108 protein-coding genes and 1 tRNA gene (2 of these 109 only partly in view) are annotated in these 114381 nt (G+C 67.3%); 73 read left to right on the top strand and 36 right to left on the bottom strand.

Annotation, left to right across the window (positions count from 1 at the left end):
* Positions 1-100 carry the 3' end of a DUF488 domain-containing protein gene (locus tag ACJH71_RS08260; protein ID WP_406757527.1) on the top strand. Its footprint begins 269 nt before the window's first position, so 100 of the gene's 369 nt are visible here — the last part of the coding sequence; its start codon lies beyond the left edge, outside the window; the stop codon is at positions 98-100.
* Here the strand turns inward: ACJH71_RS08260 and ACJH71_RS08255 are convergent, their stop codons facing one another.
* Positions 101-622 (bottom strand): hypothetical protein, encoded by a 522-nt coding sequence (locus ACJH71_RS08255; RefSeq protein ID WP_406757526.1) that lies wholly within the window; start codon positions 620-622, stop codon positions 101-103.
* Positions 623-671: 49 nt separating this feature from the next.
* On the opposite strand from ACJH71_RS08255, the gene ACJH71_RS08250 reads away from it, so the two are divergent.
* The 6 genes from ACJH71_RS08250 to ACJH71_RS08225 all read left to right on the top strand — a co-directional run bounded on the left by ACJH71_RS08250 (position 672) and on the right by ACJH71_RS08225 (position 6062).
* Positions 672-2024: an MFS transporter gene (locus ACJH71_RS08250; protein WP_406757525.1), complete on the top strand. Its 1353-nt coding sequence runs from the start codon at positions 672-674 to the stop codon at positions 2022-2024.
* On the top strand, positions 1906-3456 hold the full coding sequence (locus ACJH71_RS08245) for a PucR family transcriptional regulator (protein WP_406757524.1): 1551 nt from the start codon (positions 1906-1908) through the stop codon (positions 3454-3456). The genes ACJH71_RS08250 and ACJH71_RS08245 overlap by 119 nt, the downstream gene beginning before the upstream one ends.
* Before the next feature lie 59 nt (positions 3457-3515).
* Positions 3516-4772: an NAD(P)/FAD-dependent oxidoreductase gene (locus ACJH71_RS08240; protein ID WP_406757523.1), complete on the top strand. Its 1257-nt coding sequence runs from the start codon at positions 3516-3518 to the stop codon at positions 4770-4772.
* A 55-nt stretch (positions 4773-4827) separates the two neighbouring features.
* Entirely contained in the window at positions 4828-5277 is a 450-nt protein-coding gene (locus ACJH71_RS08235) for a GreA/GreB family elongation factor (protein WP_406757522.1), read from the top strand.
* A 72-nt stretch (positions 5278-5349) separates the two neighbouring features.
* Positions 5350-5422: transfer RNA gene (locus ACJH71_RS08230), tRNA-Ala, on the top strand.
* 349 nt (positions 5423-5771) lie between these two features.
* On the top strand, positions 5772-6062 hold the full coding sequence (locus ACJH71_RS08225) for a hypothetical protein (RefSeq protein WP_406757521.1): 291 nt from the start codon (positions 5772-5774) through the stop codon (positions 6060-6062).
* A 160-nt stretch (positions 6063-6222) separates the two neighbouring features.
* On the opposite strand, the gene ACJH71_RS08220 is transcribed toward ACJH71_RS08225, so the two are convergent.
* Genes ACJH71_RS08220 through ACJH71_RS08205 form a run of 4 tightly spaced genes read right to left on the bottom strand, consistent with a single transcriptional unit; the run spans position 6223 to position 10118 of the window.
* Complete coding sequence (locus ACJH71_RS08220) at positions 6223-7191, bottom strand: D-2-hydroxyacid dehydrogenase family protein (RefSeq protein ID WP_406757520.1); 969 nt, start codon at positions 7189-7191, stop codon at positions 6223-6225.
* Between the two features lie 2 nt (positions 7192-7193).
* On the bottom strand, positions 7194-8462 hold the full coding sequence (locus tag ACJH71_RS08215; protein ID WP_406757519.1) for an amidohydrolase family protein: 1269 nt from the start codon (positions 8460-8462) through the stop codon (positions 7194-7196).
* Between the two features lie 30 nt (positions 8463-8492).
* A complete protein-coding gene (locus tag ACJH71_RS08210) occupies positions 8493-9278 on the bottom strand; it encodes a class II aldolase/adducin family protein (RefSeq protein WP_406757518.1) in 786 nt (261 codons plus the stop codon).
* A gap of 51 nt (positions 9279-9329) precedes the next feature.
* A complete protein-coding gene (locus tag ACJH71_RS08205) occupies positions 9330-10118 on the bottom strand; it encodes a FadR/GntR family transcriptional regulator (protein ID WP_406757517.1) in 789 nt (262 codons plus the stop codon).
* A 103-nt stretch (positions 10119-10221) separates the two neighbouring features.
* Here ACJH71_RS08205 and ACJH71_RS08200 point away from each other — a divergent pair, with 103 nt between their 5' ends.
* Positions 10222-11067 carry an MBL fold metallo-hydrolase gene (locus tag ACJH71_RS08200; protein WP_406757516.1) on the top strand — a complete coding sequence of 282 codons (846 nt, stop codon included), beginning with the start codon at positions 10222-10224 and terminating at the stop codon, positions 11065-11067.
* Positions 11064-12320, top strand: coding sequence for a cytochrome P450 (locus ACJH71_RS08195; RefSeq protein ID WP_406757515.1), 1257 nt, complete (start codon positions 11064-11066; stop codon positions 12318-12320). The genes ACJH71_RS08200 and ACJH71_RS08195 overlap by 4 nt, the downstream gene beginning before the upstream one ends.
* A gap of 21 nt (positions 12321-12341) precedes the next feature.
* Here the strand turns inward: ACJH71_RS08195 and ACJH71_RS08190 are convergent, their stop codons facing one another.
* The 3 genes from ACJH71_RS08190 to ACJH71_RS08180 form a co-directional block, all read right to left on the bottom strand.
* Entirely contained in the window at positions 12342-13139 is a 798-nt protein-coding gene (locus tag ACJH71_RS08190; protein WP_406757514.1) for a L,D-transpeptidase, read from the bottom strand.
* Positions 13140-13269: 130 nt separating this feature from the next.
* Positions 13270-13464, bottom strand: a complete 195-nt coding sequence (locus ACJH71_RS08185) for a YbdD/YjiX family protein (RefSeq protein WP_406757513.1) — start codon at positions 13462-13464, stop codon at positions 13270-13272.
* Positions 13440-15707, bottom strand: a complete 2268-nt coding sequence (locus ACJH71_RS08180) for a carbon starvation CstA family protein (protein ID WP_406757512.1) — start codon at positions 15705-15707, stop codon at positions 13440-13442. The genes ACJH71_RS08185 and ACJH71_RS08180 overlap by 25 nt, the downstream gene beginning before the upstream one ends.
* A gap of 117 nt (positions 15708-15824) precedes the next feature.
* Here ACJH71_RS08180 and ACJH71_RS08175 point away from each other — a divergent pair, with 117 nt between their 5' ends.
* The 4 genes from ACJH71_RS08175 to ACJH71_RS08160 all read left to right on the top strand — a co-directional run bounded on the left by ACJH71_RS08175 (position 15825) and on the right by ACJH71_RS08160 (position 21291).
* Positions 15825-16592 carry an SDR family NAD(P)-dependent oxidoreductase gene (locus ACJH71_RS08175; protein WP_406757511.1) on the top strand — a complete coding sequence of 256 codons (768 nt, stop codon included), beginning with the start codon at positions 15825-15827 and terminating at the stop codon, positions 16590-16592.
* Positions 16593-16613: 21 nt separating this feature from the next.
* Positions 16614-18779, top strand: coding sequence for an acyl-CoA dehydrogenase (locus ACJH71_RS08170; protein WP_406757510.1), 2166 nt, complete (start codon positions 16614-16616; stop codon positions 18777-18779).
* Positions 18780-18896: 117 nt separating this feature from the next.
* Positions 18897-20633, top strand: coding sequence for a ubiquinone-dependent pyruvate dehydrogenase (gene poxB / locus ACJH71_RS08165; protein WP_406757509.1), 1737 nt, complete (start codon positions 18897-18899; stop codon positions 20631-20633).
* Between the two features lie 190 nt (positions 20634-20823).
* Entirely contained in the window at positions 20824-21291 is a 468-nt protein-coding gene (locus tag ACJH71_RS08160) for a homocitrate synthase (protein ID WP_406757508.1), read from the top strand.
* A 16-nt stretch (positions 21292-21307) separates the two neighbouring features.
* Here ACJH71_RS08160 and ACJH71_RS08155 read toward each other — a convergent pair whose 3' ends face one another.
* A complete protein-coding gene (locus tag ACJH71_RS08155; protein WP_406757507.1) occupies positions 21308-22783 on the bottom strand; it encodes a cytochrome P450 in 1476 nt (491 codons plus the stop codon).
* Positions 22784-22948: 165 nt separating this feature from the next.
* Between ACJH71_RS08155 and ACJH71_RS08150 the strand changes: the two genes are divergently transcribed.
* On the top strand, positions 22949-23551 hold the full coding sequence (locus ACJH71_RS08150; protein WP_406757632.1) for a TetR/AcrR family transcriptional regulator: 603 nt from the start codon (positions 22949-22951) through the stop codon (positions 23549-23551).
* A gap of 71 nt (positions 23552-23622) precedes the next feature.
* Positions 23623-24498 carry an SDR family oxidoreductase gene (locus ACJH71_RS08145; protein WP_406757506.1) on the top strand — a complete coding sequence of 292 codons (876 nt, stop codon included), beginning with the start codon at positions 23623-23625 and terminating at the stop codon, positions 24496-24498.
* A 13-nt stretch (positions 24499-24511) separates the two neighbouring features.
* Here ACJH71_RS08145 and ACJH71_RS08140 read toward each other — a convergent pair whose 3' ends face one another.
* Positions 24512-25690, bottom strand: a complete 1179-nt coding sequence (locus ACJH71_RS08140) for an AAA family ATPase (RefSeq protein ID WP_406757505.1) — start codon at positions 25688-25690, stop codon at positions 24512-24514.
* Between the two features lie 144 nt (positions 25691-25834).
* Between ACJH71_RS08140 and ACJH71_RS08135 the strand changes: the two genes are divergently transcribed.
* Entirely contained in the window at positions 25835-27247 is a 1413-nt protein-coding gene (locus ACJH71_RS08135) for an ATP-binding protein (RefSeq protein WP_406757631.1), read from the top strand.
* Here the strand turns inward: ACJH71_RS08135 and ACJH71_RS08130 are convergent.
* Positions 27217-27897, bottom strand: a complete 681-nt coding sequence (locus tag ACJH71_RS08130) for a response regulator transcription factor (RefSeq protein WP_406757504.1) — start codon at positions 27895-27897, stop codon at positions 27217-27219. The genes ACJH71_RS08135 and ACJH71_RS08130 overlap by 31 nt on opposite strands.
* An 81-nt stretch (positions 27898-27978) precedes the next feature.
* Between ACJH71_RS08130 and ACJH71_RS08125 the strand changes: the two genes are divergently transcribed.
* From ACJH71_RS08125 to ACJH71_RS08100, 6 genes are all read left to right on the top strand, one after another.
* Complete coding sequence (locus ACJH71_RS08125; protein ID WP_406757503.1) at positions 27979-28650, top strand: DedA family protein; 672 nt, start codon at positions 27979-27981, stop codon at positions 28648-28650.
* 400 nt (positions 28651-29050) lie between these two features.
* Positions 29051-29290, top strand: coding sequence for a redoxin NrdH (locus ACJH71_RS08120; RefSeq protein WP_406757502.1), 240 nt, complete (start codon positions 29051-29053; stop codon positions 29288-29290).
* A gap of 58 nt (positions 29291-29348) precedes the next feature.
* On the top strand, positions 29349-29807 hold the full coding sequence (gene nrdI / locus ACJH71_RS08115; RefSeq protein WP_406757501.1) for a class Ib ribonucleoside-diphosphate reductase assembly flavoprotein NrdI: 459 nt from the start codon (positions 29349-29351) through the stop codon (positions 29805-29807).
* The gene (gene nrdE, locus ACJH71_RS08110) at positions 29774-31945 is read left to right on the top strand and encodes a class 1b ribonucleoside-diphosphate reductase subunit alpha (protein ID WP_406757500.1); all 2172 of its coding nucleotides are present in this window, start codon (positions 29774-29776) and stop codon (positions 31943-31945) included. The genes nrdI and nrdE overlap by 34 nt, the downstream gene beginning before the upstream one ends.
* Before the next feature lie 149 nt (positions 31946-32094).
* A complete protein-coding gene (locus ACJH71_RS08105; protein WP_406757499.1) occupies positions 32095-32520 on the top strand; it encodes a hypothetical protein in 426 nt (141 codons plus the stop codon).
* A gap of 126 nt (positions 32521-32646) precedes the next feature.
* On the top strand, positions 32647-33030 hold the full coding sequence (locus ACJH71_RS08100) for a VOC family protein (RefSeq protein WP_406757498.1): 384 nt from the start codon (positions 32647-32649) through the stop codon (positions 33028-33030).
* Positions 33031-33054: 24 nt separating this feature from the next.
* On the opposite strand, the gene ACJH71_RS08095 is transcribed toward ACJH71_RS08100, so the two are convergent.
* A complete protein-coding gene (locus ACJH71_RS08095) occupies positions 33055-33441 on the bottom strand; it encodes a DUF5997 family protein (protein ID WP_406757497.1) in 387 nt (128 codons plus the stop codon).
* A 28-nt stretch (positions 33442-33469) separates the two neighbouring features.
* Here ACJH71_RS08095 and ACJH71_RS08090 point away from each other — a divergent pair, with 28 nt between their 5' ends.
* A complete protein-coding gene (locus ACJH71_RS08090; protein WP_406757496.1) occupies positions 33470-34183 on the top strand; it encodes a LysR family substrate-binding domain-containing protein in 714 nt (237 codons plus the stop codon).
* A 14-nt stretch (positions 34184-34197) separates the two neighbouring features.
* Here ACJH71_RS08090 and nrdF (ACJH71_RS08085) read toward each other — a convergent pair whose 3' ends face one another.
* From nrdF (ACJH71_RS08085) to ACJH71_RS08075, 3 genes are all read right to left on the bottom strand, one after another.
* Complete coding sequence (gene nrdF, locus ACJH71_RS08085) at positions 34198-35160, bottom strand: class 1b ribonucleoside-diphosphate reductase subunit beta (protein WP_406757630.1); 963 nt, start codon at positions 35158-35160, stop codon at positions 34198-34200.
* A 5-nt stretch (positions 35161-35165) separates the two neighbouring features.
* Positions 35166-35780 carry a superoxide dismutase gene (locus ACJH71_RS08080; RefSeq protein ID WP_406757629.1) on the bottom strand — a complete coding sequence of 205 codons (615 nt, stop codon included), beginning with the start codon at positions 35778-35780 and terminating at the stop codon, positions 35166-35168.
* A gap of 162 nt (positions 35781-35942) precedes the next feature.
* Complete coding sequence (locus ACJH71_RS08075; RefSeq protein WP_406757495.1) at positions 35943-37037, bottom strand: helix-turn-helix transcriptional regulator; 1095 nt, start codon at positions 37035-37037, stop codon at positions 35943-35945.
* Between the two features lie 141 nt (positions 37038-37178).
* Here ACJH71_RS08075 and ACJH71_RS08070 point away from each other — a divergent pair, with 141 nt between their 5' ends.
* Both ACJH71_RS08070 and ACJH71_RS08065 read left to right on the top strand, forming a co-directional pair.
* Positions 37179-38549, top strand: a complete 1371-nt coding sequence (locus ACJH71_RS08070; RefSeq protein WP_406757628.1) for a cytochrome P450 — start codon at positions 37179-37181, stop codon at positions 38547-38549.
* A gap of 38 nt (positions 38550-38587) precedes the next feature.
* Positions 38588-39382: an alpha/beta hydrolase gene (locus tag ACJH71_RS08065; RefSeq protein WP_406757494.1), complete on the top strand. Its 795-nt coding sequence runs from the start codon at positions 38588-38590 to the stop codon at positions 39380-39382.
* A gap of 97 nt (positions 39383-39479) precedes the next feature.
* Here the strand turns inward: ACJH71_RS08065 and ACJH71_RS08060 are convergent, their stop codons facing one another.
* The gene (locus ACJH71_RS08060) at positions 39480-40661 is read right to left on the bottom strand and encodes an NAD(P)/FAD-dependent oxidoreductase (RefSeq protein ID WP_406757493.1); all 1182 of its coding nucleotides are present in this window, start codon (positions 40659-40661) and stop codon (positions 39480-39482) included.
* 66 nt (positions 40662-40727) lie between these two features.
* Between ACJH71_RS08060 and ACJH71_RS08055 the strand changes: the two genes are divergently transcribed.
* Positions 40728-41465 (top strand): TetR/AcrR family transcriptional regulator, encoded by a 738-nt coding sequence (locus tag ACJH71_RS08055; protein ID WP_406757492.1) that lies wholly within the window; start codon positions 40728-40730, stop codon positions 41463-41465.
* A gap of 56 nt (positions 41466-41521) precedes the next feature.
* Positions 41522-43048 (top strand): PE-PPE domain-containing protein, encoded by a 1527-nt coding sequence (locus ACJH71_RS08050; RefSeq protein ID WP_406757491.1) that lies wholly within the window; start codon positions 41522-41524, stop codon positions 43046-43048.
* Positions 43049-43063: 15 nt separating this feature from the next.
* Here ACJH71_RS08050 and ACJH71_RS08045 read toward each other — a convergent pair whose 3' ends face one another.
* Positions 43064-44446, bottom strand: a complete 1383-nt coding sequence (locus ACJH71_RS08045) for a cellulase family glycosylhydrolase (protein ID WP_406757490.1) — start codon at positions 44444-44446, stop codon at positions 43064-43066.
* Between the two features lie 121 nt (positions 44447-44567).
* Positions 44568-45797 (bottom strand): PucR family transcriptional regulator, encoded by a 1230-nt coding sequence (locus tag ACJH71_RS08040; RefSeq protein ID WP_406757489.1) that lies wholly within the window; start codon positions 45795-45797, stop codon positions 44568-44570.
* A 109-nt stretch (positions 45798-45906) separates the two neighbouring features.
* On the opposite strand from ACJH71_RS08040, the gene ACJH71_RS08035 reads away from it, so the two are divergent.
* From ACJH71_RS08035 to ACJH71_RS08020, 4 genes are all read left to right on the top strand, one after another.
* Positions 45907-47907 carry a hypothetical protein gene (locus tag ACJH71_RS08035; protein ID WP_406757488.1) on the top strand — a complete coding sequence of 667 codons (2001 nt, stop codon included), beginning with the start codon at positions 45907-45909 and terminating at the stop codon, positions 47905-47907.
* A gap of 127 nt (positions 47908-48034) precedes the next feature.
* Complete coding sequence (locus ACJH71_RS08030) at positions 48035-49546, top strand: flavin-containing monooxygenase (RefSeq protein ID WP_406757487.1); 1512 nt, start codon at positions 48035-48037, stop codon at positions 49544-49546.
* Positions 49547-49644: 98 nt separating this feature from the next.
* Complete coding sequence (nrdF, locus tag ACJH71_RS08025) at positions 49645-50619, top strand: class 1b ribonucleoside-diphosphate reductase subunit beta (protein ID WP_109558875.1); 975 nt, start codon at positions 49645-49647, stop codon at positions 50617-50619.
* Positions 50620-50679: 60 nt separating this feature from the next.
* The gene (locus ACJH71_RS08020) at positions 50680-51897 is read left to right on the top strand and encodes an MFS transporter (protein ID WP_406757486.1); all 1218 of its coding nucleotides are present in this window, start codon (positions 50680-50682) and stop codon (positions 51895-51897) included.
* Positions 51898-51936: 39 nt separating this feature from the next.
* Here ACJH71_RS08020 and ACJH71_RS08015 read toward each other — a convergent pair whose 3' ends face one another.
* Entirely contained in the window at positions 51937-54036 is a 2100-nt protein-coding gene (locus ACJH71_RS08015) for a hypothetical protein (RefSeq protein ID WP_406757485.1), read from the bottom strand.
* A gap of 201 nt (positions 54037-54237) precedes the next feature.
* On the opposite strand from ACJH71_RS08015, the gene ACJH71_RS08010 reads away from it, so the two are divergent.
* Both ACJH71_RS08010 and ACJH71_RS08005 read left to right on the top strand, forming a co-directional pair.
* Complete coding sequence (locus ACJH71_RS08010) at positions 54238-55443, top strand: PucR family transcriptional regulator (RefSeq protein ID WP_406757627.1); 1206 nt, start codon at positions 54238-54240, stop codon at positions 55441-55443.
* A gap of 194 nt (positions 55444-55637) precedes the next feature.
* Positions 55638-56051 (top strand): DoxX family protein, encoded by a 414-nt coding sequence (locus ACJH71_RS08005; protein WP_406757484.1) that lies wholly within the window; start codon positions 55638-55640, stop codon positions 56049-56051.
* 5 nt (positions 56052-56056) lie between these two features.
* Here ACJH71_RS08005 and ACJH71_RS08000 read toward each other — a convergent pair whose 3' ends face one another.
* Positions 56057-56731: a FadR/GntR family transcriptional regulator gene (locus ACJH71_RS08000; RefSeq protein WP_406757483.1), complete on the bottom strand. Its 675-nt coding sequence runs from the start codon at positions 56729-56731 to the stop codon at positions 56057-56059.
* A 48-nt stretch (positions 56732-56779) separates the two neighbouring features.
* Here ACJH71_RS08000 and ACJH71_RS07995 point away from each other — a divergent pair, with 48 nt between their 5' ends.
* Positions 56780-58033 carry a CynX/NimT family MFS transporter gene (locus tag ACJH71_RS07995; RefSeq protein WP_406757482.1) on the top strand — a complete coding sequence of 418 codons (1254 nt, stop codon included), beginning with the start codon at positions 56780-56782 and terminating at the stop codon, positions 58031-58033.
* 95 nt (positions 58034-58128) lie between these two features.
* Here ACJH71_RS07995 and ACJH71_RS07990 read toward each other — a convergent pair whose 3' ends face one another.
* Together ACJH71_RS07990 and ACJH71_RS07985 are read right to left on the bottom strand one after the other, a co-directional pair.
* Positions 58129-59181 carry an NAD(P)-dependent alcohol dehydrogenase gene (locus tag ACJH71_RS07990; RefSeq protein ID WP_406757481.1) on the bottom strand — a complete coding sequence of 351 codons (1053 nt, stop codon included), beginning with the start codon at positions 59179-59181 and terminating at the stop codon, positions 58129-58131.
* A gap of 126 nt (positions 59182-59307) precedes the next feature.
* Complete coding sequence (locus ACJH71_RS07985) at positions 59308-60393, bottom strand: iron-siderophore ABC transporter substrate-binding protein (RefSeq protein WP_406757480.1); 1086 nt, start codon at positions 60391-60393, stop codon at positions 59308-59310.
* A gap of 138 nt (positions 60394-60531) precedes the next feature.
* On the opposite strand from ACJH71_RS07985, the gene ctaD reads away from it, so the two are divergent.
* Positions 60532-62256, top strand: a complete 1725-nt coding sequence (ctaD, locus tag ACJH71_RS07980; RefSeq protein ID WP_406757626.1) for a cytochrome c oxidase subunit I — start codon at positions 60532-60534, stop codon at positions 62254-62256.
* 52 nt (positions 62257-62308) lie between these two features.
* The gene (gene serB / locus ACJH71_RS07975; protein ID WP_406757479.1) at positions 62309-63541 is read left to right on the top strand and encodes a phosphoserine phosphatase SerB; all 1233 of its coding nucleotides are present in this window, start codon (positions 62309-62311) and stop codon (positions 63539-63541) included.
* Here serB and ACJH71_RS07970 read toward each other — a convergent pair.
* Positions 63538-64923 carry a PE-PPE domain-containing protein gene (locus ACJH71_RS07970; RefSeq protein WP_406757478.1) on the bottom strand — a complete coding sequence of 462 codons (1386 nt, stop codon included), beginning with the start codon at positions 64921-64923 and terminating at the stop codon, positions 63538-63540. The two genes, serB and ACJH71_RS07970, sit on opposite strands and share 4 nt — an antisense overlap.
* A 146-nt stretch (positions 64924-65069) precedes the next feature.
* Here ACJH71_RS07970 and ACJH71_RS07965 point away from each other — a divergent pair, with 146 nt between their 5' ends.
* The 9 genes from ACJH71_RS07965 (at position 65070) to ACJH71_RS07925 (ending at position 74090) form a co-directional block, all read left to right on the top strand.
* Positions 65070-65942, top strand: a complete 873-nt coding sequence (locus ACJH71_RS07965) for an ABC transporter ATP-binding protein (RefSeq protein WP_406757625.1) — start codon at positions 65070-65072, stop codon at positions 65940-65942.
* On the top strand, positions 65939-66757 hold the full coding sequence (locus tag ACJH71_RS07960; RefSeq protein ID WP_406757477.1) for an NUDIX hydrolase: 819 nt from the start codon (positions 65939-65941) through the stop codon (positions 66755-66757). The genes ACJH71_RS07965 and ACJH71_RS07960 overlap by 4 nt, the downstream gene beginning before the upstream one ends.
* Complete coding sequence (locus ACJH71_RS07955; protein WP_406757476.1) at positions 66754-67500, top strand: enoyl-CoA hydratase; 747 nt, start codon at positions 66754-66756, stop codon at positions 67498-67500. The genes ACJH71_RS07960 and ACJH71_RS07955 overlap by 4 nt, the downstream gene beginning before the upstream one ends.
* A gap of 109 nt (positions 67501-67609) precedes the next feature.
* Entirely contained in the window at positions 67610-68620 is a 1011-nt protein-coding gene (locus tag ACJH71_RS07950; protein ID WP_406757475.1) for a histidine phosphatase family protein, read from the top strand.
* A 141-nt stretch (positions 68621-68761) separates the two neighbouring features.
* Positions 68762-69874 carry a histidine phosphatase family protein gene (locus ACJH71_RS07945; protein WP_406757474.1) on the top strand — a complete coding sequence of 371 codons (1113 nt, stop codon included), beginning with the start codon at positions 68762-68764 and terminating at the stop codon, positions 69872-69874.
* Positions 69875-70033: 159 nt separating this feature from the next.
* The gene (locus ACJH71_RS07940; protein WP_406757473.1) at positions 70034-71095 is read left to right on the top strand and encodes a histidine phosphatase family protein; all 1062 of its coding nucleotides are present in this window, start codon (positions 70034-70036) and stop codon (positions 71093-71095) included.
* Positions 71096-71129: 34 nt separating this feature from the next.
* On the top strand, positions 71130-72104 hold the full coding sequence (locus tag ACJH71_RS07935; RefSeq protein ID WP_406757472.1) for a class I SAM-dependent methyltransferase: 975 nt from the start codon (positions 71130-71132) through the stop codon (positions 72102-72104).
* Complete coding sequence (locus ACJH71_RS07930; RefSeq protein ID WP_406757624.1) at positions 72101-73315, top strand: THUMP-like domain-containing protein; 1215 nt, start codon at positions 72101-72103, stop codon at positions 73313-73315. Before ACJH71_RS07935 ends, ACJH71_RS07930 begins: the two co-directional genes overlap by 4 nt.
* Before the next feature lie 76 nt (positions 73316-73391).
* Positions 73392-74090 (top strand): esterase, encoded by a 699-nt coding sequence (locus ACJH71_RS07925; protein ID WP_406757471.1) that lies wholly within the window; start codon positions 73392-73394, stop codon positions 74088-74090.
* Positions 74091-74117: 27 nt separating this feature from the next.
* Here the strand turns inward: ACJH71_RS07925 and ACJH71_RS07920 are convergent, their stop codons facing one another.
* Entirely contained in the window at positions 74118-75380 is a 1263-nt protein-coding gene (locus ACJH71_RS07920; protein WP_406757470.1) for a PQQ-binding-like beta-propeller repeat protein, read from the bottom strand.
* A gap of 126 nt (positions 75381-75506) precedes the next feature.
* On the opposite strand from ACJH71_RS07920, the gene ACJH71_RS07915 reads away from it, so the two are divergent.
* From ACJH71_RS07915 to ACJH71_RS07905, 3 genes are read left to right on the top strand one after another with little or no spacing between them, the layout of a single operon-like run.
* The gene (locus ACJH71_RS07915; protein ID WP_308483749.1) at positions 75507-76247 is read left to right on the top strand and encodes an acyltransferase; all 741 of its coding nucleotides are present in this window, start codon (positions 75507-75509) and stop codon (positions 76245-76247) included.
* 7 nt (positions 76248-76254) lie between these two features.
* Complete coding sequence (locus tag ACJH71_RS07910) at positions 76255-77394, top strand: FAD-dependent oxidoreductase (RefSeq protein ID WP_406757469.1); 1140 nt, start codon at positions 76255-76257, stop codon at positions 77392-77394.
* On the top strand, positions 77391-77780 hold the full coding sequence (locus ACJH71_RS07905; RefSeq protein ID WP_406757468.1) for a PPOX class F420-dependent oxidoreductase: 390 nt from the start codon (positions 77391-77393) through the stop codon (positions 77778-77780). The genes ACJH71_RS07910 and ACJH71_RS07905 overlap by 4 nt, the downstream gene beginning before the upstream one ends.
* A gap of 14 nt (positions 77781-77794) precedes the next feature.
* On the opposite strand, the gene ACJH71_RS07900 is transcribed toward ACJH71_RS07905, so the two are convergent.
* Together ACJH71_RS07900 and ACJH71_RS07895 are read right to left on the bottom strand one after the other, a co-directional pair.
* Positions 77795-78640: a class I SAM-dependent methyltransferase gene (locus tag ACJH71_RS07900; protein WP_406757467.1), complete on the bottom strand. Its 846-nt coding sequence runs from the start codon at positions 78638-78640 to the stop codon at positions 77795-77797.
* 36 nt (positions 78641-78676) lie between these two features.
* Positions 78677-79654 carry an LLM class flavin-dependent oxidoreductase gene (locus ACJH71_RS07895; RefSeq protein WP_406757466.1) on the bottom strand — a complete coding sequence of 326 codons (978 nt, stop codon included), beginning with the start codon at positions 79652-79654 and terminating at the stop codon, positions 78677-78679.
* 92 nt (positions 79655-79746) lie between these two features.
* On the opposite strand from ACJH71_RS07895, the gene ACJH71_RS07890 reads away from it, so the two are divergent.
* Together ACJH71_RS07890 and ACJH71_RS07885 are read left to right on the top strand one after the other, a co-directional pair.
* A complete protein-coding gene (locus tag ACJH71_RS07890) occupies positions 79747-81216 on the top strand; it encodes an aldehyde dehydrogenase (RefSeq protein ID WP_406757465.1) in 1470 nt (489 codons plus the stop codon).
* The gene (locus tag ACJH71_RS07885) at positions 81216-82163 is read left to right on the top strand and encodes an alpha/beta hydrolase (RefSeq protein WP_406757464.1); all 948 of its coding nucleotides are present in this window, start codon (positions 81216-81218) and stop codon (positions 82161-82163) included. Before ACJH71_RS07890 ends, ACJH71_RS07885 begins: the two co-directional genes overlap by 1 nt.
* Here the strand turns inward: ACJH71_RS07885 and ACJH71_RS07880 are convergent.
* Entirely contained in the window at positions 82126-82785 is a 660-nt protein-coding gene (locus ACJH71_RS07880) for a winged helix-turn-helix transcriptional regulator (protein ID WP_406757463.1), read from the bottom strand. The two genes, ACJH71_RS07885 and ACJH71_RS07880, sit on opposite strands and share 38 nt — an antisense overlap.
* A gap of 174 nt (positions 82786-82959) precedes the next feature.
* Between ACJH71_RS07880 and ACJH71_RS07875 the strand changes: the two genes are divergently transcribed.
* Together ACJH71_RS07875 and ACJH71_RS07870 are read left to right on the top strand one after the other, a co-directional pair.
* Entirely contained in the window at positions 82960-83718 is a 759-nt protein-coding gene (locus tag ACJH71_RS07875; protein WP_406757462.1) for an alpha/beta fold hydrolase, read from the top strand.
* Positions 83718-84041 (top strand): TfoX/Sxy family protein, encoded by a 324-nt coding sequence (locus ACJH71_RS07870; protein WP_406757461.1) that lies wholly within the window; start codon positions 83718-83720, stop codon positions 84039-84041. The genes ACJH71_RS07875 and ACJH71_RS07870 overlap by 1 nt, the downstream gene beginning before the upstream one ends.
* Positions 84042-84055: 14 nt before the next feature.
* Here ACJH71_RS07870 and ACJH71_RS07865 read toward each other — a convergent pair whose 3' ends face one another.
* Entirely contained in the window at positions 84056-84628 is a 573-nt protein-coding gene (locus tag ACJH71_RS07865; protein ID WP_406757460.1) for a TetR/AcrR family transcriptional regulator, read from the bottom strand.
* 91 nt (positions 84629-84719) lie between these two features.
* Here ACJH71_RS07865 and ACJH71_RS07860 point away from each other — a divergent pair, with 91 nt between their 5' ends.
* Together ACJH71_RS07860 and ACJH71_RS07855 are read left to right on the top strand one after the other, a co-directional pair.
* A complete protein-coding gene (locus tag ACJH71_RS07860; protein ID WP_406757459.1) occupies positions 84720-85328 on the top strand; it encodes a TetR/AcrR family transcriptional regulator in 609 nt (202 codons plus the stop codon).
* Positions 85329-85402: 74 nt separating this feature from the next.
* Positions 85403-87169, top strand: coding sequence for a flavin-containing monooxygenase (locus tag ACJH71_RS07855; RefSeq protein ID WP_406757458.1), 1767 nt, complete (start codon positions 85403-85405; stop codon positions 87167-87169).
* A 12-nt stretch (positions 87170-87181) separates the two neighbouring features.
* On the opposite strand, the gene ACJH71_RS07850 is transcribed toward ACJH71_RS07855, so the two are convergent.
* From ACJH71_RS07850 to ACJH71_RS07835, 4 genes are read right to left on the bottom strand one after another with little or no spacing between them, the layout of a single operon-like run.
* On the bottom strand, positions 87182-88315 hold the full coding sequence (locus ACJH71_RS07850; protein ID WP_406757457.1) for an NDMA-dependent alcohol dehydrogenase: 1134 nt from the start codon (positions 88313-88315) through the stop codon (positions 87182-87184).
* Between the two features lie 9 nt (positions 88316-88324).
* Positions 88325-89569 carry a glycosyltransferase family 4 protein gene (locus ACJH71_RS07845; RefSeq protein WP_406757456.1) on the bottom strand — a complete coding sequence of 415 codons (1245 nt, stop codon included), beginning with the start codon at positions 89567-89569 and terminating at the stop codon, positions 88325-88327.
* A 55-nt stretch (positions 89570-89624) separates the two neighbouring features.
* On the bottom strand, positions 89625-91160 hold the full coding sequence (locus ACJH71_RS07840; RefSeq protein ID WP_406757455.1) for a 1,4-alpha-glucan branching protein domain-containing protein: 1536 nt from the start codon (positions 91158-91160) through the stop codon (positions 89625-89627).
* Complete coding sequence (locus ACJH71_RS07835; protein ID WP_406757454.1) at positions 91157-91954, bottom strand: class I SAM-dependent methyltransferase; 798 nt, start codon at positions 91952-91954, stop codon at positions 91157-91159. Before ACJH71_RS07835 ends, ACJH71_RS07840 begins: the two co-directional genes overlap by 4 nt.
* A 196-nt stretch (positions 91955-92150) precedes the next feature.
* Between ACJH71_RS07835 and ACJH71_RS07830 the strand changes: the two genes are divergently transcribed.
* From ACJH71_RS07830 to mnmA, 9 genes are all read left to right on the top strand, one after another.
* The gene (locus tag ACJH71_RS07830) at positions 92151-92942 is read left to right on the top strand and encodes an electron transfer flavoprotein subunit beta/FixA family protein (protein WP_406757453.1); all 792 of its coding nucleotides are present in this window, start codon (positions 92151-92153) and stop codon (positions 92940-92942) included.
* Positions 92943-92980: 38 nt separating this feature from the next.
* On the top strand, positions 92981-93937 hold the full coding sequence (locus tag ACJH71_RS07825; protein WP_406757452.1) for an electron transfer flavoprotein subunit alpha/FixB family protein: 957 nt from the start codon (positions 92981-92983) through the stop codon (positions 93935-93937).
* A 10-nt stretch (positions 93938-93947) separates the two neighbouring features.
* Positions 93948-96752 (top strand): AAA family ATPase, encoded by a 2805-nt coding sequence (locus ACJH71_RS07820; protein WP_406757451.1) that lies wholly within the window; start codon positions 93948-93950, stop codon positions 96750-96752.
* A gap of 122 nt (positions 96753-96874) precedes the next feature.
* Positions 96875-97618, top strand: coding sequence for an SDR family oxidoreductase (locus ACJH71_RS07815; protein WP_406757450.1), 744 nt, complete (start codon positions 96875-96877; stop codon positions 97616-97618).
* Positions 97615-98343, top strand: coding sequence for an SDR family NAD(P)-dependent oxidoreductase (locus ACJH71_RS07810; RefSeq protein WP_406757449.1), 729 nt, complete (start codon positions 97615-97617; stop codon positions 98341-98343). Before ACJH71_RS07815 ends, ACJH71_RS07810 begins: the two co-directional genes overlap by 4 nt.
* Before the next feature lie 176 nt (positions 98344-98519).
* The gene (locus tag ACJH71_RS07805; RefSeq protein WP_406757448.1) at positions 98520-99386 is read left to right on the top strand and encodes a GNAT family N-acetyltransferase; all 867 of its coding nucleotides are present in this window, start codon (positions 98520-98522) and stop codon (positions 99384-99386) included.
* Between the two features lie 11 nt (positions 99387-99397).
* Positions 99398-100201, top strand: coding sequence for a lysophospholipid acyltransferase family protein (locus ACJH71_RS07800; protein ID WP_406757447.1), 804 nt, complete (start codon positions 99398-99400; stop codon positions 100199-100201).
* Between the two features lie 62 nt (positions 100202-100263).
* On the top strand, positions 100264-101448 hold the full coding sequence (locus ACJH71_RS07795; RefSeq protein ID WP_406757446.1) for a cysteine desulfurase family protein: 1185 nt from the start codon (positions 100264-100266) through the stop codon (positions 101446-101448).
* Entirely contained in the window at positions 101445-102521 is a 1077-nt protein-coding gene (gene mnmA, locus ACJH71_RS07790) for a tRNA 2-thiouridine(34) synthase MnmA (protein WP_406757445.1), read from the top strand. Before ACJH71_RS07795 ends, mnmA begins: the two co-directional genes overlap by 4 nt.
* 88 nt (positions 102522-102609) lie before the next feature.
* On the opposite strand, the gene ACJH71_RS07785 is transcribed toward mnmA, so the two are convergent.
* Positions 102610-103242 carry a sensor domain-containing protein gene (locus tag ACJH71_RS07785; protein WP_406757444.1) on the bottom strand — a complete coding sequence of 211 codons (633 nt, stop codon included), beginning with the start codon at positions 103240-103242 and terminating at the stop codon, positions 102610-102612.
* A gap of 52 nt (positions 103243-103294) precedes the next feature.
* On the opposite strand from ACJH71_RS07785, the gene ACJH71_RS07780 reads away from it, so the two are divergent.
* The 3 genes from ACJH71_RS07780 (at position 103295) to ACJH71_RS07770 (ending at position 105180) form a co-directional block, all read left to right on the top strand.
* On the top strand, positions 103295-104308 hold the full coding sequence (locus ACJH71_RS07780; protein ID WP_406757443.1) for a methionine synthase: 1014 nt from the start codon (positions 103295-103297) through the stop codon (positions 104306-104308).
* Between the two features lie 66 nt (positions 104309-104374).
* Entirely contained in the window at positions 104375-104860 is a 486-nt protein-coding gene (locus tag ACJH71_RS07775) for an SRPBCC family protein (RefSeq protein ID WP_406757442.1), read from the top strand.
* Positions 104857-105180 (top strand): ArsR/SmtB family transcription factor, encoded by a 324-nt coding sequence (locus tag ACJH71_RS07770; RefSeq protein WP_406757441.1) that lies wholly within the window; start codon positions 104857-104859, stop codon positions 105178-105180. The genes ACJH71_RS07775 and ACJH71_RS07770 overlap by 4 nt, the downstream gene beginning before the upstream one ends.
* Here the strand turns inward: ACJH71_RS07770 and ACJH71_RS07765 are convergent.
* Positions 105177-105572 (bottom strand): MmcQ/YjbR family DNA-binding protein, encoded by a 396-nt coding sequence (locus ACJH71_RS07765; protein ID WP_406757440.1) that lies wholly within the window; start codon positions 105570-105572, stop codon positions 105177-105179. The genes ACJH71_RS07770 and ACJH71_RS07765 overlap by 4 nt on opposite strands.
* Positions 105573-105602: 30 nt before the next feature.
* On the opposite strand from ACJH71_RS07765, the gene ligA reads away from it, so the two are divergent.
* Positions 105603-107699, top strand: coding sequence for an NAD-dependent DNA ligase LigA (ligA, locus tag ACJH71_RS07760; protein ID WP_406757439.1), 2097 nt, complete (start codon positions 105603-105605; stop codon positions 107697-107699).
* Here the strand turns inward: ligA and ACJH71_RS07755 are convergent.
* Positions 107696-108361 (bottom strand): amino acid-binding protein, encoded by a 666-nt coding sequence (locus tag ACJH71_RS07755; protein ID WP_406757438.1) that lies wholly within the window; start codon positions 108359-108361, stop codon positions 107696-107698. The two genes, ligA and ACJH71_RS07755, sit on opposite strands and share 4 nt — an antisense overlap.
* 113 nt (positions 108362-108474) lie before the next feature.
* Between ACJH71_RS07755 and gatC the strand changes: the two genes are divergently transcribed.
* From gatC to ACJH71_RS07735, 4 genes are all read left to right on the top strand, one after another.
* Positions 108475-108774, top strand: coding sequence for an Asp-tRNA(Asn)/Glu-tRNA(Gln) amidotransferase subunit GatC (gatC, locus tag ACJH71_RS07750; protein ID WP_406757437.1), 300 nt, complete (start codon positions 108475-108477; stop codon positions 108772-108774).
* Complete coding sequence (gene gatA, locus ACJH71_RS07745; protein WP_406757436.1) at positions 108771-110252, top strand: Asp-tRNA(Asn)/Glu-tRNA(Gln) amidotransferase subunit GatA; 1482 nt, start codon at positions 108771-108773, stop codon at positions 110250-110252. Before gatC ends, gatA begins: the two co-directional genes overlap by 4 nt.
* Positions 110253-110341: 89 nt before the next feature.
* Entirely contained in the window at positions 110342-111373 is a 1032-nt protein-coding gene (locus ACJH71_RS07740) for an ATP-dependent 6-phosphofructokinase (protein WP_406757435.1), read from the top strand.
* A 67-nt stretch (positions 111374-111440) separates the two neighbouring features.
* A complete protein-coding gene (locus ACJH71_RS07735; RefSeq protein ID WP_406757434.1) occupies positions 111441-111812 on the top strand; it encodes a hypothetical protein in 372 nt (123 codons plus the stop codon).
* Between the two features lie 32 nt (positions 111813-111844).
* On the opposite strand, the gene ACJH71_RS07730 is transcribed toward ACJH71_RS07735, so the two are convergent.
* Positions 111845-112231: a DUF2237 family protein gene (locus ACJH71_RS07730; RefSeq protein WP_406757433.1), complete on the bottom strand. Its 387-nt coding sequence runs from the start codon at positions 112229-112231 to the stop codon at positions 111845-111847.
* A 37-nt stretch (positions 112232-112268) separates the two neighbouring features.
* Here ACJH71_RS07730 and tenA point away from each other — a divergent pair, with 37 nt between their 5' ends.
* Both tenA and gatB read left to right on the top strand, forming a co-directional pair.
* Positions 112269-112937 carry a thiaminase II gene (gene tenA, locus ACJH71_RS07725; RefSeq protein ID WP_406757432.1) on the top strand — a complete coding sequence of 223 codons (669 nt, stop codon included), beginning with the start codon at positions 112269-112271 and terminating at the stop codon, positions 112935-112937.
* A 38-nt stretch (positions 112938-112975) separates the two neighbouring features.
* A protein-coding gene (gatB, locus tag ACJH71_RS07720; protein WP_406757431.1) for an Asp-tRNA(Asn)/Glu-tRNA(Gln) amidotransferase subunit GatB crosses the window boundary here: on the top strand, positions 112976-114381 show its 5' portion. 100 nt of this gene lie beyond the right edge of the window; the window shows 1406 of its 1506 coding nt (coding positions 1-1406); it begins with the start codon at positions 112976-112978; the stop codon falls past the right edge of the window.

Below are 114381 nucleotides of genomic sequence, written 5' to 3'. Positions count from 1 at the left end.
GCTGGCCCGCGGCAAGAAGACCGTCACCCTGGTGACGGCGAGCCGGGACGTGGACGGAAGTCACGCGGCGGTGTTGGCCAAGCTGCTGGCCCGGCAGTGACTAGCTGCGGCCCGCGGTGGTGATCGCCATCCCGATCGGAATGCTCACCACCAACGCCGCCAGAAAAAACCGGTAGGCGAACAGGGGCCAGCCCCAACGTGTGCTGCGCCGAACCCGGTAGAGCAACCAGACCAGCGCGGCGAACAGCAGCGCAGACCCCGCGTAGAACGCCGCGACATGGTCGGTGACCACGCCCAGCACGATGGCGGCGCCGGAGAGGTTGAACGCCGCGGCGCCCAGCGTTGCCTCGCGCGGCGACGGCGCCGTGGGCGGCAGCAGTGCTTGGCCGGCCCCGATCGCCAGTTGGCCGGCCCCGAGCACGAGGACCAGGTAGGCCACCGCCCAGACCCCGTGACGGGTGGGCGCCGGGGCCGCGATGGCGGCGGCTATCGCACCCCCGGCCACGATCGCGGTAGCGCCGGCTACGGCGAACGGTTTGAACGCGACCCACTGCTCGCACAGCTGCAGCAGCACCGGCCGCGGCGACGAGTGATCGGGGCCCGCATCGACAGCGTGGTTCATGGTCAAGCCTCCCGGTTCAGAGATTACCGAGGCTGTCTAAAGTTATCGGGTGACCTACGACTCCCCGGCCGCCAAACCGCGGCTCCAGCGGGAGATCTGGGTACTTCTCGTCGCGAACGTTTTGATCGCGCTCGGCTACGGGTTGGTGTCGCCGGTGCTGCCGGTCTATGCGCGCCATTTCGGGGTGAGCATCTCCGCGACGACGTTCCTCATCACCGCGTTCGCGCTGACCCGATTGCTCTTCGCGCCGGTGAGCGGACTGCTGGTTCAACGGCTGGGCGAGCGCTGGGTCTACGTGGCCGGCCTGTTGATCGTCTCGGTGTCCACCACGGCCTGCGCCTTCGTGCAGACCTACGGGCAGCTGCTGTTCTTCCGTGCCCTCGGCGGCATTGGGTCGACGATGTTCTTCATCGCCGCGGTGGGCCTGATGATCCGGATCAGCCCGGAGGATGCTCGCGGCCGCGTCGCCGGGCTGTTCGCCACCGCGTTCCTGCTGGGCACCGTGGGTGGACCGATATTGGGAAGCCTGACAGCAGGTTTCGGCCTCAGCGCGCCGTTCTTGTTCTACGGTTCGGTGCTGATCGTGACGGCCACCGGCGTCTTCGTCAGCTTGCGCCACTCGCATTTGGCCGAGGCGGCCGAGTCGACCGGGCCCACGGTGTCGGTGCGGACGGCGCTGGGGAATCGTGCCTACCGCTCGGCGCTGCTGTCGAACTTCGCCACCGGCTGGTCGGTCTTCGGTCTGCGGGTTGCGTTGGTGCCGTTGTTCGTCACCGAAGTCCTGGGCCGCGGGCCCTCCTTCGCCGGCTTGACGCTGGCGATGGTCGGGATCGGCAATGTCTGCGCGGTGCTGCCCAGCGGCCAGCTCTCGGACCGGATCGGCCGCAAGGGGCTGCTGATCGCCGGTCTGGCGGCATCGGGCGTCACGACGGTCTTGCTGGGCGCGAGCGCCTCGCTGGTGGTGTTTCTGGTGGTGGCGTACCTGACCGGGGTGGCCTCGGGGATCTACGGGTCGCCGCAGCAGGCCGTCATCTCCGACCTGGTCGGCAACCAGGCCCGGGCGGGCACCGCGGTGGCGACGTACCAAATGATGGCCGACTTCGGATCGATCGTAGGTTCGCTTGCGGTCGGCCAGATCGCCGAGCGGCTGTCCTTCGAGTGGGGTTTTGCGATCAGTGGTGGGGTGTTGCTGGTGGCAGCGCTCACGTGGGTGTGGGCGCCGGAGACCAGGGCGAGCAACCCGATCGGCGGGCTGGCCGATGAGACGTGGCTAGGCTCGGTTGATGGTGACACTGGACCGGCTGGTCAACGTGGTGGGCAGCTACGGGGTTCGGCTGAGGTTCTGCTCCATTCCGAGGACGACGCGGCTGAGCAGTGTCGTGATGCACGAGGTGACCGGTGAGCGCGTCGTCGTCGGCGACGTTCTGCTGGCGGTCGGCGCCCGCTCGGTAAAAGAGGCGGTGCGCTGGGCGGTGGCCGCCAAGGCCGTCGCCGTGCTGGTGCGCGACGTCGAGGACAAGACCTCCTTCGTGGGGGAGGGCGAGTCGCTGGCCGTGCTGGTGGTGGACGCGGCGGTGTCCTGGAGTGAGCTGGCCGCGGTGGTCTACGGGCTGGTGCTCGAAGGACGGGAGACCGAATCGGGCCGCGGGCCAACGGATCTGTTCGCGGTGGCCGACAGCCTGGCCGAAGCGGTGGCCGGTGCGGTCACCATCGAGGATCAGCTGGGCAGGGTGCTGGCCTACTCGCGCGGTCAGCGGTACGCCGACCCGGCGCGTTCGGCGACGATCCTGAACCGGCAGGAGTCCGAACCGCTTCGAGAGTTGTTCGAAAAGCGCGGCGTTATAGCGCATTTGGACCTCCACGACGAACCGTTGTACGTCGGTGCCGATCCCGAGCACGGCTTGACCGGCAGGATGGTGGTGGCGGTGCGTGCCGGCCGAGAGCTGCTGGGTGCGGTATGGGTGGCCTGCCCGGACCCATTGAGCGGTGAACGGCTGACCGCCCTTGCTGATGGTGCTCGTACGGTGGCATTGCACGTGCTGCGGTCACGGGCCAGTGCGGACTTGGAGCGTCAAGTCGAATCCGATTGGGTGACCCGGCTTTTGGATGAGCGAACCGAGCCGGCCGACGCGGTCGCCCTGGTCGCCAGGCTGGGACTGCCGCAAGCCCCGCTGCGGGTGATCGCCGTGCACACCCGGATCGCCACGCAACCGCATGCCGGGCTGCTGTTGGCTTTCGAGGCCGTCACCACCGGGTTCGGCTGGTCGCGTCCCGGCCGCAGCGCACTGGCTGCCAACACCGTCTACACCCTGCTGCCGGCTGAGGATGCCGCCGCCGCCCGGCAGTGGGTGAGCGGCCTGGCCGCCGTCTTGCCGCCGCACGCCAGCGTGCTGGCCGGGATCAGTGCGGTTGCCACGGTCGCCGAGCTGGCCGCCGCGCGCCGGGAGGCCGAAGAATGTCTCGCGCTGCACGAGGCCGGGCCACCCGGCGGCGTAGCGCCGGCTTACGACGAGTCCTGGGACAAGATCGTGCTGCGCCGCCTGCACACCGCGGCACGAGCCGGACGGGTGCCGACCCGTGGGCCGGTCGCAGAGCTGCGTCATCACGACGCGGCCCACAACACGCCGTATGTGGCCACGCTGCGGGCCTGGCTCGACGCCCAGGGTGATCTGGCACGGGCCGCCGAGCAGCTGGGCGTGCACGAGAACACGGTCCGCTACCGGCTGCGCAAGATGGCCGAGGTCACGCCACTGGGGCTGGAGGATCCGCGCACTCGATTCGCGGCGATGATCGAGCTCGCGGCGGGTGACATGTCGGAACTCGACAAACCCTGACGCTGCTGTTGTGCGATTCGGTTAAACCGGGCGTCTGAGCGCAGTCGCATCATGGAGAGATGGGTGCGGCCAACCGAATCGACGGCGCGCCACGATCGGTGATCGTGGTGGGCGCCGGCGTCGTCGGGTTGTCCACCGCCTGGTTTCTGCAGGAGCGCGGTGTCGAAGTCACCGTGGTCGACCGGGTCGGAGTCGCGGCCGGTTCCTCGTGGGGCAATGCCGGCTGGATCTCCCCGGCACTGGCGATTCCGCTCAACGAGCCGGCCAACCTCCGCTTCGGGCTGCGGTCCCTGCTGAGCCGGACCGCGCCGCTGCAGGTACCGCTCAACGCCGGCCCGGCATTGTGGACTTTCTTGGCCCGCTTCGCCGCGAACAGCCGTCCCGCAGCCTGGCGGCGCGCGGTGCGGGCCAACGCGCCCCTGAGCGCGGAATGCATTGAGGCTTATGACGTTCTGCTCGCCAACGGGGTAGACGCCCCGGTCACCGATGCTCCGATCACCGCGATTTTCCGGACCTCCGCCGACGCGGAGCGATTGCTCGACGAGCTGCGCCGGTTCTCCGAGGCCGGCCAGTCGGTGTTCGGTACCGAACTGACCGGCGCGGCGCTGGCTGAGCGGGTGCCGCTGGCATCCGCGGCGGTTGCCGCCGGGGTGCAGATCGACGGTCAGCGCTTCCTTGACCCAGGCCGGTTCGTGACCGCGCTGGGGCGCACGGTGGTACAGCGCGGTGCCGTTCTGCACATTCTCGATGTCGCCGACGTGTCGCCCCACGGTGACGGCGTGGCCGTGACCAGCAGCGACGGCGCGACTTTGACGGCGGATGCGGCGGTGATCGCCAGCGGTGCCTGGTTGTCGCGGCTGGCGGCGCGCTGGATCCGTGTGCCGGTGCGGGCCGGGCGCGGCTACTCCTTCTCCGTGCCGGTGGATGGGCCGGTCACGGGGCCGATCTACCTGCCCGATGCCCGGGTGGCCTGCACGCCGTTGAACGCCCGCCTTCGGGTCGCCGGCACCATGGAGTTCGGCGACCCCGACGCCCCGATCGTCCCGGCCCGCGTTGAAGCGATCGTCGCCGCCACCCGCCCCCTGCTCGACGGCGTGCGCTGGGAGGAGCGCACCGACGTGTGGGTGGGCCCACGCCCGGTCAGCCCCGACGGACGGCCCCTGGTGGGGGAGGTGTGCCCGCGCACCGTCTACGTCGCCGGTGGGCACGGCATGTGGGGCATGACGCATGGCCCCGTGACAGGCCGATTGTTGGCCGAGCAGATCACCACCGGCAAGCAATCCGCCGTGCTGCGTGACCTCGATCCCTTGCGCTGACCCGTCTGGGTCGGTGAGTTTCGAATCAAAATGCTGTTGTAAAGGAGAACTGTCGATGACTGATACGCACGGTGTCTGGATGACCCAGCAGGCCAAGGACCGGCTGCTGGCGGAGTTGGCGGAACTGTCTGCGCCGCAAGCTGCTTCGGGCAACGAAGACATAGATGAACAACAAGCTCGTCAGGCCCGGATCCACCAGATCCACGACCTGTTGGCGGTCGCGGTTGTCGGACAGGATCCGCCGGACGACGGGGTCGCCGAGCCCGGCATGGTGCTCACCGTGCGCTACAGCGACGGGGACACCGAGACCTTCCTGCTCGGGGTGCGCGACGACGACCAGGGCGGGTTGGAGGTCTACTCGCCGCAGTCGCCGCTGGGCATGGCGATCACCGGAGCACGGCCGGGGGAGGAGCGCACTTACCAGGTGCCCAGTGGGGCCAACGTGACGGTGACGCTGCTCGACGCGGTGCCCTACGGGCTGCATCAGACCCAGCATCCGGCCTGAACACAGGCCGACTGAGGAGCTGTTTTGAACCTTGGTGTGGCTGTGGTGTAGCTTCGATGAGCACGACAACGCGGGGCTATGGCGCAGCTGGTAGCGCACCACACTGGCAGTGTGGGGGTCAGGGGTTCGAGTCCCCTTAGCTCCACTCATTTCGATGGGTATTCCGTTCACTCTGCGCTGATCGCGCGGAATTGTGATCAGATCGTTTGGTAAACGCATTATCACGGCTGCCGAGTCGCATCGTTACCCTAACGAGTCAATTGGCCGGCCCGGTGACTTACAAGCCTGTGATACGGTTCCTTTGCAATCGAAAGATTGCGTGTCCGGGGGGCTGGATACTAATCATCGGAGTGTACGTGAAGAGCCTCGGGAGACTCGGTAAAGCGATATTCGCCGGTATCGGCATATCTGCGAGCGGGTTGTTTTTCAGCGGCCAGGCTGGTGCTGTTCCCGTCGCGCCCCTGCCCCTCGGGGGGCCGGTGTGCGCGGGTGGTGTGGTCGCTCAAACATCCGGTGACGGTGGGGCGCCTGCCGGCGTGGTCGGAGCGGCCGGCGCGGTGCCGTGCGCAGCAGATCTGACCACTCTTGCTGGGCCTGTCCCGATGGGGCTACCGGGTCCGGTGCCTCCTATTCCGATCGCCCCGATTCCGGTGGTGCCCGGACTGCCGCCGCCCGTGCCTCTGGTGGCGCCGGGGCCGGCCGGAGCCGCCGCCGCCAGTCCTATCGCGGGATTGATGACAGACGCCATCAGCGCCCCTATCGGCTTGGCCGGCGGTACTAAATAGCACGTGGCAGAAAAGGCCCGCGAACATTGCGTTCGCGGGCTTTTTCTATTGCGGCAATGTCTTCGAATATCACTGACGAGAATTTATTTGTTGAACCGTTATTCCGGCGCGACAGTTCTGTTACGAACAACTGTCATCGGAATTTGGGTGAACCGTGCGGTCAAGCTTTCACCAGGCGTCGCGGAGTGCCGGCACAGTAACTGGCGACGTCTTCGACGATATCGCGGTAAAACATGTTCATGCAGTTCTCGGTCACGTAGCCCAGGTGCGGGGTCAGCACGGTGTTGCCCAGCGTGGTGAGCGGGTGTCCGGCCGGCAGCGGCTCCTGGTCGTAGACGTCGAGCCCGGCGCCGCGGATCCGGCCGGTGCGCAGCGCGTCGATCAGCGCGGCCTCATCGATCAGCCCGCCGCGCGAGGTGTTGACCAGGATCGCGCTGGGTTTCATCGCGGTCAGCTCATCGCGACCGACGAGTCCCCGCGTCGCCGCGGAGAGCACCATGTGGATCGACACGACATCGGCGGTCTCGAACAGGCTGTGCCGGTCCCGCAGCTGTGCCCCAGCCTCGGCGGCGCGCTCGGCGGTCAGATGCGGGCTCCACGCCGTCACTCGCATTCCGTAGGCGTGTCCGACTGCGCCGACCAGTCGGCCGATCCGGCCCAGCCCCACCAGCCCGAGCGTCGCGCCGGCGAGATCGGCGCCGACGGTCTGTTGCCATCGGCCGGCGCGCAGTGCCGCGTCTTCGACGATCAGATGGCGTTGCAGGGCGTGGATCAACGCCCAGGTGAGTTCGACCGTCGGCGTGATGGTGCCGCCGGTCCCACACACGGTGATCCCGAGTCGGTGCGCGGCGGCCACGTCGATGGCGGCGTTGAACGGTCCGGTGGTGACCAGCAATTTCAGCGACGGCAGCCGGGACAGCAGGTCGGCGCCGATCGGCGTGCGTTCGCGCATCGCGACCACCACCTCGCAATCGGCCAGCCGGGCCACCAGTTCGTCACCGGGAGCGAGATGTTCGCGGATCGCGAGCAGATGTACCGGCCGCGGTATGGGCGTCCAGTCCACCGTCTCGGCGATGCCCTGGTAATCGTCGAGCACCGCGATACGCAGCGGCGCCGCGGTGGCGGCCATCTTCAGAACGCATCCGGGTCGTGCTGGACCGCCTCGGGAACCGGATGCTGATAGAGGCGAGAGGCATTCTCCCAGGTGAATTTTCGTATCACGTCGGAAGGCAGGTTACCGATCTCCTGGTGAATCACCTGCTGGGTGTTCGGCCATGTCGAATCGCAGTGCGGGTAGTCGGCCTCCAGCATGATGTGGTCGGTGCCGATGCGCTCGTGCTGACAGAACGACGACTGATCTTCGACCGCGCAGAACCAGAAGTTGCGTTGCAGAACCTCGGCAGGGGAGAGCGTCTCGCCGAGCGCCTTCCAGGTTCCGTACATATCGTGATAGCTCAGCATGTGATCGAGGCGGTCCAACAGACCTGCGACCCAGCCGATCCCGCCCTCGGACAGGCAGATCTTCAACTCCGGGAAGCGGCTGGGCAACCCCGAGTACAGCCAGTCGACCGCGGCGGAGATGGCATAGGCGAAGAACAACACGCCGGCGACGTCCGGCGGGGCATCATCGGTGGTCGACGGTGAGGTACCCGACGAACCGATGTGCAGATTGACCACGGTGCCCGTGTCGGCGCAGGCGGCGATCATCGGGTCCCAATGCCCGGAGTGGATGGTCGGCAGTCCCAGCATGGCCGGATTCTCACTGAAAGTGACGGCGCGGAATCCTCTTTCGGCGTTCTCGTAGATCATGGCTGCTCCGACTTCGGGATCCAGCAGCCAGGGCAGCTGACATCCGATGATGCGGTCGGGGTAGGAGCCGGCCCATACCTCGTGGTGCCAGTCGTTCCACGCTCGCACCGAGGCCAGCGCCAGCTCACGGTCGCCGGTCGTCAGCTGCAGGCGCTGGCCGGCGAAGCCGGGCAGGAAGGAGGGGAAGTTCAGCGAGGCGTAGACGCCGTTGATGTCCATGTCCTTGATGCGCGCATGGATATCCCAGGCGCCGCGGCGCATCTCGTCGAAGCGGGCCGGCTCAAAACCGTACTCCGACACCGGACGTCCCACCACGGCGTTGAACCCGACGTTGGGCAGCGATTGGCCGTCGTACATCCAGGTCTGGCCGCCGGTTTCGGTCTCGACGACCCGCGGCGCCCGGTCGGCCAGTTTGCGCGGCACTCGTCCGCAGAAGGTATCCGGGGGTTCGACTATGTGGTCGTCTACCGAGATCACCGTGTAGCGGCGTTGCGCGCGTGGCGGTTCCGGCAGGAAGGTCACGGTGCGCTCTGCCCCGGCCTTGGCGGTGGTGAAGCTCAGGTCTGAGCTGAGCTCGTCGATTGATTTCACCTGCGAACCTCAGTCTTCGGGCGTGGGGGATCAGTCGAGCACATGCCGGTCGGCCTTGATGGTCATGCGGGCCGCGCCGGCCCAGTACACGTCTGCGGCACGTTCGATCAGCGACGCCTGTATCCCGGCCATGTCGGATCGCTTCATCGGAGTGGGCTTCCGGCCGGTCAGCATGACGTGGTAAGCCAGCTTGCACACTCGCTCGATGGTCGCCGACCGATAAACCGCCTCGGCCAGCGTGCTCCCGGTGGCGATCACCCCGTGCGACGCCAGGATCGTCAGGTTCGCGTTGCCGATGCGGCCGGCCAGATCCCGGGCCCGCGAAGCGGTGTCCACCTCGCCGTCGTAGGTGTCGACGAAGCACAGGTCGTCGAGGAAGAGCGAGCCGGTCTGGTGGACGAGTTCGGGCAGCGTCTGCAGCGACGCCAGCAGGCTGACGTAGTAGGGATGGTTGTGGATCACCACGCGTGCGTCCGGGCGGGCGCGGTGCAGCTCGGTGTGGATATGAATGGCGGGGGTGACATCCCAGCGGCCCGCGACGACGCGGGCGTCTTCGTCGACGGTGCAGATGTCGGAGGCGGTGAGTTCGGCCCACCACAGTCCCCACGGATTGACCAGCATCTCGGTCTGGCCGAGGGGCTGCCAGGTGATGTGACCGGCCATGTTCTCGGCGAAACCGATTCCGGCGAGATGGCGAAACGCGATGGCCAGCGCCTGGGGGTTGCTCAGCTCGACGCCGATCGGCGGGACCACCGACGGCGACCAGACCGCTGAGCCGCCGGGACGGGCGCGCTGGACGTCGACGGACTCCGTCATGAACAAATCATATGGAAATAAGGGACGCCGTCAACGCTGTCGAGGAGTTCGTCAGTGCTGGGCGTCCGCAGCGTTGGAGAAGCCACGGGGCCGGACCATGGCGGGGTCGACGATTCCGGAGCGGCCGGGGTAGTGCTGGGCATGCAACAGGTGCGCCGCGGCAAGGTCTCGGGCCCGCTGGGCGTCGCCGACATCGATGGCATCGATCACCTGGCGATGGTCCTCCAAGACGGCGCGCCGCTCGGGAACGGGCACCGTCGAGTGGTCGGTGACCTGACTTGACCAGCTTTGCTCGTGAGCGGACCACAGGGCTTCGAGTGCGCCGGCCATGACGAGCATGGTGGCGTTGCCGCAGTGCGTGACGAGCGCTTCATGGTAGCGGCGACTGGCGGAGGTGGCCTTCTGCAAGTCGTCGACCGCGGCCACCGATTCCTCGTGCAACCGGCGCAGAATGGGCACCACTGTGCTCTTTCGGTCCGGCCGCTGCGCGCACAGTGCCGCGCAGGCCGGTTCGACCTGCAGCAGCGCGGTCCCGACGTCGGCGAGGCTCACCTGTTGTGAGCCCAGTACCAGGCCCATCGTGTAGGCGACGTTTGCTGGCGTGGGTCGATGTATCACCGCGCCGCCCCGCTTCCCGCGGCGCACGGTGAGCAGTCCCTCGGCCTCGAGGATGCGCATGGCCTCGCGCAATGACGGCTTGCTGATGGCGAACTCGACCAGGAGTTCGTCCTCTTTGGGGAGCACATGATCGTCGGTCAGCTCGCCGGCGAGAATGCGCCGACGGAGCTCGTCGGCGACCTGTTCAGCGAGCCGCCGAAAGCGGATGGTGGGTGCTGCCACGAGTCGAGTGTGCCAGATCAGGCCGTACGGATCCGGTTCGTCGAATCGCTCACTTCCAAATGATTCGTGGCATACGATCGCGCTGCGAGAAGGGGACCATGGCGTGCAGCATTGGACTGTCGGCGACGTTGACATCCACGCGGTCCTGCAGGCGGTCATCCCGATCCCGCCCGCCCGGCTTTTCGCGGGAGCACCCCAGCGTTGTGCGGACGACTCGCTGCCGGAGTACTCCGACGCGGCGGGAAACATCTTGATGGCGATCCAGTCCTATCTGATCGCGTCCGAGGCGTCGCGGGTGCTGGTCGACACCTGCTTCGCCGAGAGCTTCCTACGGACCCGTAACCTGCCGGATCGCTTCGAGGAGTCGTTGGCGGCCACCGGATTTGGGCCCGACGACATCACGGCGGTGGTGTGCACGCATCTGCACCGCGACCACGCCGGTCGCAACGCCGTGGAGCGCGCGGGGCAGTGGGTGCCGACGTTTCCCCACGCCGACTATCTGGTGACCGAGGCTGAGCACGCGCACTGGTGCGGGTTCACCGGTGAGGACCGGGTGGCGCCCGAATGCGTCGACCCGTTGGCCCAGCACGGCAGGCTCCGGTTGGTAGCGCCGGATCATCAGCTGACCGAGAGCATCCGGCTGGTCCCTACCGCCGGTCACACCCCTGGTCACGTGTCGGTGCGCATCGAGTCCGCCGGCGCCGTGGCCTACATCAGCGGCGACGTCGTGCACCATCCGCTCCAGATCGGCGACCCCGAGATCAGTGCCCTGCCCGACGCCGACCCGCGCGCTGCTCGCGCCAGCCGGCTGGACTTGCTGCGCCGGATCGCCGATGAGCGGGCACTGCTGCTCGGATCACATTTCGCCGCCCCGTCGGGCGGCTACATCAACAGCGCCGGTGCAGGCCTGGCGTGGCAACCGCTGGTAGAGCGAGAGGGAGCACGATGACCGACACACAGCACCTGCTGCCGGAGGGGTTCGACTTCACCGACCCCGCACTCATCGCCGAGCGGATCCCGCACGAGGAGTTCGCCCTCCTGCGCAAGACCGAACCGATCTGGTGGAACGCCCAGCCCTTCGGCGCCTCCGGCTACCCCGACGAGGGCTACTGGGTCGTCACCAAGCACGCCGACGTCCGGGCGGTGTCTCTGCAGGACGAGGTGTTCTCCTCACACGAGAACACCTCGCTGATCCGGACGAATACCACGAACAATCAAGAGCTCCACGACGCCAGTCGCGACAACATCATGCTCTTTCTCGACGGACCCAAGCACGCCAAGCTGCGCCGGATCGTGTCACGGGGATTCACGCCCCGAGTGGTTGCCGGTATGCGGGATTCGCTCGACCGCCAAGCCCGCGAGATCGTCACGGCCGCCGCTGAGCACAACACCGGCGACTTCGTCACCGAGGTGGCCTCGCAGCTGCCGTTGGCCACCATCTGCGAGCTGATCGGTGTCCCGGCGGATGAGCGCCAGCAGGTCTTCGACTGGAGCAATCGGCTGGTGGGCGGCGGCAACGGCGAGCCGGATGCCGGAGCCGACGGGCTCCAGGCCTCCGCCGAACTGCTGGGCTACGCCTATCAAATGGCCGAAGACCGCAAGGCGCACCCGCGCGATGACATCGCGACGGCCCTGGTGACCGCGACCATCGACGGCGAAGAGCTGACCGCACTGGAATTCGGTTACTACGTGATGATGCTGATGGTGGCCGGCAACGAGACCACTCGCAACGCCACCTCGCAGGGGATGCTGGCGTTCTTCGACCACCCCGACCAATGGCGGCTGTTCGTCGCCGAACGCCCCACCACTATGGCCGAGGAAGTGGTCCGCTGGGCGACGCCGGTCATCTCTTTCCAGCGCACGGCGTTACGCGATGTCGAGCTCGGCGGAGTGCAGATCCGCAAGGGCCAGCGGGTCGGCATGTTCTACGGCTCGGCCAACTACGACGACGAGGTGTTCGAGGACCCCTTCACGTTCAACATCCTGCGGAGCCCCAACCCCCACCTGGGTTTCGGGGCTCCCGGAGCGCACTACTGCATCGGTGCGAACCTCGCCCGCATGCAGATCAACCTGATCTTCGGTGCGCTGGCAGACATCATTCCCGACATCCACCAGCTGGATCGCCCATCGCGGTCCGTGCTGCCCTGGATCAACGGGATCGACGCTATGCCCGTGGAATTCGGCAGCGCGTCGGCGTCTTAGCCGGCGTCCCCGCGGCCCGCGTCACTCCTTGATGATCACCGGGTCGCCGATGTTGACCCGGTCGAAGTACCACTCGGCGTCGGTAGGACTCAGGCCGACGCAGCCGTGGCTGACGTTCTCCAGCCCCAGTGAGTGCAGCGCCCACGGTGCGGAGTGGACGTAGAGCCCGCGCCGGGTGATGCGTACTGCCTGCTCGACCTCGAAGCGGTAGCCCTCGGCGGAGTCAATCGGGATCCCTACGCTGCTGGAGTCCATGATGACCTTGCGGTCCTTGCCCAGCACGGTGTAGTTGCCCGTCGGCGTCTCGTATTCGGTCTTGCCCATGGTGGCGGGCATGACGCCGTCTTCGCCCCAGTGCGGGCGGTGGTGCGGTGTGGGCAGCGGGCCGGCCTCATCACCGTCGACGGTCACGGTGAAGGTGTGCGCCGAGATGCTGGCGACGCCCACCACCTTTGCGCCCGTGCTGAAGTCGACGGACAGCTTGCCCACCGACAGTGCCACGGCGCTGTGCGACGGCCAGTAGTGGTCGGGAACCCACTGCACCTCGGTGTCGTCGACCCAGTCAAAGGTTCCGGTCATCGGCGGGTTAGACCGCACCGCGATGCTGCGCTCGGCGGCCCGGCGGTCGATCACCGGTGCGGAGAAGGTCACCACCACCGGGTGCGCCACGCCGACGACGGCACCCGAGGCCGGCTGGATCGATGCGATCCCGGCACCGGGCGGTTGGCTGGCCGCGGCCGAACTCGTTCCGGGCGGCGTCACGAGCGTTGTGACCGCGACCCCGATCACCACCATTGCTGAACGCACCGATGTCCACATCGTCGGCATACCTTCCCGATCTTCTTACCTTGGGTTATCGCCGTTGATGGTAGGGAGATTCGCGCCCGAAAGCCTCGCGCACATGCCCACGAGTCGGTCAAGGCTTCATTAAGTTTTGGACACGGCAGCGTCAGCAGCAGCGTGCCCCGGGATCGCCGTCGTGCCGGCGCCGCCAGTAGTCGCGCTCGGAGAGCACCGGTTCGCCGGGATGGGCGCGACGGCGGTACTGCAGGTAGCGGCGGTAGTGGTTGTCGCCCAACAACGATGCCCAGTACCAGCCGACGTGACGGGCGGCCCGACCTAGTCCGCGCAGCGGGCGTCCCATTGCGCCTGCACCTTTCGTTCGGCCGCGGTCGGGATCAGCCCCGCGGGCGCGAATCGCCGCGAGGGCACCGGCGGCGGCTCGGCGGTCGACCCTGCGCCGCGAATCGCCCGCAGTGACACCAGAATTCCCGCAATGACCACCACCGCCACCACGGAGGCGAACACAATCGACAAGGTGCCCTGGATGAAGGTGTTGCGGACGACGTCGTGCAATTGCGCTGGGGTGGCCGCCGATCCGAAGGAGGTTTCGCCGGCGCGTTCGGCGGCCCGGTAGGCGAAGTGCTGAGTCCAGTAGCCCACCCGCGGATCACCGGAGAAGATCTTCTGCCACGACGCCGTCATGGTGACGGTCAGATCCCACAGCAGCGGAATGCCCGGGATCAGTGCCCATTTCAGCCCTGAGGTCCCGTTGCCCTTCTTGATCACGATCACCGTCACCGCGGTCAGCGCGATCGCGGCCAGCAACTGGTTGGCGATACCGAACAGCGGGAAAAGGGTATTGATCCCGCCGAGCGGATCGGTGACACCCATCAACAGGATCGAACCCCACCCGGCGACCACCACCAAGCTGCACACCCACGCTCCGACCCGCCAACTCGGGTTGGACAGCCGGCGCAGCGGTCCGCCCAGATTGCTCAGCGCGTCGGAGAGCATGAATCGGGCCACCCGGGTGCCGGCGTCGACGGTGGTCAGGATGAACAGCGCCTCGAACATGATCGCGAAGTGGTACCAGAAGGCCTTGAGGCCGGGCCCGCCGAACACCCGCCCCAGTACGTCGGCCATTCCCAACGCCAGGGTCGGGGCCCCGCCGGTACGCGACACGATCGACTGTTCCCCGACCGCGGTGGCGGCCTCGGTGATCTGATCGGCGGTAATCGGCGACCCGCCCAGCCCGAGGCCGTTGACGTAAGCGGCGGCGCTTGAGGCGGTGCCGCCGGTCGCGGCGACCGGAGCATTGAGGGTGAAAAATAGGTGCTGGTCCAGAATCGAGGCGGTGATCAGCGCCATCACCGCGACGAAAGACTCGGTGAGCATCCCGCCGTAACCGATCAGCCGCATCTGGCTCTCTTTTTCGAGCAGTTTCGGGGTGGTGCCCGAGGCGATCAGCGAATGAAATCCCGACAGCGCGCCGCACGCGATCGTGATGAACAGGAACGGGAACAACGACCCGGCGAACACCGGCCCCTCGCCGGTGCGGGCGAACTCCGAGACGGCCGGCGCGGCCATCAGCGGCCGGGCGATCAGGATGCCGACGGCCAGCAGAATGATCGTGCCGACCTTCATGAACGTCGACAGGTAGTCACGCGGCGCCAGCAACAACCACACCGGCAGCACCGAGGCGGCGAAGCCGTAGCCGATGATGCACCAGGACAACGTCACCGGGGACAACGTGAACCATGCGACACCCCAAGAGGTTTCGGCGACCCACTTGCCCGAAGCCACAGCAGCCAGTAGCGCGACGATTCCGATCAGAGACACCTCGGACACCCGGCCCGGTCGCAAGTACCGCAGGTAGAACCCCATGAACAGGGCGATCGGGATCGTCATCGCGATGGAGAACACGCCCCAGGGACTGACCGCCAAGGCCCGCACCACGATCAGGGCCAGCACCGCGATCAGGATCACCATGATGACCAGTACGCCGATGATCGCGGCCGCCCCGCCGATCACACCCAGTTCCTCGCGTGCCATCTGTCCCAGGGAGCGGCCCCGTCGGCGCACCGAGCACCACAGCACCAGGTAGTCCTGCACGCAGCCGGCCACCACCGCGCCGATGATGATCCAGATGGTGCCCGGCAGGTAGCCCATCTGCGTGGCCAGCACCGGGCCGACCAGCGGGCCTGCGCCGGCGATTGCCGCGAAATGGTGGCCGAAGAGCACCCGCCGGTCGGTCGGCAGATAGTCGGTGCCGTCCTCGAAGATCTCGGCGGGCGTGGCGTGGTCATCGCGCGGGCGAACGATCTTGCGTTCGATAAATCGTGCGTAGAAACGGAATCCGATGATGTAGGTGCACACCGCGGCGATGACGAACCACACGGCGTTCACCGACTCGCCGCGGGCGAACGCGATCGACGCCCACGCCGCCGCGCCCGCGACCGCGACCGCACCGAACACCATTTTGTGTCGTGCGGAGATGGGGGAGCGGTCGATCACCGCCACCGCGGGCAACTCGGGGTCGGTGTGCACATAAGTCACCGGCCCGTCGTGTCGCTCGACTACCTCCGGCGCCGTCGGTGCGGCCACGGGTACCTCCTTGAGGCCTTCTCTGATGCCCGAGGGGCAGCGGTTTCCGAGCGGAACGATAACTTGTCCTAGATTCTCAACTACTAGATTTCCCGTAACGGCGGCGAAGGGGTGTGCATGGACATCAACGGCAAGAAGGTCGTCGTCGTCGGCGGCGCTTCCGGAATGGGCCGGGCCACCGCGGAGCTGCTCGCTGCCGGCGGGGCAGACGTCGCGGTGCTCGACCGGGAAGGCTCGGAGGGCAAAGAGGTAGCCGCCGGTCTAAAGGGTGGGGCTGGCGCCTTCTACCCGGTGGACATCACCGATTTCGATGCCACCGAGAAGACTCTGGCTGCGGCGGTCCAGGGCCTGGGTGGGCTGCACGTCATCGTCACCACGGCGGGCGGGGGTATCGCCAAGCGCACCTTGAGCAAGTCCGGCCCGCACGACCTGGAGTCCTTCCGTGCGGTGATCGACCTGAACCTGATCGCCACGTTCAACATCAACCGGCTGGCCGCCGCGCACATGAGCACCAACGAGCCCGAAGACGACGAGCGCGGCGTCATCATCAACACGGCGTCTATCGCTGCGTTCGAGGGTCAGATCGGCCAGGTCGCCTACACCGCCGCCAAGGCGGGCGTCGCCGGTATGTCTCTGACCATGGCTCGCGACCTCGGTTCGGTGGGCATCCGGGCGCTGGCGATCGCGCCGAGCCTGTTCGCCACCGGGCTGACCAAGGGCATCCCGGAGGAGTTCGCCAGTGCCCTGACCAAGGACGCGGCGTTTCCCAAGCGCCTCGGGCGGCCCGAAGAGTTCGCCAAGTTGGTTGCCGCCGTCGTCGACAACCCGATGCTCAATGGACAATGCCTGCGGCTCGACGCCGGGCAGCGGTTCGCCCCCAAGTAAACGAAAGCCAGGAGACAGCCCATGGGCATCGCAGTAACCGAAGACCACCGCGAACTGGCCGAAGTGGCCCGCGGATTCTTGACCGCGCAGAAGGCCCGCTCGGCGGCCCGTGCGCTGCTCGACGCGGCCGAGGAGACTCGGCCACCGTTCTGGGCCGAACTGGCCGCGCTGGGCTGGCTGGGCCTGCATATCGACGAGGAGCACGGTGGTTCGGGCTTCGGGCTGCCGGAGTTGGTGGTGGTGATCGAGGAGCTGGGCCGGGCGGTGGCGCCGGGGCCGTTCGTTCCGACCGTCATCGCCTCGGCGGTGATCGCTGCCGCCGGCACCCCCGAGCAGCAGGCCCGTCTGCTGCCCGGGCTGATCGACGGTTCTCTCACCGCCGGCGTGGGGCTGGCCGGTGACGTCGTCCTGGACGGCGGCGTGGCCTCCGGTGACGCCGGTGTGGTGCTGGGCGCGGGCCTGGCCGAGGTGCTGCTGGTGGCCGCCGGTGAGGACGTGCTGGTGCTCGAGCGGGACCGCGCCGGGGTCAACGTCGACGTGCCCGGCAACCTCGACCCCACCCGCCGGTCCGGACGAGTGACGCTGACCGGTGTCGGAGTCAGCGCCGACGACGTCCTGTCCGGTGGGCGTGAGTCGGCGCTGGCGCGCGCCCGGGTCTTGCTGGCCGCCGAATCGGTCGGCGGTGCGGCCGACTGCACCGATTCGGCCGTCGAGTACGCCAAGGTGCGCGAACAGTTCGGCCGGACCATCGCCACCTTCCAGGCCATCAAGCACCATTGCGCCAACATGCTGGTCGGCGCCGAGTCGGCAACCGCCGCGGTGTGGGATGCCGCGCGGGCTGACGGGGAGGACGAGTACGCCTTCCGGCTGGCCGCGGCGGTAGCGGCCACGCTGGCGTTTCCCGCCTACGTGCGCAACGCCGAGCTCAACATCCAGGTGCACGGCGGTATCGGCTACACCTGGGAGCACGACGCCCACCTGCAGCTGCGTCGGGCCCTGACCGTGCAGGCGTTGTTCGGCGGCGACGCGCCGGCCCTGGCCGTTTTCGAGAGCGCCGCGGCCGGCATCACGCGGGCCAACAGCCTGGACCTGCCGCCCGAAGCCGAGGAGCTGCGCGTCCGAATCCACGCCGACGCCGCCGAGATCGCGGCGTTGGGCACCGAAGACCAGCTGGACCGGTTGATCGCGACCGGCTACGTGATGCCGCACTGGCCCAAGCCGTGGGGCCGGGCCGCCGACGCCGTCGAGCAGCTGGTGATCGAGCAGGAATTCAGCGCCGCCGGTATCCAGCGGCCCGACTACTCGATCACCGGCTGGGTGATCCTGACGCTGATTCAGCAGGGCACCGACTGGCAGATCCAGCGATTCGTGGAGAAGGCGCTGCGCCAGGAGGAGATTTGGTGCCAGCTGTTCTCCGAGCCCGCTGCGGGCTCGGATGCCGCCGCGGTCAAGACCAAGGCAACCCGGGTCGAGGGTGGCTGGCAGATCAACGGTCAGAAGGTGTGGACCTCCGGCGCCCACCTGTGCCGGCGCGGCCTGGCCACGGTGCGCACCGACTTCGACGTGCCCAAGCACGCCGGCATCACCATGGTGATCATCGACATGAAGGCGCCCGGCGTCGAAGTGCGGCCGTTGCGCCAGATCACCGGTGGGTCGGAGTTCAACGAGGTGTTCTTCAACGACGTGTTCGTTCCCGATGAGGACGTCGTCGGCGAGGTCAACGAGGGCTGGAAGGTGGCCCGTGCGACCTTGGGCAATGAACGGGTCAGCATCGGCGGAGGTGGCTCCTACACCGCCGGGGTCGACCAGCGGCTGATCGCGCTGGCTCAGCAGCACCGGAATACGGTGGCCGACGCCGCGGCGCGGATCGGCCGGTTCGTTGCCGACGAGCACGCGTTGCGACTGCTCAACCTGCGCCGGGTGGCGCGCAGCATCGCCGGCGCCGGCCCGGGACCGGAGGGCAACGTCACCAAGCTCAAGCTCGCCGAGCACATGGGTGATGGGGCGGCCATCGGAGCGGCGCTGCTGGGCCCCGACGTCGCCCTGGACGACGGGCCGGGCGCCATGGCCGGCCGGATGGTGATGGGCGCGCGCGGTATCGCGATCGCCGGCGGCACCTCGGAGGTGACGCGCAACCAGATCGCCGAGCGAATTCTGGGGATGCCCCGCGACCCGCTGATCAAGTAGCGTTTCTCACTGCGCCAGGTGGGGGTACCCCCGCTTGCGGGGGAGCGTGTTTGCACAGCGACACGCCGAATGCAGCGGCATTCCGCGCACCCTGGATCGCGGTGAGGAGAACGCGAAATGGCAACTGTCGCAGACCATGTGATCGCCGCCCTCAAACACAGCGGGGTGCAGCGCATCGTCGGGATACCCGGCGACAGTCTCAACGGGCTCACCGATGCGATCCGCCGCGACGGCGAGGTCAGGTGGGAACAGGTGCGCCACGAGGAGACCGCGGCGTTCGCGGCCGCAGCCGAAGCGGCGCTCAGCGGCAACTTGGCGGTGTGCGCAGGTAGCTGCGGACCCGGCAACCTGCACCTGATCAACGGCCTGTTCGACGCCCAGCGCAGCCGGGTGCCGGTGCTGGCGATCGCTGCCCACATCCCACTGGCCGAGGTCGGCTCCGACTACTTCCAGGAAACCCATCCGCAGAACCTGTTTCGCGAATGCAGCGTCTACTGCGAGCTGGTCAGCACCCCCGAGCAGGCGCCGCGCATCCTGGAGCTGGCCATGCGAGCGGCGGTGGAGGAGAACGGCGTCGCCGTCGTGGTGGTGCCGGGCGAGATCTTCGGCCACCGCCTCGACGAGACCGGCTGGGGAGCGCGTCCGGTGCTGCCCACCGGGTCGGTGTGCCACCCCGACGAGCAGGGGCTGCGGGCGGCCGCGGCCATGCTCAACGCCGCCGCCAATGTCACGATCCTGGCCGGTGCGGGCGTCGCCGGTGCGCACGACCAGGTGATGGAGCTGGCGCGCACATTGGCGGCTCCGATCGTGCACGCGTTGCGCGGCAAGGAATACATCGAGTACGACAATCCCTTTGACGTCGGCATGACCGGACTGCTGGGCTTCGCCTCGGGCTACAAGGCGATCAGGGAAGCCGACGTGTTGCTGATGCTCGGCACGGACTTTCCCTATCAGCAGTTCTATCCCGATCGGGCGCAGATCATTCAGGTCGACATTCGCGGTCGGAACCTGGGCCGGCGCACCCCGATCGATCTCGGGTTGCGCGGCACAGTTGCCGACACCGTCGCCGCGTTGCAGCCGTTGCTGGTGCGCAAGAACGACAGCAGCCATTTGGACAAGTCGCTGAAGCACTACCGCAAGACCCGCAAGAGACTGGACGCGCTGGCGTCCAACGATCGGGATCGCACCCCGATACGTCCCGAATATGTTGCCGCGCTGGCTAATCGGCTGGCCAACGACGACGCGGTGTTCACCGTCGACGTCGGCTCCCCGGTCGTGTGGGCGGCTCGCTACGTGACCATGAACGGGCGGCGGCGGCTGATCGGATCGTTCAACCACGGCACCATGGCGTGCGCACTGCCGCACGCGATCGGCGCCCAGTCCAGCGACCGTGAGCGACAGGTCATCGCGTTGGCCGGTGACGGCGGGCTGGCGATGCTGTTCGGCGAGCTGCTGACGCTGACGCAGAATCGCTTGCCGGTCAAGCTGATCGTGTTCAACAACTCGTCGCTGAACTTCGTCGAACTGGAGATGAAGGCCGCCGGCATCGTCAACTTCGGTACCGAGTTAGACAATCCAGACTTCGGCGCCGTCGCCACCGCGTTGGGTATGTTCGGACGTCGGGTGGAGCATCCCGCCGATTTGGAAGCGGCCCTGACCGAGGCATTCGCTTACGACGGTCCGGCGGTCGTCGACGTCGTCACCGCCCGCCAGGAACTGTCGATCCCCCCGGCGATCACCGCTGAGCAGGCCAAAGGATTTTCGCTGTATGCGATCCGGACCATCCTGGCCGGTCGCGCCGACGAGCTGCTGGATCTGGTGACCACCAACGTGGCCCGCCGCATCTTGAATTGATATCGATCTCGACGCTGGTCCATAAATGCATTGCGCGTCCGGCGGACCCGCTACTAGCCTGGGTGACATCATGCGGTACCTAGTCGTAGTAGCCAGCACCCGCAGCGGGGTCTGATCCAGACCGGCCCCCCGCTGTGGGTCGGAAGCTACTACCCGTCGGTCGCTCTCTTCGAGCAGAAAAGACCGCACCATGGCATACACATCCTTCGCAGATCGGTTCAGCACCCGACTCCCACGTGAACTGCGCGACTCGGCCGCCCAGCTCACGTGGGAAGGCTTCGTGGCCAACTATGGGCGCTGCGCTGGGCCGCTGCGGCTGGGCCGGTGGCGTTGCCTGGACGCCGACCGACCCACGGCACGGGTGGGGCTAGAGGGCCGCACCTATCAGGCGACGATCGCCATCGGAGACCGGACCGGCACGTGCACCGCCGCGGCGCACGGACCGCTGGCCGCGCTGACCGAGATGCTCTACGAGCGCGGAATCACGTTGGAAATCCTAGGATTTCATCAGCTCGCTTGCGGCGCCGAGACGGCGACGTTCATCCACGGATCCAATGGCCGCGCGACGGCCTGGGCGGTGGGCTTCGCGCCCGACGCAGGGGCCTCGGCCGTGGATGCCGTCGTCACGTGTGTCAACCGGCTGTTGACGGCAGGGTGATCGTGCCGGCGCGCGGCTAGAGCCGGCGCAGGACGATCGGCATCCCGTCCATCGGGATCGGCATGCCGCCGTAGTCCCAACGCGGCTTGTAGTCCGGGTGGGCCAGCTCAATCCGGTACTGGCGCAGTAGCCGATGCAGCACCGTCTTGACCTCGAGACGGCCGAACACCATTCCGATGCACTTGTGCGCCCCGCCGCCGAACGGCGCCCAGGCGTAGCGGTGCTTCTTGTGCTCGGCCCGTGGCTCGAGGAACCGCTCGGGGTCGAATTGGCGCGGGTTGGTGTACAGCTCGGGCAGCCAGTGGTTCATGCCCGGCCAGGTGACCACGTTGGTGCCGGCCGGCACGTAGTGGCCCAGCAGATCGGTGTCGCGCACGGTTTGGCGCATGTTGAACGGCAGCGGCGTCACCAGCCGAAGGGACTCGTCCATGACCAGGTCGAGGGTCTCCAGCTTCTCCAGCGACTCGATGTCCAGCGGGCTGTCGCCCAGGCGCGTCGACTCGTCGCGCGCTCGGTCCTGCCACTCCGGGTGGGCGGCCAGGTGGTAGATCATCGTGGTCACCGTCGAGGTGGTGGTGTCGTGGGCGGCCATCATCAAAAAGATCATGTGGTTGACGATGTCGGCGTCGGAGAAGCTGTTGCCGTCCTCGTCGGCGGTGTGACAGAGCACGGTCAGCATGTCGGTGCCCTCGGCCTTGCGACGCTCTTTGACCCGCTCGACGAAGTAGTCCTCGAGCAGCTTGCGGCCCTGCAGGCCCTGCCACCACTTGAACGGCGGCAAGCCGGTCCGGATGATCGCGCCGCCGGCCCGAGTGGTCTGCTCGAAGGCGCGGTTGACCTTGGTGACCAGCTGGTGGTCGCTGCCCGGCTCGTGGCCCATGAACACTACCGAGGCGACGTCGAGGGTCAATTCCTTCATCGCCGGATACACCAGGAAACGGCCGTCGTCGGTGGGCCAGTCGGCCACGATCGCCGAGGCCACCCGGTCGATGTCCTCGACGTAGCTGGCCAGCCGGGGCCGGGTGAAGGCGGACTGCATGATCCGCCTATGGCCCATGTGCTCGTCGAAGTCGAGCATCATCAGGCCGCGGTTGAAGAACGGCCCGATCACCGGGAGCCAGCCCTTCTGTGAGTAGTCCTTGTTCTTGTTGGTGAAGATCGTCTGGGTGGCGTCGGGTCCCAGGGCGACGATCGACGGCAGGATGGGCGAGTCGGCGAAGGTGATCGGGCCCCGGGTGTTGTACAGATGCAGTGGGAAGTCGGGTCCCTGGCGGAACATCTCGACGATGTGACCCAGCAGCGGCAGCCCCGAGTCGCCGACGATGGGCTTCAGATCGCTGCCTTCCGGCGGGGTAGCCAGCGTCCGTTGCGGCCAGTCGACTGTCATCAGCCGCTTTTCCAGCAATCCCATCCCGGGGATGGTGTTCACGGTCGGGATGAACCGGCGTTTTGCCTGGTCGAGCAGGTAACGCGGGGTGCTGATGGTGGTCACAGACGCTCCTCTAACGGCCCGGACAGGTTGTGGTAACCGTCACTCGGCCCTAATCCTTGAAGTAAGTTTGACGCCTGTCAAGTTTGAATCCGGCGCGGCGTGGTGCAAGGTGCAAAGGTGAATAGCGAGGATGGCGCGGGTGGGCGGTCTGCCGACGATCTGCCGATGCGGCGGGGCGACAAACAACGTCAGGCGATTGTTCAGGCGGTGCGCGAACTGCTGGAGGAGAAACCCTTCGCGGAACTGTCGGTCAGCACCATCAGCGATCGGGCCGGTGTAGCGCGCTCGGGCTTCTATTTCTACTTCGACTCCAAGTACGCCGTGCTCGCCCACATCCTGGCGGAGGCCACGCACGAGCTCGAAGAACTGACCCACTACTTCGCGCCGCGGGGTGCCGACGAATCGACGGAGGCATTCGCCGAGCGCATGGTGGGCAGTGCGGCCGCGGTCTACGCTCACAACGATCCGGTGATGTCGGCGTGCAACCTGGCCCGCAACAGCGACGCCGAGATCCGAGAGCTGCTCGACGCGCAGATCGATGCGGTGATTGACCAGATCGTCGGCGTGGTCAACGACGAACTCGCCGCGGGGACCGCGAACCCGATCAGCGACGACATCCCGGCGCTGGTGCGGACCCTGGGCGCTACCACCGCCTACATGCTTTCCGGAGACAGTGCCTTCGTCGGGCCCACCGGTGACGTGGGTCGTGGCGTGCAGGTGCTCGAGGCGTTGTGGCGCAACGCGCTGTGGGGCGGCCGCAAGCGCTAACGGCTCGCCGCCAGCAGCTCACCGGGGGATTGAATCATCGGTGAGCGGTACCGCCGGTATCGTCTGCACCCATGACACGCGTAGCGCAGTACTACCGGGGCAAGCGGTGCTTCATCACCGGAGCGGCGAGCGGGATCGGGCGGGCGACCGCGTTGCGGCTGGCTGAGCACGGCGCCGAGCTGTACCTGACCGACCGCAACGCCGAAGGCCTGGCCGAAACCGTCGCGGACGCACGCGCGCTGGGCGCGCTGGTACCCGAGCACCGGGTGGTCGACATCGCCGACTACGACGATGTCGCCGCTTTCGCCGCCGACATTCATGAGCGGCATGGGGCGATGGACGTCGTGATGAACATTGCCGGGGTGTCGGCGTGGGGGACCGTCGACCGGTTGACCCACCAGCAGTGGCGAAAGATGGTCGACATCAACCTGATGGGCCCGATCCACGTCATCGAGTCGCTGCTGCCGCAGATGATCGCCGCCGGCCGCGGCGGGCACCTGGTCAATGTGTCCTCGGCGGCCGGAATCGTCGCCTTGCCCTGGCACGCGGCCTATTCCGCCAGCAAGTACGGCCTGCGCGGAGTGTCGGAGGTGCTGCGCTTCGACCTGGCCCGGCACAAGATCGGGGTGTCGGTGGTGGTGCCCGGCGCGGTGAAGACCGGGCTGGTCCACACCGTCGAGATCGCCGGCGTGGACCGCGAGGACCCGCACGTGGAGAAATGGGTGGGCCGTTTTGCCGGCCATGCCGTGTCGCCGGAGAAGGCGGCGGACAAGATCCTGGCCGGGGTGGCCCGCAACCGCTACCTGGTCTACACCTCCGGTGACATCCGGGCGCTGTACGCGTTCAAGCGGCTGGCCTGGTTGCCCTACAGCGTGGCCATGCGTCAGGCCAACGCGCTGTTCAGCCGGGCACTGCGGCCGTCGCAGGCGTCACTGCGCAGCTCCTGAGCCGCCAGATGGCTCAGCGGCTGCCCCAGTTCCAGGCCGGGGTGTTGAGCAGACCCAGCCCGGCGGCTCGCGTCTCGCCGAAGTCTTTGTAGACCTCGATCTCCGCGGTGTCGTGGCGGTCGGCCTCGGCGACCGGCACGGCGGCGAGCAGTTCGGGCATGGCGCGCGCGTGGGTGACCACCACGACCTGGGTCCGGTTGGCTGCGGCCCGGATGAGTTCGGCCAGGGGCGCCACCAGGTCGGGGTGCAGTGAGGTTTCCGGCTCGTTGAGCACCATCAGCGACGGTGGCTGGGGACTCAGCAGGGCGGCGGCCCACAGCAGGAAGCGCAGGGTGCCGTCGGACAGTTCGGCGGTACGCAATGGCCGCAGCATGCCGCGCTGGCGCAGCTGAACGTCGAACATGCCGTCGTGGGAGCTGACCGACAGCGTGGCCCCGTCGAATGCGGCGGCGATCGCACGGTCCAGCTCGTCGTCGCCGGACTCGATGATGGTCTGTACCGCCGCAGCCAGATCGACGCCGTCGCCGGCGAGTACCGGCGTGCGCGTGCCGACCTGCGGCCGTCGCACCGGTGCGCCGGCATCGACCCGGAAGCCGTCGTAGAAGCGCCAGTCCCGCAGCCGGTCCCGTACTGCGGCCAGTTCCGGATGTGCGGCGGGGTGGGCGAATTCGGCGAGCACGCTGCGATAGGTCGGCAGGGTCCGCGACAGTTCCTCGACACCGGAGTCCGTGCTGGACTGCGCGAAAGCCCGGGTGCGGCTGACCAAGGTGGCGCCGCGCCGCGGCACCGGTCCGGCGAACACGATCTCCCGCTTGATCTCCGGATCGTGGGCGAACGCCGACGCCTGCTCGGGGTCCTGCGGCAGTCCCAGATCGACCAGGTAGCCGAAATCGTCAGAGGCGAAACCCATCTCCAGCGACACCGGTCGGGTGCGCACACTGCCTTGGGCGGCTCCGCTGCGCCGCGCTTCGCCGAGCTGTTCGGGGCCGGCCCACAGCACCGACTCCAGGCCGCCCTCGCGGGCCAGCGAGCCGATCACCTCGCCACGCCCGCAGTCGGCCAACAGTCGTAGCGCCCGATACAGCGACGACTTGCCGGTGCCGTTGGCCCCGGTGACGACCGTGAGAGGGCGCAACGGCAGCACCAGGTCGCGCAGCGAGCGGTACCCGCGCACAGCCAGCGTCGAAAGCATGCTCGGCAGGTTAGCGGGCTCCTCCGACAGGGGATGGCCACCCGCGGCCTCAGTGGCGTCACAGCGGCGGCGGGCCACGATGACGGGCATGCTGTGTCGAGACGCGATGAACTGGGAGGTGGGGTGAGGGGCAGCACGCACCGGATGCGGGCCGTCATCGAGCGGCTTCGCTCGCTGTACAGCGGTGTGCGGACCCGATCGGCGCTGGCCGCCGCGGCGGTGATGACGATCTGCCTCGCCATTGCGGGCGGGCTGCTCCTGCTGGTGCTGTATCGGTCGCTGGAATCGACCGCCGAAACCGCGGCGGGACTTCGCGCCGAAAACATCGCCGCCCAGCTGCGGTCTGACGATCTCGACGATCTGGAGTCGGCGCTGCTGGCCACCGATGGGCAGATCGCCGTGGTGCAGGTGATCGGGGCGTCGGGCGTGATCCGGGCCGCCTCCAACGGCGCACCCCGATCTCCACTGGCCGCGGTAGCCCTCGATGAGGGCAAAGCGCGCTACGTGGGCCGCGTCGAATCCGCCACTGGCGAGGAGTATTGGGTATCGGCCCGCGGCGCCGCCGCCGACGGAGCTCCGGTCACCGTGCTGGTGGGGGTGGACCGCGAACCGGTCGAAGAGATCGTCGCCGAGGTCGGTGTGCTGCTGGCGCTCGGCGCGCCGATTCTGATCGTGTTGGTGGCGGCGGGAACTTTCCGCCTGGTCGGCGCCGCACTGCGCCCGGTGGAAGCGATCCGCACCCAGGTGGCGTCGATCTCGAGCGCTGACCTGACCGAGCGGGTTCCGGTTCCCCGAACCCATGACGAGATCGCCGAACTGGCGACGACGATGAACGCCATGCTCGCTCGCCTGGAACACGGCAGGGCCGCCCAACTTCGCCTGGTCAGCGATGTCTCGCACGAACTGCGCAGCCCGCTCGCCACGATCACCACCGCGCTGGAGCTGGCCAGTGGCCGGCCCGAGCTGATGGACCGGGAACTGATCGACGAATCGCTGCTTCCGGAATCACGCCGGATGAGCCGACTTCTCGAAGACCTGTTGCTGCTGGCCCGCTCCGACGAAGGGGCACTGGGACTGCGGTGGGAGGACGTCGACATCGACGATCTGATGGAGGCCGAGGCGGCCCGGCTGAGTGGTAACGGGGCGGTCGGCGTCGCGACCGAAATCCGGGCCTGCCGGGTAACGGGCGATCGCGCCGCCCTGACCCGGGTGGTTCGCAACCTGGTCGACAACGCGGCCCGGTATGCCCGCAGCACGGTGACGCTGAGCTGCCGTCCGGTCCCGGACGGCGTCGTGATCACGATCGCCGACGATGGTCCCGGGATCCCGGCGCGGGATCGGAGCCGGATCTTCGAACGGTTTGTTCGGCTCGACGCGGCCCGGGCCCGGGCGTCAGGTGGAACCGGGCTCGGCCTGGCGATCGTCGCGGAGGTGGTGCGCGCCCACCGGGGCACCGTCGCTGTCGGTGATGCTGCCGCCGGTGGTGCGGTGTTCACCGTCGCACTGCCGCGGCAGGGTTGCCCCGATCAAGAATCGCTGTCCGAGCGCAGCCGGTAGCCGGCGCCACGCACGGTCTCGATGGTGGCGAGCCCGAACGGCACGTCGACCTTGCGGCGCAGATAACCGATGTAGACCTCGACGACGTTCTCGTCGCCGGAGTAGTTCGTATCCCACACCGACCGCAGGATCTCGGGCTTGGTGACGACGTCACCCTGGTTCCGCATCAAGAACTGCAGCAGCCCGAATTCCCGCGGCGTCAGGGTGAGCACCGTGTCGCCGCGGGTCACCCGGCGCCGAGCCGGATCCAGCGTCAGGGTGCCGGCGGTGAGCACCGTCGGACGCGCCGGGGCGCCTCGGCGCAGCAGTGCGCGTAGCCGCGCCACCAGCACGACGAATGAGAACGGCTTAGTCAGGTAGTCGTCGGCACCGATGTCGAAGGCATCCGCCATGTCGTACTCGCCGTCCTTGGCCGACAGCATGAGTACCGGCGTCCACACCTGCTGGGCTCGCAGCTCGCGAACCACCTGATAGCCGCTGAGGCCGGGCAGCATGATGTCCAGCACCACCACGTCGTAGTCGCCGGTGGTGGCGGCGGCCAGACCATCTGCGCCGTCGTGTTCGACGTCGACGACGAAGCCCTCGGCGACCAGTCCACGACGCACCGTCTCAGCCAGCCGAGCCTCGTCTTCGACCAGCAGTATCCGCACCACACCAGTACAGCAGAGCGCGACCACCGGGCTCGCCGCGTTCTCAGCGGTCCCACAGCGCCTCGCGGACAAGCTGGTGCCATGACCGGAATTACTACCAATCCAGACACTTTGATCGCCACGTTCGGTCTGCTGGGCGTGCTGGCGGTGGTGTTCGTCGAGACCGGTCTCCTGGTGGGCTTCTTCCTGCCCGGCGACTCGCTGCTGTTCACCGCGGGCGTGCTGGCCGCTCAAGTTCACCCCGCGGTTCCATTGTGGCTGCTGATACTGACCGTGCCGCTCGCGGCGATCGCCGGCGATCAGTGCGGGTACTTCCTCGGGGTCAAGGCGGGGCCGGCGGTGCTGGAGTCGCGGGGCGCCCGACGGCTCGGCCGCCATCAGGTGGAGCGCGCCCAGCGCTACTTCGCTGCCCACGGCAAGGCGACGGTCTTCCTGGCGCGCTTCGTCGCGGTGGCGCGGACCCTGACGCCGGTGCTGGCGGGGGCGTCGGGAATGCGCCACCGAACGTTCACCGGCTACAGCATCGCCGGGTCTTTGGCCTGGGGTGCGGGCGTCCCTTTGCTGGGGTACCAGCTCGGCGGCATCGGGTTCGTCCGCGCACATCTGGACCTGGTTCTGCTGGCGGTCATCGCAGTGTCGCTGGTACCGGTGCTGCTGGGCGTCGTGGGCGGCCGTCTGCGCCGGAACCGTCGCCGGCCGGCCCCCGTTGCCGTGGCGGATCTGCGGGAATCTGTGCCTGCCGGGACGCGTTGATGGGGAGGCTGGGCAGCTTTGCTGGCAGGAGGCCGGCGGGTGCCTGCGCCGATCGCTTGTCGGTGCCGAGTGGTAGACCTGCGGTTATGAAGAGAGAGATGCTCGAATGTGAGATGCGACACGCCGACGTACACGGCGCCGCAAGCTTACGACCAGCGAATTTCAACAATGTCGTTCAGAACATCTAGTATTAACCCCGAGGGATGACCACTAGGTGTAGTGTTCGGGGGACCGACAGGCCCGGGATCTTCCAGTTATCCGGGCCGCGGCAACCGGCACCAATTTCGGTGCTCTGCCACGGCTGCGGAGCTGGAGAACGGAAAGTCCTGGCGGCTAGCTGAACGTAGTGCCCGATCCGTCATCCTTTCGTTGTCGACGATTCGCTGAGGAGCCTGCCGCCATGAGCATCACTGTCTACACCAAGCCCGCGTGCGTGCAGTGCAACGCAACCTACAAGGCGTTGGACAAGCAGGGCATCTCCTACGAGAAGGTCGACATCTCGCTGGACCCCGACGCCCGTGACTACGTCATGGCGCTGGGCTACCTGCAGGCCCCGGTTGTGGTCGCCGGCGACGAGCACTGGTCGGGTTTCCGGCCGGACCGCATCAAGGCGCTGACGCAGACCGCGCTCAGCGCGTAGGCGCCGGTGGTCGGGTCGGGTACGGGTGGAGTCTGACTGAGAGCTGAAGGGGGTCGCCATGTCTGCGGATTCGGAATGCAGCCTGGTGTATTTCTCTTCGGTGTCGGAGAACACCCACCGGTTCGTGCAGAAGCTGGGCCTGCCGGCCATCCGGATCCCGCTGCACGGACGCATCGAGGTCGACCACCCCTATGTATTAGTCCTGCCGACCTACGGCGGCGGACGTCAGCAGCCCGATATGAACGACGGCGGCTACGTGCCGAAGCAGGTCATCGCTTTTTTGAACAACGAACACAACCGGGGGCTGCTGCGCGGCGTGATCGCGGCCGGCAACACCAACTTCGGTGCGGAGTTCTGCTACGCGGGTGACGTGGTGTCCCGCAAGTGCGGGGTGCCGTACCTGTATCGATTCGAATTGATGGGAACCGACGAGGACGTACAAGCCGTCCGCGCGGGCTTGGCCGATTTCTGGAAGGACGAGGCATGCCACCAACCGCTGCAACTGCAGAGCAGGTAACCGCAACCACCCGCAGCGCACCGGTGGGCGAGCTGGACTTCCACGCGCTCAACGCGATGCTCAACTTGTATGACGCCGACGGCAAGATCCAGTTCGACATGGATGTGCTGGCCGCCCGTCAGTACTTCTTGGAGCACGTCAACCAGAACACGGTGTTCTTCCACAATCAGGACGAGAAGCTCGACTACCTGATCCAGAAGGAGTACTACGAGCGCGAGGTGCTCGACCAGTACTCGCGCAACTTCGTCAAGTCGTTGCTGGATCGGGCCTACGCCAAGAAGTTTCGGTTCCCGACGTTTCTGGGGGCGTTCAAGTACTACACCTCCTACACCCTGAAAACCTTCGACGGAAAGCGCTACCTGGAGCGGTTCGAGGACCGGGTGTGCATGGTCGCGCTGACCCTGGCCGCCGGTGACACCAAGCTGGCCGAGCAACTCGTCGAGGAGATCATCGACGGTCGCTTCCAGCCCGCCACCCCGACGTTTTTGAACTCCGGCAAGAAGCAGCGCGGCGAGGCGGTCAGCTGCTTTTTGCTGCGCATCGAAGACAACATGGAATCGATCGGCCGGTCGATCAACTCCGCCCTGCAGCTGTCCAAGCGTGGCGGGGGAGTGGCGTTGCTGCTGAGCAACATTCGCGAGCATGGCGCCCCGATCAAGAACATCGAGAACCAGTCTTCCGGGGTCATCCCGATTATGAAGCTGCTGGAGGACTCCTTCTCCTACGCCAACCAGCTCGGCGCCCGTCAGGGTGCCGGTGCGGTGTACCTGCACGCCCACCACCCCGACATCTACCGCTTCCTGGACACCAAGCGGGAGAACGCCGACGAGAAGATCCGGATCAAGACGCTGAGTCTGGGCGTGGTGATTCCCGACATCACCTTCGAGCTGGCGAAGAAGAACGAGGACATGTATCTGTTCTCGCCCTACGATGTCGAGAAGGTCTACGGGGTGCCGTTCGCCGACGTCTCCGTCAGCGAGAAGTACTACGAGATGGTGGACAACGCGGCCATCCGCAAGACCAAGATCAAGGCGCGCGAGTTCTTCCAGACTCTGGCCGAGTTGCAGTTCGAATCCGGCTACCCGTATGTCATGTTCGAGGACACGGTGAACCGGGCCAACCCCATCGAAGGCAAGATCACCCACTCGAACCTGTGCTCGGAGATCCTGCAGGTCTCCACCCCGTCGGAGTTCAACGACGACTTGTCGTACGCCAAGGTGGGCAAGGACATCTCCTGCAACCTCGGTTCGCTCAACATTGCCAAGGCGATGGACTCGCCGGACTTCGGCCAGACCATCGAGGTCGCCATCCGGGCGCTGACCGCGGTGTCGGATCAGACCCACATCTGGTCGGTGCCGTCGATCGAGCAGGGCAACAACTCCTCGCACGCCATCGGGCTGGGGCAGATGAACCTGCACGGGTACCTGGCCCGGGAGCGGATCTTCTACGGTTCTGAAGAGGGCATCGACTTCACCAACATCTACTTCTACACCGTGCTGTATCACGCACTGCGCGCGTCGAATCGTCTTGCCCTGGAACGGGGTACGTCATTCGTGGGCTTTGAGAATTCCAAGTACGCCTCTGGGGAGTTCTTCGACAAGTACACCGAGCAGGTGTGGGAGCCCAAGACCGCGCGCGTGAGTGAGCTGTTCGCCGAGGCGGGCATCCGGATTCCGGGCCAGGACGATTGGCGCCGGCTCAAGGAGTCGGTGCAGGCCCACGGGATCTACAACCAGAACCTGCAGGCCGTTCCGCCGACCGGGTCGATCTCCTACATCAACCACTCGACGTCGTCGATCCATCCGATCGTGGCGCGGGTCGAGATCCGCAAGGAAGGCAAGATCGGCCGGGTCTACTACCCGGCGCCCTACATGACCAACGACAACCTGGAGTACTACCAGGACGCGTACGAGATCGGCTACGAGAAGATCATCGACACCTACGCCGCGGCCACCCAGCACGTGGACCAGGGGTTGAGCTTGACGCTGTTCTTCAAGGACACCGCGACCACGCGCGATGTGAACAGGGCTCAGATCTACGCCTGGCGCAAGGGGATCAAGACGCTCTACTACATCCGCCTGCGGCAGATGGCGCTGGAAGGCACCGAGGTCGAGGGTTGCGTGTCCTGCATGCTGTGACCATTTTTCCGACGACACGCGGGCCAGGGGACATGTCCTCTGGCCCGTTTGTTCGTTGGGGGAGGTCAGAGTCCTAGGTCGATCGACTGCTTACTGCCTCGAGCGGCCGCAACGCAGGTGGCACTTTCGGCTCCCGCGACCAAGCGTTTATGCTGAATGTGAAAGTCCTGAACAAACCAGATTCGGCGTTCACTTCTGCGCGGTTGACCGACGAAAGGCGTCAATTGACCCAGCTCAAAGCCAGGTTCTCGCGGATCATGCTGGCAGCCATCCTTCTCGCGGCCCTCCCTTCGCTGGCAGTTGGTACCGCACACGCCGACGCCAACAGCTACCTGCGTGAGGTGCACAGCACGGTCAGGGTCCGGTTACGCGATAACCAAGCGCTGCAATTGGGTTGGGAGGCATGCCATGTCCTGCGCAAGGGGCCGGACGGACGCGCGACCCCCGCGTCGCGCGGTGAGGCCGCTCAAGTCGTCAGCAGGGCAGCGCGCAAGTTGGGCGTGAACCGCCACGACGGACTGGATCGCGGAAGCGTCAGCCGTCTGGTGGATTCCGCCGAACGCTACCTGTGCTGATCGGCTCGCGCTCGTGCTCGGCGACTGGCAGGCCGCTTCGAAACAGTTGCAGGCCAGGCGATATTGCTCCCTGGCCTGCTTCTTTTTTCAAAGCCGCGCGCTGTCAGCGTGGCTAGGGTGGGCGGCATGACCCGGATCAGACCGTTCCTCATGTTCCAGGGCGGGACCGCCGCCGCCGCGATCGAGTTGTACCTGGCCGCATTCCCGGGTGCCTCGGTGGTGTCCTCGACCGCGCACCCCGATCCGGCCACCGGCATCATGCTGGCCGAACTCGACCTGGCCGGGCAGCGGGTGCTGGTCAGTGACAGTGCGGTCACGCATGGCTTCGACTTCACCCCGTCGAGCTCACTGTTCGTCGACGTTGCTGACCGCCCGGAGCTGGAACGGCTGGTGGCCGTGCTGGGCGAGGGTGGCGCCACCCTGATGCCGCTCGGCGACTACGGTTTCTCGACCGCGTTCGCCTGGGTCAACGATCGGTACGGAGTGTCCTGGCAGCTCAACCTGCCGTGAGGCCCGTTCTTCGGTCTTCGTGAATCAGCTTTCGCGAGCTTGGTCGGCATGCAGTGCCTTGATGCGCCGCTGCTCGCGCAGGACTTCCTGGTAGCTCTCACGTTCGGCGACCAGCCACTCCGGCTTCTCCTCGAGCAGCGCGACGATCTGCTCGGTGGTCAGCGCATTCTCCACGCCGCTGCGGGTGAGACCGGAGATCGAGATGCCCAGCTTGGCCGCCACCAGATTCTTCGGGTGCGGTCCGTTCTTGCGCAGGTCCTTGAGCCACTCCGGCGGTTCGGCCTGCAAGGCGGCGAGCTCGGTGCGGGTGATCGAGTTCTCCTGGAACTCCCCAGGTGTCGCGGGCAGATACACGTCCAGTTTCTTGGCGGCCGTAGCGGGTTTCATGGACTGTGCGTTCGGCCTGCTCATGGCGTCAGCCTATCGGTAGCCTGATGCGGTGAACCCGCCTTCCCTCACCCTCGGGTACGTCCCCGGCGGGACGCCCGCGAAGTGGGCTCGGGTTTGGGCCGAGCGGCACCCGGATGTCCCACTGCTGCTGCACGCCGTTGCCGCGGCAGACGCGGCGGCCGCCGTGCGGGCCGGCACCGTCGATGTGGCACTGCTGCGGCCGCTGGCCGACACCGAGGGGCTGGCGGTCATTCCTCTCTATGAGGAGACGACGGTAGTCGTGGTGCCCAAGGACCACGTTTTCAACGCCGTCGACGAGATCGCCGCTGCCGACCTCCAGGATGAGCCGGTCCTGCTGCCGCTAGACGACGTCGTCGCATGGGCGGACGCTCCCGGCAACCCGATCGACCATCGACCTGAAACCACCAAGGACGCAATAGAACTCGTTGCAGCCGGGCTGGGCGCACTTGTCGTCCCACAGTCGTTGGCGCGGCTCTATCACCGCAAGGATCTCAGTTACCGTCCGATCGCCGATGCGCCCAGCTGCCCGGTGTCGCTGGCTTTCCCCAGCGGTCCGCAGTCGGAACTGGTCGAAGAGTTCGTCGGCGTTGTGCGGGGCCGCAAACCCGGTTCGTCGCGGGGGCAGGCCCCGTCGGCGCCCAAGCGCACCGCTCGGGAGAAGACGCTCGCCAAACAGGCCGCGCGCGCCGCTGCGGGCAAGGTCGCCCGCAAACCGGGCCGGGCGGGGCGCGGTCGACGCTGACACAGCTGTGGAGTTCAGAAATCCCAGTCGTCGTCGGTCGTGGGCTGCTGTGCGCCGATCACGTATGAGCTGCCCGACCCGGAGAAGAAGTCGTGGTTCTCGGCAGCTCCCGGGTCGAGGGCGGACATGATCTCGGCCGGCACGCGACAGTCATCGGTGGGGAACAACGGGTCCAGGCCGAGGTTGGACAGAGCCTTGTTCGCGTTGTAGCGCATGTAAGGCAGGACAGGTTCGATCATGCCGAGTGGGCCGTATAGATCTCGCGCATAGTCGATCTCGTTGTCGTACAGCTCGGTGAGCATGGAGTAGGCGAAGTCTTTCAGCTCGATGCGTCGCTGCGCGGTGGCCGTGTGCATGCCCTGCTGGAACTTGTAGCCGACGTAGAAGCCGTGCACTGCCTCGTCGCGGATGATCAGCCGGATGATGTCGGCGGTATTGGTCAGAATCGAACGCGATGCCCAATGCAGCGGCAGATAGAAGCCGCTGTAGAACATGAACGACTCCAGCATCACCGAGCTGATCTTCTTCTTCAGCGGGTCGTCGCCCCGGTAGTAGTCATGCACGATGTGGGCCTTGCGTTGCAGGAAGGTGTTTTCACGCGACCAGGCGAAGGCTGCGGTGATCTCGGGAGTCGAGCACAGGGTGGAGAAGATGGAGCTGTAGCTCTTGGCGTGGACCGACTCCATGAACGCCATGTTGGTGTAGACCGCTTCCTCGTGCGGTGTGGCAGAGTCAGCGAGCATCTCGATGCACCCGACGGTCCCCTGCATGGTGTCGAGCAGGGTCAGTCCGGTGAACACCCGGATGGTCAGCGTCTGCTGTTCGGGGCTCAGGGTGTGCCAGCTGGGCAGGTCGTTGGAGAGCGGCACTTTCTCCGGGAGCCAGAAGTTCGCGGTGAGCCTGTTCCACACATCCAGGTCCCGCTGGTCGGCGATGTCGTTCCAGTTGATCGCCTCGATCGGATCGACGGCCACGATCTAGCCTACGTCGACGGTGAACAGCGTCGGGCGGCGTCGAATCGTTCGGCGACATCGGCCCAGTCGACCAGCGACCACAGCCGGTCGATGTAGTCGGTCTTGACGTTGCGGTACTGCAGATAGAACGCGTGCTCCCAGGCGTCGAACACCAGCAGCGGGGTGCTGGTCGGGACCACGGTGATGTGGTGGTCGTGGATCTGGTTGACCACCAGTCGCGCCCCGAGTGGATCCCAGGCCAGTGCGCCCCAGCCTGATCCCTGCACGCTGGCGGTGGCCGCCGTCAGCTCCGCTTGGAACGCTTCGAAGCTGCCGAAGAACTCGTCGATAGCGGCGGCGAGCTCTCCGCCGGGCCGGTCGCCGCCGTCGGGGGACAGGTTGGTCCAGAACTGCGAATGCAGGCTGTGGCCGGCCAGGTGAAAGGCCAGGGTGCGCTCGAGCCCGGGTAGTGGCGCGAAGTCGCGGGCCTGTCGCATCTCGCCGAGGCGTTCCAACGTTGCATTCGCACCCTTGACGTAGGCGGCGTGGTGCGCGCCGTGGTGCAACTCCATGATTTCGCCGCTGATCGCGGGTTCGAGATCGCCGTAGTCGTAGGTCAGATCGGGGAGTTGGTAGGCCGGCATCGCGTAGTTCTCCTTGACGGGGTGGGGCTGTTGCGCCCTCATACCGTAGCGGTTATTCGGCTACCCGAACAAATAGTTACGGCTAGCCGTACTTTACTGGCGTCCAGCTCGCGAGACGGCCACCTTCGATGTGCCCTGCTTGGTGTGAACCCACCACTGAGCTCAGCGGCAGGGCGAGCGCAGGCCGAGCAGCAGCCGGATGAGGTCGACTTGGCGATGGGTTCCGGTCTTGTCGAAGACGTGCTGCAGGTGGGTCTTGACGGTGGACTGTGACAGCGACATGCGTTCGGCGATGTCTTTGACGCTGCTGCCGTTCAACACCATCAGCGCAATCTGGGTTTCGCCGGCCGTGAGGCCGTAGTGGCGGCGCAAAAGCACTGCCGCTGTTTCGGGTTCGTGCTCTGGATCGACGACAATGACCATGGCGCGCCTGCCGGGTCCGGTGCCGTCGGCCGGATCGATGGGCAATACCTCGATGACGTAGGGGCGCTGGTCGTCGGGTCGGGTGCACAGCAGCGAGCTTCCCGACGGCGGGTTGGTCCCGGCCGCCAAGGCGGCGTGAATGCTGCACTGAAGCGCACGGTCGGTTCCGGCGGCTACCGCTTCGAGTCGCCCGGCGCGGGAGCGGAGTCCGCCGGTTGACCGCAGGAGGTCCTCGGCGGCGTCGTTGGCGTACACGATGTGCGACTCGGTGGCGACCACGACGACGGCCAGCCGCAGTGCCTGGGTGACGGCACCGAGGTCGTCGGCATGGCGGCGCAGCTGTTGCAGGTGCCGTTGGCTGTGCAGGGCTTGCTGCAGGTGCGGTACCAGGGCGCTGACCAGCGGGACGAAGGGCTGCAGCGGCTGTGGCGCGGCGGCAAGGAACGCCAGCGGCGCCGGGCCGTCGGTGAGCCGCACGAACAAGCCGTCCGTCATGTCCAGTGGACGCAGCCAGTCGATGTTGAACTCGGACTCGGTCTGCAATGCCACCAGTGACCGCCCGCTGTGAAGGACACCGACCGGGCCGTTCTCGACGGCGTCGAGGACGTAATCGATCCGGTGGTAGTGCCGGTTGTAGTCGGCTTGGGCCTCCGGTGCCAGGCTGGTGGCCTGGATCGACCGGCCCGATTCGTCCACGCGTATCACCGCGCAGTTTGCATCGACGATCTGCCCAAGGTCGCTCAGTGTCGAGGTCCAGTTGGTGGGCGCCAGGACGGTGCCATAGATGGCCGCGACTATCCGCGAAAAGTCGTCAAGAGTCGCTGCCGCCGGCATGTCACGTCTCCGGTCTGGGGAATGTCTCCCACCTTGGAGAAGATTGTGCGCCGGAGAAGTCGCCTGCAATCTGATTTCCGGCGAAAATCTCAACCATTTGGATGAGGCGCGGGGTGGATCGTGCCTGGTTGGCTGACCCCCATGATCGTGCAGGATGTCGGCGTCGATGTGCGGGCTCTGCCGTTGGCGCCGAAGAACCCATTGCCATATTGGCAGCAGGTGCGGCAGTTCCGGGAGCTGCGTACCGGAATCGAAATACTGCGCGATGCCGGCGGGCCGGTGACCAGGTTGGAACTGGCACCACGCTGGCTCGCGCCCCCGATAGTGGTTGTGACCTCGCCGCAAGGTGCGCATGACGTGCTCAGCAGCGGCGACGTCGATCGCACTCTGGCCCACGATGAGATACGCCACCTGATGGGTCCGAACCTCTTCGATCTACCCAATGAGGCGTGGTTGCCGCGGCGGCGCACGTTGCAGCCGCTGTTCACCAAGCAGCATGTCCGCGGGTTCGCCGGGCATATGGGACAGGCCGCCGAAACAGTCGCCACCGGCTGGAAAGACGGGTCAACGGTCGATCTGGACGCCGAGTGCCGCCGATTGACGCTGCGGGCGTTGGGGCGCTCGGTGCTCGGCGCCGACCTTGACGAACAGGCTGCCGCGTTGGGTACGCCGATGCGCGTCGCGCAGGAGTACGTCACGGATCGGGCGTTTGCTCCGGCACGCGCGCCGCGCTGGCTGCCGACCCCGGCGCGACACCGTGCCCGGGCCGCCAGCGCCACATTGCACCGGCTCGCCAACGACATCCTGCAGGCCTGTCGAGCCGACCCCGAGAGGGATGCGCCGCTGGTGCGCGGGCTGATCAGTGCCACCGACCCCGACACCGGCCGTGGGCTGACCGATCGTGAGATCTGCGACGAGCTGATCGTGTTCATGCTGGCCGGTCACGACACCACCGCGACGACGCTCGCTTACGCGTTGTGGGCGCTGGGCAACCACCCCGACATTCAGCGCCGGGTTGCCGACGAGGTCGCCGAACTCGACGCGGACCTCAGCCCTGACGATGTGGCCAGACTGCCGTACACCATCCAGGTCTTGCATGAAGCATTACGGTTGTGCCCGCCCGGCGCGCTCAACGGTCGAACTGCGTTGCGCGACATCGCGGTCGACGGCTTTCGTGTGCAGGCCGGCTCCATGGTCGGGATCGGCATCTACGCGTTGCACCGCGATCCGACACTGTGGGAACGGCCGCTGGAGTTTGATCCGGACCGGTTCAGCCCGGAGAGCTCGGCGGGCCGTAATCGATGGCAGTATCTGCCATTCGGTGGTGGACCACGCAAGTGCGTCGGCGATCACTTCGCCATGTTGGAAGCCACCCTGGCGCTGGCCACCTGTGTGCGGCACCGTGAGATCAGTTCGCTGAGCAACGAATTCCCGGTGGCGGTACCGTTCACGACGGTCGCCGCCGCGCCGATCTATGCCCGCGTCACACAGCGATCGGGCGCGCTGCGGTGACGGCGCAACCAGCGTCACCCGGTGTGCCGGGGCGGGGTGTGGCTCCCCGGCTCGAGATCCTCGATGTAGGTGTCACTACCCGCGCCCACCCGGCGCCGCTGCTGTTCGTGCACGGCGCCTGGCACGGCGCGTGGTGTTGGGCCGAACACTTCCTGAACTTCTTCGCCGACAAGGGCTATCGCGCAGTGGCGGTGAATCTGCGCGGCCACGGGAAGAGCTCGCTGCACCAGCGGCTGCGCTCCTGCGCGGCCGCCGACTACGTCGACGACATTCACGCGGTGGTCGATGACCTGCCCACCGTGCCGGTGTTGATCGGCCACTCTATGGGCGGTTACCTGGTGCAGAAATATCTGGAGTCCTCACCCGCGGCTGCGGGAGTTCTGCTGGCGTCCGTGACCGGCCGCGCTGCGCTCGCACTGTCCTTACGTCAGACCAGACGACACCCCTGGCTGATGGCGGCTTACGCGTTCACCGGCAGATCGTTGCCGCTGGTCGACTCGCCCGAACGCGCCCGGGAGGCATTCTTCTCGCCGACAACTGCCGAAGCCGATGTCGTCCGGTATGCAGCGCGTCTGCAGGAAGAATGCCAACGAGCAATCCTGGATGTGCTGATGTTGAATATCGCCCGCCCCACGCGGATAACGACGCCGCTGTTGGTGCTGGGCGCCGAACACGACGGTTGCATCTCGATCCAGGCGGTGCGGGCGCTGGCACGCGCCGTGGGCGCCGACGCGGAGATCTTCTCCGGGATGGGGCACAACATGATGCTCGAACCCGGCTGGGACTCGGTAGCAGAACGCATCCACGTCTGGCTGGGCGAACGGGACCTGTAGCCGACGCATCGGCCAAGCGCGCGCCGACTGTGCGGTTCGCGACGCGTTCGTCGGCGTGGCGCGTCGTGAGATTCACACTCGGTCAGGGGCCACGACCTCAGTGCGTGTGAGCCGGCCCCTCTTGGCCCTTGTAGAGCCGGGCGAGCATCAGATCGCGGAATCGCGCGTTGTCGAGCAGCTTGAGCCCGGCATTGGCCAGCGTCGGCCTACCGGCCAGCTTGTGAAAGAACCTGCCGCGCTTGTACTCCCGGCCCCACGCCTCTTCCATACGGTTGGCGTAGTTGGTGAAATCGTCGGGCCCGCCGTTGGTCAGTGCTGCGACGGCGCATTCGCCGGCAGCCAGCCCCGACTCCAGCGCCTTGGAGATCCCGGCGCCCGAGGTCGGCCTGCCCGCACCCAGCGAGTCCCCGGTGAACAGCACCCCGGGCCGCCACGGCGGCCACGCGGTGAAGCCCATCGGCAGGCGCCAGGCTCGTACGGTCTTGGACTGCTTGAGTTCGGTGATCGAGGGCAGTTCCCATTCCCGGGGAAGCGTCTCGAGGAAGTCGCCGAGGAAGTGGGTGGCGTTGATGGCCTGCCAGTTCTTGTAGCTGTTGACGTAGCCCAGGCCGATGTTGACCCGGCCGTCACCCAGCGGGAACACCCAGCCGTAGCCGGGCAGTTGGTCGCCCTGGAAGACCAGCTTCATGTAGATGTCGAGGGAGTCGACATCCGGCCGGACCGCGGGCATTTCGGCGCGGATCGCGATCGCGGAGTAGCCGTTGTAGTCCGAGTCGAGTTTCAGCGCCCGCTTGATGGGCGAGTAGGCGCCGTCGGCGGCGATCACCGCATCCGCCAGCACCTTCTCGCCGCCCTTGAGCAGCACCCCGGTCACGCGGCCGGTGTCGTCGAGCACCGGGCCGGCGGCCTCGGCGGACTGCCGAATCTCGGCGCCGGCAGACTCGGCGTGCTTGAGCAGCAACGTGTCCAGTTCCGGGCGGCGCGCGACGTAGCCGTGGTCGGGCATGCCGGGCCGGCGCGGAAATGACAGCTCCCACTCGCTCGGGCTGAACACCTTCACCCGGTTGACCCGGTGGAACTTGTCGACCTGCTCGGCCAGGCCCATTTTCTGCAGGTAGCTGACCGCGCGGGCGGTCAGGCCGTCACCGCAGGGCTTGTCCCGGGGGAACTCGGCCTTGTCCAAGACCACGACGCTCGCGCCGGCCTGCCTGGCCTGCCAGGCGGCCGCTGACCCTGCTGGACCTCCGCCGACAACTGCAAGGTCGAATCGCTGCACCACAGCGGCGATGGTAGCCGACGGCCGGTCTGCCCAGGTCAGCGACGGCAACGCTGTAAGGTGCTTGACGTGCGCGGAACGACGAGACCCAAGCCGGCCGAAAACGGCGGGCAGAAGGTCGACGCCCGCAGCGAGCGTTGGCGCGAACACCGCAAGAAGGTTCGCAGCGAGATCGTCGACGCCGCCTTCCGGTCCATCGACCGGCTCGGCCCTGAAGTGAGCGTGCGCGAGATCGCCGAGGAAGCCGGCACCGCCAAGCCCAAGATCTACCGGCATTTTGCCGACAAGGACGACCTGTTCGAGGCGGTCGGAGCTCGGCTGCGCGACGACCTGTGGGCCGCGATCTTCGCCTCCATCGACGTCGCCACCAACTCGCTGCGCGACATCGTCCAGCGCAGTGTCGAAGAGTACGTCACGCTGGTCGACGAGCACCCCAACGTGCTGCGGTTTTTCATCCAGGGCCGGGCGCGCGCACAGTCCGAGTCGAGGATGCGGGCACTCAACGAAGGCCGGACCATCACGCTGGCGATGGCCGAGATGATCAACCACGAACTGCAGGATTTGGACCTCAACCGTGGGGCGCTGGAGCTGGCCGCGTTTGCGGCCTTCGGCAGCGCGACCTCGGCCACCGACTGGTGGCTCGGACCGGAGCTGGACAGCCCGCGGCGGATGCCCCGCGACACCTTCGTGGACTACCTGACGACGATCATGATCAGCGTCGTCGGTGGCACCGCCCAGAACCTCGGCATCGTTATGGACCCGGCCCAGCCGATCCACGAGGCAGTTCGGCGCCAGCCGGTCGCCTGATCGCGATCTGCCTGAATCGCGCCCAACAACCTGATAAATGCCGTATAAACGGCTGAATGAAGCACAATAACGCCTGGCGGACGGGTTCAGGGCTCCTGTCGGCGGTCACCGCGGCAGCGCTGGTCGTGCCGGCGGCTCATGCGACCGCGGCGTCCGAAGTAACTACGGCGTTGGCGGTAGCCCCGGCGGCGTTGCCCACTTTTCCGGGCGGGGGCCCGCCGGGTGACCCGTACGCATGCATGGCGGTGGACGTGTTCGGGTGCTCGATTGTGTTCGGCGGCAGCGGCATTCCCATACCGCACCAGGACTACATCGACGCGGTCAACGAGCGCTTCATTCAGCCGTTGCATCCCGGGTTCACCCCGCAGGCCCTGTTCACCCCGGAGGGACTGCAGCCGTTTACCGGTGTCAAGACCTTGCCGCTGGACGTTTCGATGGCCCAGGGGCTGACGATCCTGCAGCTCGCCGTCCAACAGCAGTTCAACTTGGGCCATGCGGTCAACCTCTACGGCTACTCGCAAAGTGCCTCCATCGACACGCTGCTGATGAGGCAGTATCTCGCGTTGCCCGAAGATCAACGGCCAGACGCGGATGCGTTGACGTTCACGTTCCTGGGCAACCCCAACACCCCCAACGGCGGGCTGATGCAGATCTTCAATCTGCCGGAGTTCGGTGGATCGGTGCCCATTGCCTCACTGGGCCTGACCCTCAACGGCGCAACCCCGGACGGTCCCTGGGCGACCAACAATTACACGCTGGAGTACGACGGGTTTGCCGATTTTCCGCGCTACTCGCTGAATCTGCTTGCCAACCTCAACGCGGTAGCCGGGATCTTGTACACGCACGACCAGTACGCGATGCTGCCGATGACACCTGATGGCCAGCTCGCCAACGCGATTCTGCTTCCAGGGTCGGTGGACTACGTCGGTGAGCTGCCCGACGGCGTGACGCCGAGTACGGCGACCAACTACTGGATGATCCCGACCGAGAACCTTCCCCTGCTGGAGCCGTTCCGGGGGAGTCCGTTCGGGAACGCGATCGCTGACCTGGTGCAGCCCTCCCTGCGGGTGCTGGTCAACCTGGGCTACGGCCAGATCGAACACGGCTGGGACGCGGGGCCGGCCAACGTACCCACCACGATTGGGTTGTTCCCGGACGTCAACCCCATGGATGTCCTGACGGCCCTGGTCAACGGCGCGCAACAGGGCTGGCAGGATTTCGTTCAAGACCTGGGTTCGCTGTCGTCAGCCGTTGCCGACGGGCCCGACACAGGTGTGGACATGGCTGCGTTCACGATGCCCAGCCTCGTTGACATCGCCAACGCATTCAGCGGCTCAGTCTCCGCGATCAACGGGGCGTTGATGGTGACCGGAGACATCCTCAATGCACTGACCACCACGCTGCCGGCCGCCATGGCCCAGGTCTTCTTCTCCGAACTCTCCCAGGGGAACCTGCTCGACGCGATCGGTCTTCCATTGGCCGCGGCTACCGGGCTGGGGTCGCTGGCGGCGGGATTCGAGCTGATCGGAATCATGCACGCGACGTCCCAGATTCAGGCGGAGTTGGCCGGCCTGTTCGGCTGATCCGGTGGCAGAGGTTTAGAGCCCGAGGTCGAGCAACACGCTGATGGTGTCCACGACCATGGGTTTGGTGGCCTCCAGGAATTGGGTCGTGGTCGCGGTGATGAAGTCGGAGGCTGCGGTGAACGCCTGCTGCAGGGGCTCGGGCAACACTTCGTAGATCGCCGCGAAGATGGCGTTGGGGATGATCAGCCCCTGGTTGATCACGCCCGCAACCATCGTGGCCAGCTGGAGGTAGACCACCTCGGCGTCGGGTAGCAGCGGAGCGGTGTAGTCCGGCAGGGCGCCGTTGGCGTTGGCGGTGATCAGGTTGGCCAGCACCTCGGCGGCGGGCTTGGGGATGCCGTCGTCGGTGAACAAACCGAAGTTGCCCTCGTGGTTGAGCGCCCCGGTCGCCAGGTCTTGGGTGCTGTAGATGAACGCCGGCCCGGCGAACGGGAGCTTGGACCAGGCGATCAGGAAGTCTTCGAGGAAATTGGCCTGGACGGTCTCGCTCACACCGAAAACCGGGGTGGTGGCATTGCCGTACTCGGTGGCCCGGATCTTCAGGTCGCCGTCACCGTTGGCGGCCATGATCGCATTGAGCGCCTGGACCTGCTCCAGCGGTGAGTTGGTGACGCCCAGGCCTGCGGAGAACGGCAGCGTGTAGTGGTAGGGGTGGTAGCTCACCGCGTCGAAATAGCCGTGGGCCCCGCTGGCGTACATCTGCTCCAGGAACTCTTGGGGACTGACACTGAGCCCGGCGATGGTGGTGGTGGCGCCCAACGCGCCCGCCAGCACGGTGGCGTCGGGGTCGACCGCTTTGATCGCGGTGTAGGCGGCCTGCAGCACGGTGGTGTAGGTCTCGGCGCTGACCGGGGAGTAGAAGATCACCCCGTTGGGTTCGTTCCAGATCTCGTAGGACGAGATCTGGCTGCCGTAGCGCTCGGCGACCTCGGCGGCGAAATTCGCATACGCGGTCGGGTCGGGGGCACCCGAGATGAGGGGGCCATCCCAGGCGGGGTTGCCGGTGATCGCGCCGGTGATCGTGAAGCCCATCGAGTGCGCCGTGTTGATCACGTTGTCCATCTGGACCCAGTCATAGGTGGTCGCGGTGGGCTGAATGTAGAGCCACGGCACGGCCAGGCGCAGATCGGTGACCCCGAGGTCGCGGATGTCGCTGAGTTGGGCGATGAGGTCGGACTGGTTCAGGTTGTACAGGTCGGAGTCGGCCACCCCGAAAACCTGGGTGGTGACATCGCTGGTCTCGGCATTGACCAGGGTGATTGTCTCGAGGTGGACCACCTGCGGCGCTGCGATCGCCGGGGCTGCGCCGGGATTGGTCGTCGGCAGGCTCGCGGCGCCGGTCAGGGTTGAGACGGCCAGGATGGCCGCGGCGAGTGCCGTTTGGATGCGACGCACAGTGATCAACTACAGGACCGCCTCGTCAGTGATGGTGAGGGTTGAGCGTATCGCCGACGGGAGAGAAATTTCAGGCCAAGCCGAAGTCGCTCTCAGGTGAGATGCAAATCCGCCACTGGCGCTAACCCGCGCTGCCACGCCAGCGCAGCGCTTCCAACGCGACCGCGACATACAGGCTGCTGTCTTCCAACGGCTTCGGCAACAGTTCCTCGGCGCGAGCGATCCGGCGCAGCAATGTGTTTCGGTGAATGAACAGGTGGGCCGCCGCACGCGAGGCGTTGCACTGCTGATGGACGAATGTCAGGACCGTTTGCTGCAGTTCGGCGTCGGCCGCCGCGAAGTCGCCGAGCGTTCGGGTGATGTACCGGTCCGCCCACTCCGGTTCGGCACTGATCAAGGCGACGAGCTCGATATCGGCGAACCGGGCCACACGCTGGGTGGAGTTCAGCCGCACCATCATGCGCTGTGCGGTGATGGCGTCGAGGTGGCTGCGCCGAAAGCCGTCGAGGCCCGCGGCCGTCGTCCCGATCGCGATCTGCACCCCCGGCAGGGTGCTGACCGCGGCGGAGACGGTGATCAGGTCCGGGCCTGCCGGGCCGGGCACCCACACCCAGCGGGTCGCCGTGCTGGCGAGAACCGACAATGCGCGCTGACCGTCGTGGGTACGCATCAATGCCTCGGCGGCGGCATCGAGATCGGACAGGTTGGTGGTCGACTCGTCGCCCCAGATCACCGCCGCGGTATGGCTTTGGTCGAGGCGATAGCCGAGCCGGCTTTCTGCGCGCTGTGTGGTGATTGCCGCGCCGTCCAGGATCAGTGCGACGGTCTCCCGCCGCTCGGCGTGGGTGCCCCGGGTGAGGGCCTCACGTTCGCGCTGCATCTGCTCGCCGATGCCGACGATGGTGGCATCGATGAACGAGGTCAACGACCGGGAGGTCACGTCGAGCAGTTCACGCAGTTGGTCGGGATCGTTGGTGAGGGTGAATGCGGTCTGCATCCACGACCGCCACGCCACATTAGTTCCCACCCGGTAGGCGTCGAGGACCGCCGATTCGTCGAGGCCTCGACGGAATCCGTCCCGGACGATGAGCAGTGACTCCGTCGCGAGATTGGCCGGCACCGGTTCTCCTGGGTGGCTGACATTGGCGGCCGCCCAGTGCAGCAGGTTGGAGCGGTTGCTGCGGCGGATGCCTTCGGCGAGAACCGGATCCGAGGCTATGGCCTGCGTGTATACCGCCGACAGGGTGGCCTCATGGAGTTCGTCGAGTGACTCCGGGGGAGCACTGACCATCAGCTGGGCGCCATGCCGGATCAGCTCGCGTACCGGCTCGGATGGCCGTGCCCAGTCCATAGCCGCAGCATATATCGCTGGTGCATTGTGCACTGGCTGGTGTGCGTTTTAGGTGCCAAATGCTCTTTCGCGACGACCCGCGTTCGCCGAACAATCAGGTCGCTATCAGGTGACAGCCATCACAGCTCGCCTTGACCACATCCTGGAGGACCACATGTCGCGCATCGGATCCACACAACGCGCAGCCGTCGAGCGCGCCAACTGCAAGGCCGCTCAGCGGCGCCGGGTGCGGCAGCGGCTGCGTGTCGTCGCCGCCACCGCGCCGGGCGCGGTGGCTGGAGCGTTGGCGATGACGTTGGCAACCCCGCACGCGGTCGCCGCGACGGCCCCGACGGCCGCCATGCAATCGATCATCGACCAGCTGCTCGACGCGCAGCAGCAGGTGTACGACACGAACAGCCACTACCCGTTCATCATTCCGTCGGATCTTGACTCGCTGCCGCAGTACATACAGGGCCTGTCAGCCACCGAGCTGGTGTTGCAATACGGCGAGATGTTCAATCCCAATACCGGAATCCAATGGCTGCTCGGCTTCCCGTGGGACGCCAATTCTGCTGACCCGGGCCAGTTCTACATCTTGGTGAACCCGGACAATCAGTACGGCGTCATCCCGATCAGCGCGGATGGCACCTACACCATGACGGTCCACCCCGGTGCCGGCAGCCTCGACGTTTCGTTCACAACGCTGTCCGGCACGATCGGCTCTGAGCAGGGCTACCTGCCCACCGGTCATGTGCTCAGTCTGTCCGGGGCTACGCCGAATGCCGATGGCAGCTACACGGTCACCTTCAGCCCGACGCCGCACGACGGGAACTGGATCGACACTACCGGCGCTGAAACCATGCTTATTCGCAACTCCATCGGTGACGCCGGACTGCCGCACGACTTCTTCTCACTCCAGCAAGAGGGTGTCGCGCCGACCTACCACCTGCCGTTCCTCTCGGACGAGCAGCTGACGACGCTGTTGAGCAACGTCGCCAGGGACATTCCCACCACCAATGCCGACGCCGTGTACTACGACCAGACCGCGATCCCGAACAAGCTCCCGGTCAACTGGATGACGCCGGTCGCATCGTCCACCACCGCGATCAACGGACTCATGCCCGGTCAATACAGCACGATGGGACACTTCCGCCTCGATGACGATGAGGCACTGATCATCAAGGTGCCCAACCTGGACGCCCGCTACTCCGGCCTGGAGCTGGCCAACGCGTGGGGGCAGAACGTTCCGATCGTGACCGCACAGGGCAGCCTGAACAGTACCCAGACGTTCGCCGACCCCGACGGCTACACCTATTACGTCGTCAGCGCCAAAGATCCCGGTGTCGCCAACTGGATCGACACCGGTGGCCTGGTCAACGGCATGCTCGGAGTCCGCTGGCAGGGCGTGGAAGGCAATCCGACGGGCTCCCAGACGTTTTCCCAGGTGGTCAACGTCGCCGACGTCAAGGACTACCTGCCGGCCGATCACCCACTTGTCAGCCCCGAAGAGCAGGCGGCGCTGCTGCACGAGCGCCTGTTCAATTGGAACTACAACCAGGACCAGGACCACGACATCTCCTGGCTGGGGGCCAACCTCCTGCGCTACCAGGTTGTGGCCGCGATGGGCGAGGACAATTTCGAGAAGATCTTCGGCAGCCAGGCTGACGCGCCTACGATCTGGGACCGGATGACCGATCCTGCGCTGATGCCGAACCTGGACGCCGTCGCCTCGGAGTTCCTGACCAACCCGGCTGGTGCCATGGCGGCGTTCGTCGGCAATATGCCGTTGGCATTCAAAGACATCGAGTTGCCGGTGCTGCTGGCCATGATGAGTTCGAAGGCTGTTGCGGACCAGACTTGGCAAGGCTTGCAGGGTGACTTCAGTTCCGGCGACTGGACGCAGGCCTGGACAACTCTGACCGGCGGTCTGGAAAGGCTGGGGACGGTCTTCGATACGGCCTGGGATGACCCGACCACCGGCATAATCGCGGGCCTGCTCAACGCGCGTGACGACATGTCGACTGGAATTCTCAACGCCGGCAACAGCTTCGACCTGAGCCCGTACTCGCCGCTGATGGAGTCACTGGTCGATCTGAACCAGCAGGTCATGGCTGCCCTGATGGGGTGAGCCGGCAGCAACCACGCGTCGTGGCGCCTTGCCGCAGGGGCTCCTGCGGCAAGGCGGCACGGGCGTTGACGGACACAGGTCCGGCAAACACACTGAACATCAAGACCCCACAAGGGAGGGATGCGCGATGACGCTGACCGATCACACCACTGAAGATGCCGGCCACCGGGCGCCGGTGCACACCCGGGCACTCATCATCGGAACCGGGTTCTCCGGTCTGGGCATGGGCATTGCGCTGCAGAAGCAGGGCGTGGAGTTCCTCATCCTGGAGAAGGCTGACGAGATCGGCGGGACGTGGCGGGACAACACCTACCCGGGCTGCGCCTGCGACGTGCCGTCGCACCTCTATTCGTTCTCCTTCGAGCCGAAGGCCACCTGGAGTCGACTGTTCTCCCCGCAGCCGGAGATCCTGGACTACCTCAAGGGCGTCACCGACAAGTACGGCCTGCGCCGCCAGATCCGATTCGGTTCGAAAGTGACCCGTGCGCACTGGAACGACGACGAATTTCGCTGGCATGTGTTCACCGAGGACGGCGGGGAATACGTTGCCCAATTCCTGGTTTCGGGAGTCGGTGGCCTGCATATCCCGCGCTTTCCCGAGATCGAGGGAATCGACGAATTCGCCGGTGCCGCATTCCACTCCGCCCAGTGGGACCACACCGTGGACCTGACCGGCAAGCGGGTTGCGGTGATCGGAACCGGCGCCAGTGCAATCCAGATCGTTCCGGCGATCGTCGACCGGGTAGCTGAACTGCAGCTCTACCAACGCACTCCGCCGTGGGTGGTACCGGTGCCACACCAGCCGTTGCCCAACGCGGTACGCCGCGCCTTCGCGATTGTGCCGGGACTGCGCCTGTCGGTCCGGGCTGCCATCTACTGGGCGCTGGAGGGTGTCGGATTCGCGATGACCAAGCGCCCCGGCCTGCTGCGTCTGATCGAGGCCGCCGGCAAACTCAACATCCGGCGGCAGGTCCGCGACAAGGAACTGCGCCGCAAGCTGACGCCCCAGTATCGGGCCGGTTGCAAGCGAATCCTCTACTCCGGCAACAACTACTACCGCGCGGTGGCTGACCCGAAGACGACACTGGTGACCGACCGGATCACCCGCATCACCCGGGATGGCATCGTCACCGCCGACAACGTGGAACACCAGGCCGATGTCATCATCTACGCCACCGGATTCCATGTCACCGACTCCTACACCTACGTCGGCATCACCGGCCCGAATGGCGAGGATTTGGTCGAGCGCTGGAACCGCGAAGGGGTCCAGGCGCACCGCGGCATCGCGGTGGCCGATATGCCCAACCTGTTCTTCCTGCTCGGTCCCAACACCGCACTCGGCCACACCTCGGTGGTGTTCATGATCGAGTCGCAGATCCGGTACGTCGCCAAGGCGATCGCCGCGGCCGACCAAGCCGGCGCGCAGGCGTTGGCGCCCAGTCGGGCCGCCCAGGACCGCTACAACGCCGAGCTGCAGGACAAGCTTGGCGGCTCGGTGTGGATCACCGGCGGCTGCAACAGCTGGTATCTCGACGAGCACGGTGTGAACCGGACGCTGTGGAGCGGCATGACCTGGCAGTACTGGCAGTCCACCAGGACGTTGCGGGCGGGGGAGTACCGATTTTCCGGGGTGGGCTGACACGACACGCAGACCACAAGTTCTTGTGTTGGCCTGGGTTGTCGCCCCCCAGGGGTAGTGTCGAAGACCTAGATTTCGGCGGGTGAAATGGGGTTCTGGTGTCCGAAAATGTGAAGCTGATCGACCGCACTTCGGCAATCAACTGGAACCGGGTGCAAGACGACAAGGACGCCGAGGTCTGGGACCGCCTGACCGGCAATTTCTGGCTGCCGGAGAAGGTCCCGGTCTCCAACGACCTGCCATCGTGGGGGACCTTGACCGATCACGAGAAGCAGCTCACGATGCGGGTGTTCACCGGTCTGACGTTGCTGGACACCATCCAGGGCACGGTCGGGGCAGTCAGTCTGATCCCCGACTCGCTGACCCCGCACGAGCAGGCGGTCTACACCAACATCGCGTTCATGGAGTCGGTGCACGCCAAGAGCTACAGCCAGATCTTCTCCACGCTGTGTTCGACCAGTGAGATCGACGACGCGTTCCGCTGGTCGGAGGAGAACCCCAACCTGCAGCGCAAAGCCGAGATCGTCATGCAGTACTACCGGGGTGACGAGCCGCTCAAGCGCAAGGTGGCGTCCACGCTGTTGGAAAGCTTCCTGTTCTACTCCGGCTTCTACCTGCCGATGTACTGGTCGAGCCGGGCCAAGCTGACCAACACCGCCGACATGATCCGGCTGATCATCCGCGACGAGGCGGTGCACGGCTACTACATCGGCTACAAGTACCAGCGCGGACTGGCCCTGGTGGACGAGGCCAAGCAGGGTGAGCTCAAGGAGTACACCTACGACCTGCTCTACGAGCTCTACGAGAACGAGGTCGAGTACACCCAGGACCTGTATGACGATGTCGGCCTGACCGAGGACGTGAAGAAGTTCCTGCGCTACAACGCCAACAAGGCGTTGATGAACCTCGGCTACGAGGCGCTGTTCCCGCGCGAAGAGACCGACGTGAACCCGGCGATCCTGTCCGCGCTGTCGCCCAACGCCGACGAGAACCACGACTTCTTCTCCGGTTCGGGCTCGTCCTACGTGATCGGTAAGGCCGTCGTCACCGAGGACGAGGACTGGGAGTTCTGATTAAGCGCGTTCGGCTGAATTAGCCTCACACGGCCCGCAGCGCCGTGTTTACATGGCCGAATGACGGTTGTTGCCAAGCCGGAAACCAGGGCACAGCAGTTCGTCAACCTGTTCCTGGCCACCTGGGTCTCGGTGATCTGCTTCTGGGCGTGGACCTTGATCGGTCCGCTGTCGACGCGGTACGCCAGCCAGTTGTCGCTCAGCTCCAACCGTGAGGCGCTGCTGGTGGCCACTCCGATCCTGGTCGGAGCGCTGGGCCGGATCGCCACCGGATTGATGACGGACCGGTTCGGCGGCCGCACCATGTTCATCGGGGTCTCGCTGGCCTCGATTCTCCCGGTGCTGGCGGTCGGGTACGCGGCAAAGATCGGTTCCTATCCGCTGATGCTGGTGGCGGGGTTCTTCCTCGGCGTGGCCGGCACCGTCTTTGCGATCGGAATCCCGTTCGCCAACAACTGGTTTGGCCCCGAGCGCCGCGGGTTCGCCACCGGAGTGTTCGGCATGGGGATGGTAGGTACCGCGGTCTCGGCGTTCTTCACCCCGCGGTTCGTGAAGTGGTTTGGGCTTTTCACCACCCACCTCATAGTCGCGGTGGCCCTGGCGATTTCAGCGCTGTTGTGTGTGGCGCTGATGCGCAACGGCCCGCGCTTCGTGCCCAACACCAACCCGGTGCTGCCGAAGCTCAAGGCCGCCGCGCGATTGCGGGTGACGTGGGAGATGTCGCTGTTGTACGGATTGGTGTTCGGCGGCTTCGTGGCCTTCTGCAGCTACCTGCCCATCTACATCAAGACGGTCTACGACTTCTCCGCGGTCGGCGCGGGGGAGCGCACCGCCGCGTTCGCCCTGGCGGCGGTGCTGGCCCGGTTGCTCGGCGGGACGCTGGCCGACCACATCGCGCCCAAGTACGTCGTGTTGGCCTCGCTGGCCGGTATCGCGGTGCAGACGCTGATCTCGGTGTTCAAACCGCCCGCCGATATCTGGTCGGGACTGACGTTTCTGCCCCTTGCCGTCGCGCTCGGCATCGGCACCGGCGGGGTGTTCGCCTGGGTGTCCCATCGTGCCCCGGCCGGTTCGGTCGGCTCGGTCACCGGGATCGTCGCCGCGGTCGGCGGGCTGGGTGGCTACTTCCCGCCGCTGGTGATGGGCGCTACCTATGATCCGGTGCGCAACAGCTATGCGGTGGGATTGCTGCTGCTGGTGGCCACCGCGGTGATCCTGTTCGGCTACACAGCGATATTTCTGCACGCCCACGAACCGGTTAGCACGACAACGGGTTAGGCGCCCGTACATCGGTTCCGGCCACGGCCGGCCGGGATCTCACCAGAGATCCAAGCCGGTCAGGGCGGTGCCGTCGCTGAAGTCGAATACCGCGCTGCTATCGCCAACACCCAAGGCATGCGCCAATCCCGCGGCCAGCATGTTCGACACGGACTCGTGCAAATCGGACAGCCGGTCCGATACCAGCGAGAGGTCGCCGAATGACAGTGCGGAGTACTTGTCCGCGTTCATGAGCACAACGCTCAGGTCGTCGCGCGCGTTGAGAAAACCGGCAGTGATGCTGGTGGCCGGGTCGGTAAACGTCGACTCCAACCACGTTCCCAGCCCGGTCGTCAGGCCTGAAAATCCTGGGTCGCTGCCAAGCAGCATGGCCAACCTCAACGCCGCCAAAACCACGGGCATCTGGATATCCTGCAGCAGCGTGGGCATATTCTGCACGATTGCCGAGAACGTATCGCCGGGATCGGTGGTTAGTAAGTCGTGAATGACGGTGGCCGGGTCGGCCATCAGCATCGGATCCACCATCCGGTCCAGCACCGATGGCACGTTCAATTGAGTGCCGAATATCGCGTCGAACTGCTCGGTGCCGATCGCGGCTTTGATCTGATCGATCTCGAGGTTCTGCGTCACCCAACCACTGTCGTGATACTGGTTGATCTTGTAGCCGTATTCCAGCAGGTGGTTCTGGAGCTCAACGGCACGTTCCGCGAGGCTGACGGTGGGCGTGTCAACCGGCAGGTAGTCCTTGACGTCGTCGATCGACACGACTTCGAACGTCGGTCGGGAGATGGAGCTGACCTCCGCGCCCTGCCATCGCAAAGCAATGTCGCCGTTGGAAGCCCCATTGGTATCAAGCCAGTTCGCGACACCCGGGTCCTTAGCGCTGATGACGTAGTAGGTGAATCCATCGGAACTATGGAACGCCTGGGCGTCGTTGATCTGGCCGACGCTGGTCGCCCACCCCGGCTGTGAGCCGACGTTGTTCAATGCGGAGCCGATCTCCGCGCTGCTGTAGCGGCCGGGAACGTCGGCCACTTTGATGATGAGAGCCTGGTCGGGCTCAAGCTGAAAGCGGCCCATGCTGTTGATTTGGCCGACGACCGCCGGACCGATGACTCCTGGCTGAGATGGCGCGGGCGTTGTCACGGTATTGAACGGAATCTGCGCCATCGCATTCGGCAGCCCGATATAGGTGGGCGTCGAATTCTGGTAAACGAAGTTGGCACCAAGGGTCTGCAGAATTGACGTGATGTTGTCCGTCGACAACACGGGCATCGTATATCCGGACGCACCGACTTCGTGGACCCGGAGGGTATTGTGCATCATCCCCCAGTCGCCGACAGTGTCACGGATCAGCGTTGACACGGAGCCTTGCGTATCGACCCAGTTGCCGGCGTGCTCGGTGGGACTCAGAATAATGGTGTAGCTGCCATCGGCGTTGGGCGTGAATCCGGCGAAATCATCGGTTCTGGCCGTAAGGTAGCTGGTCGTAACACCGTCACCGACCATCGGTGAGAAAAGCATATCCTGGCTGCCCTGACCGGGGTAAACGGTGACTGTCCAGGTTTTATCTCCGGTGGCGAGTCCCATGTAAATGTTGTCGGCACTCGCAAAGTTCTGCATTTGAAACGGATCGGCGGCGGGGGCACCCCACGGGGTCGGAGCTATCTGGCCGTTCGAGTCGAATCCGCGGGTCGCGTTTTCGATGTTCAGGATGCTGGCGAGCATGGTGTTGGCCACCATTTGCGTATACGGCCCCAGTTGATGCGCGACGTCATACGGCGTAACCCATGGGAGCTGGCTAACGCTGGTCGCGACTTGTTGTTGTGCGCTTAGTATCTCGTTGATCGCGCTCTGCAACGAATCCGACAGCAGTCTCACCGGAGTGGCCACGGCCGGCCCTGCCGCAGCCTGGGGGACAACCACTGCCGTTGCCAACGCGCCGACCGTCGCAGTGGTCGCTACGCCGACTGCTCGAGCAAACCGGTGTCCGCGACGCCGAGACCGGCCCGATTCCGCGGCCGGGTCGACGCCCTGACCGGGCGCCGCAGACAAGCCCGCTTCGCCGACCAAGGCCACGCCTTCCCGGCCACCGGCCAAGGTGCGAGGTGTCCACGGCGTCAGTCCAAAGTGCAACATGTGATTCTCCCGAGTAACGGTGGTCAGCCGAGTAAATGTCAACCAAGAAGGGCTTCTGGTGGTTGAAGTATGTCGGCTGGAAGGAAGGCCAGCAAGGTGAGATATGCACCCAACCGCACGCCGTAGTAGTGAGTAATTAACCTGTGTCGATATGCTGTCCGGGTGAGCGAAGAGCCGCTGTCGGGACGGGTCCGGGAGCTGATGCGCGAGGCCGCGAAGCTGGCCGTCGAAACTCAGCAGACGTGGGTCGCCGACGTGAACATGATGACGCTGTCGCCGGATTACATGCAGGCAATGGCTGGGGATCCGCTTGCCGCCGAGGTGATTGCCAGAAGCAACCGGTCAAACCAGCTGCACTGGGCGGCGGCCAATATCAGCCACCCCGGCGAGCCGGTGCCACCCAATCTCGGTGCGGAGACGCTCGCGCTCGCCCGCTACCTGGTTCGTCACGGGCTGGACAACGTGGCGGTCGTGGAGACCTACCGGATGGCGGAGCGGGTGGCGGTTCGGTTGTGGATGCGCATTGTTTTCCGGCTGACATCCGACCCTGAGGAGATTCGGGAACTGTTCGATGTTTCCGAACGCTCGATCAATTCGTTCCTGAGTGCGACGATCGTCGAGGTCCATCGCCAGATGGAGATAGAACGCGACGAACTTACCCGCGGAACGCACGCTGAACGTCGGGAGACGGTCGCGCTGATCCTCGACGGAGCGCCGATCACCTCCCAGCTCGCCGAGAAGCGGCTGGGCTACAACCTTGAGCAGAACCACACTGCAGCTGTGATCTGGGGCGACGAGTCGAACGTCGAGCTCTCCGACCTCGATCGGGCCAGGGAATTGCTGATACACGCCTGGCACGAGCGTCGGTCGTTGTCGGTGTTGGCCAGCGCTGATACCCGATGGGTGTGGTTGCAAGGCAACGACGATGTCGACTTGGCCGGGGTGGCCGCCGCGATGAGTCAACTGCCCGGTGTTCGGATCGCGATCGGTTCGACGGCGGCGGGAATCGCCGGCTTCCGGCGCAGCCATCTCGACGCCATCACGACTCAGCGGGTAATGACGCGGCTCGGATCAATCCAGCGGATCGCCAGCTTCACCGATGCCCAGCTCATCTCGCTGATCACCGCCGATCCTGATCAGGTAGACCGCTTCATCAAACGCACACTCGGCGATTTCGAGTCAGCAGATCCCGAGTTGCAGCGGACGGTCCTCACCTTCATACAGGAGAAGTGCAATGCCGCACGAACCGCCGAACGTCTGTTCACACATCGAAACACGGTGGACCGCAGGCTCGTTCGCGCCGATGAACTGTTGCCACAACCGCTGGAAGTCGCCGTCGTGCATGTCGCGGTGGCATTGGAAGCTTTGCGCTGGCGCAACTCCGGGAGTGTGGCCGCTGCGCGATGACTTCGAAGGCTGTTGTACGCACAGGAGTTGCTCGAGGGCCGCGATCCGTCGGCGCGTCCGCGCGATTCGGTGGATTCCGCGGTCGTGGCGCCCGCCTTGGCGCGGCAGAAAGCTTAGTGTTGCGGTCAGGGCGGTTTCGTCCGCGCAGAGGAACCCATCGCAGCACACTGACCTTCGGATGCAAGGAGCGCATGATGACGACAAACGCCGACGCCACCACGCCGCGTCGTTCCCGGGCGTGGATCACCGGAGCCGCGATCACCGCCCTGCTGGGGCTGTTCTTCGCGTTCGATGCCATCCCGAAGATTCTGGGTGTGTCGTTTGCCCGGGAGGGCACCGAGGCGCTCGGCTTTTCTCCGGACAAGACCGCGGTGATCGGCTGGGTTCTGCTGGTGTGCCTGGCCGTCTTCCTGATTCCGCGCACCGCGGTGCTGGGCGCGCTGGGTCTGACGGCCTATCTGGGCGGGGCGGTAACGATCAACCTGCATGCCGACAAACCGTTGGCCGGCTTCGTGCTGTCCGGGGTGTATGTCGGCGTGCTGATGTGGATCGGGCTGATCCTGCGCCGGCCGGAACTGCTACGGGTGCTCGGACTTCGGCGCGACTGAGCGGCTCATCGCGGCGGGAGCTGCTCCAGCAGCTCGTCAAGGAATCCGCCCGCCTCACGCCCGGCCGCCTCGACGTCGGCCGCGGCGATCGCGTCCACCAGGCCGCGGTGCCGGATCTGGTCCGCCTGCACCGGTTTTGTGCTCGTCGTGGCCACACTGGCCATCAGCGCCTCGGTGAGCCCGCAGTACAACTCGGTCAACACCGGATTGTGTGAGCAGCGCACCACCGCAAGATGGAAATCGGTGTCGGCCCGGACAAAGTCTTCGTGTCGGCCTTGCTGCTGGTGGCCGTCGCGGCGATCCAACAGGGTGCGCAGCTCGGCCAGGTCCTCGTCGGTGCGGGCGGCGGCGGCCAGGCGCGCCCCTTCCACCTCCAGGCAACGCCGCACCTGTAGGACGTCGCGCAGCTGCTGGCCGCACAGTCGGCGCACCGCGCCGGACACCTCGCTGGTGGCGCGCACGTAGGTGCCATCGCCCTGGCGGACCTCCAGGATGCCGCTGTGGGCCAGCGCCCGGACCGCCTCACGCACTGTATTGCGGCCGACGCCCAGCGCGTCGGCGAGCTCTGGCTCGGTGGGGATTCGCGTATCGACCGGCCATTCCCCGCCGGTCACCGAGGCGCGAAGCTGTTCAATCACCTGATCTACCAAGCCGGTGCGGCGAGTGGTGACCAACGGCACAGCTTCCTCCCTTCATCCAATCATGGGATGTATGCCATTCTACGTTAGGTGACCCGCACCGCCCGCAACGACAGACTCGGCCAGTACGAGCACGACCTTGAACTGGAACTCGAGGGTGCGGCCGAGTTCCGGCCGGCGACGATGGCGGCCGGCGGTGCACTCCTGACCGTCGCGGTGGTCTTGACCGCGCTGAACCTGCGCCCTGCGATCACCAGCGTGGGGCCGCTGCTGCCGGAGATGCGTGGCGCATTGGGCGCCTCGGACACCTGGGCCGGTGTCCTGACCACGTTGCCCGGTCTGTGCTTCGCCGCGGCGGGGCTGGCCGCGCCGTGGTTGTCGCGGCGGATCGGACTGGGCCGCACCGTTTCCGCGGCGTTGCTCATACTCATTGCGGGACTGCTGATCCGGGTCTGCGACGGACCCCTCGTGGTCCTCGGCGGAACACTGGTGGCGACCGCCGGAATCGCGTTGATCAACGTGCTGATCCCGGTGATCATCCGAGGATCCTTCCCGGCGCAGGTCGGCCTGATGACCGGGATCTACACCGCGGCACTCCAAGGGGGAGGAGCTTTGGGCTCCGCGGTCACCCCGGTGCTCGATGACGCCCTGGGCGGCTGGCGCTCGGCCCTGGGCGCGTGGAGTGCGCTGGCGCTGCTGGCACTGGCGGCATGGGTGGTGGGGGCCCGCGGATTCGACCGGCCCGGTGCCGCCGCACCCGCGGCGACGACCAAGGGCCGCTCGCTGCTGCGCAGCAAGCTGGCCTGGACCGTCACACTGTTCTTCGGCACGCAGTCGTTCCTCGCCTACGTGGTGATGGGCTGGCTACCCGAGGTGCTGATCGAGAACGGCACCAGCGAAACGCGCGCGGGCCTACTGCTCGGCCTGATCTCGCTGATCGCGGTGCCGATCAGCCTGATCGTCTCGCCGCTGGCGGCCCGCAGCGACAGCCAAAGCGGATGGATTGTCGGACTGGGGGTGCTCGGCATCTCCGGAATGCTCGGTCTGCTGATCGCGCCGGCGGCCGCGCCGCTGCTCTGGAGCGTGCTGGTGGGCCTGGGGATGAGCGTGTTCTCGTTGGCGCTCACTGTGATTGCGCTGCGAGCCCGCGACGCGCAGGACACCGCGAGCCTGTCGGGGATGGCGCAAGGTTTCGGCTATCTGCTCGCCGGCGTCGGCCCGTTCATGTTCGGTCTGTTGCACCACGTCAGTGGTGGATGGACCGTGCCGTGGCTCATGATGCTCGCCGTCTACCTGGTGCAGACACTGGCGGGCGCCCTGGCCGGGCGCAACCGCTACGTCTGAGCCCGGTCCCTCGTCGAACGTGTACTCAGACCGGGGATTTCGCGACTTTTTCGGTCTCAGTGCACGCTCGGCGAGGTGGACGCGAACGCTGGGTGCTAGGCGGTCCGCAACGACTCGGTGTCGATGACGAAGCGGTAGCGCACGTCAGATGCCAGCACGCGCTCGTAAGCGGTGTTGATGTAGTCCGGTTCGATGACCTCGATCTCGGGGCGCACGCCGTGCTCGGCACAGAAGTTCAGCATCTCCTGGGTCTCGGCGATTCCGCCGATCAACGAGCCTGTCACGCTGCGCCGCATCCGAACCAGCGGACTCGGCGGCACCGTCAGGGCGTGTTCGGGCATGCCCAACTCGACCAGCGTGCCGTCCAGGGTGAGCAGGTTCAGATATGCGCCCAGGTCCAGGCTGGCCGAGACGGTGTTCAAGATGACGTCGAACTTGTCGCGCAGGTCCTTGAACGTCTGTCGATCGCTGGTGGCGTGGTAGTGCTCGGCCCCCAGTCGCAGGCCGTCCTCCATCTTCTTCAACGACTGCGACAGCACCGTCACCTCGGCGCCCATCGCCACCCCCAGCTTGACGGCCATGTGTCCCAGGCCGCCCAGGCCAACGACGGCAATCCGCTTGCCGGGACCGACATTCCAGTGCCGCAGCGGCGAATAGGTGGTCACGCCGGCGCAGAGCAGGGGAGCGGCGGCGTCCAGGGGAATCTCGTCCGGGATGCTCAACACGTAGCTCTCGTCGACGACGATCGCGCCGCTGTAGCCGCCCTGGGTGGGCTGCCCATCGCGGCCGACGCCGGCATAGGTGCCGACCATGCCGCCGCCGGTGCAGTATTGCTCAACCCCGGCCTTGCAATTGGCGCACTCGCGGCAGGAGTCGACGAAGCAGCCGACGCCGACACGGTCGCCCACCTTGAACTTCGTCACCTCGGAACCGACGGTGGTGACCACTCCGGCGATCTCGTGGCCGGGAACCAGCGGATATTGCGGACGTCCCCATTCGGCCCTGACGGTGTGGATGTCGGAGTGACAGATGCCGGCAAAGGCGATGTCGAACACGACATCGTGCGGACCGGGGTCCCGGCGAGTGATGGTGGTCTTGCTCAGCGGGGCGTCGGGCGCGGTCGCGGCGTAAGCGGAAACGGTGCTCATAGTGGAGATTCCTCTTCAGATATACGTCGACACGTAAAAACATAGCTTAGCAAAGTTATTTGCTGCCATGTCTGTCCCAATGGGGTGAGATCGGTCACCGCGGGCGTCGGGAGTGGGGGTGCCGGTTCAGTTGATCGGCGCGTTGACCCAGTGCAGATCCTCGACCACGCCGCGTGCGGCGACTGGTCCCTGCCCGCTCTGCCACACCTCGTTGTTGACGACGAACACCCGGCTGTCGCGGTTGGCCGCCAGCCGGCGCCAGGCGACACTGTCGAACACCGTGGCTGCCCGCGCCTTAGCCGCCGGTGTGGCAAGGGAGACGTAGACGATGTCGCCGTCGGCCGCGGAGAAGTCCGCCCGGCCGGCCAGATCGGCATCGTTAGCTGGGATCTCGAGGTAGGGCCGATCGGTGAAACGCTGCAACGGTGGCCGGTCCACCCCGACGGCCCTGAGCACGCTGGCGGCGAAGCCGGCGGACCCGTACACCCGCACGCTGTCGTCGGTGAGCGCCACGACCGACACCTGGAAGTGGGTGGCGTCGCTGACCTCGCGGGTTTCGGTTGCATATGCGCTGAACTTCTCCAGCACCTCGTCGGCGGCGTCGGTGCGCGCGGTCGCGGCGCCCACACCGCGCACGTTGTCCTCCCATGCCGAGCCGGGTGTACCGGTGAACACGGTCGGGGCGATCGCGGCCAGCTCCGCATACCCGGGCGTCAGGCCCTGCGCGCCCAGGATCAGATCCGGGTGCAAGGCGGCGATGGCATCGGTATCGGGGTTGCTGGCCGAGCCCACTGATGGGACACCGTGCACCACGGCACCCAGGTAAGACGGTTGCTTGTCCGCGCTGTCCGGTACAGCGGCTCCGACCACGCGGGACTGCAGCCCGAGGGCGCACAGCGTGTCGAGCTGGTCGCCGGAGAGCACCACGATGCGCTCGGCCTGCTCGGGAACTTCGACGGTGGGCGGCTCCACCTCGGCCGCGTTATGGGCCCAGCGCATCGAGGGACCGGGGTCCGGGTGCGCCGGCTCCGCCGCGCAGGACTCGTCGGGGCGTCGATCGTTGCCGAGCACGCCGGCGCCGGCGACCATCGTCGTCGTAGTGGAGATCGAGGTCGGGGCGGTTTCCGTCGCATCGCCCGCGCATCCGGCGGCCGTGAGCAAGGTCACGGAAAGCGCTACTGCGGACGCCGCCCGCCGGTCCACCCTGGTCACGCCGTGACGTTAACACCCACGGCGGTACACCCCTCGAGGAGACGAATACGACAGTTTGTAGGAGGCCTATACCGACCGGGCGACGCTCGGGGTTAGGATTCGACCAAGTTTCCCGGGATGCCCATGTTTGGAGGAATCTTGACCGCCGAAGCACCCCCTCGCGCAGAACTCGAGGCCAGTCGGCCCTTCCCTGCGTTGACGGGCCCCAAGGGCAGCCTGCTGTACAAGATGATCACCACCACCGATCACAAGCTGATCGGCATCATGTACTGCGTCGCCTGTATGGCCTTCTTCTTCATCGGCGGCCTGCTCGCCCTGCTCATGCGCACCGAGCTGGCGGTGCCGGGCCTGCAGTTCCTGTCCAACGAGCAGTTCAACCAGCTGTTCACCATGCACGGCACGGTGATGCTGCTGTTCTACGCCACCCCGATCGTGTTCGGGTTCTCCAACCTGGTGCTGCCGCTGCAGATCGGCGCCCCGGATGTGGCCTTCCCGCGCCTCAACGCGTTCTCGTTCTGGCTGTTCCTGTTCGGTGCGACCATCGCTCTGGCGGGCTTCATCACCCCCGGCGGCGCCGCCGACTTCGGCTGGACCGCCTACACCCCGTTGAGCGACGCGGTGCACTCCCCGGGCGCCGGTGGCGACCTGTGGATCATGGGCCTGGCCGTCGGTGGTCTGGGCACCATCCTCGGCGCGGTGAACATGATCACCACGGTGGCCTGCATGCGTGCCCCGGGCATGACGATGTTCCGGCTGCCGATCTTCACCTGGAACATCCTGGTCACCTCGATCCTGGTGCTGATCGTCTTCCCGTTGCTGACCGCGGCGCTGTTCGGCTTGGCCGTCGACCGTCACCTCGGCGGGCACGTCTATGACTCCGCCAACGGCGGTGTGTTGTTGTGGCAGCACCTGTTCTGGTTCTTCGGCCACCCCGAGGTGTACATCATCGCGCTGCCGTTCTTCGGCATCGTCAGCGAAGTGTTCCCGGTCTTCGCGCGCAAGCCGATCTTCGGCTACGTCACCCTGGTGTACGCGACGCTGAGCATCGCCGGACTGTCGACCGCGGTGTGGGCGCACCACATGTTCGCCACCGGTGCGGTGCTGCTGCCGTTCTTCTCGCTGCTGACCCTGATGATCGCCATCCCGACCGGTCTGAAGTTCTTCAACTGGATCGGCACCCTGTGGCGGGGCCAGCTGACCTTCGAGACGCCGATGCTGTTCGCGCTGGGCTTCATCGTCACGTTCCTGGCTGGTGGTCTGACCGGTGTCATGCTGGCCAGCCCGCCGCTGGACTTCCACGTCAGCGACAGCTACTTCCTGATCGCGCACTTCCACTACGTGCTGTTCGGCACCATCGTGTTCGCGACGTTCTCCGGGATCTACTTCTGGTTCCCGAAGATGACCGGCCGGCTGCTCGACGAGCGGCTCGGGAAGCTGCACTTCTGGTTGACCTTCATCGGCTTCCACACCACGTTCCTGATCCAGCACTGGCTGGGCAACATGGGTATGCCGCGTCGTTACGCCGACTACCTGCCCACCGACGGCTTCACCGCGTTCAACATCGTTTCGACCGTGGGCGCCTTCATCCTGGGCTCGTCGATGATCGCCTTCACCTGGAACGTGTTCAAGAGCTGGCGGTACGGCGAGGTCGTCACCGTCGACGACCCGTGGGGCTACGGCAACTCCCTGGAGTGGGCGACCAGCTGCCCGCCGCCGCGGCACAACTTCACCGAGCTGCCCCGGATCCGTTCGGAGCGTCCGGCTTTCGAGCTGCACTACCCGCACATGATCGATCGACTGCGGGCCGAGGCGCACGTCGGCCGTCACCCCGGTGACGAGCTGTACGAACCCGCAAACGCTTGATGAGCCTGTCGGGGGAGAGGCGGCGCCCGGTCGAGCCGGGCGCCCGCCGCGGGTGAGCACGCCCAAGGTGCCGGTGCTGATCACCGTCACCGGCGTCGATCAGCCCGGCGTGACGTCGGCCCTCTTCGAGGTGCTGTCGCGCTACCAGGTGGAGTTGCTCAACGTCGAGCAGGTCGTGGTTCGCGGTCGGCTCACGCTCGGTGTGCTGGTCTCCGTAGAGCCGAAGGTCGCCGACGGGACAGCGTTCGCCGATGAGGTCACCACCGCGATTCGCGGCGTGGGGCTGGATGTCACGATCGAACGCAGCGACGACGCGCCGATCATCGCGGCACCCTCCACGCACCGGATCGTGGTCCTGGGACGGCCGGTGGCCGCCACCGCACTGGGCGCACTGGCACACGAGATCGCGGAGATCGACGCCAACATCGACATGATCCGCGGCGTTTCGGACTACCCGGTGACCGGGCTGGAACTGCGGGTTTCGGTGCCGGAAGGCGCCGCCGGCCAGTTGCAGTCCGCGTTGAGCAAAGTCGCCGCGGAACAGCAGGTCGACGTCGCGTTCCAAGACGCCAGCCTGTCGCGCCGAACCAAGCGCCTGATCGTCTTCGACGTCGACTCCACCCTGATCCAGGGTGAAGTCATCGAGATGCTCGCCGATCGGGCCGGCGCCGGGGACGCGGTCGCCGCGATCACCGAGGCCGCGATGCGCGGCGAACTCGACTTCGCCGAGTCGCTACACCACCGGGTTTCCACCCTCGCGGGTCTGCCCGCCAGCGTCGTCGACGAGGTCGCCGCACAGATCGAGCTGACTCCCGGCGCTCGCACCACGGTGCGCACGCTTCGCCGCCTCGGCTTCAAATGCGGGGTGGTGTCCGGCGGTTTCCGGCAGGTGATCGAGCCGCTGGCGGCTGAGCTGCAGCTGGACTTCGTGGCGGCCAACGAACTCGAGATCGTCGACGGCAAACTCACCGGCCGGGTGATCGGTCCGGTGGTGGACCGGGCCGGCAAGGCCGAGTCGTTGCGGGAGTTCGCCTCCCAGGTGGGGGTGTCGCTGGAGCAGACCGTGGCGGTCGGCGACGGCGCCAATGACATCGACATGCTGTCCACGGCGGGCCTGGGTGTGGCTTTCAACGCCAAGCCGGCGTTGCGTGAGGTGGCCGATGCCTCGCTGAGCTACCCGTACCTGGACACGGTGCTGTTCTTGCTCGGGGTCACCCGCGCTGAGATCGAGGCCGCCGACGCACACGACGGTGTGCTGCGCCGGGTCGAGATTCCGCCGGTCTAGAACAGGGCGCCGAGCACGATCAACGGGAGTAGCCCGATGTCAGCGGCAAGCGGGATCCCGATCGCGTCCAGCACGTTGCCGTCGGCGAGCTCGGACATGAACACGTCGTAGTTGTACTGGGGCAGGGTGAACAGCACTGCGCTGAGCATGTCCAGCGGCGGGAAACCGGTGTGCGGCGGGAACGTTTCGAAGAGGTCCTGCCAGGTGGTGGGCACGAAGGACAGCAGCGAGCTATCGCCCCCTTCGACGGCCTGTGCGGTCTTGAGTAGCTGTTCAGCCCAGTCTGGCAACGAATAGACGTAGTTGGCCGGATCCATCAAAGTGTTGAAGGCGTCGGTGATGCCCTTCTGCACGCCGTCGAACAGGGCCTGCGGAACCTGTTGCAGGACACTGAGGTCCGGTAAGAAGCCGATTCCCGTGGGTACATCGGCGAACCCGGGGCTCCAGCCGTGCTCGATGTTGCCGTAGCCCAGGTTCACTAGCACTTCCAGGGCAGGTTGCAGCAGGTCGACCATCGGCGGGCCGACGAACGGCAGCGCTTCCAGCGGCGCGAGCAGGGGCAAGGTGCCGGCCGGAATCATGTAGTAGTCGGTCAGGACGTCATCGGACGAGGTTGGCAGCTGCACCGCATTCGCGATCTCCTCGGGATCCAGGCCCAGGTAGGTCACGTGCTCGAAGAAGATGCCCATGACGGCGTTGAGGGTGGACAAGAAGTTGAGCGGGTACTGCGGGAAGTCGGCAAAGCCGTCGTATTCGTGGGTGTAGACGGTGGTCGGGAACAGGTCACTGGGCTGGGGCCCACTGAACGTCAACCCGAGGCTCGGGATGTCCTGATGGGCACCGGCGGGCAGATCGAAGCGGGACAGCATTCCCCCGTTGGGCAGGGTCTCATCACCGATCAGCACGAAGTGCACGTAATCGCTGGGCACACCCTCGTCGGCGAGCTGCTGCATCAGCAACGAGGAAATCACCGCGCTCTGCGACCACCCGAACACCACCACGGGGTTCTCGGCATCGACGTGCCCGCCGACGATCTGTCGCAGGATCGCGAGCTCCAGGATCTGGCTGCCCTCTGCGGCCGACTCGTCGAAGGTGCCGGTGAACGGGCCGAGGAAGGGGTACAGCGCCTCTGGGGTGGTGATGATCTGGGTGGTTCCGGTGAAGCCCAGCGGGGCCAGGTAGAGCTCGTTGACCGTGTCCGCGTAGGTCTGCCCCGGGGTGGGCATACCGCTGCCGCCCATGATCAGAGCCGTTCCGCCGCCCAGCGGCGCTTCGGCGTCGGCGAGCTGCACCGCTTGGACGACGGGATCCGCGGCAGCGGGGGAGGCGATGAAACCGGCACCGACAAGGCCGACCGCGAGAACACTGGGAAGACGAATCATCGAAGCCCCCTGAACCAAAGCCTGAGAACCGGTGTGGGCCGACCTCGGCAAACATTACAACAGCACAACGCCGCATCGGTGCGAAGAAGATCAGCCGGGAACGTGCGCCGGCTACCGGCACCCCGGTCGGTCGTCGCGGAGCCGGGATACGGCACGATAGGGCCGTGCCCGATACCGGACGTTCCGCTCCCGCAACCGGGGCCGATCAGGATCTGTTGATCCACTTCGAGGGCATTTCGCTGTGCCGTGACGGGCGCTCTCTGGTGGGGCCGCTGGACTGGTCGGTCGAACTCGACGAACGCTGGGTGATCATCGGCCCCAACGGGGCGGGCAAGACGTCGTTGCTGCGGATCGCCGCCGCCACCGAACACCCGTCCTCGGGTGTGGCCTACGTGTTGGGCGAACAGCTGGGCCGCGTCGACACCACCGAGCTGCGGGCCCGGGTGGGACTGAGCTCCTCCTCGCTGGCGCAGCGGATCCCGGGCGGGGAAACGGTCAGCGACCTGGTGATCTCGGCCGGCTACGCGGTGCTGGGACGGTGGCGGGAGCGCTACGACGCCGTCGACCACGAGCGGGCGGTCGACCTGTTGGAGAGCCTGGGCGCCGAACACCTGGCCGATCGCACCTACGGGACGTTGTCCGAAGGCGAGCGCAAGCGGGTGCTGATCGCCCGCGCCCTGATGACCGATCCGGAGCTGCTACTGCTCGACGAGCCGGCGGCCGGCCTGGACTTGGGTGGGCGTGAGGAGCTGGTGGCGCGCCTGGGGGACCTGGCCGCTGACCCCGACGCCCCGGCGATCGTGCTGGTCACCCACCACGTCGAGGAGATCCCGATCGGCTTCAGTCACTGCCTGCTGCTGGCCGAGGGCCGCGCTGTGGCCGCCGGACTGCTCGAGGATGTGCTCACGGCCGAAAACCTCTCGGCCACATTCGGCCAGTCGATCTCCCTGGATGTCATCGACGGGCGCTACTTCGCGCGCCGGACCCGAAGCCGAGCAGCCCACCGGAGGCGCGCATGAACGAACCCCAGCCACCACCGTTGCCGACGCGACCGGCCGCGACCGTGATGTTGGTACGCCAGGACGCCCCCGGCGGGGCGGGCCTCGACGTGTTCCTGATGCGCCGCCACGCTGCGATGGAGTTCGCTGCCGGGGTGATGGTGTTTCCCGGCGGTGGGGTCGACGACCGTGACCGCAGCGCCGAGATCGCCTGGCACGGGCCGGACCCGACGTGGTGGGCGCGGCGTTTCGGAGTGGACGTCGACCTGGCCGCGGCACTGGTGTGCGCTGCCGCACGCGAGACCTTCGAGGAATCCGGGGTACTGTTCGCCGGCCCTGCCGATGATCCCGACCGGGTTGTCTCCGATGCGTCGGTGTACGCCGAATCCCGGCGAGCGCTGACCGCCGGCGAGCTGTCCTTCGCCGACTTTCTGCGCACCGAGAATCTGGTGATGCATGCCGAGCTGCTGCGGCCCTGGGCGAACTGGGTGACTCCCGAAGCCGAGCGCACCCGTCGCTACGACACCTACTTTTTCGTGGGTGCGCTGCCGGTCGGGCAGCGGGCGGATGGCGAGAACACCGAATCCGACCGCGCCGGCTGGCTCACCCCCGAAGCCGCGATCGACGACTTCGCGGCCGGGAACAGCTTCTTGCTGCCGCCGACCTGGACACAGCTGGATTCACTCATCGGGCGCAGCATCGAGGCCGTCATGGCGGTGGAACGGCAGATCGTGGTGGTGCAGCCGGACCTGGCTCGCCGAGGGGACAACTGGGAGATCGAGTTCTTCAATTCCGACCGCTACAACGCCGCGCGCGGGAAGCGTTGGCCGGGATGAGCGAATTCGTCACCGTGCACACCTCGGGCGAGGAACCCGGGGTGGCCACCCTGGTGGTCTCACGGGCACCGACCAACGCCATGACCCGGCAGGTCTACCGGGAGATCACCGCGGCCGCGGCCCAGGTGTCGGCGCGCGACGACGTCGCCGCCGTGGTGTTGTACGGGGGCCACGAGATCTTCTGCGCCGGTGACGATGTGCCCGAACTGCGCACGCTGATCGCGGCAGAGGCACAGGTGTTCGCCCGCGTGCGCCACGATGCCGTGCAAGCGGTGGCGGCAATCGGGAAGCCGACCGTGGCCGCGATCACCGGCTACGCGCTGGGCAGTGGTCTGGCGCTGGCACTTGCCGCGGACTGGCGAATCAGCGGCGACAACGTCAAGTTCGGGGCGACCGAGATCTTGGCCGGCCTCGCTCCCGACGGCGGCGGACTGGCTCGCCTGGCCCGCACCATCGGTGCCAGCCGAGCCAAGGAATTGGCCTTCAGCGGCCGGTTCTTCGATGCCGAAGAGGCGCTGGCCCTGGGGCTGGTCGACGACATGGTCGCCCCCGACGGCGTCTACGACGCCGCGATCGCCTGGGCTCGGCGCTTCATCGGCACCCCGGCGCAGGCGCTGGCCGCGGCCAAGGCCTCGATCGACTCGATCGAAACCGAACGTCCGGCCGATCGGGCCGGCGCGGACCAACGTCGTTACGGCGAGCTGTTCGCCGCCGGTATCGGCCCCGCCGGGGACGGCCCTTAGCCGCCACGCCAGAACGACTTGGGGCAGTGACGGTTTCTTTTCACGTTTTTATCAGCTAACGTCCAGTCAGCGGCGAAGGCCGCCACGATCCCGGCGTTAGGAATCCATCATGCAGTCACCTGCCATCCGCCCCTGGACCACCGCGGCCATCGCCCTGCTGGGCGCGGGCGCCGTTGCGTCCGGCCCGGTCGTGATGCCGCAGGCCGGAGCCGTCGCGGTCGACATCCTGCTGGCCGCTCAGGACATCACGCTCGACCTGGTGCGCCACGGCCAGTCGGTGGACAACGCCGAGGACATCTTGGGCACCCTTCCGCCGGGCGCTCCGCTCACCGAACTCGGGCAGCAGCAGGCGGAGGACGTGGCGCCGCTGATCGATGCCGCATACCCGGGCGGGCTCGCCGGCATCTATGCGTCGGAGTTCATTCGTGCGCAGGACACCGCGCAGCCGCTGGCTGATCTGTTGGGGATGGACGTCATGGTCCTCGCCGGGCTCAACGAGATCAACGCGGGATGGTTCGAAGGGCACGATCTCAACATCCTCACCGAGATCGCCTACGCCCTGCCGACTTTCATGTGGGCCTTGGGTCAGTACTGGGTGCCGATGCTGGGGTCAACGATCGACCCCAACGGGGTGGCGTTCAACGATCGCGTCACCGAAGCGATCGACGCCATCTACAACAACACTGTCGCCGACCCGGCGAACCCGCTGAATGACGCGGTGTTCGCCCACGCCGGAACGATCTCGATCTGGACGTTGATGAACGTCAAGAACCCGGATTTCGGGCTGGTCCTCAGCGAACTGCTCGACACCCACAGTCCGCTGGCCAACACCGGCCAGGTGGTGATCGAGGGCAACCCCACCGACGGCTGGACGCTGGTCAGCTGGGGCGGGCACGAGGTGTCGCAGACCCCGGACCTGTTCACCGGTCTGTTCGTCGACTGGCGGGAGCTGAACGTTGCGCCGCAGATCGCGACCTGGCACATCCTGGAGGCATTGCAGGGCGGGGATCAGGCCGAAATCGCTGCCGCCGTGCAGACCGGGTTCGACCAGGTTCTCGGGGCCATCACCGCGTTCCCGCAGGCTGTGTTCGAAACCATCACCGGCGCGCTGGGCGGCTAGCGCGCCGCTCCGGACTTTGGCGGTTCAGGAGTTCCGCGGATTAAGCATTGACATAGGAAAACCACGGGATTACCTTCAGCGAAGTATTGCGCTACGCGTCGGAGCGTAACGGAAGCTATCGACTCGCTGAAGGAGAAGGTCATGCACCACACCCGCCCGTGGATCACCGCCGGGGTTGCCCTTGTCGGCGCCGGCCTCGTGGCTGTCGCCCCGGTGGCTCCGATAGCCGCACCTTTGCCCACCGTCGCCGTGTCCAGCATCCAGCTGACCGCAGCGGACATCGTGCTGGATCTGGTCCGGCACGGGCAATCGACGGAGAACGTGTCGGACTACGTCGGGACGACGCCGCCGGGTGCTCCGCTCACCGACTTGGGTGAGCAGCAGGCCATCGATGTCGGGAACAGCCTCTTCAACGGCGGCGACAACGACATCGCGCGGGTCTGGGCCTCGGACTTCCTGCGGGCTCAGCAGACGGCGTGGCCGCTGGCGCAGTTGCTGCTGGGCAACAGCAACTACGACCAGATCCCGGGAGGTCCGACCCCGCTGCTCGACCCGAGTCAGATCCTGTCCGGGCTCGGCGAGATCAATGCCGGGTGGCTGGAAGGGCAGAGCGGCACCCTCCCCGGACTGCTCTATCTCCTGCCCACCATCGCGTGGATGACCGGGGCCTACTGGGTGCCGATGCTGGGCTCGGACGTCAACCCCAACGGGATGGCATTCCAGGACAACTACAGTGGCGCGATTCAGACGATCTACGACACCAATACGGCAGACCCTGACAGTGCCGGGACTGAGGTGGCGTTCTCGCACGGCGCGGCGATCATGGCGTGGACGATGATGAACGTCAAGAACCCCGATTGGGGGCTGTTCTTGGAGACGCTGGCGGGTGACCGCGGGCTCCCCAACACCGGCCAGGTCGTGGTCGAGGGCAACCCCACCGACGGCTGGACGCTGGTCAGCTGGAACGGCACCGAGGTCGCGGAGAACCCGGGCCTGCTCACCGGGTTGTTCGTCGACTTCCGTGACCTGATCGTCGCGCCGCAGATGGCCGGCTGGCACGTCTGGGAGGCCATTCTGGGCGGCGACCCCACCGACATCTTGGCCGCGTTGCAGACCGGCTTCAGCGACGTGTTCTCCGCGCTCGTGGAGTTCCCGCAAGCCGTGATCGACACCATCACCGGTTCCCTGGGCGATGCCGCGGGCACCGGCTCCGCAGATGCGATGGGCGACCTGCTGGCGGCCCTGGCGATCTAAGCCGCAGCAGTGCCGAAGCCGGGTGCGGCAGCAACTCGCCGCACCCGGCTTCGCTGTCCCTGAAGGCGGCCCCGTGATTCGCTGAAGGCCGGGTATTGCCCAGCTCTCTCCCGCCTGGGTACCATGTGATATCGGTCACACCGCGTCCCATCTGGGGGGATGGACATGCAGCGAGTCGTCAACCGTACGTGGATAGCCGCCGTCATCACTCTGGTCGGGCTCGGGGGCGCCACCGTCACTCCGGTGGTGTCCCCGCCCGCCGCAGCGCTCGTGGTCGATATCCAGCTCACCGCGGATGCCGAGCAGATCACGCTCGATCTGGTGCGGCACGGCCAATCGACCGACGACCTCAACAACATCCTCGGCACGCTGCCACCGGGTGCTCCGCTCACCGAGGCAGGGGTACAGCAGGCGAACGCCGTCGCCCAGGCCATTGCGGGCGAGTTCCCGAATGGCATCTCCGGCATCTATGCCTCCGAGCTCATCCGGACCCAGGAGACAGCGGACCCGCTGGCGCAGGCGCTGATGATGGACGTGCAGATCCTCGCCGGGCTCAACGAGGTGGGCGCCGGCATCTTCGAAGGCCAACCACGTGACCTGACGACCGAGATCGGCTACTTCGCGCCGATGGCAGCGTGGGTCCTCGGCTTCGTACTGGTGCCAGAGTTCGGCGGCATCAACGGCGTGCAGTTCGACGAGCAGGTCGGCGGCGCCATCGACACCATCTACACCAACACCATTGCCGGCGATGGCCCACTGGCTGACGTGGCGTACACCAGCGGCGGAGTGATCGCCATCTGGACATTGATGAACGTGCAGAACCCGCCCGTATTGCTGCTTCTGCAGCAGTTGCTCGAGACGCTGGGGCCGCCACCCAATGCCGGTCAAGCCATCCTGCAGGGCAGCCCCACTGACGGCTGGACGATGGTCAGCTGGGACGGGACGCCAGTCCCGCAGACCCCGGATCTGTTCACCGGCTTGTTCGTCGACGTCCGAGACCTGATCGTCGCACCGCAGGTGGCCGCCTGGAACGTCTGGGAGGCCATTCAGGGCGGCGATTCCGCCGACATCACCGCCGCGCTGCAGACCGGCTTTAACGACGTGCTCGCGGCATTCACCGCGTTCCCGCAAGCGGTGATCGACACCATCACCGGCGCCCTGGGCGACAGCACCGGCTCAGCCGCCGACTCGATGGCCGACGGTTTGGTGGGAGCGATCTGACCCGGGGCGGGGCCAGCCGTTAGGCTGGCTCACTATGACGAGCACGGACCCGACGCCGAACCCGCACGCCACCGCTGAGCAGGTGGAGGCCGCCCGGCACGACAGCAAGCTCGCTCAGGTGCTCTATCACGACTGGGAGGCCGAGCAGTACGACGAGAAGTGGTCGATCTCCTACGACGAGCGCTGTATCGACTACGCCCGCGGCCGCTTCGATGCGATCGTGCCGGCCGCTGAGCGCACCGGAGAAGCACCGCTGTACGACCGGGCGCTGGAACTGGGCTGCGGCACGGGATTCTTCCTGCTCAACCTGATGCAGTCCGGCGTAGCGCGGCGCGGCTCGGTCACCGACCTGTCGCCGGGCATGGTTAAGGTCGCCACCCGCAACGGTCAGTCCCTGGGCCTGGACGTCGACGGGCGGGTCGCCGACGCCGAGGGCATCCCGTACGAGGACAACACCTTCGACCTGGTGGTCGGCCATGCGGTGCTGCACCACATCCCCGACGTCGAACTGTCGCTGCGCGAGGTGGTCCGGGTGCTCAAGCCCGGTGGGCGATTCATCTTCGCCGGCGAACCCACCACGGTCGGCAACTTCTATGCCCGCCGGCTGGCCGACCTGACCTGGAAGACCACGGTCGCCGCGATGAAGCTGCCCGGAATGGGCTCCTGGCGCCGACCGCAGGAAGAGCTCGACGAGAACTCGCGCGCCGCCGCACTCGAGTGGATCGTGGACCTGCACACCTTCGAGCCGCGCGACCTGGAGCGGATGGCGAGCAACGCCGGCGCGGTCGACGTGCAGACCGCCAGCGAAGAGTTCACCGCCGCCATGCTGGGCTGGCCGGTCCGGACCTTCGAGTCGACGGTCCCGCCGGGCAAGCTCGGCTGGGGCTGGGCGCGGTTCGCCTTCGGCAGCTGGACGGCCTTGAGCTGGGTGGACTCCAACATCTGGCGCCGGGTGGTCCCCAAGGGCTGGTTCTACAACCTGATGATCACCGGGGTTAAGCCGTCCTGACTGCCGGCTTCAGATTTGAAGTCGACGACGTCGGCTATCTGAGCTCGCCGGTCGGGGTCACCGCCCTGGCCGAGGTCGGCGGCTTCGCGCTCACCGACGCCAGCAGGATCGCCGACATCACCGCCCTGCGCGGCCGCTTCGGCACCCGCGCGCCCGCGTTGGTGGAGACCGTGCTGCTGCGCCGGCGTGCCGCCGCCAAACTCGCTGAGCTGCCCGAGACGTCGCGGTGGCTGTTCACCGACGAGGCCCTGCAACAGGCCAGTGCCGCCCCGGTGGCGCGGCACCGGGCTCACCGCATCGCCGCCGCGGCACCAGGTGCCGTCGTGCACGACGTGACCTGCTCGGTCGGCACCGAGCTGGCCGCCTTCCTGGCGGCCGGCCTGCCGGCGGATCGGCTGCTGGGCAGTGATCTCGACTCGGTACGGCTGGCGATGGCGCGCCACAACGTGGGCGTCGACTGCGTTGTACGAGCCGATGCACTGGTGCCGGTCAGCCGCGGCACGGTGGTGTTGGCCGACCCCGGCCGGCGAGGCGGCGGGCGGCGTCGTTTCGACCCGACCGACTATCAGCCCGCCCTGGATCGGTTGCTGGATGTCTACCGCGACCGCGACATGGTGGTAAAGGTCGCTCCCGGAATCGATTTCGACAAGGTGGGGGAGCTCGGATTTCAGGGCGAGATCGAAGTCACCTCGTGGCGCGCCTCGGTGCGGGAGGCCTGTCTGTGGTCGCCCGCCCTGGCCGAGACCGGGGTGCGCCGCCGGGCGGTGATCCTGGACCGCGACGAGCAGATCACCGACGCCGACCCGCCCGACTGTGATGTGCGTCCGGCGGGGCGCTGGCTCATCGACCCCGACGGTGCGGTGGTGCGGGCCGGTCTGGTCCGCCAGTACGGCGCCCGGCATGGGCTGTGGCAGCTCGATCCCGACATCGCCTATCTCTCCGGTGACGAATTGCCGGACGGGGTACGCGGATTCGAGGTGCTCGAGTCGCTGGCCTACAGCGAGAAACGCCTCCGTCAGGTGTTGACGGCACGCGACTGCGGTGCCCTGGAGATCCTGGTGCGCGGTGTACGCGACGTGCAGGCCGACCCGGACGGGCTGCGTCGCCGGTTGCGGCTGCGCGGGGCGCAGGCCCTGTCGGTGGTGATCACCCGCATCGGGACGGGGGCAGCGGCGCGGGCGATTGCGTTCGTCTGCCGTCCGTCGCGCTAAGGCGCCCGGTAGGCTGTCGTCTTCGGGCCATTCCTGCTTGCTGCGGCAAGGCGAGACAAAGCGAGACAAACCGACAATGCGCATTCTGGTGGCCGCCCTGGTGGCGGGCGGTGCGGTGGGCAGTTGGCTGGGCATGACGGGTGTGCCCTCGGCGGGCGCGGTGTCGCCCTGTGCCGAACTGGGCGGCACGCTCGAGTCCGGGCAATGCCACGTCCACTCGTCCAATGCCAACTACACCCTGGATATGCGGTTTCCGGTCGACTACCCCGACCAGCAGACCCTGACCGACTACCTGGTGCAGAACCGCGACGGGTTCTTGACCGTGGCCAAGTCACCCGGGTCGCGGGATATGCCGTACGAAATGGATGCCACATCTGAGCAGCACCGTTCGGGTCAAGCCCCCAAAGGCACCCAGAGCGTCGTGCTGAAGATCTTCCAAGACCTCGGCGGCCCGCAGCCCTCCACCTGGTACCAGTCGTTCAACTACGACCTGGGGACGCGCAAGCCGATCACGTTCGAGACCCTGTTCGTGCCGGGCAGCAAGCCGCTGGAAGTGATCTTTCCGGTCGTGCAGCGCGACCTCGAGCGCCAAACCGGAGTGCCGGCCATCCTGATCTCGTCGGGTTCCGGGATGGACCCGGCGCACTACCAGAACTTCGCCATCACCAACGACGAGGTGATCTTCTATTTCGCACCCGGCGAGCTGCTGCCGATGAGCTCCGGCGCCACTTCGGTGAAAGTGCCGCGCACGGCACTCCCGGCGCTGGCCGTCTAAGCGATCGCGCTGGGGGAGTAGTCGCGATTACGCGGGGGCGAAGCTGAACACCTGACCGGCGCTGGTGGCGACCGCCACCCGCCGGTCATTGCCGACCGACACCCCGACGGGAAACCCGCGCGCCTCGGGCAGCGGATAGCTGTTGATGGTGTGGCCGTCTGCCGGGTCGAACACCAGCAGCGACAAACCTGCCGGGCCGAGGCTGGTGCCCGCGACCACGGTGTAGCCCACCTTGCCGGCCAGGCTCGATGAGGACAGCGGCACGGTGTCCTCGCGGCGCCACACCTGCTCGGCGTAGTCACCGCGGTCGGCGTAGGCGACCAGTTCGGTGTCGGGGCCACCGCCCGAGACGATCAATCCGCCGGGCGTCACCGCCGGTGGTGTTTGGGCCAGGAACTTCAGTGGCACTGACCATTTCGCCTTGCCGTCGGCGGCATTGATCGCCCACAGGCGTTGGTCGCGCCCGTTGACGTAGACCGTCTCACCGTCGGCGGACAGCACGGGGCTGGCCAATACCCCGGCCGCGACGGCGTCGCTGCTCCACTCCTGGGTGAGCAGTGGGACGCCGCCCGGGTGGTATTTGAGGCCGACCAAGCCGGACTCCTTGGCGCCCGGCTGCCACAGGCTCACCACCGCGATATTGCTCTCCGGCGAGAAGGCCGGGGCGGCGGCGACCGGGCAGTCGGGCCGCGCGCCGGCGCAGTCGGACAATCCGCGCCGGAAGTCGGTCGGGTCGACACCGTCCACCAGGTCCAGCGGGGTGCCGACGACGGCGCCGCGGTGCGCATCGAAAACCAGTACCTGGCCCAGATGGGTCACGACCAGCAGCTGGCCGTCGCCGAGGATCCGCGGCGTTGAGGGCATTCCGATCACCGGTGCGCGCCAGCGGATCCACTGGGTGGGCGGGAACGACAGCATGGCGCCCGGCTGTCCGACATAGACGTTGTCGAAGCCGTCGATGAGCGGGCTGAAGAACCCACCGCCCTGATGCAGCCGTGTGCACCAGCGTTGCCGGCCGCGGTCGGCGTTCTCCCACTGCATCAGCGAGCAACCCGAGTCGGTCTGGGCGTTGAGCATCATCCAGCCGTGGACGCCCAGGGCGGGCTGGGCTCCCAGCTCACCCTTGACCGAGCGGATCCAGTCCAGTTGCAGGTCGGCGGCTCCCGCGGTGGCGGTATGACTGCTGTTGGCGGCGTCCGCGTACTGGGCGGGCCAGCCCGGCGCGGGCGCGGCATCCACCCACGAATCGGTGTTGGAGCAGCCGCCAAGAAGCCCCGCCAGCGCCATCATTGCGATTCCGGCTAGGACACCACGTCGCCGCAACACAGTGGCAATCCCCAATCCCCGGCCGGTCAGTGAACGAGTCCAGGTGAGGGTAGCGCGTGGGTAGATCGCGCTCGCGTAGGCTTTCCGGCCATGACGACGATGTGGGGTGCTCCAATCCACAAACGCTGGCGGGGTTCGCGGCTGCGGGACCCGCGCCAGGCCAAGTTCCTCACGCTGGCCTCGCTGCGCTGGGTGCTGGCCAACCGGGCCTACACACCGTGGTACCTGGTCCGCTACTGGCGCCTGCTGAAGTTCAAGCTGGCCAACCCGCACATCATCACCCGCGGCATGGTGTTCCTGGGCAAGGGTGTCGAGATCCAGGCCACCCCGGAGATGTCGCACATGGAGATCGGCCGCTGGGTGCACATCGGCGACAAGAACACCATCCGGGCACACGAGGGCTCGCTGCGATTCGGCGACAAAGTGGTGTTGGGACGCGACAACGTCATCAACACCTATCTCGACATCGAGCTGGGCGACTCGGTGCTGATGGCCGACTGGTGCTACGTCTGCGACTTCGACCACAAGATGGATGACATCAACGTGCCGATCAAGGACCAGGGCATCATCAAGAGCCCGGTGCGGATCGGTCCGGACACCTGGATCGCGGCGAAAGTCACCATCCTGCGCGACACCAGCGTCGGCCGTGGTTGCGTCCTGGGCGCCCACGCGGTGGTCAAGGGCGTCATCCCCGACTACTCGATTGCGGTGGGAGCACCGGCCAAGGTGGTCAAGAACCGCAAACTGGCCTGGGAGACCTCGGCCGCCGAGCGGGCGGAGCTGGCCGCCGCACTGGCCGACATCGAACGTAAGAAGGCCTCCCAGAGCTGAGTTGCCGGTGACGCGACCGCGGGTAGTCATAGCAGGGCTGGGCGACAGCGGCGTGCTCACCGCGATCCGGCTGGCCAAGCACGCCGACGTGGTGGGCATTTCGGTCAAGCCCGCCCTGGTGAGCGGTCAAGAGCTCGGTCTGCGGCTGTCCCGCCCGCACCAGTGGGCGCGGGACTACTGGCTGCCCTTCGACCGATTCGCGCGACTGGACGCGGTGCGCACCGTGCACGGCGCGGTGACCGGCGTCGATCTCGATGGTGGAGCTCTGAGGGTCGCTTGCGCCGACGGCGCCACCCGCGACGAGCCCTATGACGCCCTGATCATCTCGACCGGAGTCAGCAACGGCTTCTGGCGTCAGCCCACGACGCAGTCGGCCGGCGATGTCGCCGCGGAGCTGACCGAGGCGCACAGTCGACTGGCCACCGCCGAATCGGTCATCGTCGTGGGCGGTGGTGCCGCGGCGGTCAGCAGCGCCGTCAACATCGCACGCACCTGGCCGGCCAAACGGGTCGCCCTGTATTTCCCGGGTCAGCGCCCCCTGCGTGAGCACCATCGGCGGGTCTGGAACACCGTCGAACGCAGGTTGGTCGACGCGCGTGTGGCGCTGCATGCCGAACACCGCGCGCTGGTGCCCGAGGGGTTCTGCTGCGACCGCATCACCGCTGACCCGGTTCATTTCAGCACCGGTCAGGACCCGGCATCGGCCGATGCCGTGCTGTGGGCGATCGGACGGGTGCGACCGAACACCGACTGGTTGCCGGCCGAGCTGCTCGACGAGGCCGGCTTCGTCCGAGTGATGCCCGACCTGCGGGTGCCCGGACATTCGACAGTGTTCGCGATCGGCGACGTCGCGGCGACCGACCCGCTGCGCAGCTCGGCCCGCAACCGGGCCGACGGCCTGCTGGCCCATAACGTGCGGGCCGCCCTCACCGGCCGCCCGCTCCGGCACTACCGGCCGCCAACCAGGCGTTGGGGTTCGGTGCTGGGGCCGGGGCCCGAGGGCCTGGAGGTGTTCGCGCCCTCTGGGCGCGCGTTCCGGTTCCCGGCCTGGTCGATCGACCGCGTGCTGCTTCCCTGGATCGTCCGGCGGGGCATCTATCGCGGCGTGCGCCCCAACGATCCGCTGAAAACTGCCAGAATCGAATGATGACGACACCGGCATTCTCCGATGTGTACCGGGAAAAGTATCTGCTGCTGACGACGTTCACCAAGGACGGCAAGCCCAAACCCACCGCGGTCTGGGGGGCGCCCGTCGGGGACAAGCTCTTGGTCATCACCGACGACGGGTCGTGGAAGACCAAGCGGATCAAGAACACTCCGCGGGTCACCATCCAAAAGTGCGGCGCACTCGGCAAGCCCAAAGGCGATCCCGTTGAGGCGGTGGCCCGAGTGCTGCCCAAGTCCGAGACCCGGCGGGTCTACGACGCCGTCATCAAGCGGTACTGGTGGCACGCCTGGTGGTTCGTCCCGCACTCGCTCGTGCGCGGTGGAATCGACAAGGTGCACATCGGCCTGGAAATCACCGCCGCCTGACCCGCCTCGAGTTTTCAGGCGAACTCAAGCAGCGTGTAGGCGCCCCGGAGATTCTTGATGGGGCCCCACTGCCAGAAAGTCGGGAACAGTGTTCCGAAGAACAGGCCACGCCCTTTGGGTATCGGCACATCGTGCACGGCACTGATGCCCGGCACCGTCTGGGACAGCCCGGCGAGCTGACGCGGCGACAGGCTGAACGGCATCGGGGGCACGCGATAGTGCCGCGATGAACGCATCCCGCGCGGAGCCACTTTCTTGACCAGGGTCGGTGGGACGTCGAAGAACATCTGACCGCCGGGGAAACGATCGGCGCACGCCGCGATGAGGTCCATCGCCTCGCGCGGCTGCAGATACATCAGCAGGCCTTCGGCGGTGATGAAGACCCCGGCGCTGGAGTCGACCTGGTCCATCCAGCTGTAGTCCAACGCCGACTGCGCCAGGTTGGTGATGCGCGGTGAGGTCGGCAGCAATCGTTCGCGAAGCCGCATCACCGGCTCTAAATCCACTGATACCCAATTGAACCGCGGATCGGGTAGGGCACGGCTCAAGCGCCAGAAGCTGGTTTGGAAGCCTTCGGCAAGTGCGACAACCGTCGCGTCGGGGTGCTCACGCAGATACGCCGTCGCGCATCGATCAACGGCCAGCGACCGCAACGCCATCTCTTGGCCACGACGTCCGAACTTGTCGAAGTCGAACGCGATGGACTCGACGAGTCGAACAGCCTCCGGGTCGTCGATGATGGCGTTGGAGTGTGCGGCCTGATATGCCCGACCGTTGAGCGTCATCAGGGCGGTTTCCGAAACTCCGTTCAGCGCACGGGCGTCGACTTTGGATTCGGCTGGGCGGTCCATCGCGCCCATGGTATCGGAGAAAACTGGTGAGCCGGGCTGCCGGAGCTAGGGTTTCACTGCGGGCAGCACCCGTTCGACCAGCAGTCGCAGGCTCTCCCAGCCCTCGTCCAACGGCAGGCCGCCGATCAGGGGGTGCAGGGTCACCCCGGTGCGGCCGGCGTGACACTGTGCCACGAGCTCTTCGGGAGTCAGCACCTCGATCTTGGCCGATGCGCGCAGCTCGGCGATGGTAGCGGTCGGACTCTCGTTGGGGCGAGGCACCTCGGCCACCGCCCAGGAACTGTATTCGGTTGCCTCGTGCAGGAAATGCTCACCACATCGTGCCCACGCCGCTTCGGGGTCGGTGGTCAGATGAGTCACGGTGTTGCCGTTCTCGGGGCTGAACACGAAACCCTGCTTGCCGTTGCGTGCCAGTTCATCTCGATACACCGATTCGATCTCGGGCATGGGCATCGGCGGCGAGAACGGCAAACCGAACCGGGCCGCTCGGCGGGCGGCCGCGGTGCTCATCCCGCCGATGAAGAACACCGGATGCGGCTTGGTGTACGGCTTGGGTGTCACGTCGATCAGCTGGCCGTGGTACTCGAACGGCTCGTCGCCCCAGGCTTTGAGCAGCACGTCGAGGCATTCGTCCATCAAGCGGCCCCGTCGCCGGAAATCCTTGCCCACCGCGTGGTATTCCTCTGGGCGGTAACCGATTCCGGCGACGAAGCTGACTCGCCCGGCGGACAGCTGGTCGAGCACCGCGATGTCCTCGGCGAGGCGCACCGGGTCGTAGAGCGGTATCAGCAGCGCGTTGATGCTGATGCGAATGTTGGTGGTGCATCCGGCGACGGCGGCGGCCATCAACAGCGGCGCGGGAAGCCAGCCGGTGGCCGCAAGATGATGTTCTTCGCAGCCGACCGCGGTGACTCCGTTGGCGTCGGCATAGGACGCCATCTCCAACGCCGCCCGGTACCGCTCGGCATTTTCGGCACCGGGGATGTTCGTCATGTTCAGCCGCAGGGCGCTCAGTAGTGGCATGGGATTGGTCGGTCACCTCCTGGGCGCCACCGTAGCGCACGAAATGATCAATCGATTGATTATGTCCGCGTCCCGCCGTTAGCCTAGGGGCTGTGACCGGTGCGCCAACCCCGCTGCTGATCGACGGCGCGCTGGTCGCCGGCGGTGCGGGCGCCTTCAACACCATCAACCCGGCCACCGAGGAAGCCATCGGTGCGGCCGCCGACGGTGACGCCGCCGATCTCGACCGCGCTGTCGCCGCCGCCCGCACGGCGTTCGACTCCTCGGACTGGGGCCGTGACACCGCCTTGCGGGTGCACTGCCTGCGCCAACTCCGCGACGTGCTCAACGACGAGATCGAGACGCTGCGTGAGATCACCATCGCCGAGGTGGGGGCACCACGGGCGCTGACCTATCGGGGCCAGCTGCAGACTCCCGTCGATGACCTGGATTTCCCGGCCGCCACTGCGGAGAGCTACCCCTGGCAGGTGGACCTCGGGGTGGCGGCTCCGTTGGGCATCACCACCGCGCGCACCCTTGTGCGGGAGCCGTTCGGCGTGGTCGGGGCGATCACCCCGTGGAACTTCCCTCACCAGGTCACGTTCGCCAAGATCGGGCCGGCGCTGGCGGCCGGCAACACCGTCGTCCTCAAGCCGGCACCCGACACCCCCTGGTGCGCAGCAGAAGTCGGTCGGATCATCGCCGAGAAGACCGACTTCCCGCCCGGAGTGGTCAACATCGTCACCGCGTCCGACCACCGTATCGGTGCCCGGCTCGCGCAGGACCCGCGTGTCGACGTGGTCTCTTTCACGGGCTCCACGGCGACCGGTCGCTCGGTGATGACCGCGGCCGCGCAGACCATCAAGAAGGTCTTTTTGGAACTGGGCGGCAAGTCGGCGTTCGTGGTCCTCGATGACGCCGACCTGTCCGCCGCGTGCACGGCCGCCGCGTCGACGGTGGCGATGCATGCCGGCCAGGGGTGCGCACTGACCACCCGGCTGCTGGTGCCGCGTGAACGCTACGGCGAGGCGCTCGACCTGGTGTCTGCCGCGATGTCACGGGTGCCCGTGGGTGACCCCAATGATCCGAAAACGCTGTGCGGACCGCTGATCTCGGCGAAGCAGCGAGACCGCGTGCAGTCCTACCTGGATCTGGCGATCGCCGAAGGCGGGACGTTTCACTGCGGCGGCGGCCGACCGGCCGGAGTCGACCGAGGCTTCTTCATCGAGCCGACGGTGATCGGCGGGCTGACAAACGAGGCCCGGGTGGCCCGCGAGGAGATCTTCGGGCCGGTGTTGGTGGTGCTGGCTCACGACGGCGACGCGGACGCACTGCGCATCGCCAATGACTCGCCGTATGGATTGTCCGCCACCGTGTTCGGGACCTACGACCGTGCCGCTCGAATGGCGTCGCGACTACGTGCCGGGACCGTCAACGTCAATGGCGGGATGTGGTACTCCGCCGACGTACCGTTCGGGGGATACAAGCAATCGGGAGTTGGTCGGGAGATGGGATTGGCGGGCTTCGAGGAATACCTCGAGACCAAAGTGGTGGCCACCGCGGTGCGTGGGGCGCAAGGCTGATGGCCGGGCCACCCGACCCGCAGGTGCTGGCGGCGTTGCTGGCGATGCGCGACGGCGCCGACAATGCGCCGGCGCCGCAGGTCGGCGATGTCGCCGCACGTCGTCGCAACGTGGGTCATACCTTCAATCAGGTGCTGGCGTCGCTGGCACCGGTCACCGGCGTAGAGACAAAAGAGTTTTCGCTGACCTGCGACGGGGGCACGCTGCCGTTGCGCTGGTACCGGCGCAACGGCGCCGATCAGCCCGGCAGCGCCGCGCTGTATCTGCACGGCGGCGGCATGATCCTGGACTGGGGACACTTGGGTCCGCTCTACGATGCGGCGGTGCGCGGCTACGTCGCTGCCTCCGGGGTACCGATGCTGGTGGTGGATTACCGTGTGGCGCCGGAATTCCCGCATCCGACTCCGCTTCAGGACTGCTACGCGGCATTGTGCTGGCTCGGCGAGCACGCCGGCGACCTAGGAGTCGACGCGTCCCGGCTGGCCGTGATGGGCGACAGCGCCGGCGGGGGACTGGCCGCAGGCGTGGGCCTGCTGGCCCGCGACCGGGGCGGACCGGCGATCGCAGCTCAGCTGTTGATCTACCCCATGCTCGACGACCGCACCCGCGAGGCGGGCGCCGCGGGCGCCACCCTGCTCACCTGGAGCTACGACGACAACGCCACCGGCTGGTCAGCTCTGCTGGGCGAAGGTGGCGCCGACGGCTACGCCGCCCCGGCCCGCGCCGACGACCTGGCCGGCCTGCCGCCGACCTACGTCGATGTCGGCGGGCTGGACATCTTCGCGCCGGAGGACGTCGCCTTTGCTCACCGCCTGGTTGCGGCGGGGGTCCCCGTCGAGCTGCATGTGTACCCTGGTTGCCCGCACGCGTTCGACCTGCTTGCGCCCGAAGCCGAGGTGTCTCAACGGGTTATCGCGCACCGAGTGAGGTATCTGGCGGCGCTGTAGCCGCGCCGAAGAGCCTGCGTAGCGCCGACTCGTCACCGTCGATCTCGACCAGTGCAGCCACGTCGTCAAAGCACAACACGCCCGCCGCGAGGCCGAGGACCAAAGGCGCCTCGGTGTGCAGCACGGCAGCAAGCGGACGCCCGTCGGGTTCGCCGACATCGATACCGGACTCGGTGGCCTGCAGTTGAACCATTCCGCCGTCCACGGCGACTCCCACCGCCACCGACGGGCCCGCTGCCACCCGATCGGCGAACAGGGCGGGAAGGGCCAGTCGCAGCCACTCGGCGCGGAATTCATCGCCCTGGGGGCCGCGGATCATCAACGGCGTGGACCAGCGGACCAGCGCGTAGATCGGCTCGCGCAGTTGCGCGCCCCAGGGGGTCAGTGCGTAGGTCACCGCCTTGCCGTCGTCGGTCAATCGCCGATCGAGGACCCCCGCGGTCTCCAGATCGCGGAGCCGGTCGGCCAGCAGGTTCGTTGCGACCCCGGACAGCCCGTCGCGCAACTCGCGGTAGCGGGCCGGGCCCATCAGGAGCTGGCGCACGATCAACAGATTCCACCGGTCACCCACCACATCCAGGGCCCGGGCAAGTCCGCAGTACTGACCGTAGTCTCGACTCATCACCGTCTGCTTGCTAATTTAAAGTGAACTTGACTATATCAAGTGGCAAGGGGGATCGGCATGGCAGACGCCCAACGGCCCGCGTGGGTCGACGACACGTTGTTTCCGTTCGAGAGCCGGTTCCTCGACATCGACGGGAACCGCGTCCACTACGTGGATGAGGGATCCGGGCCGGTGCTGCTGTTCCTGCATGGCAACCCGACCTGGTCGTTCGACTATCGCAAGATCATCGAAGCGTTGCGGCCGGACTTTCGATGCATCGCGGTGGACTATCCCGGGTTCGGCCTGTCGGCGGCGGGGCCGGGCTACCGGTACCTACCCACCGAACACACGCAGGTGATCGGCGCGTTCGTCGATGCGCTCGCCCTCAGCGGGATCACCTTGGTGGTGCACGACTGGGGTGGTCCGATCGGGTTGGCCGTCATACAACAACGTCCCGAGATCTTCGAACGGTTGGTGCTGTCCAATACGTGGGCATGGCCCGTCGGTGCTCCGCTCGTGCAGGTCATGTCGCATGTGATGGGTGGCCCGATCGGACGCCTGCTGATCAGACAGTTCAACCTCTTCGTCAACGTCATGATCCCCGTCGGGCACCGCCTCACCAAGCCCACCCGCAAGGAGATGGACCACTACCAAAAAGCCCTCGATAGCCCCGCGCGTCGAGAGGCGTCGGCGGTCTTTCCGCGCGAGATCACCGCCAGCCGAGACTTTCTCGCCGACCTCGAATCCGGGTTGCCCGCCATCGCGGGGCTGCCGACGCTGATCATCTGGGGTGACGGCGATTTCGCCTTCGGCGACAGGGAATTACGGCAGTGGGAACAGACGCTGACCAATCATCAGACCGTGATCGTCGAAGGCGCCGGCCATTTCGTTCCCTCCGATGCCCCCGAACAATTCGCCGCGGCGATCCGCGACTGGCATCCGGGGCAATAGTGGCCTACGACGCGCAGCTGGCGGCCCGCGTGCGGGAGATGTTCGCCGCAGATGGCCCACCGGTGCTGGAGAAGGCGATGTTCGGCGGCCTGGCGTTCCTGGTCGCCGGCAAGATCGCAGTCGCCGCTATGGCCGGTGGGCTGCTGGTCCGCGTGGGTGCCGCGCGTGCCGAACAGTTGCTGAAAACCACCGCCGCCCAGCCGATGGAGATGGGCGGACGGACCATGCGTGGCTGGGTCCATGTCGATGGCGAGCACATCGGTTCTGCGCATCAGCTCGCCGAATGGGTTGATATCGGAATCGCCGCCGCGGCAAGCGCTTAGGACGCGGCAGCAGCCTAGAACAGCGTGCCGCGGATGAGTTCTTCGGCGCAGCGCAGAGTGACCCGGTAGGCGGCCGGTGATGCCTGCGCTGCCTGCTCGGTCAACCCCCGCGTCAATGCGTAGACGGCGTCCGCGGCGCCGTCGCCGTCCACATCGGTTGCCAGCGACCCGCCGCGTCGCGCTTCACCGACGACCTCACCGATGACCTCGCGCAACGGCGAGACCTCGCCCGTGGCACGTTCGAAGGCGGCCAGATACGGGTGGTCGTGGCTCAACCGATCGGCCTCGGCAAGTATCGCGGCCAGCTGATCAGCCACAGTGCCGGTCCGCTGTGCCGCGGCGTGTAATCGGGGCAGGGCGATCTCTCGTGCGGCGGCCACGGTCGCCGCCATCAGCTCATCCTTGTTCGGAAAGTAGTGGTAGAGGCTTGCGCTGGTCACGTCGGCGGCGGAGGCGATATCGCGGATAGTGGCGCCGGAACGGCCGACTTCGGCGACGCGCCGGATCGCTGCGCTGATGATCCGCTGGCGGGTTTCTTCGCTGCTGGTTCCAGCCGGTCGACCCCGCGGCGACGAAGTCAGGGGCATGATCACCTCAGATTAACCCGCCGGCGATCCGGCGGGTCACACACAGTGCCGGTTGTCGAGCGCCGGTGTCGAGGGCTGCGAGGATGTGTCCATGTCGACTCCGCAGCTGGGCCGCCCGGTCGGCGCCGTCGGCGGCCAGACCCGCCAGCGGATCATCGCCGCCACCATTGCGTGTGTAGCCGAATTGGGCTACGCGCGGACCACGATCCGTCAGATCGCGAGTACCGCGGGTGTCACCAGCGCCAACATCTACAACTATTTTCCGAACAAGGCCGAACTGGTGGCGGCCGCCATCGCCGCGCGGGCCGAGATCGCGCTGCCGCGACTGCGGCGCGCCGCGCAGCGGCCCGGCACCGTGGTCGACCGGATCGAGGCCCTGCTCGACGAGTCCGGCAACCTCATGCGCGAGCATCCCGATCTCGCCACCTTCGAGTGGGCGATACGCGCTCAGAATGCCGTCACCGTGTATCCGGGGGAGGCCGGCAGCGGGGGGCTCGAGGCGCTGCGCGACATCATCACCGGGATCGTGCACGACGGCACTCATCGCGACGCCAGCGCAACGCGGCCGGAAGTCGAGGTCACCTACGCCCTGGTCTATGGCCTGACCGAGTTGGCGGCGACCGGCTCGCCGGAGACCTATCAGGCGGCGCTGGCCGCCGCGAAGCGGCTGATCAGGGGAACCCTGTTCGACGGCCATTGATATGATCAACTGATTGATTATATGCTGATCGGCGTTGCTGGGCTGGCTTTGCGGCGTTCCGGAGGTGCCTGATAGTGACCGATGTCCAGGATCTGCAGGGGCAGGAGTTTGATCCGAATGCCCTGCGGGACAAGTACACCCGGGAACGCCAGCGGCGCCTGCGAAACGACGGGATCGACCAGTACGTCGAGGTGGTGGGCCGCTTTGCCCGGTTCGCGCAGGACCCGTGGGCGCAGCCGGGGTTCACCCGGGAGCCGCTGGCCGATGAGGTCGACGTCGCGATCGTGGGAGCCGGTTTCGGGGGTTTGCTGACCGGCGCCCGGCTGCGCGAGCTCGGGGTGGGAAGCATTCGGCTGATCGACAAGGCGGCCGATGTCGGGGGCACCTGGTACTGGAATCGGTATCCGGGTATCGCCTGCGACGTGGAGTCCTACGTCTACATGCCGCTGCTGGAGGAACTCGGCTACGTGCCGACCGAGAAATACGCCAAAGGCCCGGAGATCTTCGCGCACTGTCAGCGCATCGCCCGCCACTACGACTTGTACCGCGACGCCTGCCTGCAGACCGAGGTCACCGAAATCCGTTGGGAACAGGCGACATCACGCTGGCGGATCAGCACCAATCGCGGCGACGCATTCCGGGCCAGATTCGTGTCGATGGCCAATGGCTACCTGCAGAAGCCGAAGTTGCCGGGTATTCCCGGCATCGACGAGTTCGCCGGCCGGACCTTTCACACCAGCCGCTGGGACTACGACTACACCGGTGCGGATCTGGCCCGGATGGCCGACAAACGGGTCGGGATCGTCGGCACCGGCGCTACCGCCATCCAGTGCGTGCCGCGATTGGCCGAGGCGGCCGGGCACCTCTACGTCTTTCAGCGCACGCCGTCGACGGTGGATGTACGCGGCAACCGGCCGACCGACCCGCAGTGGGCGGCGGCACTGGAGCCGGGCTGGCAACAGCGCCGCATGGAGAACTTTCAGATCCTGACCGCGGGCGGCACCGCCGACGAGGACCTGGTCGATGACGCCTGGACCAGCCTGACCAAGCAGATGCCGATAGTCGATGAGGGTGGCCCGAATGCCGCCGAGATGGCCGACTTCGCCAAGATGGACGAGATCCGCGGCCGCGTCGACGCGCTGGTGGACGATCCGGCCACCGCCGAGGCACTCAAGCCGTGGTACGGGTACTACTGCAAGCGGCCGTGCTTCCACGACGGATACCTGCAGGCCTTCAACCGCGACAACGTCACCCTGGTCGACACGAAAGGCCTCGGAGTCGAGCGGATCACCTCTTCCGGCGTGGTGGTCGACGGCGCCGAATACCCGTTGGACTGCCTGATTTTCGCGACGGGTTTCGAGGTAGGCACCGACTATTGCCGGCGCACCGGCTTCGAGGTCATCGGGCGCGACGGCGTGACCCTGACCGACAAGTGGGCCGACGGTGTGCGTACCTTCCACGGCCTGCACGTGAGCGGCTTCCCGAACTGCTTCATCGAGAGCATCGCCCAATCCGGGTTCACGGTGAACTTTCCCTACCTGATCGACACCCAGTCGCGGCACGTGGCGTGGGTGATCGCCCATGCGTTGCAGCAGGGCGTGGCCGCGCTGGAGGTCACCGAGGACGCCGAACAGGGCTGGGTTGATGCCGTGGTGGCGCGTTCCGACGTCATCGCCGGGCGGCGCGAGTCCTGCACCCCGGGTTATTACAACCGCGAGGGTCACGCCAACGCCCGGCTGCGGCAGGACAGTTTCTTCTTCGGCAGCCCCACCGAATACGCCGACATCCTGGGTGCGTGGCGAGACTCCGGTGCCCTGGAAGGATTCACCGTCACTCGATGACGGCGGGCGGGGCTAGAGCCCGAAGTCGATGACGCCCCTGATCAATTCGCCGCGGGCGAGGTCTGCGTAAGCCTCATTGACGTCCTCGAGCCGGTAACGCTTGGTGACCATCTCGTCGAGTTGCAGTCGGCCCGCCTCGTAGAGCGTGGCCAACAGCGGGATGTCGGTCCGCGGATTGCACGAGCCGAAGACGGTGCCGCACAGGTTCTTGTTCATCAACATCATGTCCTGGGGATCGATGCTGGTCCGGGTGCCCTGCACCGCCATCCCGGTCAGCACACAGGTCCCGGCCTTGCGGGTCAGTCGCAGGGCATCTTCGATGTCGGAATCGGTGATGACCGATGGGGACACCACCACGGCGTCGGCCATCACACCGCGCGTCAGGTCGCGGACTGTCTCGAACGCCTCGCCGGTGCTGGCCGCGGTATGCGTGGCGCCGAACGTCGGTGCCGATTCCCGCTTGAAGGCAACGGGATCCACCGCGACGATCCGGACGGCGCCGTTGATACGGGCGCCCTGGACGGCGGCCGTGCCGATGCCGCCCACCCCGATGACCACGACGGTGTCCCCGCCGCGCACACCGGCGCGATAGGCCGCCGAGCCGTACCCGGTCGGCACCGCGCAGGCCAGCAGGGCCGCGGGAAGCAGAGGCAGGTCCGGGTCGATCTTGACCAGGGAGGCGGCCGAGACAACGGTGTGTTCGGCGAAGGCGCCGATCTTGGAGACATGCGCCAGGTCCCGGCCGTCTGCGCCGTGGTGGCGGAAGGTCCCGTCAGTGGGCATTCCGGGCAGCATGGTTCCCGCGCCGGCATCACAGATGTACTCCATCCCCGAAGAACACCAATGACATTGACCGCAGACCGCCACGAATGACGTCACCACATGATCGCCGGGGGACAACCCCGTGACACCGTCGCCGACCTGTACAACCACCCCGGAGCCCTCGTGGCCGCCGATCGTCGGAGCGGTGGGAGCGCTCTGCGCCGGCGGGGCCAGGTGGCCCTGGCGGATGTGTTCGTCGGAATGGCACAGACCCGCCGCGGCCATGCGGACCAAGACCTCGCCGGTGCGCGGCGGATCGAGCTCGAACTCCTCAACCGACCAGGGCCCACCGTAGGTTCGCAGGATCGCGGCGCGGCTCTTCATCGGCCAGGGTTACCGGTCCGGCAGTGCGTGCTCGATGATCGGGCGGCGTGGCTGCGGGTCCCGCAGGCGGCGTTTGGCCGCCAGGTACACCTGGGCGGTCTCGTCGGCCACGGTGTGCCAATCGAAGTCGGAGCTGAGCCGCTCCCGGGCGGCGACGGCGCGGCACTGGGCGGCGGCCGGGTCATCGAGCACGTGGCAGACGGCCGCGGCCAGGGCCGGCACGTCGCGCGGCGGGCAGGACATACCGGTTTCGCCGTTGATCACCGCCTCGCCCAATCCGCCCACGTTGGCCACCACCAGCGGGGTCCCGGCGGCAGCGGCCTCCAGCGCCGCCAGGCCGAACGGTTCGTAGTGGCTGGGCAGTGCCGCCGCGTCGGCCCGGTGCAACAGTGCCAACAGTTCGTCGTGGTCGACCCGGCCGATAAACCGGGTTGCCTTGAGTACCCGGCTCTTTCGGGCGCACTCGATCAGCCAGTCCTGCTGGGTGCCGTCGCCGGCGATGGTCAGCGTGGTTCCCGGGTGGGCGCGCCGGATCCGCGGCAGGGCCGCGATGATGTCGTGCACGCCCTTCTCGTATTCGAGTCGCCCGACGAACAGGATTTCCGGCGGGCCGGTGCGGGGCTGGCGGCGGGCGAACGGCCACCGTGCGGCGTCGATGCCATTGCGGATCACGGTGGTTTCGGCGAGTCCGGGACCGAACAGGTCGGTGATCTCGTCCCGCATCGAGGCCGAACAGGTGATCAGCGAGTCGGATTCGCGAACCAGCCACGATTCCACCGCGTGCACCTGACGGCTCAGCGCTCCGGACACCCAGCCGGAGTGACGTCCGGCCTCGGTGGCATGGATCGTGGAAACCAATGGCACATCATAGAATTCGGCAAGTGCGATCGCGGGGTGTGCAACCAGCCAGTCGTGGGCGTGCACCAGATCGGGGCGCCACACGCTCTGGCCGCCGTCGATCTTGAGCGACAGTCCGGCGCGGACCATCGAATGACCCATCGCCAGTGTCCAGGCCATCATGTCTTCGCCGAAGGAGAATTCGTGCGGGTCTTGGGCCGCGGCGACCACCCGCACGCCCTCGCTGATCTCGTCGGACGACGGGTGCGTACTCGGGTCGGTGCCATAGGGGCGCCGGCATAGGACGACGACGTCGTGCCCGGCGGCGGCCAGCGCGGTCGACAGGTGATGGACATGCCGACCCAACCCGCCGATCACCACCGGCGGGTATTCCCACGACACCATCAGGATTTTCACGCGGCGGTTCCGTTCTGACGCGCACCGTAGCGGTGCGAGGTCCGGAGGTGGGGGGTCACCGTGGCAGCCTACGGGCATCCAGTGCGCCGAACAGGCCGTCGGCCTTATTCCAGCCGTCGGCCAAGCGCTGTGCGGTGTCTCGGTGACCGCCGGCCAGTGCGTCGGCGATCTCGCGGGTGGCGTGCGCGTGCAGCTGTGCGCGATAGCGGGCGTAGTCGGCGGCGGAGTCCTTGCTGACCATGAAGGGCCAGTCGCTGGAGACCGTCAGCAGTGCCTCACGCAGGATCTGGTCGGCGACCCGGTCGCGCGGGGCGGGACCCGACGGCGCAGCCGTCTGGGACAGGGCCTTGTCGACGGCGCCCAACGCGGTCTCGGTCACCTCGGAGTTCAGCTGCACCAGGTCGGCGACCTTCTCGCCGGACCACACCCGCCAGTCCTTGCCCGAACCCCACGAGCTGGGCGGCAGTTCGACCGCCTCGCCGACGTATCCGGCGTTGATGGCATCGGTGAGGGTCCCGACGCGAACCCCCGCTTCGGGCAGTGCCCGCAGCACCCGGGCCAGCCAGGTCGGTCCCTCGTACCACCAGTGGCCGAACAGTTCGGTGTCGAATGCGGCGACCACGTGGGCCGGTCGGCCGATCCGCTCGGACTCGGACTGCAGGCGGCCCCGGACCACCTCGACGAAATCGGCGACGTGGGCATCGATCGCGGCATCGGCGCGCTGCGGGTCGTACGGCGCCTTCTGCTCGGGGGAGACGTTGCGGCCCGTCACCCGGGACGGCTTCAACCCGGTGCGGTGGTCATAGGTGTGGAAATCCCGGTAGGCGTCATGCCCGGGATAGCCCGACTTCGGCGACCACACCCGGTAGCTGACTGCAAGGTCACGGCCGAACGCGATCACGTCGGAGTCACCGACCGGTCGGCCCAGTGTGGTGTCGCCGTGCAGCGACGGGCCGTCGACCATGAAGTGCGAAATCCCGGCGGCCGCGTACTCGGTTTCCAGGCCGGGCGTGTACGCGCATTCCGGCGCCCAGATTCCGGTGGGGGTGTGGGCCAGCCGCGCTCGAGCGTCGGCCAATCCCTCGTGCAGCGCGAACTGGCGCAGTCGTGGCGCCAGCAGAGGTTGGAACGGGTGGGCCAGCGGACCGCCGAGCAGTTCCACCGTCTGCGCCTGTACCAGCTCCCGGAGCAGCGGGCTGGCGCCGTGGCGCCACAGCAGCGCGAACTCCTCGAGAGCCTGTTCGGCGGCGGCGCATTCGTGCAGCCCGAACGGGCGGATGTCGGCCAAGGTGGTGGCCTGCGCGGCGCGCAGCTGCCAGTTCGCCAGCCAGTGGTGCATGCCGTCCAGGCAGTACGGGTCGTCGAGCTGGGCGGCGACCACCGGTGTCACCCCGAGCGTGAGCAGGTTTCGCCGGCCTTCGGCGGCCAGCGTCCGCAGCACCCGCACCAGCGGCAGGTACGCCGCCGACCAGGACTGGTAGAGCCACTCCTCGCCGACCGGCCAGCGGCCGTGGTGTGCCAGCCAGGGCAGGTGGGTGTGCAGCACCAGGGTGAACAGGCCCGGTACCGAGCCGTTGGATTCTTCGGTCACCGGCGCACCGCGATCGCCACCAGGTCCAGGCTGTCGTCAATGTCGCGCTGCGAGGCTTCGAGGATGTCGAAATCGTCGCTGGTGACGGCGGCGACGTCGGCCAGCAAGTCGGCCGGCCAAGGCGCGTCGGCGACCGCCCGCGCGATCTGGGCGTCGATGATCGAGCCGCCGTGCCGGGCGTCCATCTCGGCCAGGACTGGTCCGTGAAAAACCCCGAACATGCCGTCCATGTCGAATCCGCCCTCGAGCAGCAGCTCGGTGAGCTCGGCGGCATTGAGTTCGCGGGTGTGGAACGGGTTGATCGGTGTGTCGCGGCCGGGGGAGAAGGTGATCCGGTTGGGAGTGGACACCATCAGCAAGCCGCCGGGCCGCAGCACGCGGGCGCATTCGGCGATGAACTGCCCCTGGTCCCAGAGGTGCTCGATGACTTGGAAGTTGACCACCACGTCCACGGCCGCGTCGGGCAGCGGCAAGTCGGCGAGGTTTCCCTGGACGGCTTCGACGCGCGGGTAGCGGGCCCGTACGTGGGCCACCGCCGAGTCGTCGTAATCCACGCCGATCACCCGCTGGGCCACGCGCGCGATGAGGTCGGCGCCGTAGCCCTCGCCGAATCCGGCCTCCAGGACGTCGCGGCCGCTACAGCGCGGCGCCAGCTGCTGGTAGACCACCTCGTGACGTCGGAACCAGTAGTTCTCGACGTCCAGTCCGGGAATGGTGCGCTCCCCGGTCAGCGTCAGCGTGCTGTCGCTGGGCGGCGTGCCGGTGGAGTCTCCGGCGGCATTCGTAGATTTCATCGCACAGGCAGGCTAACGCGAAGGGCGCGGTCCATGAACCGGCTACCCCACATGGCATTATCACGACCCGCTACGCTGTACACGCGAACCGCATTAAGTTACCGGTGAGTAACATTCTCGTGCGGCTGCGTGAATCGCTACCGAAGTCTTGTGGCCCGCCGCTGCAGGACCCCTTCGAGGAGGACGAACCACACTCATGACGAACATCGTGGTCCTGATCAAACAGGTCCCAGACACCTGGTCGGAGCGCAAGCTCACCGACGGTGACTTCACGCTGGACCGTGACGCTGCCGACGCCGTGCTCGATGAGATCAACGAGCGGGCCGTCGAAGAGGCGCTGCAGATCCGGGAGAAGGAAGGCGCCGAAGGCACCGTCACCGTGCTGACCGCCGGCCCGGAGCGGGCCACCGAGGCGATCCGCAAGGCGCTGTCGATGGGGGCTGACAAGGCCGTGCACATCCTCGACGACGGCATGAAGGGTTCCGACGTCGTCCAGACCGGTTGGGCTCTGGCGCGCGCCCTGGGCGCCATCGAGGGCACCGAGCTGGTCATCGCCGGCAACGAGTCGACCGACGGTGTCGGCGGCGCGGTTCCGGCGATCATCGCCGAGTACCTGGGTCTGCCGCAGCTGACCCACCTGCGCAAGCTGACCGTCGAGGACGGCAAGGTCACCGGCGAGCGGGAGACTGACGAAGGCCTGTTCACCCTGGAGGCTTCGCTGCCGGCCGTGGTGAGCGTCAACGAGAAGATCAACGAGCCGCGCTTCCCCTCCTTCAAGGGCATCATGGCCGCCAAGAAGAAGGAAGTCACCGTGCTCACGCTGGCCGAGATCGGCGTTGAGGCCGACGAGGTCGGTGTCGCCAACGCCGGTACCAAGGTGACTGCTTCGACTCCGAAGCCGCCGAAGACCGCTGGCGAGAAGGTGACCGACGAGGGCGATGGCGGCACCAAGATCGCCGGGTACCTGGTTGCCCAGAAGATCATCTAAGCGATCCCCGGACCTAGCGAAGACGGAAGAAAATAGACATGGCTGAAGTACTTGTGCTCGTTGAGCACGCCGACGGAGCACTGAAGAAGGTCAGCTCCGAACTGATCACCGCCGCGCGTGAGCTCGGTGAGCCGTCCGCGGTCGTCGTCGGTGCCCCCGGCACCGCCGCCCCGCTGGTGGACGGTCTGAAGGAGGCCGGCGCCGCCAAGATCTACGTCGCCGAGTCCGACGTGGTGGACAGCTACCTGCTCACCCCGGTCGTCGACGTGCTGGCCGGGCTGGCCGAGACGGCCGCTCCGGCCGCGGTGCTGATCGCTGCCACTGCCGACGGCAAAGAGGTCGCCGGCCGCCTGGCTGCCCGGATCGGTTCCGGACTGCTGGTCGACGTGGTCGAGGTCAAGGCAGGCGCCAAGGTGGTGCACTCGATCTTTGGTGGTGCCTACACCGTCGAGGCCGAGCCCACCGGGGAGCTCCCGGTCATCACCGTGCGTGCGGGTGCGGTCGAGCCCGCGCCGGCCGCCGGCGCGGGCGAGCAGGTCACCGTCGAGGTGCCCGCGGCCGCCGAGAACGCCACCAAGATCACCTCGCGTCAGCCGGCCGTGGCCGGTGACCGGCCGGAGCTCACCGAGGCCCCCATCGTGGTGTCCGGTGGTCGCGGTGTCGGCAGCGCCGAGAGCTTCTCGGTGGTCGAGGAGCTGGCCGACTCGCTCGGCGCGGCCGTCGGTGCCTCGCGTGCCGCGGTGGACTCGGGCTACTACCCGGGCCAGTTCCAGATCGGCCAGACCGGCAAGACGGTTTCGCCGCAGCTGTACATCGCGCTGGGCATCTCCGGTGCGATCCAGCACCGGGCCGGCATGCAGACGTCCAAGACCATCGTCGTGGTCAACAAGGACGAGGAAGCGCCGATCTTCGAGATCGCCGATTTCGGCATCGTCGGCGACCTGTTCAAGGTCACCCCGCAGCTGACCGAGGCGATCAAGGCCCGCAAGGGTTAAGAAGACCTCTATGGGCGTTCGCCGGGCCCGCCCGGCCGCCAATCGTCAAAGCCCCCGCACGCCTGGCGTGTCGGGGGTTTTGTCGTCTTTGCGGGGCCGCGACGCCGAGTGCGCGCAGCTGCGCGAAACCCTCGCGGCCGCCCGTGGCGGCCGCCCTCAGGTGCTGGTGCTGCGTGGCGAGGCCGGGATCGGCAAAACCGCTCTGCTCGATTACCTGGCCGAGTCCGCGCCGGATTTTCACGTGATCCGGGCGGCCGGGGTGGAGTCCGACATGGAGCTGGCGTTCGCCGGGCTGCAGCAGCTGTGCGCACCCGCGGCCGACGGGATCGACCTGCTGCCCGAACCACAGCGCGAGGCGCTGGCCATTGCCTTCGGCATGAGCAGCGGGTCGGCGCCCGACCGATTTCTGGTCGGCCTGGCAGTGTTGGGGCTGCTGGCCGGGATCGCTGCCCGGCAGCCGGTGCTGTGTCTGATCGACGACGCCCAGTGGCTCGATCGGGTTTCGGCTCAGACGCTGGGGTTCGTGGCACGGCGACTGCGGGCCGAGCCGATCGCACTGGTGTGCGCACTGCGTGAACCCGTCGACGGCCTGACCGGGCTGCCGAAGCTGATGCTGCGCGGCCTGGCGGACTCCGACGCACGCGCCGTGCTGGAATCGGCGTTGCCGGGCCGGATCGACCCCCAGGTCGCCGACCGGATCGTCGCCGAGACGCATGGCAACCCGCTGGCACTGCTGGAACTGCCGCGGGGGTTGTCCGCGGCCGAGCTGGCCGGCGGCTACTACCGCCCCGACGTGGTGCCGGTGGCGGGACAGATCGAACGCCATTACCTGGCCCGGGTTCATGGGCTGCCCGACGATGCCCAACGGCTGTTGTTGCTGGCTGCCGCCGAGCCGGTGGGGGATGCGGCGCTGCTGCTGCGGGCGGCCGGTGAGCTGGGTCTGGCGGTTGCGGCCCTGGCCCCGGCCGAGCAGGCCGGCCTGATCGAGGTGGGCGCGCGGGTGCGGTTCCGGCATCCGCTGGTGCGCTCGGCGATCTACCGCGCGGCGAGTCTGGAGGGCCGCCGGGATGCCCACCGCGCGCTGGCGCAGGCCACCGACCCGGCACACGACCCCGACCGGCGGGCGTGGCATCGCGCCCATGCGGCAGCCGGCCCGGAAGAATCGGTCGCCGCAGAGCTGGAATGCTCCGCCGACCGTGCGGCGTTACGCGGTGGAACCGCTGCAGCAGCAGCGTTTTTAGCCCGTGCCACCGAACTGACCCCCGACCCGCTGCGGCGCGGATCCCGTGCGCTCGGGGCAGCCGAAGCCAAGCTGGCGGTGGCCGAAATAGACGCGGCCGCAGCACTGTTGGGTGCCGCTGAGCTGGCGCCGCTCGACGAGCTGCAGCGTGCCCGATTGTTCCGGATGCGCGCGCAGTTGGGATTCACCCGTGGCCGCGGCAGCGGTCACGCCGCAACCATTCTTGATTCGGTTCACCAGTTCTTCAGCGCAGCAAGTCATTTGGAGTCTATTGATGCGGTGATGGCGCAAGAGACCCTGCTGGAAGCGGTCAGCGCGGCAATGTACGCGGGCCGGGCGTTCGGCGCGCAGGTGCGCCATCACACTGCGGCGGCACTGGCAGCGGGTGTGCGGACGGCCCCGAACCGGCCGGCCGATCTGCTGCTGCTTGCGCTGACCACCCGCATCAGTGCCGGCTGCCAAGCCGGCCTGGAGCCGATGCGCGCCGCGATTGCCGCACTGACCCCGAACACCTGGTCATGGCAGGCGTTTCCGATCGGGTACGAGGCCGCTGTGCACGACGTGTGGGACGACGAGGCCTGGTATCGGATCGCAGGCGACGCCGTGCGGGTCGCGACCGACACCGGTGCGCTGGCCATGCTGCCGATCGCGTTGACAACCCGGGCCGGCGTGCACGTACAGGCGGGGGAGTTCGCCGCGGCGCGCGCGCTGATCGCAGACGCCGACGCGCTGACCGCAGCGGTCGGTCAGGCGCCGGTGCGCTACCACGCGCTGGCGCTGGCGGCCTGGACGGGCGAGGAAGCCGAGGCGAGGGTGCTGATCGACGCCGCGGCCCGCAGCGGGGCGGCCCGCGGAGAGGGCCGTATCACCGCGCTGATCGGCTACGCCTCCGCGGTGCTCTACAACGGGCTGGGCCGCTACCAGTCGGCGTGCGAGGGGCTGCGCCGGGTGCTGGAGTACGAGGATCTGGGCCTCTACGGGTGGAACCTGGCCGAACTGGTGGAGGCCGGGGCGCGCGGCGGTGAGCAGCCGTTGGCCGCCGAGGCACTGGCGCAGCTGGCCGAACGCGCCACCGTCAGCGGAACGGACTGGGGGCTGGGAGTGCTGGCTCGCTCGCGTGCGCTGCTGTGCGACTCAGCGACCGCCGAGGACCACTATGTCGAGGCCGTCGAGCGGCTGGGGCGCACCCGGATCGCCGTGGACCTGGCGCGTGCGCACCTGGTGTACGGGGAATGGCTGCGTCGCGAGAAGCGGCGCGGCGACGCGCGTACGCAGCTGCGCACCGCCCACGAGATGTTCACCGGTTTCGGGGCGCAGGCCTTTGCGCAGCGCAGCCGCCGCGAACTGCAGGCGATCGGGGACAAGGTCGGCACCAGGACCGCTGCCGGCGGTGATGTGATGACACCGCAGGAGCAGCAGATCGCCGAGCTGGCCGGTGCCGGGTTGACCAATGTCGAGATTGGGGCGCAGCTGTTCATCAGTGCCCACACCGTCGAATGGCACCTGCGCAAGGTCTTCGCCAAGCTGGGCATCCGCTCACGCCGGGAACTGCGCGACACCGCGGCCGGTCGCTGACCGGGGCCCCAAACCCCGCCGGTAGGACAGCAGACTACGGACTTTCCGGGGTTCCCCCACGCACTGCGCGGTGCCAGGGTCGAGGTATCGAAATCGTGCTGAGGCGAGAGGGTGTGTCGAGGATGAAGATCACTGTGATGGGTGCCAGCGGGCAGATCGGCACCAAGGTCGTTGAGCTGCTGCGTGCCGCGGGCCACGAGACCGTGGCAGCCGCCCGCAATTCGGGTGTCGACGTGCTGACCGGCGATGGCCTGGCCGAGGCCCTGTCGGGGGCCGACGTGCTGGTCGACGTGGTCAACTCGCCGGACTTCGCCGACGGCCCGGTGCTGGATTTCTTCACCACGTCCACCACCAATCAGGTGGCCGCGGCCAAAGCCGCTGACGTCGGCCACTATGTCGTGCTGTCCATCGTGAACTGCGACGGACTGCCCGACAGCGGTTACATGCGAGCCAAGGTCGCCCAGGAACGCATCATCGCCGACTCCGGGTTGCCCTACACCATCGTCCGCGCCACCCAGTTCCACGAGTTCGCCGACGGCATCGTTGCGTCGATCACCGTCGACGGCGAAGTCCGGGCCCCCGAAGGCCTGATCCAGCCGATCGCCGGTGCCGAGGTGGCCGCCGAAGTGGCCCGGGCCGCGCAGGGCGCGCCGGTCGACGGCATCGTCGACATCGGTGGCCCGGAGAAGCTGACCTTCGCCGAAATGGCGGCGCTGGTACTGGCCCACCGCGGCGAGAACCTCCCGATCGTCGTCGACCCGGCCGCGGTCTACTTCGGCACCAAGATCGGCGACACCGGCCTGGTCACCGGCGACGACGCCACCCTGGCGTCCACCCGGCTGGCCGATTGGCTGGCGGGGCAATGAACGAGCTGGCGGGGCAGACCGCATTGGTGACGGGCGGGACCGCGGGCATCGGACTGGAATCCGCACGCCTGCTGGCGCGGCACGGCGCCGAGGTGATCATCACCGGCCGCTCGGCGAAGCGTGGTGCCGCCGCCGTCGCCGAACTCGGTGGCGGGGTGCGATTTGTGGCTGCGGACCTGTCCGACCTCGATTCGGTGAAAGCTCTGGTGCGCCAATGCGGTGACGGCGTCGACATCCTGGTGAACAACGCCGCCAGCTTCCCCGGCGCACTGACCGTGGAACAGGACGTGGCATCGTTCGAGTCGACGTTCGACACCAACGTGCGCGGTGCCTATTTCCTGGTCGCCGCCTTGGCGCCGGGGATGCTGCGGCGTGGGCGCGGCAGCATCGTCAATGTCACCAGCATGGTCGCCTTCAAGGGCGTCCCCGGTGCGTCGAGCTACAGCGCGTCCAAAGCCGCGTTGGAGTCGCTGACGCGCACCTGGGCCGCTGAATTCGGCCCGCACGGCGTACGCGTCAACAGTGTTGCCCCGGGACCGACCGCCACCGAGGGGGTGGTCGCCGAATGGGGTGACGTCAACGATGAACTGGGCCGGGCGCTTCCGCTCGGGCGCACCGCTCACGCCGCCGAGATCGCCGAAGCCGTGCTGTTCCTCGCCTCGCCGCGGTCCAGTTTCATCACCGGCTCGACCCTGCACGCCGACGGCGGCGGGGCCGCTGCCTGAGCCGCGGCGTTGAGATTGCACTGATGGTTGTGCATGACATCGATTCACGACCGTAGATGCAATCTCAACGCCCGTTGGGCGTTGTTCACCAATGCGCACAAGTCGTCATCAAGCGTGCACCGACATGTCACGCCGTGATTGCCTGGTCGCTGCCTGGCTGCGCGACCGTGACGAGTGTGAGCACTGGTTCTGTTCTCATCGCCCCTGAGCCCGCCACCGATTCTCCCGCTTCCGGGACCGACAACCCGCGCTACTCGCTGCTGTTGTCTACCGACCCCGCCATGATCGAAGCCGCGCAGCGGCTGCGATTCGAGGTGTTCAGCACCGAGCCGGGCTTTTGCCTGACCGACACCGGCACCGGCCGCCCCGGCCTGGACGCCGACCATTTCGACGAGTACTGCGACCACCTGCTGGTGCGCGACGACGACTCCGGAGAGCTGGTCGGCTGCTACCGGATGCTTCCTCCCACCGGGGCTATCGCCGCCGGAGGCCTTTACAGCGCAAGTGAATTCGATGTCACCGCGCTGGACCCGCTGCGGCCGTCGCTGGTCGAAATGGGTCGCGCCGTGGTTCGGCCGGGGCACCGTAATGGCGCCGTCGTGCTGTTGATGTGGGCCGGCATCCTGGCCTACCTGGACCGCTACCAGTACGACTACATCACCGGCTGCGTATCGGTGCCGGTGCGCGGTGAGGGCGCTCCCGGTAGTCAGATCCGCGGGGTCCGCGATTTCGTGCGGCGGCGTCACGCCTCCCCACACCGGGTGACTCCGTATCGGCCGGTGGTGATCGACGGTAAGGGCCTCGACGAGATCGCGCCGCCGACTCGGCCAACCATGCCGCCGCTGCTGCGGGGCTACCTGCGTCTGGGCGCACGAGTCTGCGGTGAACCGGCCCACGACCCGGCCTTCGGTGTGGGGGACTTCCCGGCCCTGCTGCGCCGCAGCGAGGCCGACACCCGCTACCTGCGCCGGCTGCGGTCGGTGTCCGCGGCGTCGGTGGTGGCGGGAGCTCCTGAGGCTGCCGACACCGCCGCACACGCGTGAACCAAACGGCGGTGAACGCCTGGGCGCCCCGGGCCGGCTGCACCCCGCGATGCGTCCGGGGCGGTAGCGAGCGGCCGTTCCCGGGGGTGGCGGCGCTACGGCTGGCCCTGGTGGTGCTGCTGGCGCCGCTGCTGCCACTGCTGGCGGTCCCGATTCCGGGTCGTGCCCGGCTGCAGCGTGGCGGCTGCCGGGTGGTGTTGCGCTGCTTCGGGGTGCGGGTGACGACCACCGGCGGGCCGGTACGCAACCTGCGCGGCATGTTGGTGGTCAGCCCGCACGTGTCCTGGCTGGATGTGTTCGTGATCGGTGCGGTATCGCCGGGGACTTTCGTGGCGCGCGCCGACCTGATCAGCTGGCCCGGTATCGGAGCGTTGGCCCGCCTGATGCGGATCATCCCCATCGAGCGGGACAGTCTGCGCGGGTTGCCGGTGGTGGTGGAGACGGTGGCGGCGCGATTGCGGGCCGGCCGCACGGTCGTGGCGTTCCCGGAAGGCACCACCTGGTGTGGACGGGCCCACGGCCGGTTCTATCCGGCGATGTTCCAGGCCGCCGTGGACGCGGCACGACCGGTGCAGCCCCTGCAGCTCACCTACCACCATCACGACGGGTCGCCGTCGACCCTGCCCGCATTTGTCGGCGACGACAGCCTGCTGGCCTCGATGCGTCGTTTGATCACCGCGCGACGCACTGTCGCACAGGTGCACGTCGCCGCCCTGCAGCTGCCGGGAACCGATCGGCGTGAGCTGGCCGCTCGTTGCCAGGCGGCGGCGGGCTGGCGGGTGCGGCCGCGCCGACGAGCCCGCATCGCTTGTTGAGCACCCTGGCCGCCCGCCGCAACGCTGGGCCGTCGCGAAGTGCCCGGTATCCTTAGCAGGTCATGGTCTATCTGGATCACGCTGCCACCACCCCGATGCACCCGCAGGCCATCGAGGCGATGGCAGCTGTGCTGGGGACCGTCGGCAACGCCTCCTCGCTGCATGCCGCGGGCCGCGCCGCGCGTCGTCGCATGGAGGAGTCCCGCGAATCCATTGCAGCAGGGCTGGGCGCACGCCCCTCTGAAGTGGTTTTCACCTCCGGCGGCACCGACGGCGACAACCTGGCCGTCAAGGGCATCTATTGGGCCCGCCGCGACGCCGATGCGCGGCGGCGCCGGATCATCACCACTGAAGTCGAGCACCACGCGGTGCTGGATTCGGTGGGCTGGCTCGCCGAACACGAGGGCGCCGAGATCACCTGGCTGCCCACCGACGCCGACGGGTCGGTGTCACCGGATGCGCTGCGCGAGGAATTGGACGCCGGCCGCGCCGACGACGTCGCCCTGGTGTCGGTGATGTGGGCCAATAACGAAGTCGGAACGGTGTTGCCGGTTGCTGAACTGGCCGCGATCGCCGCGCAGTTCGGGGTACCGATGCATTCCGACGCGGTGCAGGCCGTCGGGCAGCTGCCGGTCGATTTCGCTGCCAGCGGGTTGTCGGCGCTGAGCCTGACCGCCCACAAGTTCGGCGGGCCGTGCGGCACCGGCGCACTGCTGATTCGTCGTGACGTGACCTGTGTACCGCTGACGCACGGTGGGGGACAGGAGCGTGACATCCGTTCCGGCACACCCGATGTAGCCGGGGCAGTCGGAATGGCAGCGGCGCTCCAGGTCGCCGTGGGCTCGTTGGAGTCCACCGCAGACCGGGTTGCGGGCCTGCGTGATCGGCTCATCGACGGCGTGCTCGCCCGGATCGACAACACCCGGGTCAACGGGTCGCGCACCCAGCGGCTGCCCGGCAACGCGCACTTCACCTTCGCCGGCTGCGAAGGCGACTCCCTGCTGATGCTGTTGGACGCCAACGGCATCGAATGCTCCACCGGATCTGCCTGCACCGCCGGTGTGCCGCAGCCCTCGCACGTGCTGACCGCGATGGGCGCTGACCCGGTCGCCGCCCGGGGATCGCTGCGACTGTCGTTGGGGCACACCAGCGTCGACGGTGACGTCGACGCCGTGCTGGCGGTGCTGCCCGGCGCGGTGGACCGGGCCCGCCATGCGATGCTGGCCGCCGCGGGGGTAGCGCGATGAAGGTCGTCGTGGCGATGAGCGGCGGAGTGGACTCCTCGGTGGCGGCGGCCCGCATGGTCGATGCCGGCCACGACGTGGTCGGCGTGCATCTGGCACTGTCGCGTAATCCGGGCACCCTGCGCACCGGCTCGCGCGGCTGCTGCTCGCGGGAAGACTCCGACGACGCCCGTCGCGTCGCCGACGTGCTGGGCATTCCGTTCTATGTGTGGGATTTCTCCGAGCAGTTCAAGGACGAGGTGATCGACGATTTCGTCGAGTCCTACGCCCGCGGCGAGACACCCAACCCGTGCATGCGGTGCAACGAGAAGATCAAGTTCTCCGCGGTGGCCGCCCGAGCGCTCGCCCTGGGCTTCGACATGGTCGCCACCGGTCACTACGCCCGGCTGGCCGGCGGTCGACTGCGCCGCGCGGTGGACCCCGACAAGGACCAGTCCTATGTGCTCGCGGTGCTCTCGGCAGAGCAGCTCCGGCACGCGGCGTTCCCGATCGGGGACACCCCCAAGCCGCAGATCCGTGCCGAAGCCGCCGAACGCGGCCTGGCGGTGGCGAGCAAGCCCGACAGCCACGACATCTGCTTCATCCCGACCGGCGACACCCGCACCTTCCTCGGGGGGCACATCGGGGTACGGCCCGGGGCCGTGGTGGACACCGGCGGGTCGGTGCTGGCGCAGCACGACGGAGTGCACGGTTTCACCATCGGTCAGCGCAAGGGTCTGGGCATCGCTGGGCCCGGCCCGGACGGCCAGCCGCGCTACGTCACCGGTATCGACGCCGCGACCGGCACCGTCACCGTCGGATCGGCCGCCGACTTGCGGGTGGTGGAGCTGACCGGGCGGGCACCGGTGTTCACCTCCGGGCAGCCGTGGCGCGGCCCGGTCGAGTGCGAGGTGCAGGTGCGCGCCCATGGTGAGACCGTCGGCGCGGTCGCCGAACTGGTCGGCGACATGTTGCAGGTGCGACTGCGCGAGCCGTTGCGCGGCGTGGCCCGCGGCCAGACCCTGGCCTGCTACCGCCCGGACGCGCACGGCGACGAAGTGATCGCCAGCGCCACCATCGCCGCCACCGGCGCATAACTCCAGCTTTCAGCGCCGAACGTGTACTGAGTGCGACGATCCGGCGATTTTCTCGCCCTGGATGCACGTTCGGCGCGCGCAAGCGCGCCTAACCGGGCACCGCCGAAGCCATATTCGTCACCACCAGGTCGGCGTCGGCCTGCGAAAAGCCGCAGTAGGTGACCTCCAACAGCACCACCGACTTGACCTGGTAGGCCCGGCCACAGGCACCGGCGTGAGTGCGCAGGGACTCATCGTCGGAATCCCAGTCGCTGACCAGTCCCGGCCCGGCAGCGGTGTCGGCGCACTCGGCGACCGTGTTCACCAGCGTGTCGAGAGCGTGGTGGGCGGCCTCGGTATCGGGATAGACGGCCGCGCCCTCGGAGACCAGCGCGGCCTTGGGCGGGTACTGGTAGGTGGTTTTGTGGAAACGCGTCGCGGCGGATCCGAACACCGCGGTCTCGGCGAAGATGAAACGGCACGGCGGCGGGATGGTGGCGGCGAGGTCGTCGATGTCGGTTGGAGAGCTGGAATCCATGGTGGGGATGACCGTCAGCTGCTCGTCGGCGCCGACGATGGCCCGCATCCGGGGCGTGCCGAGCATGATCCGGCCGAGATCCACGACGCCGGCGGGCGCCGGCAGCGCCACCGGTGGCAGCGCGGTCCCGTCGACCAGCCGGGTGCAGCCCACCACCGCTGCTGTCACCGCCCAGATCGGCACCAGCCGCGACATCCTCACCATCGAAGGCTAGCCCGCCGTACCCGGGGCCATGTCACTTCAATACGGTTGCCCGGTGAGTGCTTTCGCCACCGGGACCGGATTGGGGTCGTGGCCGGGCACCTCGGCGCGTGCGGCGGCCGAGGTGGTGGTCGGTGAGTTGGGTGGCAGCCTGGCCCACCTGGTCGAGCTGCCAGGGCGTGGCGTGGGCGCCGACATGATCGGTCGGACCGGCGCGCTGCTGGTCGACATCGCCATCGACACCGCCCCGCGTGGCTACCGGCTGGCGGCGCGTCCTGGAGCGGTGAGCCGGCGCGCGGTGAGTCTGCTCGGTGAGGACGCCGATGCGCTGGAAGAGGCGTGGGAAGTCGCCGGCCTGCGCGGTAGCGGGCATCCGGTGAAGGTGCAGGCGGCCGGTCCGTTGACTCTGGCCGCGGAGGTGGAGCTGGCCAATGGGCACCGGGCGATCACCGACCGCGGTGCGATGCGTGACCTGGCCGCGTCGCTGGCCGAGGGCCTCAAGTCACACCGCGCCGAGCTGTCTCGCCGGCTCGACACACCGGTGATCGTGCAGCTCGACGAGCCGTCGCTGGCCGCCGCGGTGACCGGCCGGCTGGCCGGCGTGACCGCGTTGAGCCCGGTGGCCGCCATCGACGAGGCGGTGGCCAGTGCGCTGCTCGACGGCTGTGTCGAAACGATCGGGGGCGAGGTGCTGGTGCACAGTTGTGCATCGGGACTTCCGTGGAATGTGTTGCAGCGCAGCGCTATCACTGCGCTGGCGTTGGACTGCACCGCGTTGGAATCCGCCGACTACGACCAGATCGGTGCCTTCCTCGACTCCGGCCGCACCGTGGTGATGGGACTGGTTCCCGCGCTGGCGCCGGTGCGGACGCCCGACGTTGAAGAGCTGGCGACCGCGGTTGCAGCGATCACCGACCGGATCGGATTCCCCCGCTCGGTGTTGGCGCAGCGGGTCGGGATCAGTCCGGTCTGCGGGATGGCCGGTGCCAGCGCCGCCTGGGCGCGCGCCGCGGTAGGGCTGGTGCGCAAGGTGGGCGAGGCGATGGCCAGCGACCCCGAGGCGATCTAAGGGCAACCAAAAGGTTGCGCATTGATCACCGGCCTGCTGTACTGAAAGGCAACCGGGAGGTTGCATATGAGTACCGATCGTATCGAGAAGCAAGTTGTGCTGCGCGCGACGCTGGACCGGGTGTGGCGTGCGATCAGCGACTCGGGGGAGTTCGGGCAGTGGTTCGGCATCCGGTTCGACGGCCCGTTCGTCGCTGGTACCGCCGTGACCGGGACGATCACCCCGACCAGCGTCGACAGCGAGGTCGCACGGCTGCAGGAGCCCCATGCCGGGAACCGGGGGACCTGGCACGTCGTCGCGGTCGAACCGCAACGGCGGTTCGCCTACCGCTGGCACCCGTTCGCCGTCGACACCGAGGTCGAGGACGAACCGATGACGCTGGTGGAGTTCACGTTGGACGAGACCCCCGACGGGGTGTTGCTCACCATCGTCGAGAGCGGCTTCGATGCGCTGCCGCCGTCGCGGCGATCGACCGCATTCGAGGCCAACGCCGGCGGCTGGGCGCATCAGGTCAGGTTGGTGCGCAAATACCTGGAGTTGCAGCGGGCGTGACGAGTATCGAGGCACCGGTTTTCGACGCGCTCGGCGACCCGAACCGGCTGCGGATCATCGGGCGTCTCTGCGATGGCGGGCCGTGTTCCACCTCGCAGCTCACCCACGCGATTCCGGTGACACGTCAGGCGGCCACCAAACACCTGCAGCTGTTGGAGGCCGTCGGCCTGGTCACCAGCAGCCGTCGCGGCCGCGAACGGATCTGGGCGGTGCAGCCGCGGCAGCTGGCCGATGCCAGCGACTATCTCACCGGGCTGTCGCGCCGCTGGGATGCCGCGACTGAACGGCTGCGGGCGTTCGTCGAGACGGTCGAGAACTAATCCCCATCCAGGGACCGGATCAACCGCGCCGGCGCGGTCAGCCGAAACGACGCGTCGACCAGCTCACCGACCTCATCCCAATCCACTTCAGCTGCACCGAAATCCAGTCCCAGCCAACCGGACGGGCCCAAATACATCGGTGAGAAGAACCGCGGGTCCTGTTCCAGCGCCCGTCGCTCGGACTCGTCGACCTTGACCAGCAGCGCGTGCGGGTAGGGCACCATCGCGCCGGTGGCTTTGCTGTTGCCGCCATAGATCGCGAACATTTTCGGGGCGCAGAACACCGGGCGGCCGTGAGAGATCTTCTCGAAGGCTTCGGGAAAGCCCAGCGCGATGCGCCGCAGCTGCGCCAGACCAGGGTCGTCGTCGTGGAACATGATCGGGTGCGGCATGCCGTCAGGGTAGTCAGCAGATAACCTGCGGTGGTGAGACCAGAGGCCGACAGCGTGACCCCCGACCTCCGGCGGCAGTGGCACGACCTGGCCGAAGAGGTGCGCGAACACCAGTTCCGCTACTACGTCAAAGACGCGCCGATCATCACCGACGGTGACTTCGACGACCTGTTCAACCGGCTGCTCGCGCTGGAGGAGACGCACCCGGAGTTGCGCACCGCCGACTCGCCGACCCAGCTGGTAGGTGGCGCCGGCTTCACCACGGAGTTCGCTCCCGCTGAGCACCTGGAGCGGATGCTGTCGTTGGAAGACGTGTTCTCACCCGACGAACTGACGGCCTGGGCGGGCCGGGTCAGCGGTGAGATCGGCGGCGACACCACCTATCTGTGCGAACTCAAGGTCGACGGCGTGGCACTCGGGCTGGTGTACCGCGACGGCCGGTTGAGCAGCGGGGCCACCCGCGGCGACGGCCGGGTCGGCGAGGACGTGACGCTGAACGCGCGCACCATCGCCGACATCCCCGAATTCCTCAACACCGACGGCGAATTCCCAGTCCCGGCCGTACTGGAGGTACGCGGCGAGGTGTACTTCCGGCTGGAGGATTTCGAGACCCTCAACGCCGGACTGGTCGCTGAGGGCAAGGCGCCGTTCGCCAACCCTCGCAACAGTGCGGCCGGATCGCTGCGGCAGAAGAACCCGGCGATCACCGCCCGGCGCAACCTGCGGATGGTCTGCCATGGCCTCGGCTTCGCCGACGGGTTCAGCCCCGAGACCCTGCACGACGCCTACAGCGCGATGAAGTCGTGGGGGCTGCCGGTCTCGCCGCACACCGCCCGCGTCGAGGGCATGGCCGCTGTGGCCGAACGCATCACCTATTGGGGCGAACACCGGCACGACGTCGAACACGAAATCGACGGTGTCGTGGTCAAAGTCGACGACCGGGCACTGCAGCGCCGGCTCGGTGCCACCTCCCGGGTGCCGCGCTGGGCGGTGGCCTACAAATATCCGCCGGAGGAGGCGCAGACCACGCTGCTCGACATCCGGGTCAGCGTCGGACGTACCGGCCGGGTCACCCCGTTCGCGTACATGACTCCAGTGAAGGTGGCCGGCTCCACGGTGAGCCTGGCCACCTTGCACAACGCCTCGGAAGTCAAGCGCAAGGGTGTATTGATCGGCGACACCGTGGTGATTCGCAAGGCCGGCGACGTGATCCCCGAGGTGCTCGGGCCCGTGGTCGATCTGCGCGACGGCAACGAGCGCGAGTTCGTCATGCCGACTCACTGCCCGGAGTGCGGAACGCTGCTGGCGCCGGCGAAGGAAGCCGACGTCGACATCCGCTGCCCCAATTCCCGGTCCTGCCCGGCGCAGCTGCGCGAGCGGGTGTTCCACGTCGCCGGCCGCGGCGCCTTCGATATCGAGGCCCTGGGCTATGAAGCGGCGACCGCGCTGTTGAACGCCGGGGTCATCACCGACGAGGGTGATCTGTTCACCCTCTCCGAAGACGACCTGTTGCGCACCGAGCTGTTCACCACCAAGGACGGCGCGCTGTCCAAGAACGGCCGGCAACTGCTGACCAATCTCGACAAGGCCAAGGCGCAGCCGCTGTGGCGGGTGCTGGTGGCGTTGTCGATTCGGCACGTCGGACCGACCGCGGCCCGCGCGCTGGCCACCGAGTTCGGCAGCCTGGATGCGATCACCACGGCGTCCACCGAGCAGTTGGCCGCAGTCGAAGGCGTCGGCCCCACGATCGCCGCCGCGGTCACCGAATGGTTCGACGTCGACTGGCACCGGGCGATCGTCGACAAGTGGCGGGCCGCCGGGGTACGGATGGCCGACGAACGCGACGCGAGCATCGAACGCACGCTGGAGGGGCTCAGCATCGTGGTGACCGGCTCACTGACCGGCTTCTCCCGCGACGAGGCCAAGGAGGCGATCATCGCCCGCGGTGGCCGTGCGGCCGGTTCGGTATCGAAGAAGACCGCCTACGTGGTGGCCGGCGATGCGCCCGGCTCGAAGTACGACAAGGCCGTCGAACTCGGAGTGCCGGTCCTGGACGAAGACGGATTCCGGGCACTGCTGGAGAACGGACCCGACGTTCCAGAAGGCGAGACCCCGGAGGCCGACTAGCGCAGCAGCGTCGCCACGATCCCGGCCAGATAGCCCAACCGGACCACTTCGGCGGGCAGGAAGGCCGGACCTCCAGTGCGGCCCAGCACGACGGCGGTGCGCGGGTTGCCCAACGGCGCGGCCGCCAGGGCGACATCCATCTCCCGCCACACCGCCGGCACCCAGGCGGCGGTGTTGTCCAGGGCGGCGGCCTGCTCGATCGGCAGCCACGGCACCGCGCTGACCTGAGTCTCCGGGATGCCCGCACTGCCGGCGAGCCGGCGGAACGTCCCGTCGTCTCCGTCGCTGCGCAGCACCGCGCACCAGCTGACTCGCAGCACCCGCGGCGCTTCATCGGCCAGTTTCTGCAGTTTGGCGCTGCGGTCACCGGCAGCAGCGACGTGGTCGATGAGCTCGAGTTCGCGGTGCGCGTCCAACAGCCCGGTGTGCGGGCGGAGGCTGTGCACCCGAACCCCGGGCAGTCGTTCGGCGGCGGTGATCAGCACGTCAGGCATCGATCCCTGCGGCAGTTCGACCACCAGGTCGTCGATCGCTGAACCGCTTCCACGCTCGACAACGTCCAGCGACAGGATGTCGGCGCCCACCGAGCCCAGACCCACGGCCAACGAACCCAGGCTGCCGGGGCGGTCGTCGAGTTCGACGCGCAGCAGATAGGAAGGCATGGGCAAACTTTCCCACAGCGTGTCCGGGCACGCCGCGAGTGAGTCTGACTTCACGCGCGCCATCGCACGCTGGCTTTACGCTCGGCGTGAGCGGACGACTAGGCTTTGCACCCGTGTCCCAGATCTCCCGTGATGACGTAGCTCACCTGGCCCGGTTGGCCCGGCTGGCGCTGACCGACGCCGAGTTGGACGGCTTCGCCGGCCAGCTCGATGCGATCCTGACCCATGTCAGCACGATTCAGTCCGTCGACGTCACCGGCGTCGAAGCGACCGACAACCCGCTCAAGGCGGTCAATGTGACCCGGCCCGACGAGATCGTCGCCTGCCTGACCCAGGCCGAGGCGCTGGCCGCCGCGCCGCGCGTCGCCGAGAACCGCTTCGCGGTGCCGCAGATCCTGGGGGAGAGCCAGTGAGTGAGCTGATCCGATCCGACGCGGCCACCCTGGCGGCCAAGATCGCCGCCCGCGAGGTGTCCTCGGTCGAGGTCACCCGCGCCCACCTCGACCAGATCGCGGCCACCGACGACCGGTACGGGGCGTTCCTGCACGTCGGCACCGACGAGGCCCTGGCCGCAGCGGAGGCCGCCGACAAGGCGATCGCCGCCGGCGAGGCGCCGTCGGCGCTGGCCGGGGTGCCGCTGGCGCTCAAGGACGTGTTCACCACCGTCGACGCGCCCACCACCTGCGGATCGAAGATCCTGGAAGGCTGGCGGGCCCCCTACGACGCGACCGTCACCGCGCGGCTGCGCGCGGCCGGCATTCCGATCCTGGGCAAGACCAACATGGACGAGTTCGCGATGGGCTCCTCCACGGAGAACTCCGCCTACGGTCCGACCCGCAACCCGTGGGATGTCGAGCGGGTGCCGGGTGGTTCCGGTGGGGGCAGTGCCGCGGCGTTGGCGGCGTTCCAGGCGCCGCTGGCCATCGGCACCGACACCGGCGGCTCGATCCGCCAGCCGGCCGCGCTGACCGCCACCGTCGGCGTCAAACCCACCTACGGCACCGTGAGCCGCTACGGGTTGGTGGCCTGTGCCTCCTCGCTGGACCAGGGCGGGCCGTGCGCACGCACCGTGGCCGACACCGCGCTGTTGCACTCCGTGATCGCCGGGCACGACCCGCGCGACTCCACCTCGTTGGACGTACCGGTGCCCGACGTCGTCGGCGCCGCGCGTGCCGGGGCCAGCGGTGACCTGTCCGGGGTGCGGATCGGGGTGGTGCGCCAGCTGCACAGCGGGGAGGGTTACCAGCCCGGCGTGCTGGCGTCGTTCAACGCCGCCGTCGAACAGTTGACGGCGCTGGGCGCGCAGATCTCCGAGGTGGACTGCCCGCACTTCGACTATTCGCTGAGCGCCTACTACCTGATCCTGCCGTCGGAGGTGTCGTCCAACCTGGCCCGTTTCGATGCGATGCGCTTCGGGTTGCGGGTCGGCGACGACGGCACCCACAGCGCCGAGGAGGTGATGGCGCTGACCCGCGCGGCCGGGTTCGGTCCAGAGGTCAAGCGCCGCATCATGCTCGGCACCTACGCGCTGTCGGCGGGCTACTACGACGCCTACTACAACCAAGCCCAGAAGGTGCGCACGCTGATCGCCCGCGACCTTGACGAGGCGTACAAGTCCGTCGACGTGCTGATCTCGCCGACGACGCCCACCACCGCGTTCCGGTTGGGGGAGAAGGTCGACGACCCGCTGGCGATGTACCTGTTCGACTTGTGCACGCTGCCGCTGAACCTGGCCGGGCACTGCGGCATGTCGGTGCCGTCCGGGCTCTCCGGCGACGACGGGCTGCCGGTGGGTCTGCAGATCATGGCGCCGGCGCTGGCCGATGACCGGCTCTACCGGGTGGGCGCGGCCTACGAGGTGGCCCGCGGGGAGCTGACGACGGCGATTTAATCGCCGAGCCTGCGGTTAGCGCGGGAAAGTTCGAGTGGAGCTCGCGCTAACTACAGTCTCGGGGCGAGCGACCCGGCAAGATGGGCACTATGCGGATCGGAGTGCTCACCGGAGGTGGCGACTGTCCCGGATTGAACGCGGTGATCAGGGCGGTGGTGCGCACCTGCGACTCCCGCTATGGCTCCACGGTCGTGGGATTCCAAGACGGCTGGCGCGGCCTGCTGGAGAACCGGCGCGTCCAGTTGGCCAATGACGACCGCAACGACCGGCTGCTGGCCAAGGGCGGCACCATGCTCGGCACCGCCCGGGTGAACCCGGACAAGCTGCGCGCGGGCCTGGATCAGGTGAAGCAGACCCTCGACGACAACGGCATCGACGTGCTCATCCCGATCGGCGGAGAGGGCACGCTGACTGCGGCGCACTGGCTGTCGCAGGAGAATGTCCCGGTGGTCGGGGTGCCCAAGACCATCGACAATGACATCGACTGCACCGATGTCACTTTCGGCCACGACACCGCGCTGCAGGTCGCCACCGACGCCATCGACCGGCTGCACTCCACCGCCGAATCTCACCAGCGGGTCATGCTGGTCGAGGTGATGGGCCGCCACGCCGGCTGGATCGCGCTGAGCGCCGGCCTGGCCAGCGGTGCGCACATGACCCTGATACCCGAGCAGCCCTTCGACGTCGAAGAGGTGTGCCGGCTGGTCAAACAGCGCTTCCAACACGGATCGTCGCATTTCATCTGCGTCGTCGCCGAAGGGGCCAAGCCCGCTGCCGGCTCCATGGAGCTACGGGCCGGCGGTGTCGACGAGTTCGGCCACGAGCGGTTCACCGGTGTCGCAGCCCAGTTGGCCGTCGAAATCGAACGACGCGTCAAGAAGGAAGTCCGCACCACTGTGCTGGGCCACGTGCAGCGCGGTGGCACCCCGACCGCCTACGACCGGGTGCTCGCGACCCGGTTCGGCGTCAACGCCGCCGACGCCGCCCACGCCGGCGAATACGGAATGATGGTGTCGCTGCGCGGCCAGGAGATCGGCCGGGTGGCATTGGCCGACGCGGTCCGACAGCTCAAGGTGGTGCCGCAGAGCCGCTACGACGACGCGGCGGCGTTTTTCGGATAGCCCGCGCGTGGCGTGACAACGTCGCTAAATGGCCTCACAATGGTGAGGTTGTGCTTCGTGGTGCCCGATGGACGAAGGCTGGGGGGTGGGTATGGGAAAGATGGCGTTGTCTGTCGCGGTGCTGTGCGGTCTGCCGATGGGACTGGTGCCGTGTATACCGGCCCACGCCAGCGGTGACCAGATCGGCGACTACGTCACCGATCACGGTGGCGATGTGTGCGCTTTCATCAACGACCAGCCGAATCTGGCGGGAGTCAAGCACGCGGTCAGCCACATCCTGGCGACCAGTGGCATGCCCGCGGACCAGACGGGGCGACTGCTGGCCGGATCAGTCATTGCCGACTGCCCCGAGGACGGCCCGCTGGTCGAGGAATTCGTCTGGTACGAAAGGCATCGGGAGCAGAGCAACTCCGGCGTCGGCGTGACGCTGGGACCCTGATCCCCGGGGTGGCCGGCGAACGCCGGTAGCCGTCAGAGGTCGCTCGGGTCGTCGGGCACGTCGACGGCGTAGTCCGCCAGCACCTCCAGGGCGACCACTTCCAGCGTGCGTTCATGGGTGGCAGCTAGCACGACGGGCGCGGCGCAGCCGTCGCGGTGGGCCCGCAGCCAGTTCAGTGCGGTCACGCACCAGCGATCGCCGGGCGTCAGTCCCGGGAACCGGTAGGCCGGCATCGGCGTGGACAGATCGTTGCCGATCGAGCGCTGGTGTTCCAGGAATTCGCCGGTGACGACGGCGCAAATCGTGTGCAGGCCAATGTCCTCGGGCCCTGACGAGCAACAGCCGTCGCGGTAGAAGCCGGTGATGGGGTCGCTGCCGCACGGCTCCAGCGGGCCGCCCAGTACGTTGCGGTCGGGCATGGAGGTCAGTCTAGGGCGGTGTCACCTACCGTGAGGTATGACCGAGCGGAACCGTGAACGGCTGTGGGCGCATATCGATGGCATCTATCGGCAGATTTGCGAGCACCCGTTCGTCACCGGGTTGACCAAGGGCTCTTTGGGGCGCAACCAGTTTCGCTACTACCTCGTGCAGGACGCGCACTACCTGCGCGGCTATGCGCGGGCACTGGCGGTCTGCGCGGCCAAGGCGCCGATCGAGTCGGAGCTGACGATGTTCGCCGAGCACGCCGGCGCGGCGATCACCGCCGAAGCCGAATTGCATGCCGGGCTGCTGGCGGATCTGGGGCTCGATGTCGAAGCTGCCGCGGCCGTGCCGATCGCCCCGACGACCCAGGCCTACGTCAGCTATCTGCTGGCGGTCACCGCATCCGGCTCCTACGCCGAAGCCGTGGCCGCCGTGCTGCCCTGCTATTGGATCTACGCCAGGGTGGGGGAGCACCTGCAGCGCCACGGCTCACCCGAGCCACTGTTCCAGCGCTGGATCGACACCTATGCGGGCCACGAATACCAGGCGGTGGTCGAGGCGGTGCTTACGGTCGCCGACCGAATCGGTGCGCATCTGCCGGCAGCGGAGTGGGAGCTGATGCGCCGGCATTTCCACACCGCCGCGCGCTATGAGTGGATGTTCTTCGACGCCGCCTACCGGATGGAGGACTGGCCGGTGTGAGCAAGTCCGGCCGAGGGGGTCACCTAGACTTTGGTCCCATGACCGCTGCTGTCGCTGAACTGCTCGATTACGACGACGTCATCGCCCGCTTCGACCCGGTTATGGGCCTGGAAGTGCACGTCGAGCTGTCCACGGCCACCAAGATGTTCTGCGGATGCTCGACTGAGTTCGGCGCCGAACCCAACTCCCAGGTGTGCCCTGTGTGTCTTGGCCTGCCTGGTTCACTGCCGGTGCTCAATGCGACCGCGGTCGAATCGGCGATCCGGATCGGGCTGGCGCTGGGCTGCGACATCGCCTCCTGGTGCCGGTTCGCGCGCAAGAACTACTTCTATCCCGACCAGCCGAAGAACTACCAGATTTCCCAGTACGACGAGCCGATCGCATTCAACGGCCACCTGGACGTGCCGTTGGAGGACGGGTCGGTGTGGCGGGTGGATATCGAACGTGCCCACATGGAAGAGGACACCGGCAAGCTCACCCACGTGGGCAGCGACACCGGCCGTATCGAGGGCGCCAGCGAATCGCTGGTCGACTACAACCGAGCCGGTGTGCCGCTGATCGAGATCGTCACCAAACCGATTACCGGTGCCGGTGACCGGGCACCGCAGATCGCCCGGGCGTATGTGACCGCGCTACGGGATCTGCTGCGGGCGTTGGACGTTTCCGACGTGCGGATGGACCAGGGGTCGATGCGTTGCGATGCCAACGTGTCGCTGAAGCCCGCCGGTGCAGCCGAATTCGGCACCCGAACCGAGACCAAGAACGTCAACTCGCTCAAGAGTGTCGAGGTGGCGGTGAGCTACGAGATGCGACGCCAGGGCGCGGTGTTGGCCGGTGGCGGCACCGTGGTCCAGGAGACTCGGCACTTCCACGAGGCCGGCTACACCAGTCCGGGCCGGGCCAAGGAGACCGCGGAGGACTACCGCTACTTCCCTGAGCCCGATCTGGAGCCGGTGGCTCCGTCGGCGGAGCTGGTCGCAGAACTGCGGGAGACCATCCCCGAGCTGCCGTGGCTGGCCCGCAAGAAGATCCAGGATCAGTGGGGCGTCTCCGACGAGGTGATGCGTGACCTGGTCAATGCGGGCGCCGTTGAATTGGTCGCCGCCACCGTGACGGCCGGAGCGTCCAGCGAGGCGGCCCGGGCCTGGTGGGGAAACTTCCTGGTGCAGAAGGCCAACGAGGCAGGCGTCGAACTCGATGCCCTGGCGATCACGCCGAAGCAGGTCGCGGCAGTGGTGGCTTTGGTGGAATCGGGCGAGCTGTCCAACAAGCTGGCCCGGCAGGTGGTCGAAGGGGTGCTCGCCGGCGAGGGCGAGCCCGCCCAGGTGATGGCCGACCGGGGCCTGGTCGTGGTGCGTGACGACTCAGTGATCCAGGCGGCGATCGACGAAGCCTTGGCCGCCAATCCCGATGTAGCCGAGAAGATTCGGGGCGGGAAGGTGCA

The organism is Mycobacterium sp. SMC-15, assembly GCF_045310925.1.
GTDB lineage: Bacteria > Actinomycetota > Actinomycetes > Mycobacteriales > Mycobacteriaceae > Mycobacterium.
Note: the sequence above shows the minus strand (reverse complement) of the source record. Positions and strands in the feature narration are given on the sequence as shown.

Bases quoted from the DNA above. Each gene is read 5' to 3' on its own strand.
- ACJH71_RS08255 (WP_406757526.1), bottom strand. From the start codon at position 622: ATGAACCACGCTGTCGATGCGGGCCCCGATCACTCGTCGCCGCGGCCG.
- ACJH71_RS08245 (WP_406757524.1), top strand. From the start codon at position 1,906: ATGGTGACACTGGACCGGCTGGTCAACGTGGTGGGCAGCTACGGGGTT.
- ACJH71_RS08240 (WP_406757523.1), top strand. From the start codon at position 3,516: ATGGGTGCGGCCAACCGAATCGACGGCGCGCCACGATCGGTGATCGTG.
- ACJH71_RS08235 (WP_406757522.1), top strand. From the start codon at position 4,828: ATGACTGATACGCACGGTGTCTGGATGACCCAGCAGGCCAAGGACCGG.
- ACJH71_RS08220 (WP_406757520.1), bottom strand. From the start codon at position 7,191: ATGGCCGCCACCGCGGCGCCGCTGCGTATCGCGGTGCTCGACGATTAC.
- ACJH71_RS08210 (WP_406757518.1), bottom strand. From the start codon at position 9,278: ATGACGGAGTCCGTCGACGTCCAGCGCGCCCGTCCCGGCGGCTCAGCG.
- ACJH71_RS08195 (WP_406757515.1), top strand. From the start codon at position 11,064: ATGACCGACACACAGCACCTGCTGCCGGAGGGGTTCGACTTCACCGAC.
- ACJH71_RS08190 (WP_406757514.1), bottom strand. From the start codon at position 13,139: ATGTGGACATCGGTGCGTTCAGCAATGGTGGTGATCGGGGTCGCGGTC.
- ACJH71_RS08185 (WP_406757513.1), bottom strand. From the start codon at position 13,464: ATGGGACGCCCGCTGCGCGGACTAGGTCGGGCCGCCCGTCACGTCGGC.
- ACJH71_RS08175 (WP_406757511.1), top strand. From the start codon at position 15,825: ATGGACATCAACGGCAAGAAGGTCGTCGTCGTCGGCGGCGCTTCCGGA.
- ACJH71_RS08170 (WP_406757510.1), top strand. From the start codon at position 16,614: ATGGGCATCGCAGTAACCGAAGACCACCGCGAACTGGCCGAAGTGGCC.
- poxB (WP_406757509.1), top strand. From the start codon at position 18,897: ATGGCAACTGTCGCAGACCATGTGATCGCCGCCCTCAAACACAGCGGG.
- ACJH71_RS08160 (WP_406757508.1), top strand. From the start codon at position 20,824: ATGGCATACACATCCTTCGCAGATCGGTTCAGCACCCGACTCCCACGT.
- ACJH71_RS08150 (WP_406757632.1), top strand. From the start codon at position 22,949: ATGCGGCGGGGCGACAAACAACGTCAGGCGATTGTTCAGGCGGTGCGC.
- ACJH71_RS08145 (WP_406757506.1), top strand. From the start codon at position 23,623: ATGACACGCGTAGCGCAGTACTACCGGGGCAAGCGGTGCTTCATCACC.
- ACJH71_RS08140 (WP_406757505.1), bottom strand. From the start codon at position 25,690: ATGCTTTCGACGCTGGCTGTGCGCGGGTACCGCTCGCTGCGCGACCTG.
- ACJH71_RS08135 (WP_406757631.1), top strand. From the start codon at position 25,835: ATGCGGGCCGTCATCGAGCGGCTTCGCTCGCTGTACAGCGGTGTGCGG.
- ACJH71_RS08125 (WP_406757503.1), top strand. From the start codon at position 27,979: ATGACCGGAATTACTACCAATCCAGACACTTTGATCGCCACGTTCGGT.
- ACJH71_RS08120 (WP_406757502.1), top strand. From the start codon at position 29,051: ATGAGCATCACTGTCTACACCAAGCCCGCGTGCGTGCAGTGCAACGCA.
- nrdI (WP_406757501.1), top strand. From the start codon at position 29,349: ATGTCTGCGGATTCGGAATGCAGCCTGGTGTATTTCTCTTCGGTGTCG.
- nrdE (WP_406757500.1), top strand. From the start codon at position 29,774: ATGCCACCAACCGCTGCAACTGCAGAGCAGGTAACCGCAACCACCCGC.
- ACJH71_RS08105 (WP_406757499.1), top strand. From the start codon at position 32,095: ATGCTGAATGTGAAAGTCCTGAACAAACCAGATTCGGCGTTCACTTCT.
- ACJH71_RS08100 (WP_406757498.1), top strand. From the start codon at position 32,647: ATGACCCGGATCAGACCGTTCCTCATGTTCCAGGGCGGGACCGCCGCC.
- ACJH71_RS08095 (WP_406757497.1), bottom strand. From the start codon at position 33,441: ATGAGCAGGCCGAACGCACAGTCCATGAAACCCGCTACGGCCGCCAAG.
- ACJH71_RS08080 (WP_406757629.1), bottom strand. From the start codon at position 35,780: ATGCCGGCCTACCAACTCCCCGATCTGACCTACGACTACGGCGATCTC.
- ACJH71_RS08075 (WP_406757495.1), bottom strand. From the start codon at position 37,037: ATGCCGGCGGCAGCGACTCTTGACGACTTTTCGCGGATAGTCGCGGCC.
- ACJH71_RS08070 (WP_406757628.1), top strand. From the start codon at position 37,179: ATGATCGTGCAGGATGTCGGCGTCGATGTGCGGGCTCTGCCGTTGGCG.
- ACJH71_RS08050 (WP_406757491.1), top strand. From the start codon at position 41,522: ATGAAGCACAATAACGCCTGGCGGACGGGTTCAGGGCTCCTGTCGGCG.
- ACJH71_RS08040 (WP_406757489.1), bottom strand. From the start codon at position 45,797: ATGGACTGGGCACGGCCATCCGAGCCGGTACGCGAGCTGATCCGGCAT.
- ACJH71_RS08030 (WP_406757487.1), top strand. From the start codon at position 48,035: ATGACGCTGACCGATCACACCACTGAAGATGCCGGCCACCGGGCGCCG.
- ACJH71_RS08020 (WP_406757486.1), top strand. From the start codon at position 50,680: ATGACGGTTGTTGCCAAGCCGGAAACCAGGGCACAGCAGTTCGTCAAC.
- ACJH71_RS08015 (WP_406757485.1), bottom strand. From the start codon at position 54,036: ATGTTGCACTTTGGACTGACGCCGTGGACACCTCGCACCTTGGCCGGT.
- ACJH71_RS08010 (WP_406757627.1), top strand. From the start codon at position 54,238: ATGCGCGAGGCCGCGAAGCTGGCCGTCGAAACTCAGCAGACGTGGGTC.
- ACJH71_RS08005 (WP_406757484.1), top strand. From the start codon at position 55,638: ATGACGACAAACGCCGACGCCACCACGCCGCGTCGTTCCCGGGCGTGG.
- ACJH71_RS07990 (WP_406757481.1), bottom strand. From the start codon at position 59,181: ATGAGCACCGTTTCCGCTTACGCCGCGACCGCGCCCGACGCCCCGCTG.
- ACJH71_RS07970 (WP_406757478.1), bottom strand. From the start codon at position 64,923: ATGATTCGTCTTCCCAGTGTTCTCGCGGTCGGCCTTGTCGGTGCCGGT.
- ACJH71_RS07960 (WP_406757477.1), top strand. From the start codon at position 65,939: ATGAACGAACCCCAGCCACCACCGTTGCCGACGCGACCGGCCGCGACC.
- ACJH71_RS07955 (WP_406757476.1), top strand. From the start codon at position 66,754: ATGAGCGAATTCGTCACCGTGCACACCTCGGGCGAGGAACCCGGGGTG.
- ACJH71_RS07950 (WP_406757475.1), top strand. From the start codon at position 67,610: ATGCAGTCACCTGCCATCCGCCCCTGGACCACCGCGGCCATCGCCCTG.
- ACJH71_RS07945 (WP_406757474.1), top strand. From the start codon at position 68,762: ATGCACCACACCCGCCCGTGGATCACCGCCGGGGTTGCCCTTGTCGGC.
- ACJH71_RS07940 (WP_406757473.1), top strand. From the start codon at position 70,034: ATGGACATGCAGCGAGTCGTCAACCGTACGTGGATAGCCGCCGTCATC.
- ACJH71_RS07935 (WP_406757472.1), top strand. From the start codon at position 71,130: ATGACGAGCACGGACCCGACGCCGAACCCGCACGCCACCGCTGAGCAG.
- ACJH71_RS07925 (WP_406757471.1), top strand. From the start codon at position 73,392: ATGCGCATTCTGGTGGCCGCCCTGGTGGCGGGCGGTGCGGTGGGCAGT.
- ACJH71_RS07920 (WP_406757470.1), bottom strand. From the start codon at position 75,380: ATGATGGCGCTGGCGGGGCTTCTTGGCGGCTGCTCCAACACCGATTCG.
- ACJH71_RS07915 (WP_308483749.1), top strand. From the start codon at position 75,507: ATGACGACGATGTGGGGTGCTCCAATCCACAAACGCTGGCGGGGTTCG.
- ACJH71_RS07905 (WP_406757468.1), top strand. From the start codon at position 77,391: ATGATGACGACACCGGCATTCTCCGATGTGTACCGGGAAAAGTATCTG.
- ACJH71_RS07900 (WP_406757467.1), bottom strand. From the start codon at position 78,640: ATGGGCGCGATGGACCGCCCAGCCGAATCCAAAGTCGACGCCCGTGCG.
- ACJH71_RS07895 (WP_406757466.1), bottom strand. From the start codon at position 79,654: ATGCCACTACTGAGCGCCCTGCGGCTGAACATGACGAACATCCCCGGT.
- ACJH71_RS07885 (WP_406757464.1), top strand. From the start codon at position 81,216: ATGGCCGGGCCACCCGACCCGCAGGTGCTGGCGGCGTTGCTGGCGATG.
- ACJH71_RS07880 (WP_406757463.1), bottom strand. From the start codon at position 82,785: ATGAGTCGAGACTACGGTCAGTACTGCGGACTTGCCCGGGCCCTGGAT.
- ACJH71_RS07865 (WP_406757460.1), bottom strand. From the start codon at position 84,628: ATGCCCCTGACTTCGTCGCCGCGGGGTCGACCGGCTGGAACCAGCAGC.
- ACJH71_RS07860 (WP_406757459.1), top strand. From the start codon at position 84,720: ATGTCGACTCCGCAGCTGGGCCGCCCGGTCGGCGCCGTCGGCGGCCAG.
- ACJH71_RS07850 (WP_406757457.1), bottom strand. From the start codon at position 88,315: ATGAAGAGCCGCGCCGCGATCCTGCGAACCTACGGTGGGCCCTGGTCG.
- ACJH71_RS07835 (WP_406757454.1), bottom strand. From the start codon at position 91,954: ATGAAATCTACGAATGCCGCCGGAGACTCCACCGGCACGCCGCCCAGC.
- ACJH71_RS07830 (WP_406757453.1), top strand. From the start codon at position 92,151: ATGACGAACATCGTGGTCCTGATCAAACAGGTCCCAGACACCTGGTCG.
- ACJH71_RS07825 (WP_406757452.1), top strand. From the start codon at position 92,981: ATGGCTGAAGTACTTGTGCTCGTTGAGCACGCCGACGGAGCACTGAAG.
- ACJH71_RS07820 (WP_406757451.1), top strand. From the start codon at position 93,948: ATGGGCGTTCGCCGGGCCCGCCCGGCCGCCAATCGTCAAAGCCCCCGC.
- ACJH71_RS07815 (WP_406757450.1), top strand. From the start codon at position 96,875: ATGAAGATCACTGTGATGGGTGCCAGCGGGCAGATCGGCACCAAGGTC.
- ACJH71_RS07810 (WP_406757449.1), top strand. From the start codon at position 97,615: ATGAACGAGCTGGCGGGGCAGACCGCATTGGTGACGGGCGGGACCGCG.
- ACJH71_RS07795 (WP_406757446.1), top strand. From the start codon at position 100,264: ATGGTCTATCTGGATCACGCTGCCACCACCCCGATGCACCCGCAGGCC.
- mnmA (WP_406757445.1), top strand. From the start codon at position 101,445: ATGAAGGTCGTCGTGGCGATGAGCGGCGGAGTGGACTCCTCGGTGGCG.
- ACJH71_RS07785 (WP_406757444.1), bottom strand. From the start codon at position 103,242: ATGGTGAGGATGTCGCGGCTGGTGCCGATCTGGGCGGTGACAGCAGCG.
- ACJH71_RS07775 (WP_406757442.1), top strand. From the start codon at position 104,375: ATGAGTACCGATCGTATCGAGAAGCAAGTTGTGCTGCGCGCGACGCTG.
- ACJH71_RS07765 (WP_406757440.1), bottom strand. From the start codon at position 105,572: ATGCCGCACCCGATCATGTTCCACGACGACGACCCTGGTCTGGCGCAG.
- ACJH71_RS07755 (WP_406757438.1), bottom strand. From the start codon at position 108,361: ATGCCTTCCTATCTGCTGCGCGTCGAACTCGACGACCGCCCCGGCAGC.
- ACJH71_RS07740 (WP_406757435.1), top strand. From the start codon at position 110,342: ATGCGGATCGGAGTGCTCACCGGAGGTGGCGACTGTCCCGGATTGAAC.
- ACJH71_RS07735 (WP_406757434.1), top strand. From the start codon at position 111,441: ATGGACGAAGGCTGGGGGGTGGGTATGGGAAAGATGGCGTTGTCTGTC.
- ACJH71_RS07730 (WP_406757433.1), bottom strand. From the start codon at position 112,231: ATGCCCGACCGCAACGTACTGGGCGGCCCGCTGGAGCCGTGCGGCAGC.
- tenA (WP_406757432.1), top strand. From the start codon at position 112,269: ATGACCGAGCGGAACCGTGAACGGCTGTGGGCGCATATCGATGGCATC.